108 protein-coding genes and 3 tRNA genes (2 of these 111 cut by a window edge) are annotated in these 115343 nt (G+C 30.7%); 74 read left to right on the top strand and 37 right to left on the bottom strand.

The genetic code is table 11. From position 1 onward, the window contains the following. Positions 1–308 carry the 3' portion of a hypothetical protein gene (locus tag DEA20_00300; GenBank protein HBS47631.1) on the top strand. It extends 214 nt beyond the left edge of the window, so the window shows 308 of its 522 coding nt (coding positions 215–522); its start codon lies off the left edge, out of view; its stop codon occupies positions 306–308. Here the strand turns inward: DEA20_00300 and DEA20_00305 are convergent. After that, entirely contained in the window at positions 268–732 is a 465-nt protein-coding gene (locus DEA20_00305; GenBank protein ID HBS47632.1) for a hypothetical protein, read from the bottom strand. The genes DEA20_00300 and DEA20_00305 overlap by 41 nt on opposite strands. Before the next feature lie 246 nt (positions 733–978). On the opposite strand from DEA20_00305, the gene DEA20_00310 reads away from it, so the two are divergent. After that, a complete protein-coding gene (locus tag DEA20_00310; protein ID HBS47633.1) occupies positions 979–1653 on the top strand; it encodes a hypothetical protein in 675 nt (224 codons plus the stop codon). A gap of 214 nt (positions 1654–1867) precedes the next feature. Next, positions 1868–2008: a hypothetical protein gene (locus DEA20_00315; GenBank protein ID HBS47634.1), complete on the top strand. Its 141-nt coding sequence runs from the start codon at positions 1868–1870 to the stop codon at positions 2006–2008. Between the two features lie 325 nt (positions 2009–2333). Here DEA20_00315 and DEA20_00320 read toward each other — a convergent pair whose 3' ends face one another. Beyond that, positions 2334–2936 (bottom strand): uracil phosphoribosyltransferase, encoded by a 603-nt coding sequence (locus DEA20_00320; GenBank protein HBS47635.1) that lies wholly within the window; start codon positions 2934–2936, stop codon positions 2334–2336. An 89-nt stretch (positions 2937–3025) separates the two neighbouring features. On the opposite strand from DEA20_00320, the gene DEA20_00325 reads away from it, so the two are divergent. Both DEA20_00325 and DEA20_00330 read left to right on the top strand, forming a co-directional pair. Continuing rightward, positions 3026–3658, top strand: a complete 633-nt coding sequence (locus DEA20_00325; protein ID HBS47636.1) for a phosphoribosyltransferase — start codon at positions 3026–3028, stop codon at positions 3656–3658. Positions 3659–3768: 110 nt separating this feature from the next. Next, positions 3769–4374: a hypothetical protein gene (locus tag DEA20_00330; protein HBS47637.1), complete on the top strand. Its 606-nt coding sequence runs from the start codon at positions 3769–3771 to the stop codon at positions 4372–4374. Positions 4375–4436: 62 nt separating this feature from the next. Here the strand turns inward: DEA20_00330 and DEA20_00335 are convergent, their stop codons facing one another. Further along, complete coding sequence (locus DEA20_00335) at positions 4437–4703, bottom strand: transcriptional regulator (GenBank protein HBS47638.1); 267 nt, start codon at positions 4701–4703, stop codon at positions 4437–4439. A 25-nt stretch (positions 4704–4728) separates the two neighbouring features. Continuing rightward, on the bottom strand, positions 4729–6033 hold the full coding sequence (locus DEA20_00340; GenBank protein ID HBS47639.1) for a hypothetical protein: 1305 nt from the start codon (positions 6031–6033) through the stop codon (positions 4729–4731). A gap of 127 nt (positions 6034–6160) precedes the next feature. Between DEA20_00340 and DEA20_00345 the strand changes: the two genes are divergently transcribed. Next, the gene (locus tag DEA20_00345; GenBank protein ID HBS47640.1) at positions 6161–6592 is read left to right on the top strand and encodes an aminoacyl-tRNA hydrolase; all 432 of its coding nucleotides are present in this window, start codon (positions 6161–6163) and stop codon (positions 6590–6592) included. A 5-nt stretch (positions 6593–6597) separates the two neighbouring features. On the opposite strand, the gene DEA20_00350 is transcribed toward DEA20_00345, so the two are convergent. Genes DEA20_00350 through DEA20_00360 form a run of 3 tightly spaced genes read right to left on the bottom strand, consistent with a single transcriptional unit; the run spans position 6598 to position 9986 of the window. After that, positions 6598–6936 (bottom strand): pyrophosphatase, encoded by a 339-nt coding sequence (locus tag DEA20_00350; GenBank protein ID HBS47641.1) that lies wholly within the window; start codon positions 6934–6936, stop codon positions 6598–6600. Beyond that, a complete protein-coding gene (locus DEA20_00355; GenBank protein HBS47642.1) occupies positions 6936–8546 on the bottom strand; it encodes an aspartate 4-decarboxylase in 1611 nt (536 codons plus the stop codon). The genes DEA20_00350 and DEA20_00355 overlap by 1 nt, the downstream gene beginning before the upstream one ends. A gap of 15 nt (positions 8547–8561) precedes the next feature. Next, positions 8562–9986 (bottom strand): amino acid permease, encoded by a 1425-nt coding sequence (locus DEA20_00360; protein HBS47643.1) that lies wholly within the window; start codon positions 9984–9986, stop codon positions 8562–8564. A 284-nt stretch (positions 9987–10270) separates the two neighbouring features. Between DEA20_00360 and DEA20_00365 the strand changes: the two genes are divergently transcribed. After that, positions 10271–10984: a hypothetical protein gene (locus DEA20_00365; protein ID HBS47644.1), complete on the top strand. Its 714-nt coding sequence runs from the start codon at positions 10271–10273 to the stop codon at positions 10982–10984. Between the two features lie 77 nt (positions 10985–11061). On the opposite strand, the gene DEA20_00370 is transcribed toward DEA20_00365, so the two are convergent. The 3 genes from DEA20_00370 to DEA20_00380 all read right to left on the bottom strand — a co-directional run bounded on the left by DEA20_00370 (position 11062) and on the right by DEA20_00380 (position 12899). Then, positions 11062–11451: a hypothetical protein gene (locus DEA20_00370; GenBank protein ID HBS47645.1), complete on the bottom strand. Its 390-nt coding sequence runs from the start codon at positions 11449–11451 to the stop codon at positions 11062–11064. A 228-nt stretch (positions 11452–11679) separates the two neighbouring features. Next, complete coding sequence (locus DEA20_00375; protein ID HBS47646.1) at positions 11680–12480, bottom strand: hypothetical protein; 801 nt, start codon at positions 12478–12480, stop codon at positions 11680–11682. A 44-nt stretch (positions 12481–12524) separates the two neighbouring features. Beyond that, the gene (locus DEA20_00380; protein ID HBS47647.1) at positions 12525–12899 is read right to left on the bottom strand and encodes a hypothetical protein; all 375 of its coding nucleotides are present in this window, start codon (positions 12897–12899) and stop codon (positions 12525–12527) included. A 277-nt stretch (positions 12900–13176) separates the two neighbouring features. Between DEA20_00380 and DEA20_00385 the strand changes: the two genes are divergently transcribed. Beyond that, positions 13177–13962: a hypothetical protein gene (locus DEA20_00385; GenBank protein HBS47648.1), complete on the top strand. Its 786-nt coding sequence runs from the start codon at positions 13177–13179 to the stop codon at positions 13960–13962. On the opposite strand, the gene DEA20_00390 is transcribed toward DEA20_00385, so the two are convergent. Further along, positions 13957–14595, bottom strand: coding sequence for a hypothetical protein (locus tag DEA20_00390; protein HBS47649.1), 639 nt, complete (start codon positions 14593–14595; stop codon positions 13957–13959). The two genes, DEA20_00385 and DEA20_00390, sit on opposite strands and share 6 nt — an antisense overlap. Positions 14596–14844: 249 nt before the next feature. Between DEA20_00390 and DEA20_00395 the strand changes: the two genes are divergently transcribed. Then, entirely contained in the window at positions 14845–16014 is a 1170-nt protein-coding gene (locus DEA20_00395; protein ID HBS47650.1) for an ATPase, read from the top strand. 81 nt (positions 16015–16095) lie between these two features. Here the strand turns inward: DEA20_00395 and DEA20_00400 are convergent, their stop codons facing one another. After that, positions 16096–17451, bottom strand: coding sequence for an MBL fold metallo-hydrolase (locus tag DEA20_00400; GenBank protein HBS47651.1), 1356 nt, complete (start codon positions 17449–17451; stop codon positions 16096–16098). A gap of 186 nt (positions 17452–17637) precedes the next feature. Here DEA20_00400 and DEA20_00405 point away from each other — a divergent pair, with 186 nt between their 5' ends. Next, positions 17638–18372, top strand: a complete 735-nt coding sequence (locus DEA20_00405) for a hypothetical protein (GenBank protein HBS47652.1) — start codon at positions 17638–17640, stop codon at positions 18370–18372. A 102-nt stretch (positions 18373–18474) separates the two neighbouring features. Here DEA20_00405 and DEA20_00410 read toward each other — a convergent pair whose 3' ends face one another. The 3 genes from DEA20_00410 to DEA20_00420 all read right to left on the bottom strand — a co-directional run bounded on the left by DEA20_00410 (position 18475) and on the right by DEA20_00420 (position 20210). Then, on the bottom strand, positions 18475–18717 hold the full coding sequence (locus DEA20_00410; protein HBS47653.1) for an excinuclease ABC subunit C: 243 nt from the start codon (positions 18715–18717) through the stop codon (positions 18475–18477). 134 nt (positions 18718–18851) lie between these two features. Next, a tRNA-Gln gene (locus DEA20_00415) sits at positions 18852–18925 on the bottom strand. A gap of 46 nt (positions 18926–18971) precedes the next feature. Next, positions 18972–20210 (bottom strand): hypothetical protein, encoded by a 1239-nt coding sequence (locus tag DEA20_00420; GenBank protein HBS47654.1) that lies wholly within the window; start codon positions 20208–20210, stop codon positions 18972–18974. Between the two features lie 107 nt (positions 20211–20317). On the opposite strand from DEA20_00420, the gene DEA20_00425 reads away from it, so the two are divergent. Then, on the top strand, positions 20318–20545 hold the full coding sequence (locus DEA20_00425; GenBank protein ID HBS47655.1) for a hypothetical protein: 228 nt from the start codon (positions 20318–20320) through the stop codon (positions 20543–20545). Here DEA20_00425 and DEA20_00430 read toward each other — a convergent pair. Both DEA20_00430 and DEA20_00435 read right to left on the bottom strand, forming a co-directional pair. Continuing rightward, positions 20531–20827 (bottom strand): hypothetical protein, encoded by a 297-nt coding sequence (locus DEA20_00430; GenBank protein ID HBS47656.1) that lies wholly within the window; start codon positions 20825–20827, stop codon positions 20531–20533. The genes DEA20_00425 and DEA20_00430 overlap by 15 nt on opposite strands. An 87-nt stretch (positions 20828–20914) precedes the next feature. Further along, positions 20915–21937, bottom strand: a complete 1023-nt coding sequence (locus DEA20_00435) for a hypothetical protein (protein HBS47657.1) — start codon at positions 21935–21937, stop codon at positions 20915–20917. Positions 21938–22249: 312 nt separating this feature from the next. Here DEA20_00435 and DEA20_00440 point away from each other — a divergent pair, with 312 nt between their 5' ends. Then, positions 22250–23314, top strand: coding sequence for a phospho-N-acetylmuramoyl-pentapeptide-transferase (locus tag DEA20_00440; GenBank protein HBS47658.1), 1065 nt, complete (start codon positions 22250–22252; stop codon positions 23312–23314). Positions 23315–23317: 3 nt separating this feature from the next. Here the strand turns inward: DEA20_00440 and DEA20_00445 are convergent, their stop codons facing one another. The 6 genes from DEA20_00445 to DEA20_00470 all read right to left on the bottom strand — a co-directional run bounded on the left by DEA20_00445 (position 23318) and on the right by DEA20_00470 (position 29525). Next, positions 23318–24529, bottom strand: coding sequence for a multidrug ABC transporter substrate-binding protein (locus DEA20_00445; GenBank protein HBS47659.1), 1212 nt, complete (start codon positions 24527–24529; stop codon positions 23318–23320). Further along, positions 24526–25215: a macrolide ABC transporter ATP-binding protein gene (locus DEA20_00450; GenBank protein HBS47660.1), complete on the bottom strand. Its 690-nt coding sequence runs from the start codon at positions 25213–25215 to the stop codon at positions 24526–24528. The genes DEA20_00445 and DEA20_00450 overlap by 4 nt, the downstream gene beginning before the upstream one ends. Further along, positions 25212–26396 (bottom strand): hypothetical protein, encoded by a 1185-nt coding sequence (locus DEA20_00455; GenBank protein HBS47661.1) that lies wholly within the window; start codon positions 26394–26396, stop codon positions 25212–25214. Before DEA20_00455 ends, DEA20_00450 begins: the two co-directional genes overlap by 4 nt. Before the next feature lie 25 nt (positions 26397–26421). Further along, on the bottom strand, positions 26422–27801 hold the full coding sequence (locus DEA20_00460) for a hypothetical protein (GenBank protein HBS47662.1): 1380 nt from the start codon (positions 27799–27801) through the stop codon (positions 26422–26424). Between the two features lie 106 nt (positions 27802–27907). Further along, positions 27908–28891 carry a hypothetical protein gene (locus tag DEA20_00465; GenBank protein ID HBS47663.1) on the bottom strand — a complete coding sequence of 328 codons (984 nt, stop codon included), beginning with the start codon at positions 28889–28891 and terminating at the stop codon, positions 27908–27910. Beyond that, positions 28863–29525 (bottom strand): hypothetical protein, encoded by a 663-nt coding sequence (locus DEA20_00470; protein HBS47664.1) that lies wholly within the window; start codon positions 29523–29525, stop codon positions 28863–28865. The genes DEA20_00465 and DEA20_00470 overlap by 29 nt, the downstream gene beginning before the upstream one ends. A 296-nt stretch (positions 29526–29821) precedes the next feature. Here DEA20_00470 and DEA20_00475 point away from each other — a divergent pair, with 296 nt between their 5' ends. Next, positions 29822–31234, top strand: coding sequence for a hypothetical protein (locus DEA20_00475; protein HBS47665.1), 1413 nt, complete (start codon positions 29822–29824; stop codon positions 31232–31234). Between the two features lie 80 nt (positions 31235–31314). Here DEA20_00475 and DEA20_00480 read toward each other — a convergent pair whose 3' ends face one another. Then, positions 31315–34104 (bottom strand): hypothetical protein, encoded by a 2790-nt coding sequence (locus tag DEA20_00480; protein ID HBS47666.1) that lies wholly within the window; start codon positions 34102–34104, stop codon positions 31315–31317. Positions 34105–34245: 141 nt separating this feature from the next. On the opposite strand from DEA20_00480, the gene DEA20_00485 reads away from it, so the two are divergent. Next, complete coding sequence (locus DEA20_00485; protein HBS47667.1) at positions 34246–35322, top strand: hypothetical protein; 1077 nt, start codon at positions 34246–34248, stop codon at positions 35320–35322. Here the strand turns inward: DEA20_00485 and DEA20_00490 are convergent. Next, entirely contained in the window at positions 35306–36013 is a 708-nt protein-coding gene (locus DEA20_00490) for a superoxide dismutase (protein HBS47668.1), read from the bottom strand. The two genes, DEA20_00485 and DEA20_00490, sit on opposite strands and share 17 nt — an antisense overlap. 18 nt (positions 36014–36031) lie before the next feature. Then, a complete protein-coding gene (locus tag DEA20_00495; protein HBS47669.1) occupies positions 36032–36649 on the bottom strand; it encodes a hypothetical protein in 618 nt (205 codons plus the stop codon). Positions 36650–36820: 171 nt separating this feature from the next. Between DEA20_00495 and rfaE2 the strand changes: the two genes are divergently transcribed. From rfaE2 to DEA20_00705, 42 genes are all read left to right on the top strand, one after another. Further along, on the top strand, positions 36821–38299 hold the full coding sequence (gene rfaE2, locus DEA20_00500) for a D-glycero-beta-D-manno-heptose 1-phosphate adenylyltransferase (protein HBS47670.1): 1479 nt from the start codon (positions 36821–36823) through the stop codon (positions 38297–38299). 96 nt (positions 38300–38395) lie between these two features. Beyond that, positions 38396–39439, top strand: coding sequence for a hypothetical protein (locus DEA20_00505; protein ID HBS47671.1), 1044 nt, complete (start codon positions 38396–38398; stop codon positions 39437–39439). Next, complete coding sequence (locus DEA20_00510) at positions 39436–40530, top strand: hypothetical protein (protein ID HBS47672.1); 1095 nt, start codon at positions 39436–39438, stop codon at positions 40528–40530. The genes DEA20_00505 and DEA20_00510 overlap by 4 nt, the downstream gene beginning before the upstream one ends. A 2-nt stretch (positions 40531–40532) precedes the next feature. Then, complete coding sequence (locus DEA20_00515) at positions 40533–41519, top strand: GDP-fucose synthetase (GenBank protein HBS47673.1); 987 nt, start codon at positions 40533–40535, stop codon at positions 41517–41519. After that, on the top strand, positions 41471–42889 hold the full coding sequence (locus tag DEA20_00520) for a glycosyl transferase (GenBank protein HBS47674.1): 1419 nt from the start codon (positions 41471–41473) through the stop codon (positions 42887–42889). Before DEA20_00515 ends, DEA20_00520 begins: the two co-directional genes overlap by 49 nt. Positions 42890–42896: 7 nt before the next feature. Further along, positions 42897–44027 carry a hypothetical protein gene (locus DEA20_00525; protein ID HBS47675.1) on the top strand — a complete coding sequence of 377 codons (1131 nt, stop codon included), beginning with the start codon at positions 42897–42899 and terminating at the stop codon, positions 44025–44027. A 50-nt stretch (positions 44028–44077) separates the two neighbouring features. After that, entirely contained in the window at positions 44078–44734 is a 657-nt protein-coding gene (locus DEA20_00530) for a hypothetical protein (protein HBS47676.1), read from the top strand. Between the two features lie 9 nt (positions 44735–44743). Next, positions 44744–45847 (top strand): GDP-mannose 4,6-dehydratase, encoded by a 1104-nt coding sequence (gene gmd / locus DEA20_00535; protein HBS47677.1) that lies wholly within the window; start codon positions 44744–44746, stop codon positions 45845–45847. Beyond that, positions 45813–47408 (top strand): hypothetical protein, encoded by a 1596-nt coding sequence (locus DEA20_00540; GenBank protein ID HBS47678.1) that lies wholly within the window; start codon positions 45813–45815, stop codon positions 47406–47408. The genes gmd and DEA20_00540 overlap by 35 nt, the downstream gene beginning before the upstream one ends. Further along, entirely contained in the window at positions 47395–48957 is a 1563-nt protein-coding gene (locus tag DEA20_00545) for a hypothetical protein (GenBank protein ID HBS47679.1), read from the top strand. The genes DEA20_00540 and DEA20_00545 overlap by 14 nt, the downstream gene beginning before the upstream one ends. Continuing rightward, positions 48947–49885: an NAD-dependent dehydratase gene (locus DEA20_00550; protein ID HBS47680.1), complete on the top strand. Its 939-nt coding sequence runs from the start codon at positions 48947–48949 to the stop codon at positions 49883–49885. Before DEA20_00545 ends, DEA20_00550 begins: the two co-directional genes overlap by 11 nt. Before the next feature lie 36 nt (positions 49886–49921). Continuing rightward, positions 49922–51643, top strand: a complete 1722-nt coding sequence (locus DEA20_00555; GenBank protein HBS47681.1) for a hypothetical protein — start codon at positions 49922–49924, stop codon at positions 51641–51643. A 24-nt stretch (positions 51644–51667) separates the two neighbouring features. Further along, positions 51668–52594, top strand: coding sequence for a glycosyltransferase (locus DEA20_00560; protein ID HBS47682.1), 927 nt, complete (start codon positions 51668–51670; stop codon positions 52592–52594). Positions 52595–52610: 16 nt separating this feature from the next. Further along, on the top strand, positions 52611–53639 hold the full coding sequence (locus tag DEA20_00565) for an epimerase (GenBank protein HBS47683.1): 1029 nt from the start codon (positions 52611–52613) through the stop codon (positions 53637–53639). A 21-nt stretch (positions 53640–53660) separates the two neighbouring features. After that, a complete protein-coding gene (locus DEA20_00570) occupies positions 53661–54524 on the top strand; it encodes a hypothetical protein (protein HBS47684.1) in 864 nt (287 codons plus the stop codon). Continuing rightward, positions 54506–55252, top strand: a complete 747-nt coding sequence (locus DEA20_00575; GenBank protein ID HBS47685.1) for a hypothetical protein — start codon at positions 54506–54508, stop codon at positions 55250–55252. Before DEA20_00570 ends, DEA20_00575 begins: the two co-directional genes overlap by 19 nt. Then, entirely contained in the window at positions 55221–56051 is an 831-nt protein-coding gene (locus DEA20_00580) for a hypothetical protein (GenBank protein HBS47686.1), read from the top strand. Before DEA20_00575 ends, DEA20_00580 begins: the two co-directional genes overlap by 32 nt. Positions 56052–56063: 12 nt before the next feature. Beyond that, a complete protein-coding gene (locus tag DEA20_00585; GenBank protein HBS47687.1) occupies positions 56064–57770 on the top strand; it encodes a hypothetical protein in 1707 nt (568 codons plus the stop codon). Between the two features lie 14 nt (positions 57771–57784). Next, entirely contained in the window at positions 57785–59380 is a 1596-nt protein-coding gene (locus DEA20_00590; protein ID HBS47688.1) for a hypothetical protein, read from the top strand. Then, complete coding sequence (locus tag DEA20_00595; protein HBS47689.1) at positions 59381–60553, top strand: hypothetical protein; 1173 nt, start codon at positions 59381–59383, stop codon at positions 60551–60553. A gap of 15 nt (positions 60554–60568) precedes the next feature. Then, on the top strand, positions 60569–62314 hold the full coding sequence (locus DEA20_00600; GenBank protein ID HBS47690.1) for an ABC transporter ATP-binding protein: 1746 nt from the start codon (positions 60569–60571) through the stop codon (positions 62312–62314). A gap of 27 nt (positions 62315–62341) precedes the next feature. Next, the gene (pseB, locus tag DEA20_00605) at positions 62342–63331 is read left to right on the top strand and encodes a UDP-N-acetylglucosamine 4,6-dehydratase (inverting) (protein ID HBS47691.1); all 990 of its coding nucleotides are present in this window, start codon (positions 62342–62344) and stop codon (positions 63329–63331) included. 9 nt (positions 63332–63340) lie between these two features. Next, on the top strand, positions 63341–64471 hold the full coding sequence (locus DEA20_00610; GenBank protein HBS47692.1) for a hypothetical protein: 1131 nt from the start codon (positions 63341–63343) through the stop codon (positions 64469–64471). A gap of 55 nt (positions 64472–64526) precedes the next feature. Further along, a complete protein-coding gene (locus DEA20_00615) occupies positions 64527–65591 on the top strand; it encodes a flagellar biosynthesis protein FlgA (protein ID HBS47693.1) in 1065 nt (354 codons plus the stop codon). Beyond that, positions 65591–66178, top strand: coding sequence for a YdcF family protein (locus DEA20_00620; GenBank protein HBS47694.1), 588 nt, complete (start codon positions 65591–65593; stop codon positions 66176–66178). The genes DEA20_00615 and DEA20_00620 overlap by 1 nt, the downstream gene beginning before the upstream one ends. Next, the gene (locus DEA20_00625; GenBank protein HBS47695.1) at positions 66157–66801 is read left to right on the top strand and encodes a hypothetical protein; all 645 of its coding nucleotides are present in this window, start codon (positions 66157–66159) and stop codon (positions 66799–66801) included. The genes DEA20_00620 and DEA20_00625 overlap by 22 nt, the downstream gene beginning before the upstream one ends. Before the next feature lie 27 nt (positions 66802–66828). Further along, positions 66829–67599, top strand: a complete 771-nt coding sequence (locus tag DEA20_00630; protein ID HBS47696.1) for a spore coat protein — start codon at positions 66829–66831, stop codon at positions 67597–67599. Further along, positions 67592–68881, top strand: a complete 1290-nt coding sequence (locus DEA20_00635; GenBank protein HBS47697.1) for an aspartate aminotransferase family protein — start codon at positions 67592–67594, stop codon at positions 68879–68881. Before DEA20_00630 ends, DEA20_00635 begins: the two co-directional genes overlap by 8 nt. Before the next feature lie 20 nt (positions 68882–68901). Next, positions 68902–69666, top strand: coding sequence for a hypothetical protein (locus tag DEA20_00640; GenBank protein HBS47698.1), 765 nt, complete (start codon positions 68902–68904; stop codon positions 69664–69666). A gap of 10 nt (positions 69667–69676) precedes the next feature. Further along, on the top strand, positions 69677–70663 hold the full coding sequence (locus tag DEA20_00645; GenBank protein ID HBS47699.1) for a hypothetical protein: 987 nt from the start codon (positions 69677–69679) through the stop codon (positions 70661–70663). A gap of 2 nt (positions 70664–70665) precedes the next feature. Then, complete coding sequence (locus tag DEA20_00650) at positions 70666–71967, top strand: DegT/DnrJ/EryC1/StrS family aminotransferase (GenBank protein ID HBS47700.1); 1302 nt, start codon at positions 70666–70668, stop codon at positions 71965–71967. Then, a complete protein-coding gene (locus DEA20_00655) occupies positions 71957–72985 on the top strand; it encodes a hypothetical protein (protein HBS47701.1) in 1029 nt (342 codons plus the stop codon). The genes DEA20_00650 and DEA20_00655 overlap by 11 nt, the downstream gene beginning before the upstream one ends. 1 nt (position 72986) lies before the next feature. Further along, a complete protein-coding gene (locus DEA20_00660) occupies positions 72987–73517 on the top strand; it encodes an N-acetyltransferase (protein HBS47702.1) in 531 nt (176 codons plus the stop codon). 23 nt (positions 73518–73540) lie between these two features. Beyond that, positions 73541–75046 carry a hypothetical protein gene (locus DEA20_00665; protein HBS47703.1) on the top strand — a complete coding sequence of 502 codons (1506 nt, stop codon included), beginning with the start codon at positions 73541–73543 and terminating at the stop codon, positions 75044–75046. Between the two features lie 39 nt (positions 75047–75085). Further along, complete coding sequence (locus tag DEA20_00670; protein ID HBS47704.1) at positions 75086–76129, top strand: hypothetical protein; 1044 nt, start codon at positions 75086–75088, stop codon at positions 76127–76129. Next, positions 76126–76782, top strand: a complete 657-nt coding sequence (locus DEA20_00675; GenBank protein HBS47705.1) for a hypothetical protein — start codon at positions 76126–76128, stop codon at positions 76780–76782. Before DEA20_00670 ends, DEA20_00675 begins: the two co-directional genes overlap by 4 nt. A 21-nt stretch (positions 76783–76803) precedes the next feature. Beyond that, positions 76804–78072: a hypothetical protein gene (locus DEA20_00680; protein ID HBS47706.1), complete on the top strand. Its 1269-nt coding sequence runs from the start codon at positions 76804–76806 to the stop codon at positions 78070–78072. Beyond that, positions 78053–79192 (top strand): glycosyltransferase family 4 protein, encoded by a 1140-nt coding sequence (locus tag DEA20_00685; GenBank protein ID HBS47707.1) that lies wholly within the window; start codon positions 78053–78055, stop codon positions 79190–79192. The genes DEA20_00680 and DEA20_00685 overlap by 20 nt, the downstream gene beginning before the upstream one ends. Before the next feature lie 32 nt (positions 79193–79224). Beyond that, complete coding sequence (locus DEA20_00690) at positions 79225–80607, top strand: UDP-glucose 6-dehydrogenase (protein HBS47708.1); 1383 nt, start codon at positions 79225–79227, stop codon at positions 80605–80607. Between the two features lie 3 nt (positions 80608–80610). Further along, positions 80611–82530, top strand: coding sequence for an asparagine synthase (glutamine-hydrolyzing) (gene asnB / locus DEA20_00695; protein ID HBS47709.1), 1920 nt, complete (start codon positions 80611–80613; stop codon positions 82528–82530). 1 nt (position 82531) lies between these two features. Continuing rightward, positions 82532–83716 (top strand): hypothetical protein, encoded by a 1185-nt coding sequence (locus DEA20_00700; protein ID HBS47710.1) that lies wholly within the window; start codon positions 82532–82534, stop codon positions 83714–83716. A gap of 7 nt (positions 83717–83723) precedes the next feature. Further along, positions 83724–84524 carry a hypothetical protein gene (locus tag DEA20_00705; protein HBS47711.1) on the top strand — a complete coding sequence of 267 codons (801 nt, stop codon included), beginning with the start codon at positions 83724–83726 and terminating at the stop codon, positions 84522–84524. Positions 84525–84545: 21 nt separating this feature from the next. Here the strand turns inward: DEA20_00705 and DEA20_00710 are convergent, their stop codons facing one another. Further along, positions 84546–86240 (bottom strand): ABC transporter ATP-binding protein, encoded by a 1695-nt coding sequence (locus DEA20_00710; protein ID HBS47712.1) that lies wholly within the window; start codon positions 86238–86240, stop codon positions 84546–84548. 98 nt (positions 86241–86338) lie between these two features. After that, positions 86339–87577 (bottom strand): serine hydroxymethyltransferase, encoded by a 1239-nt coding sequence (gene glyA, locus DEA20_00715; protein HBS47713.1) that lies wholly within the window; start codon positions 87575–87577, stop codon positions 86339–86341. Between the two features lie 166 nt (positions 87578–87743). Here glyA and DEA20_00720 point away from each other — a divergent pair, with 166 nt between their 5' ends. The 5 genes from DEA20_00720 to DEA20_00740 all read left to right on the top strand — a co-directional run bounded on the left by DEA20_00720 (position 87744) and on the right by DEA20_00740 (position 90918). Next, on the top strand, positions 87744–88139 hold the full coding sequence (locus DEA20_00720) for a hypothetical protein (protein HBS47714.1): 396 nt from the start codon (positions 87744–87746) through the stop codon (positions 88137–88139). 74 nt (positions 88140–88213) lie between these two features. Beyond that, positions 88214–88654 carry a hypothetical protein gene (locus tag DEA20_00725; GenBank protein ID HBS47715.1) on the top strand — a complete coding sequence of 147 codons (441 nt, stop codon included), beginning with the start codon at positions 88214–88216 and terminating at the stop codon, positions 88652–88654. Positions 88655–88834: 180 nt separating this feature from the next. Further along, positions 88835–89398, top strand: a complete 564-nt coding sequence (gene efp / locus DEA20_00730; protein ID HBS47716.1) for an elongation factor P — start codon at positions 88835–88837, stop codon at positions 89396–89398. 46 nt (positions 89399–89444) lie between these two features. Continuing rightward, positions 89445–90083, top strand: coding sequence for a transcription antitermination factor NusB (gene nusB, locus DEA20_00735; protein ID HBS47717.1), 639 nt, complete (start codon positions 89445–89447; stop codon positions 90081–90083). Beyond that, positions 90067–90918: a 3-deoxy-8-phosphooctulonate synthase gene (locus DEA20_00740; protein ID HBS47718.1), complete on the top strand. Its 852-nt coding sequence runs from the start codon at positions 90067–90069 to the stop codon at positions 90916–90918. Before nusB ends, DEA20_00740 begins: the two co-directional genes overlap by 17 nt. 68 nt (positions 90919–90986) lie before the next feature. Here the strand turns inward: DEA20_00740 and DEA20_00745 are convergent, their stop codons facing one another. After that, the gene (locus tag DEA20_00745) at positions 90987–91397 is read right to left on the bottom strand and encodes a nucleoside-diphosphate kinase (GenBank protein ID HBS47719.1); all 411 of its coding nucleotides are present in this window, start codon (positions 91395–91397) and stop codon (positions 90987–90989) included. A gap of 16 nt (positions 91398–91413) precedes the next feature. Beyond that, on the bottom strand, positions 91414–93237 hold the full coding sequence (locus DEA20_00750) for a 30S ribosomal protein S1 (GenBank protein HBS47720.1): 1824 nt from the start codon (positions 93235–93237) through the stop codon (positions 91414–91416). 349 nt (positions 93238–93586) lie between these two features. Between DEA20_00750 and DEA20_00755 the strand changes: the two genes are divergently transcribed. Genes DEA20_00755 through DEA20_00765 form a run of 3 tightly spaced genes read left to right on the top strand, consistent with a single transcriptional unit; the run spans position 93587 to position 95609 of the window. After that, on the top strand, positions 93587–94828 hold the full coding sequence (locus tag DEA20_00755; GenBank protein ID HBS47721.1) for a histidine--tRNA ligase: 1242 nt from the start codon (positions 93587–93589) through the stop codon (positions 94826–94828). Positions 94829–94845: 17 nt separating this feature from the next. Then, positions 94846–95265 carry a hypothetical protein gene (locus DEA20_00760; protein HBS47722.1) on the top strand — a complete coding sequence of 140 codons (420 nt, stop codon included), beginning with the start codon at positions 94846–94848 and terminating at the stop codon, positions 95263–95265. Positions 95266–95270: 5 nt separating this feature from the next. Beyond that, positions 95271–95609 (top strand): hypothetical protein, encoded by a 339-nt coding sequence (locus DEA20_00765; GenBank protein HBS47723.1) that lies wholly within the window; start codon positions 95271–95273, stop codon positions 95607–95609. On the opposite strand, the gene DEA20_00770 is transcribed toward DEA20_00765, so the two are convergent. From DEA20_00770 to DEA20_00790, 5 genes are read right to left on the bottom strand one after another with little or no spacing between them, the layout of a single operon-like run. Then, positions 95580–96209 carry a hypothetical protein gene (locus DEA20_00770; protein ID HBS47724.1) on the bottom strand — a complete coding sequence of 210 codons (630 nt, stop codon included), beginning with the start codon at positions 96207–96209 and terminating at the stop codon, positions 95580–95582. The two genes, DEA20_00765 and DEA20_00770, sit on opposite strands and share 30 nt — an antisense overlap. Further along, positions 96206–97222, bottom strand: coding sequence for a CDP-diacylglycerol--glycerol-3-phosphate 3-phosphatidyltransferase (gene pgsA / locus DEA20_00775; protein HBS47725.1), 1017 nt, complete (start codon positions 97220–97222; stop codon positions 96206–96208). Before pgsA ends, DEA20_00770 begins: the two co-directional genes overlap by 4 nt. Further along, complete coding sequence (locus DEA20_00780; protein HBS47726.1) at positions 97198–98250, bottom strand: hypothetical protein; 1053 nt, start codon at positions 98248–98250, stop codon at positions 97198–97200. Before DEA20_00780 ends, pgsA begins: the two co-directional genes overlap by 25 nt. Beyond that, entirely contained in the window at positions 98240–99130 is an 891-nt protein-coding gene (locus DEA20_00785; protein ID HBS47727.1) for a YicC family protein, read from the bottom strand. The genes DEA20_00780 and DEA20_00785 overlap by 11 nt, the downstream gene beginning before the upstream one ends. Before the next feature lie 13 nt (positions 99131–99143). Further along, positions 99144–99860, bottom strand: a complete 717-nt coding sequence (locus DEA20_00790) for a YebC/PmpR family DNA-binding transcriptional regulator (GenBank protein ID HBS47728.1) — start codon at positions 99858–99860, stop codon at positions 99144–99146. Positions 99861–100072: 212 nt separating this feature from the next. Here DEA20_00790 and DEA20_00795 point away from each other — a divergent pair, with 212 nt between their 5' ends. Both DEA20_00795 and DEA20_00800 read left to right on the top strand, forming a co-directional pair. Next, the gene (locus tag DEA20_00795) at positions 100073–100828 is read left to right on the top strand and encodes a hypothetical protein (protein ID HBS47729.1); all 756 of its coding nucleotides are present in this window, start codon (positions 100073–100075) and stop codon (positions 100826–100828) included. Between the two features lie 112 nt (positions 100829–100940). After that, entirely contained in the window at positions 100941–101894 is a 954-nt protein-coding gene (locus tag DEA20_00800; GenBank protein ID HBS47730.1) for a hypothetical protein, read from the top strand. Here DEA20_00800 and DEA20_00805 read toward each other — a convergent pair. Next, positions 101891–102925 carry a Holliday junction branch migration DNA helicase RuvB gene (locus tag DEA20_00805; GenBank protein ID HBS47731.1) on the bottom strand — a complete coding sequence of 345 codons (1035 nt, stop codon included), beginning with the start codon at positions 102923–102925 and terminating at the stop codon, positions 101891–101893. The two genes, DEA20_00800 and DEA20_00805, sit on opposite strands and share 4 nt — an antisense overlap. A 134-nt stretch (positions 102926–103059) precedes the next feature. On the opposite strand from DEA20_00805, the gene DEA20_00810 reads away from it, so the two are divergent. The 5 genes from DEA20_00810 (at position 103060) to DEA20_00830 (ending at position 107434) form a co-directional block, all read left to right on the top strand. Further along, positions 103060–103135 (top strand) — tRNA-Lys (locus DEA20_00810). A gap of 9 nt (positions 103136–103144) precedes the next feature. Next, positions 103145–103231: transfer RNA gene (locus DEA20_00815), tRNA-Leu, on the top strand. Positions 103232–103412: 181 nt separating this feature from the next. Continuing rightward, complete coding sequence (locus DEA20_00820) at positions 103413–104744, top strand: hypothetical protein (protein HBS47732.1); 1332 nt, start codon at positions 103413–103415, stop codon at positions 104742–104744. Between the two features lie 27 nt (positions 104745–104771). Beyond that, positions 104772–105698, top strand: a complete 927-nt coding sequence (trxB, locus tag DEA20_00825) for a thioredoxin-disulfide reductase (protein ID HBS47733.1) — start codon at positions 104772–104774, stop codon at positions 105696–105698. A 194-nt stretch (positions 105699–105892) separates the two neighbouring features. Continuing rightward, positions 105893–107434: a hypothetical protein gene (locus DEA20_00830; protein ID HBS47734.1), complete on the top strand. Its 1542-nt coding sequence runs from the start codon at positions 105893–105895 to the stop codon at positions 107432–107434. A gap of 63 nt (positions 107435–107497) precedes the next feature. On the opposite strand, the gene DEA20_00835 is transcribed toward DEA20_00830, so the two are convergent. Beyond that, on the bottom strand, positions 107498–108916 hold the full coding sequence (locus DEA20_00835; GenBank protein ID HBS47735.1) for a hypothetical protein: 1419 nt from the start codon (positions 108914–108916) through the stop codon (positions 107498–107500). A 380-nt stretch (positions 108917–109296) separates the two neighbouring features. On the opposite strand from DEA20_00835, the gene DEA20_00840 reads away from it, so the two are divergent. The 3 genes from DEA20_00840 to DEA20_00850 form a co-directional block, all read left to right on the top strand. Next, positions 109297–110574, top strand: a complete 1278-nt coding sequence (locus DEA20_00840; GenBank protein ID HBS47736.1) for a hypothetical protein — start codon at positions 109297–109299, stop codon at positions 110572–110574. A 30-nt stretch (positions 110575–110604) separates the two neighbouring features. Beyond that, on the top strand, positions 110605–114324 hold the full coding sequence (locus DEA20_00845) for a hypothetical protein (GenBank protein ID HBS47737.1): 3720 nt from the start codon (positions 110605–110607) through the stop codon (positions 114322–114324). Positions 114325–114695: 371 nt separating this feature from the next. Beyond that, positions 114696–115343: part of a hypothetical protein coding region (locus DEA20_00850; protein HBS47738.1), annotated on the top strand (this coding region is incomplete at its 3' end). Its footprint extends 4824 nt past the window's final position; the window shows 648 of its 5472 annotated nt.

The raw sequence follows: 115343 nt of genomic DNA on the forward strand, positions 1-115343 counted from the left end.
AGCAAATATCAAAAATAGATTTATCCAATTTATTTTTATCAGGAACGCCTTTTATGGTAAAAGTTTGGGAACATCTGGTTACAATACCTTTTGGCCAAATGCAATCGTATAGTGATGTTGCAAAATCAATTGGAAAACCTACTGCAACTAGAGCAGTTGCTAGTGCTGTCGCAAAAAATAAAATATCTTTTTTTATTCCTTGTCATCGTGTGATTCAAAGTTCTGGAAAACTTGGAAAATATAGATGGGGGAGTGAGCGGAAACCAGCTATTTTGCAGTGGGAACGCCAGATTTTGTTGTTGGATTAAAATCTAAAAAATTGGAATTTTGTAGATTTTCAGGGATGTTTTGAATATAAACACCTTGTTGCATTATGATATTATTATCAATTTTCAAAATCTCACTAACTCGCAATTCTACATAAAAATCGGCTCTGTTTGGAGCCATAATTTGTTTTTTATTTTTTTTGTTTAAATCTAAGAAAAAACTTCTAATATTTGTAGCTTTATTCGATTTTTCTTCTCGCAAAATTACTTTTGCTTGTGGCAATATTTTGGGGATGGCTGGTTTAATTTTTTTAAATTCAGCGCCGAAACTTTTTTGGTATTTACTTAATTTTGTTATTTTTACAGCAGAATCAGTATCATTTATTACTGTAATAATAGCGCTTTTTAGATTGCTTATCGCAAAAACCAACATCATTAAAAATTTTGTCTTATTTAAATTTTTCATTTGTTCCCCCTAAAACAAGTAAAAAATTATCAAATATGCTTAACTCCTTATAAATACAGGATAAATGAAATGTTTTTCAGATTGCAATAAAAAATAAAAAAGGAATTTATTATCCCTTTAACAGTTATCCCTATTTTTTAATAAAATTGTTTTTTTTAGTTAACTCTGTTTAATAAAACAAAAAATATTGCTTTTAAATTTAAATAAAATTTAAGATTCATTTTTAATAAAACAAAGGAGATTTAAATGAAATTTTTAAAACCATTTTTATTATTGTTTTTATTGGTAACATCTATTTTTGCAGCCTTTTATTTACATTCCAAATTTACAAAACATAGAGTTTACATTTTTGCTATGGAGGAAGAGTTCAAAAAATATAAACCGATGATTGAAAAGATTGAAAAAAGAACTTTGAATCCGGTTCAAATCGAAAAAAATTTACCTTACAAATTGTTTTATGACAAAGTTTATATTGCAATTTCGCAGGAGGGTTGCGATGCAGCTGCTTATGTCACGCATGATCTTTTAGCAAGATTTAATGTAAGTGAGATTATAAATATTGGATCTTGTGGAGGGCGAAAAAATCGTGTCAAAATCGAAGATATTATTTTGGTATCAAAAATTTATGACAGTGATTTTTTTGTGCCTAAAAAATTAAAAGAGCCTTTTGTAATTGTAAATGAATTTAATATTTTGCAAGGGTTATTTAAAACCAGAGAGGGTGTTCTTGGTTCTGGTGATCAATTTGTCATGAGTGATGCAAATCTTCCAGCAGAAGTTGATATTGTTGATATGGAGGCATACAGTATTCAATTTGTTGCTGATCGATTTAAAGTTCCAGTGTATTTTATCAAAATTGTTAGCGATTATTTAGATTACAATCAATTCAAAAGTGAGATACTTGAGCACAAAATTCATTAGACCTATTTTGAAATCCTTAGCTATCTTAGTCAAATCCTTGAATCTTTATCACCGTTAGCCCTGACTTATCATTACCCACATCTTTTTACTAATCTAAACTTTTATGACTTTATATGAAAATAAACATTTTTATGTAGATTAAATATACATCACCTCCTGTCGTCCTTGCGTAAGCGAGGATCCAGTTTAATGCATTTATCGAAGCAGTATCAAAATGAAAAATTATTATGTATATATTCTATGTTTTAAAACAAATGAAACTTTATATATTGGTGTGACAAATAATATTGCAAGACGAATTTATGAGTACAAAAACAAGTTAAACATTGGTGCCGTGAGTGGAAGTTACAATTAATCGAAGTCTCACAAATCCTAAATGGAAAGAAATTAATTGAAATTAAAACTGGATCCTCGCTTACGCAAGTATGACGGAACGGGTAGCTGGATCCTCGCTTACGCAAGGATGACGAAACAGGGAGAATGTTTTATTTACATAAAAATAACCCTAAATTAGTCTGATTTTAATAAAATGGTTAGTAAATTTGGACTATAATTACAAAAATATGTAAACGAAAAATGTGGGTAATGATAAGTCAGGGTTAACGGAAAAATAAATATGATTTGATGATAATAATTTCTGCTAGTTTATAAAATAAAGTTTAATGTAGATTCAGAAAACCTCATTCAGTTACAAAGTAGCGATCTCCAAAATCTCCAAGACCTGGATCGATAAATTTTTTGGCAGTCATTTTGGAATCGACTTGTGCGACAATTATTTTAAGTTTTGGGAATTCTTTTGCAATAGCCTTTAGTCCTTCTTTGGATGCAATAACTGCGACAAAAAGCATTTGTGATTCTTTGATTCCTAAGTTTTTTAAAATTTTTAGAGCAGCAAGGGCACTACCACCGGTTGCGATCATTGGGTCCAAAATTATGACATTTGTAGTTTTTGAAATTTTAGGAATATTTTTGTAATAAAGAAATGGAATAGCTGTTTTTTCATCTCTTTTCATTCCTACAAAACCGACTGCTGCACCTTCAAAAAATCTTATAAAAGTGTCCATAAGTGCAACGCCAGATCGCAAAATTGGGATCAAAACAATATCATTTTTTATTTCGACGCCTTTTGCTTTGCTGATTGGTGTTTGTATTGTAACTATTTTTTTCTCAAGATGTTTTGCAGCTTCGCCTGCAAGAATTGAGGCCAATTTTTCTGTTGTTTTACGAAATGTTGCTGTATCGGTATTTTTATTTCTAAGTATTGATATTAATAAATCTTTCATAATTTCCCCTCTTTAAAAATTTACTTATTATCAAAAATATTCTTTTGATAAATCGTTAGTCAAAGAAGTTGAATTTAGAAAGGAAAAAGATGTTTTTTAAAGATAGAGTTGATGCTGGCAAAAAATTATCGCAGTTGCTTGTAAAATATAAAAATGTAGAAAATTGCATGATTTTAGGTTTGCCAAGAGGAGGAGTTGTTGTCGCCTATGAAATTGCCAAAAATTTAAATTTGCCCCTTGATGTGATTGTTGTGAAAAAGTTGGGGGCGCCATTTAATGAAGAACTTGCAATTGGTGCTATTGCTGAAGAAGGAACTGTTTTTTTGAATGAGAAATTGATAAATGAATTTGATATATCAAAAGAATATATTGATCAAATAAAAGGTGTAAAACAAAAGGAAGTTGAAAGAAGAGTGCAACTTTTTCGTGGTGAAAGTTTAGATTTGGAAAATAAAATAGCAATTATTGTGGATGATGGAATTGCAACAGGCGCAACTGTCCTTGCCGCAATAAAATGTGCAAAGGATAAGAGGGCTAAAAAAGTTGTAGTGGCAATGCCTGTTTTGCCAAGCGAATTTGTATCGCAGTTAAATAAATTAGCTGACGAAGTTGTTTATTTATTTGCACCGCAATATTTTGCAGCGGTTGGAGATTTTTATGAAAGTTTTATACAGGTTGAAGATGAGGAGGTTTTAAATTTAATTAGAAGATCTAAAAATTAAAATGAAGAGAAATTTGTTGTTTTTCTTTAAAGTGATTTGATATTGTTGGAAAAGCATTCAAAAGTTGGGTGCAAAAAAATAAACAAAAAAATAAGTAAAGGGAGATTCTTATGAAAAATGTTTCAAAGAAATTGTTAGCACTTTCAAATATTTTATTAGTTGGTTTTGCTGCTATGTTTTTTATTAACATGGGGACAGGGGTACAGCAAAGTACAACAAAATTAGGTTTTGTCGCCCTTGAGTCTAAGCAACCAAATCTTGTTGCAGTTGTGAAAGATGAAGGAATAGAGCGAAAAGTAAAAGAAATATCTTTTTCAGGTTCGACCAAAGTGGGCGGTATTAAAAATTTAATGATGAAAGACGGCAAAGAAATTATCGATAGCATTGATTTAGATATTGATCTTGCTGATATTCGATTATTAAAAGTTCTTGATAAAAGTTATAAAAATGAAAAAAGCGATGTTGAGTACATTAAAGTTGAGTACAGAACTTTGCAAAAGCCTGATGTTGTAAAAATTGGACTCTTCCCACGAGATGTAAAAATGTCTGCAAAAAATATGGACGGAGGAGAAGGCCTTTCATGGCTTCTTCGTGAAGTAAATGAAATCGAAATAATTGGAAGATATGAAATTGTTGAAGCTAAACAAGTAAAAAATGAATCAAAGCCTGCTCTAAAAACTGTAGATAAAAAAGTAGCGATGAATAAAAAAAAATAACTTTAAAATTATTTAAATAAAAAAGAGCGGCTTAAAAATAATTGAGCCGCTCTTTTTTGTGTTTATTTCCAACGCTTTAGGCTTGAGATAATTATTTTGATTTGCTCTATTTTTTCTTGTGGCATTTGCATTTGATTCATTACATTTACGCAATTTTCAATCATCTGAATTTTTGTAAGGTTTGGCTCTGAGAACTTGCCATTTCGAAAACAATGACAGCAATATTCTTTGTTTTGAGTTTTATCCAAATTTGTTCCAAAATCTTCTGGCCTTTGCATAGGCATTGCGCAGCTTTGACAAATTGGTATTTGTAATTTTGAATTATTCATTTATTTCCTAATTTTTAAACGATTTTTAATAGTTTGCGGTTATTCCAAAATATTCGCAAATACCTTTGAAATACGCATTTGCGACTTCAATAATTCTTGATGAAACTGCCTCTCCATTAAAATTTGTATCTTTTGTTGCAAGCCTTTTTGCTTCTTCAGCATTGTTTTGTATTAATGATTCTCCATAACACAAAATGCTATGAACTCGGCGGGTTAAAGCAAGGTTGCGACAATAAACTCCAGGACTTATAAAAAAAGTATCGTTTGGCATGTACAAAGATTTTTGAAGGGGAATTTTTAGTGTTGTTTCCATATTTTTTGCAATTGCTTGAGATAATCGAATGGACTCTTCCAAATCATCTGTTGCTAGTAATCTAATAAACTCATAGCGTGCGGCAGGATCTTTTAGATCACCTTTTAAAAAGCTTCCTGGAACAAATGTTAGGTTGTAGTCTGCTTCGCAGATTTCTTTGACTGTGTCAGATGAATTTAAGTGAATGATTATAGTTAAATTCGGATGAAATTGATTTATTTTTTCAGATCGAGCTTTTAGATCAAGTTGATTATAACAAAATCTAAAAAGGGTTTGCTTAAGCTGTAAAATTTTATTTTCAGATTCTTGAAATATTATTGTTAATTTTTTTATAAGTTCATTTTTATATGTTAGAGGCATTGGTGCGTTGTTTAAACGGTTTAAAACGATGTCGCGAGTCTCCTCTGTTGTCCAATCTTGATCTGTTGCGATGCCAAACTCCTGTTTGCACCAATCATTAAAAGATAAGTTGAAAGCAGCTTTGCCAGGTTCTTCTCTGGTTAATAAAACGTCAGCACCTGCAGCTGTTAAATATAATTTTAGAATTTTTGCAGTAAACGTTACAAGTGTTCCTTCATCAAAATGAACTTTAGTATGTGCTTCATCAGGAAGAATTAGATCGATAAAGCGATTTTCAACGATCGCCATTTTTCCGCCAAGATGGCCAGGGTCTAGTGCAATTTTTAAACCTTGCAGTGGTTTGTTTGATTGTAATTTGAGGACGAATGAATTTAAAACCGGTTTTGTTTTATTTCCAAATCTCAAGACAAATTCTGGATTTTTAAGATTTTTACTTTCCGCTGAATCAAAAACTAAAAGTTCATTTTCTGTAACTTCATAATAATTTTGAATATCATTATCTTTTTGAAGAAATTTTTTTATTTTTGTTTCGACTTCATATTTAGACACTGTTTCTTGGTATTGATCAAAGTCGCTGTATTGAAAAGGATTAATTGGAGAATAGGCGTTTATTAGTAATAAAATTAGTAAAATAAATAAAGATCTAATTTTGTACATTATGTTTCCTTATTTTTATTAGTTTAAAAAATAGATAACTATCAAAAGATTATAGCTTTTATATTTAGAAAATGTGTAGTTTTAAATATGTAAATTATATTTTAAGTGAAATGCTGTGGGGGAGAGTATGAGTAATGATTTAGTGGTAAATAATGAGATAGTCATTCCGGAAAATGAATTTGAAATAACAACTAGTAGGGCAGGCGGACCGGGGGGTCAACATGTTAATAAATCAGATACAAAAATCACAATTCGTTGGAATGTCAAAAATACAGGCGTTTTAAGCGAAGAACTAAAGATGCGAGTTTTGCAAAATTTGCAATCACGCCTAACAAGCGACGGTGATTTGATTGTTAATAATAGTGAATCTCGTAGCCAGATGCAAAATAAAGAGAATGCATTTTTACGTCTTGCTGAAATCGTTAAAAATGCACTTTATGTTCCTAAGAAACGCAAAAAAACAAAGGCTTCCAAGCAAGCAAAAGAAAAGCGTTTAAAGTCAAAAGCGATTAGAAGTGAAGTCAAAAAAATGCGAAGTAAAAAATATCAAGATTATTAATTTTTTTACTTTTGCAATTTCAAATTATTTTGATGTCGATCTTTATCACGATTTATTCGTTTTTCCATTCCTTTTTTAAAAGCATCTGTTAAATCAATTCCAGTTTGGTTTGCGAGGCAAATTAATACAAACAAAACATCAGAAAGCTCATCTGCTAGATTTTTATTTTCATCAGATTTTTTGCAGCTTTGTTCACCATAAGTTCTGGAAATAATGCGTGCAACTTCGCCTACTTCTTCGACGAGTTGTGCTAGCTGTGTTAACTCTGAAAAATATCTTACACCAGCCGTTTTTACCCAATTATCAACGACATTTTGTGCTTCTTGAATTGTTAATTTGTCCATTATTTTTTCCATTCTTTATGATATTTACTTAGCACGTCTTTTATGTTTTTACCTATTGTTATATAATCTGCATCGTTTAAATTTGCAAGAGAAACTCGAAGTGACCATTTCGGTCCTGCAAATCCTTCTCCTGGTAAACATATAGTAAATTTTTCTTTTGCTAATCTAAATAAAAAATCTACCATTTCAAAATTATTTTTAAGATAGGTAGCAAATTTAATTCCATATTTTTGTTCTGCATATTTTTCTATATTAATAAGTGCATAATAATAAGCATTGCTTGGATCTTGTGAAAATTTTAACTCTAGATTGTCGTATAAAGATTGGACTCTTTTTTTTAATTTTGCTTGAATAGCTTTTTTGTATCTGCGTTCTTTGTCTAAAAGGTAAAACAATGAGAATAAACACATTATGCATTGTTGTGGCCCAGACAATCCGCCTGTGTGTGCAAGAGCAACGTCCCGACTATCCATTTCGACTCTATCGATAAATTTTATTTTTTCTGGTGTTAAAGCAGCTATCGAATATCTTTTGTTTAACTCTAAAATATCTTTTTTGGGTAACTTTGATATTTTTTTATCGATAATATTGTTTTCGTGCAGCATTAATACCCCAAGTCGCCATCCTGTTACTCCAAAAAATTTGGAATAAGAATAAACACAGATAGTGTTCTGTGGAATAATTTCAACAAGAGAATGAAATCCGTCAACAAAAGTTGAATAGACTGTATCTGTTAAAATAATTAAATCTTTCCGCTGGTTTTGCACAACTTTTGCAATCTTGTTTAAAGTTTTTTCACTTAGAGAAACAGAGGTAGGATTTGTTGGGTTAACTAAATATAAAGCTTTAATTTTTTTATCTTTAAGTTTATTAATTTCAGTATCAGAAATTTGCCACCCATCTTCTTCATCACATTTAATAAAAACTTCAACGAGATTAAAATCTTTGAGCATAGGGATTTCTAAGTACGGTGAGAAAATAGGAGTAATTATGGCGATATGATCACCTTCATGAATGATTTTATTTATTTTCAGAGAATTAAAAATATAAATCATTGCCGCCGTTGCACCCTCAGTTGCAAAAAGATCAAATTTGCCACTTGCCGGTTTATGACCATCGCTAAGTATTGTAGCAAGATATTTATTTACGATTTTCTCTGTGTTTGGAAAAATCCTTGGAGGTGAAGGGTAGAAATCGCCAAGTGAAGCATCTGCTATTTCATAAATAAAACTGTCGGCATCAAGTTTCATCTCTTTTGTAGCATAATTTAAAGCTTTCTTTAAAAAATTGAAGGCTTCATTTTTATGACTTTTTTCTAAATATTTTTCGAATTTTTTTGCGATGCCATCTTTTTCTGGTCTTAATCCTAAATCTGGACTGTCTAATTTGGAATCTGCTAGTTTTGTGGCAAATAAACTTAAATAACAAAAAGCATCTCTAGCTGTTGTGTTAAGAAAATTTGGATTTCCTCTTCCTGCGTTTAAAATTTGTATTTCACATTTATTTTTTTGTTCGTAGGCCTTTTTCCCATCATAAGCCATTTCTCTCAAAACATTTTTTAACTCAAATGGGCTCATTGTTTCATATTTTTTAAAATTTTTTTTAGGCATATTCTTCCTTTTTTATTAAACCTTTTTCTTGCTAGTAGATTTCCAGCTTGATTTTTTGAATTGATTAATAATGAATGGAATGGCAATAATTATAAAGATTATCACAATTAAAAATGTTTCATATAAAGTAACATTTTTAGACGAAAGTTGATCTGGCGGAAGAATTGATATAATTCCACTAAATAATAATGTTGCTAATCCGATTATGCTAATAATCCAAATTCCAATTTTTCCACCAGGAACTTTGTAGGTTCTATCGACATTAGGCGCTGTATAGCGTAATCGTAGTGCGGAAAGAATCATTAATGCGTACATTACAAAGTAAATTACCATGGCAATTGCAACTGAAATCCAAAAAGCAATATTTAGGTTTGGTAAAAGTAATAAACTGCAACCAATTAATGAAGTCATTGTTGCTTGGATTATTAAAAGATTTACAGGAGCTCCATTTTTATTGATTTTTTGAAAAAATAAGGGAAGTTCTCCGTTTTGCGCAGTGGCAAGTAAACCTCTGACCGGCCCCATTATCCATGTGCTTATTCCTCCGATTGCGCCGCCTGCAACTAAAATGCCAATTAAGGGTATTATTCGTTGCATATTAAATTTGGAAAAGAAAATAGTAAAAGCGTCCATTAACCCAGCAAATAAATTAATATCTTTTTGAGGGACAACAATGGCGACAGAGAACGCTCCTAAAATATTTAATAAAAGTCCTAATACTACAACAACAAATATTGCTATAGGGTAATTAATTTTAGGATTTGTTACTTCTGCGGCATGGCTAGAGGAAGCTTCAATGCCTGCAAATGCTTTCATAAAAGAAACAAGCAAAACTAATGTTGAAAATTGTTTAAAATTGGGAATTAAATTTTTAGATGTAAAAGATAAATCAAGATTTAACGGATTTCCTTTAATAACATAAATTATTCCTAAAATAATTATTAATAAACCTGGAAGTAAAACTCCACCCAAAAAACCGATAGTGCTTATTATGTTAGAAGTTTTTTGCCCCCGTAAATTAAAAATAGTTACCCCCCAAAGTACTATTAAAAGAATAGAAATTAGAAAAACTCTACTTTGAGCGAGGTGTGGAGCAAAAATAAAAGCCATAGTTCCACCCACAAAATAAAGCATAGAAATTATGCCTAAAATCATGTAGTTCCATTGAAGCCAAATGCCAACAAATCCTAATCGATTGCCAAAGGCTTCTTTAATCCAAACATATACACCACCTTCTATTGGCCAACCGGTTGCAAGTTCGGCAGAGATTAAAGCAACTGGAATAAAAAAACATATAGCTGCTATCAAGGCAAAAAATATCATATGCATTCCTGTTTCAGCTTCGGATGGAAAATTACGAACACTAATAGTGAATGCAGATGAAATCATAATAAGAGAGAATAGACTCATTGTTTTTGGAATATATGTTTTGTTAGCCATTAATAAATTCCTTTTTAATTAAAAGTGTAAAACAGATAAAATCCATTTCTGAAAATAAATAACAAGGCTTGGTAATGTAAAGGTTTTCCGAAAAACAGTGTTATTTAAAGATAAAAGACTCTTTAATCATTTTTTTATATTAAATATTTTTATAACCATGAAATTAGTTACATTAGAATTTAATTTATCAAAATTATGGACAGTCGATTAAAGCTTTAATTAAGCTTTAATTTGTTTGAAGAGGTGTGATTTTTTGATCGAAATATTTTTAAAGGAGATTTTTGATGTTAAAAAAGATTCTTATTTTTATAATTATTGCTTTGATAAGCATTCAAATTCCATTAATAATTTCACTTTCTACAGCGTCGGAAATGACAAAAAAACTGGAATTTTATCAATCCAAAATTGCAGGAGTTACAAATCCAATGAAAGCTGTAACGGATGTTGTAAGTTTTCCGGTTAAAGCGGTAACAAGCATATTTCCATTTTTCAAAGAAAAAAAATCTCCGGTACTTGATAAAATAGATGATATATCTCCAATGATTATCGCTGGAGAGCAAAAGCTTAAAGATGCTATAGTTATTACAAAAAAAATGACATTCTTTATGCATATTAGTCTTTTTTTAACACTGTTTTTGATAATTTTACTTTTTGCTATTTCAAGAAAATCATTTATTAAAAATTTGGGAGCTTCATTACTGTTAAATGGAATAATATGTTTAATAGTTTTAGCATCTGTTTATTATTTCTTTATTATTAATTTTGATAGTACTTTTCAGCATTTTTATAATCGAATGGTTCCGGCCGGGCCAGGCTCGATGATACCTATGGTGCCAGAAGCAATTAAATCAGCAGCTAAAGATTTTGTAAGCTCTATAGCACATTTGATAATCAAGAAAAACATGCTTAGCAGTTTGATCGGAATTCCTCTTGGTCTTGCATTAATATATTTGAATAACTTTATATCTAAAAAATTTAATCTTGATTTGAGTAAATAATTATTTGGTAGCTAAAAAAGATAGGGCGAGGAAATTATCCAAATAATTTCCTCGCCCTATCTTTAATTTATAATTAATTATCGAAATCTTATTTCTGAAATTCGATCAGCTTCTTTTTGCCAATCTCCAGCCTCTCCCCACTGAACAAGTTTATTATCATGAAAATAGAATAAATAGTTAACAATTTCTGGAGTAGGATTTTGTTCCCACCAACTATAAATTGTTTTATCAACCTTATATTCAAAAACTTCTATCGTTTGTCCAAATTTATTTATCATAGATCCACGAAAAATTCTTGGTTTGCCTAATTGATTTATAACTTGTTGTTTTTCCATACCTAATGAAATATGCATAATTTTCTTAGGTTTTAGTGGCTCATGAGCACATGCACTAAAAAATGGAATTGTAAAAATTAAAAATGTTAAAAGCTTTAAATTTCTAACATTAGTTTTTATAAAATTTTTCATATTTAATTGATCCTTTAAGTTTTCACACAAATTAAACATGTAATTATCTTATATTTTGTTTTAATAAGTGCAACCGCTGATGAGCAAAAAAGGGTATAAAACAGGGGTTTTTTGATAATTTGAACAGATAATAGAAAGTTTTTTAGAGCTTTTACAAACAAACAGGCTAAGAAAGTTATCTTAGCCTATTTTAAAATTGTAAGAACTTAATGATAAATATAATTTTGATTAACTTCTTTGTGGATTACTTGAACTTTGTGTTGCAATAACTTCTCTAAGTAGATCGCCTAGCTTGCGGTCACCATCGTCGCGTGGATTGTTTAAATAATATTGCACATCTTCAGCTTTAACTTTTGCGCCATGTTCTAGAAGCAGTTTAATACAATTAAAAGTTATTCCATCGAATCCACATTCACCACAATTGTGTGAATAAATCATCATGGCATAATCTAGGACGGTTTCGGGTTCTTCTTTGTCGCTTCCGTAGTGTTGTATCATTTTTGTTTCATTGGCATTAGCTCCGCTTTCAATTAATTGTTTAAATTTAGCATGCAGCTCTTCTGCATTTTCGTGCGTTCCCATACAAAGGCCGGATAAAATATCGCGTAGTGTGTTTCTAGGTATGGGTGGAAAAAACGATTGTCTAGGTCTAAGAACGAAAGCGGATAAATCTCTTTCTGCAGGGGTTCTTGGATGTTGAAGATAATAACAGGGCTTAAAAGAGATATCTCCGTTGTACATTCGAAGTAAAGAAATAAATGGTTTCATTTCGTCATTTTGGGGATCTTTTTCGCGATTGTGTAAATGAACTCTTATGGCGCAATCTAAAGGATATTCATCTTCATTTATTTCGCGAACATTTGTCTCATTAATTAAACGTTTAAATTCTTCATATAATGCTGGTACATCTGCGTGTGATTCTATGCTTATACTTAATAAAATGTCGCGTAACCTTCCCGCATTAACGGATTGTGTTGCTGCAAAGAATAAAAAAAATAAAAAGAATGAGGTGGAAATACGTTTAACCATGATACTCTCCTAAAAATGGTTATAAGATAATAATATAATTTTACTTATCGGTAGTCGTTGGCTCTAAGGGTGTAACTTACACGCTCACGATTATCTAAATAATGTTGAAGAGATTCTTTTTCAGCAATGGCAGTAGCGCCATGATCAATTAATAAATTAATGTAAAAGAAACCTTGAAAAATTGTTTTATTAATACCTTGATCGAGCCTAAAAAATCTTATAGCAAAATCTAAAACCGATATCCCTGAATCTTCTTCTACGGCATTAACATCAGCACCGTTTTCAATTAGTTGTTTGAATTCATTATAGTTAAAATTTACTATGGCTACATGAAGTGGCGATAATCCCGCATTAACGGATTGTGTTGCTGCGAAGAATAAAAAAAATAAAAATAATAAAGCGAAAATACGTTTAATCATAAGACTCTCCTAAAAATGGTTATAAGGTTATATAGATATTTCACAGTGTGAGTTTTTATATATTGTAATAAAAAAATTATCACAAAAATAAATAAAATTGTACGAATTATTTTTAAGGTTTGAAGAAGCGTCTGAACTTAAGAAGAACTACCGTATTTTTTTATATAGTAAAAAATGAAATTTTTGATTGAGATTTGTTTACAAAATAATTTTAAATTTGTTAAATACCGTATAATGTTAAAAAGTAACTTGAATATTATTTAAGGTAAAATTAAAAATGAAAAAAATAGTTGGTTTTATATCTATAACAATATTTTTGGTTTTAGTTATTTTTCTATTTTCTATGCGCTTTTTGAATCTTATGCCTAATGAGGCAAAACATAATTTGTTCCTTCAAATGCCGCTAGAACTTCAAGTAATTAAAGATCTTCAAAATAGACTTGATCCAATTGTTAACAAAATAGTTGAAGATGAAATGAAAATTCCACGAGATAAAAATTTACCTATTTTCTTTTTCAAAAAACGCCAAGCCATAACAGTTTATTATCTTTATGATATGAATGTTGTAGGGGAATCTGTTTTATTTTCAGAGTTAGATTTTTTACAGACGATAATTTCTGCACCAAAAAATGTGATTATAAAACCACAGGTGAATTTTTTTGGAGATGTTCAAGCTCCTTTAATAGATTTGGTGGTTTTTGTTGACGACCCTAATAAAGAGTTGTTATCTCTAAATGAACAATTTAAAAAAATGGTTGCTCTTGTAAATGTTCAGTATAAGAGCTTATATAAAATTGATTTATACAATGTTGCTAAAAGTGAATGTTTTGAATTTAAACCACATTTATCTTTGGGGCATTTGAGAGTAGAAGAAATTAAAAAATTAATAAAATATCCAGCGCAAGCTGAAGTTGTTATTGATCGTATAAAAAGTAGAATTCTGGAAGTTGTATCAAAAGCATTGTCAGAATTAACTTTGAAAAATCGAAAAGTCCAATTTAATACGCTTGCAGTTTATGATCAGCAAAAGCGAGTTTATATCAAAGAGTATAAATTTTTATAAAGTAGCTGTTTTTTTTAATATACCGACTTTATATGTAAAACATAACGAAGGGGATCCTTCTCTTCTGGATTCAAAAAATCCAAGCTTTTTGTACACGGTTATTGCTTGAATATTGGACATGTCTGTTATTAAACCTATTTCTTTTATTTCTGGTAAAATTTTCAAAATTGAAAAAACCAAAAACCTACTTAATCCTCTCCCCTGCGCAGAAGGATGTATACAAAGAGGCTCTAGTTCAACATAACCTAATCTTGAATCAGATTGAATGTGAAATATTGTAAATCCTAAAATTGTGCCGTCTAATTCTTTTGAGGTTACTATGAAGTTTGTTTCGTTCAATGGTCCTTCTTTTTGAATTTTTGAAATCATAAAATTATATTCGTCAATACGCTGGGAATATAATAAAGCTTCATCTGTTTTATCTTGATTTGCAAATGCAGCTGCTTCGATAGGCGCTAATTCTTTAAAGCGGTTAAAAAAAGGGATAGTAGTTTGATCGAATTTTTCCCATTCAATTATGATAGTCGTGCCTTTTTTATCAGTTTCATTCCAATATCCATTGCTTTGTAGTGGTTGTATGACTATGGTTGCCGCAAAGAAGAATGTTGCTAAATATTTTTTGAATATGTTCATAAAATACCCACATTTTAAAAATCAATAAAATTAAACATATTTAAAGTTTAATAAATGAAAAAATATTGTAAAATGCTGGTCAAAATAAGGATTAAAAATCAAAAATGTTTAAAAATTCATAAAATCCTTAAAATTAACTTAATTCTTCTTAATCCTTTGTTTTTAGCCATTTATTTGCAAAGTGACGGAGCTATTGTCATAATGAGTCTAAATGTGACGGAGTTGGCGTTGTTTTCATAAAGGATAAAGATGGATTTTAAATATATAAAGAGAGCTTTTAAGGAACCGGAGCAAAGTTATTTTCTTTTTGGTCCTCGGGGCACTGGTAAATCAACAATGACAGAAAAAAATCATCCAGATGCTTTATTGATTGATTTGCGGCAAGCGGACATTCGGTATCGACTTACTGCAAATCCAGATCTTTTAACAGAACTTGTTAGTGCGCAACCTGATGGAAAAACAATTGTTATTGATGAAATTCAAAAAATACCAGAGCTTTTATCCATCGTACACATGCTTATTGAAAAAAAACATAAGTGGAAATTTATTCTTACAGGTTCGAGCGCTAGAAAGTTAAAAAGGCAGGGTGTAGATTTGCTTGGCGGTCGTGCATTAAAAAAGGTATTACATCCTTTTATGGCTTATGAGCTTAAAAAACAATTTAATTTTGATGATGCTTTGTTATACGGACTTTTACCTCTTCGTTTTTCATTTGAAGATTATAGCTCAACGTTGCAGGCTTATATCGATTTGTATTTAGATGAAGAAGTAAAAATGGAGGGTTTAATTCGGCATATTGAACCATTTACTAGATTTTTGCATGTGATGAGTCTTTCTCATGGTTCTATTTTAAATGTTGCAAATATTGCGCGTGAATGCCATGTAAAAAGAACAACTGTTTCTGATTGGATTGCTATTTTAGAAGACTTACTTGTTTGTTTTCAGATCAATATTTTTAGTCAAAGAGCAAAGCGAGAATTGAGTTCACATCCCAAATTTTATTTTTTTGATGCGGGTGTTTATCGTGCGCTACGTCCAAAATCGATTAAAGATAGTGAATCGGAAATAAATGGTGCAGGTCTAGAAGGGCTTGTAGCACAACATTTGATGGCGTGGAAAGATTATACGACCGAGAAGCACGACCTGTTTTTTTGGCGTACAAGGTCGGGGGTTGAAGTTGATTTTGTTATTTTGGGCAAGCTTGGGTTTTGGGCCATTGAAGTAAAAAATGCTGAGAAAATTCGCAATGAAGATCTACAGGCTCTCTCTGCGTTTCATGAAGATTATCCTGACGTTAAGACAATTTTTCTTTATAGAGGCAAGGAGCGTTTGTTAAAAAATAATATACTTTGTTTGCCCTGTGAAGATTTTTTGAGGGCGCTTTGCCCCGATGTGCCATTGGGTCAAGGATTAAAATGACTGATTGTTAAACCAATCTCTTTTTATTATTTGTGATTTTTGTCTAAAAAATTTTTACTAAAAATTTTTTGAAAAGTTGATTTAATCTAACTCAAAGGATTCTAAATATTTTGGAATAACGACAAACCAACCAAAGCGTTCTTCAATTTTCTTTTTTAGTGATTCTGCTGCTTCTATTTCGCCATGAGTAATAAAAACTTTTTTAGGAGCGTTTTCAAAATATGCAAGCCACTGCAAAATTTCATTGTAATCAGCATGCGCTGAAAGTGACTCTATCGCTTTTATTTCCGCGTTAACAGGATACATTTTTCCATGTATTTTTATTTCTTTTGTACCATCAACTAAGGTGCGCCCACCGGTTCCTTCTCCTTGATAACCTGTAAAAAGTATTGTGTTTTTAGAATCAGAAATAAAATGTCTAAAATGATGCAAAACTCGTCCACCGCTTGCCATACCGCTTGCAGCGATAATTATTGCAGAACCCTTAACGCTATCAATTTGTTTTGATTCTTCTACTTTTCGAGTATAAGTAGCAATGCCACATATATCCATACATAAATTGGTCGATAGTTTAAGCTCATCTTTAAATTTGCAAAGCAAGTCGGTAACGCTTATCGCCATGGGGCTGTCTAAATAAATAGGAATATCGGGAATAGCTTTTTTTTGTTTTAATTGATAGAGGCAATAAAGTATCGCTTGTGTTCGACCAACGGCAAAAGCAGGTATTATAAGTACTCCTCCTTTTGCTACAGTTTTATTTACCACTTCGCCTATAGCTTCAATAGGGTCATTTTGTTCATGTAGTTTGTTGCCATAGGTTGATTCGAGCACTAAAAAATCTGTTTCTTTTAAATGTGGGGGAGCTTTCATAATAAGATCGTTAGGACGTCCAAGATCTCCTGAAAATGTTAATTTTTGTTTTCCATCCGATATTGTAACAAATGATGAACCAAGGATGTGGCCTGACTGAATTAATGTAATTTTTAAAGATTTTATATTTAGAATTTTATCGTAATCAATTATTTGAAAAAATTTTAAAGAATTTTCAGCATCATTTCTAGTGTACAGAGGTAATGCTGGAGCATGACTAGAATATCCATATTTATTGGCACTCTTGGCATCTTCTTCTTGCAGCGCTCCGCTATCAATTAACAATATAGAGCTTAGTGCAAAGGTTGCTTTTGAACAGTATATTTTGCCTGTAAATCCGTTTTTAACCAATAAAGGTATATAACCGGTATGATCTATATGAGAGTGAGTTAACACAACAGCATCAATGCTGCTTGCATCTATTGGGAATTTATCCCAATTATGAGTTCTAAGTTCTTTACCACCTTGAAATAGGCCACAATCAACCAAAATTTTTGTATCTGCATCTTCAATAAGGTATTTAGATCCAGTTACATTTTCTACGGCACCCAAAAAAGTTATTTTCATTTATTTCTACCTTTTTCATTAAAATATGAAATTAGAATTTTAATTAAGTTAGCAACAATTGGGTTAAGAAATAAATTTTTTAGATATTCTGAACTAATTTGACCAGGGTTTCCTAAAAATGTTATTCATTTAATAGCTTAATTGTGCTGATAAATTATTTAGATTCAAGAGAATAAAGGGATTTGGATGTTAGTAAAAAAAATGGTAATCAGTATTTTTATTATGTTCTTTTTTCTATCAAATCCTTTACTCAAATCTCAAGCGGTACGACTAGCTACAAGCGATCGTTTGTGGATGGCTAGCATTAGAAGTTCTATTAAAGGATCATCACAGTCAATTCGTACTAAAGGGCGCAGTATTATAAATAGTTTAAAGCCGGGGGCTAGTGGAGCATTAAAACTTTATGGGGAAAATTGGTTTTTACTGGATGACCTTACTTATTTACGCTCGTCAAGCCAAGTAATTGACCATATTGCTTCAAATCCTGAACAAATAATAGGTATGGATAGTTATGGTACTTTTTTGGCTAACACTTTTACCGGCGGGGTAAGCTATAAAAAACCTTTTGCATGGAAAGCTTTCCTAGGAGGGCGTTATTTTATTGCTCGAGTGAAGCTAATATCTTTTCCATCAGAGCCGTCTATGTTTATGGGGCGTACTGACAAATGGATTATGCCTATTATCGGTGGCGGAATGGAGGCTTCTCTTTGTAAGAGGTTCACGTTTGAATTTTCAGGGGACATAGGTCTGGATAAAAATTATCTGAATTTGCAAATAACACCGCTGATTACTTGGAAAATTACCAAATCAGGGGCGGCGGATATTGGGTATCGGTTTATGTATGTGCAACATCGAGACTCAACTCTCGTGGCAAAATCAAAGTTCAACGGCATATTTATAGGGGTGCGCCTAATGTTTTAACTGGTCGTAGCTCGAATGAGCGAAGACTGATAGCTGTGGCGAAGACGAGAAGCCTACTACTTCGTTAAAACGTCTTAGTACAAGTTGGCGAAATATTTGCTTTTACCAAAAATGTTTTTTAGCAAAAGCATGTCCTGAGCCTATCTTGAGATATTTTTCGAAGGCTAAAGCTTTGGATTTCTCGTTAAAACAAATGGATGTAATTAATTTCCAAGGTTTAAAATTTGAGGTATAAATAGATGCTCCTGAGTTATGTTTTTTCATGCGCTGGACTAGATTGGCGGTAGATCCAACATAAGTTTTAGAAGAATCTTTTATTGATTGAATTAAATAAACATAATACATAAATCTTACTCAAATATAAAAGCCCTACTACGCTCTTGCAGAGCTACGAAGGGCATACTTCGCTCAAATTTTCTTATGTAAAATATAAAATATCAAAAGTTTACTGGCTTGCCATACGTAGCTTTAGCGAAGTATGGCTGGGAAGAGAGGATTCGAACCTCTGTAATCGGATTCAGAGTCCGAGGTCCTGCCACTAGACGACTTCCCAGTAATTTTTAGATATTTTTAAGAAATTTGTTTTTGATTTATAAATTCTAGAAAAAATTTTTAAAAGTGTATATCAAATCTTTTATGCAATTTATACCAATGTATGCGCAAGAAAATAAACTTAAAACTGCTACAAATTTTGGAAGCTTAATTTCTTTTCCTCTTGTTTTGTAAATCATTAAGAGTGATGTGGCTGAGAATGTGTAACTTGTTAAAATTCCCAGAATTGCGATTCGCGCTATAAATAAAACATTCACATTGATTGTTAAAAAGAAGAGTACCAAAAATCCTTGAAATATTAGTGCAAGGTATGGAGCACCATGTTTATTTATAGAAGTTAATTTTTTAATTGATTTGAATTTAGATTCTTTAACAATGCTAAAAATATTCCAGCTGTTTACAAAGATCATTCCATAAGCAGCACCTAGGATCGATAACATCACAAAACCACTAATTAATTTGGGGAGTACTATTCCAAAGGTTTTTTCAATAAAAGGAATTTTTGCAAAGAAGTCAGCAACCGGTGCTTGCGATTGTGCAAGTGATGTGCCCAAAACTCCAAAAATTGAATTTTGGAAAAGCATGCAAACTGTTGCAACTATTAAAAATGAAAAAACGACCGCTTTTGAAATATTCTTCTCTGCAGAGTCGATTGTATGACCTATTAAGCAAGCCGCTTCAAAACCCATTAAAGCGTAAATGGCAATTGATACGCTTGAGGCAAAAGATGAGAATGAAATATTTTGGAATGTAAGGTGCGAGAAATTGAAATAAAAAATTCCAAGGAGAATAACTAAAGTGATTGGAACAAATTTGAGAAAAATAAAACCAATTTGAAGTTTGCCGCCGATTTTGACGCCGAGTAAGTTTAGAAAAACAAGTAATATTAATAAAATTATCCTTGTATAAACGATTGGAAAAACTTCAAAGCTTGGAAAGATATTATAAAAATATGTTGAAATTGTTCGAAATAAAACTGATATAGATGCTATTTTACCCAAGAAATATGCAAATGCGCTTATATTACCCGCCCATCTCCCAATTCCCTCTTTACTGTAAGTGTAAAATCCACCTTCTGTTGCTTTGTGAATTTTAGATAATTCGGCAATTGATAAAACTAGTGGTAAGACTATGAGAGCAACTATAATGTAGCTTAAAAAACCAAGCGGTCCTGCAAGCTGCGCTAACGGTGTAGAGTTTACAAAAATTCCTGCACCAAGAATTACATTTATACTTATCGCGATAACAAACCAAAGTGAAAAAAGTTTTGAACCATTAGATGGCATTTATTTCTCCTAAAATCAAATTTTTGTTAATTGATACATAATAAAAAAATTATTTAAAATGTACTAACCATTTTTTAACTTTAGGCAAAATAAGGAGAGTTTGTGTGATGAAAAAGATAGAAGTTGATAAAAATAGATTTTATGAAATTGTTAAAAAAGTTGTTGGCGTGCTTTGTATTATTGTTGGAATTATGGGATTATTTTTGCCATTTTTTCAAGGAATTTTGTTAATTGTAATTGGATTGATATTGATTGGGAATAAATGGCTTTTACAAAAAACAAAGAAAGTTTTTTTATTTTTGAAGACTAAATTTATGAAGTTAATTGAATATTAAATTTTTGATACTTGCAATTACTTTGTTTCGAATCTCTTTTTGTACCTCTGGAGTTCCTAGTGCTTCTAAAAATCTTCTTTTTAAATATTCACTTACGATGCTGTTTATTTTTGAAGTTACATTAAATTGTCGACAGATGATTATACCTACTACGGTTGAAGCAATTGCTGTTCCGCTTGCAATTAAACATTTTTGAGTTTTTGTTAAAGGCTTTGCGGACAAATTGTTGTTTGTTGAAAATACCATTAATGACATAAGAATTAAAAATAAAAACTTTTTCATATTTTTCTACCTTTTCGCGCTTTTTTAAAAAAGAACCCAAGAGGTTATCTTGGGTTCTTAAAATAATTATTGTGAATTATTTTATTTTTATTTACCAAATGACCAAAAATGTTTTTTAACTGGAGTTTTTCTCAATGATGGAACGTGTGCCCAAGCTGATTTTGCAAGACCTGATGCTAAGCTTGGAGTACTTGTAACGAAACCATTGATAGCAAGTCTAGTTGGTCTGTAAAGTTCTAAAGCTGCTATACCTGTTCCCAAAGCTAAAGTTGAAATTATATAATGTTTTTTCATTTCTCTTGGAACCAAAAGAGCAGATCTCTTTATCAAACCTTCTGTAGGCTTAACTTCAGGTTTAGACTCAGCCTTGACTTCTTTTTTAGCTTCTGCTGGTTTGACTGTTGCTGGTCTGAAATGTCTGTAAAGCTTATATGAACCGTATAATCCAAGTCCGGCTGCAGCGGCTATTCCACTTCTTTTTACAAGAGATGGGTGTGCTGCGTAGAAGTTAACTGCTTTTTGAGCAACGTAGCTTCCGCCATTTTGTGCTATTTGGTGACCAACAAATTTTCCAAATTTTGTACCAGTTAAAATTGCGCCATCTTTAATAAATTGAGGTTTCAAAGTTCCTCTAAAATATTTTGATGCTGCAACGTCTGCTGCTGCTACTGCTGTTAATCCTAAGCCCAAACCTAATTTAGATTTGAAGCCGAATCTTGAAGGTTTTACTGATTGAGTTGTTGGTTCTACAGCTGTTTCTTTTGGAGCTACTACTGTTGATTGTTTAGCATCGCGAACTATTTGTTGAGCATTCTGTAAAGTTGGTTGAAATCCAGTAATTGGTGTTGAGATTAATAGGAAAGTTTTAACTTCTGGAGTTTCTTGAGAAAATATTCCTGCTTCTATATTGCTTTTTAATAGTTCGGCTTGAGCGTTTAGTGTACCTGTGTGTTGATCATAACCGCCCGTCATATTTGTTGCTGCTTGTTGAATTATCGTGTTGTTTTGTGTTGCTGTTACTTTATCTTGTTCGCCAATAGCATTCATATTAACAAGTAAACCACCTGTTAATGTTAAAGATAATAATAATTGTTTAACTGTTTTATTCATAAATATCCCCCACGGATAGTTTTGATTGTTATATAATATGAGAATCAAAACTTAGATCTCCTTAACGTTAATCGATCTAAGTAAAAAGGCATGTTTTAATCTGCCATTTTAATCCATCCTACATTTATAGGTTTTCTCGTCAAAGGCCCCCCTGGTCAATTTTAAAAAACTATAAAAAAGTGGATTTTTTCAGCATAAAACTGTTATTTTTTGCAAATTTGATATATTTGTTAGATCCTTTTTTTGTATCTTTAAATAGTGGAGATGTTTGAAGTTTCTTTATTTTTAACAATTTTTGGGGATTTAGGTTTTATGATTTATCATTTAGCGGAATTTTTAAAAAAAGATTATCTATTTTTCAACCTTTTTCATTATGTTAGTGTGCGCGCAATATTCTCTCTTTTGTCTTCTTTAATTTTATTTTTTATCTTGGGTAATTGGTTTATCAAAGCGTCGCAACGCAATTTTAGATCCAATGTGCGTGAATATACACCACAAGAGCACCAGAAAAAAAATAGTACACCAACTATGGGTGGATTGCTTGTCTTGCTGATAACTACCATAAACATTTTATTTTGGAACAATTTATCTAAACTGTCGGTTTGGATATTCCTTCTTTGTCTTTTAAGTTTTGGATTGATTGGTTTTGTTGACGACTGGGCCAAAATTAATAGTAAAAAGGGAATTAGTGCAAAATCAAAGTTTCAACTGCAGATTTTATTTGCGGTTTTATTTGTAAGCATTTGGTATTTCTTTTCAACTCCAAACACGCAATTTTGTTTGCCATTTTTCAAAAATGCGATGTTTTCTTTGGGGTTATTTATTATTCCTTGGGCTGTTTTCACCATCGTGAGCACAAGCAATGCTGTAAACTTGACTGATGGGCTTGATGGTCTTGCTACTGGTCCGCTAATAACCAATTTCGCCGCTTTTTCGATTATTTGTTATTTAGCTGGGCACAAACAGTTTGCAAATTATTTGTATATTCCTTTTGCCGATTCTTCAGAACTTTCGATCATTGGCGCATCACTTATAGGTTCCTTAATTGGTTTTTTGTGGTACAACACTTATCCAGCGCAGATTTTTATGGGAGATGTTGGTTCACTTTCACTAGGTGCAGCTCTTGCTTTTATGGCGATTGTTGTTCGGCAGGAATTTTTACTTTTGGTCGCAGGGGGGATTTTTGTTATCGAAACTCTTTCTGTAATTATCCAAGTAGCTTCTTTTAAATGGCGCGGAAAGAGGGTGTTTAAAATGGCTCCGATTCACCATCATTTTGAATTGATAGGATGGAGTGAGCCAAAAATAACGATAAGATTCTGGATAATTTCTCTGATTCTTTCTATTTTGGCATTATTGCTTTTGAAGGTCAGATAAGATTTATCTTTCGATCAGTGCTTCAACAGGGTTTAATCTTGAAGCTTTGTAGGCTGGATAATATCCAAAAAACAAACCTACAAGAATTGATGAGGAAAGTGATAAGATTACCGGTTTCGCGGAAATAACTACCGGCCAGCCAAGTGTGATGCCTACAACTTTGGAAAGAACTATTCCACATGCAAGACCTATTAATCCTCCAAACAAACAGATAATTATAGCTTCGAGGATGAATTGTGTAAGTATTTTGTATGTTGTTGCACCAAGTGCCATTCGAATGCCAATCTCTTTTGTGCGCTCTGTAACTGTTACAAGCATGATGTTCATGATGCCTATTCCACCAACAAGTAAAGAAATTGATGCAATGATCATAAGAAGCATGTTTAAAACTTTTGTTGCAGCATCTGCAGCTTGAGCGACATCGTTTTGGCTAAATAATGTGAAATCATCATCGTCATCTGGTTGCAGTTTTCTTGTTTGTCTTAAAACAGATCTAATTTGTTGTGTCGTTTTATCCATTTTATCACTAGTTGCTACAGAAATTATAATTGCTCCCATGCCGTGGATTCCAGCAATTTTACGTTGAACTGTAGAAAATGGGGCTAAAATAGCGTCGTCCTGATCCATTCCATTTGGCATTTTTCCTTTTTCTGTCAAAACTCCAACTACTTTGAATGGTAAACCTTTGATTCGAATTGTTTTACCCAAGACTTCTTCTGTTCCAAAAAGCTCTTTGCGCACTGTTTTGCCCAAAACCGCTACTTTGTTACCAGATCTCATATCTTGCGGTGAAAAAAAGTCGCCTTCAGCAAGCGGCCACTGACGAATATCTAAATAATTTGAATCAACTCCGGCTATTGTTGTTTTCCAGTTTTGATTTTCTCTTACTACTTTTGCAATGCGCATTATAGCAGGAGATGCTTGGTAAATATCTTCACATTCATCCATTATCGCTCTAAAATCTTTATCTTTTAGCGAAGTGCTCATCCCCGGACCCATTGCTCTATGTTTAGGTTCCCCTGATAAAATTATTATAAAGTTTGTTCCAAGCCCTTGAATCTCCTTGTTTACTCTGAATTTTGCACCTTCACCAATAGACATGACTGAGATGATAGAAATAATACCTATAATTATTCCAAGAGTTGTAAGCAATGATCTAGTTTTGTGTTTGCTAAGCGATCGCAGTGCGGATTGTAAAAGTAAATAAAAATTCATATTCTTTTATCCGAAATTATTTGGCCATCTTTTAAATCAATAATTCTTTTAGTTTGATTTGCAATATCAGGTTCGTGTGTGACAATTATGATGGTTGTTTTGTTTTCTGTATTTAATTTTTTAAATAATGTCATGATGTTTTCACTTGTTTGGGTATCAAGGTTTCCTGTTGGTTCATCTGCTAAAATAACTGCAGGATTGTTTGCCAATGCTCGAGCTATAGCAACTCTTTGTTGTTGCCCACCAGAAAGTTGGTAGGGGTAATGATGTAATCGTTCACCAAGTTCAACTTTCTGCAATAATTCAACAGCTTTTTTGCGGGCTTCTGTTTCAGATTTTCCTGCGTAAATTATAGGAAGTGCAACATTATCGGTTGCTGTCAAATCAGCAAGAAGATAAAATTTTTGGAAAACAAAACCAATTTTTTGATTTCTTATATGTGCAAGTTCATCTTTTGAAAGGTGTGCTACGTTTTTGCCATCGATAAAATAATCACCAGAAGTGGGAATATCTAAACAACCAAGTAAATTCATTAAAGTTGTTTTACCTGATCCAGAAGTTCCAATAATCGCTAAAAAATCTTCTTTAAAAACTTCAAGCGAAACGCCTTTTAATATTGTAATATCGATTTCGCCCATTTTAAAAACTTTTACTAAGTTTTGAGCTTTTAGAATGACTTCCATCAGCCGATTCCGCCTTTTCCTTTGAACATACCTTGTAAGAATTTATCTTCTTTTGCTTCTTCTGTTATATCAATAATCACTTGAGAATCTTTATTTAGTCCGGTAACGATTTGTGTATATTTTCCATCGGTAGCTCCAAGTCGAACTAAAATTTGTTTGAAAGCCTTACCGTCAACTACCCAGATAAAGTCGTCATGACCTTTTTTCTTTTCAAAAGAAGATTTAGTAAATGAATATTGTAGTTTCTGTGCGATTTTTTCAAGAGATGCATCATTAATTCTTAAAGCTTTGTTTGGAACGCAAAGGGCATTTTTTTCATTTGCAACTTCAACATAAATATCAGCTGTCATATTTGGTCGAAGTTTTAGATCTGGATTTGCTACATCAATTATTGCAGCGTAAGTGACAACGTTTTCTACTATTTTTGAAAGATATCGGACTTCGTTTACGATGCCAGAGTAGTGCGTTTTAGGAAAAGCATCTACCGTAAATCTTGCGCTTTGTCCTTCTTTTAACATTCCAACGTCTGCTTCATCAACGTCGACATTTATTTCCATTTTTGTAAGATCTTTTGCGATAATATAAAGTTCTGTTGCTTGGAGTACGGAAGTTATCATTTGTCCTAAATCAATCTTTTTTGCAATTACGACCCCATCACCCGGCGATTTAATGAAAAGGTTATCATATTCTTGTTGTGCGATTTCAAGTTGAGCTTCGAGGGCTTTTACCTTTTCTCTTGCAACATTTAAATTTGTTGTGACCTCATCAAATGTATTTTTGGCAATTTGGCCGAGATCATAAAGAGCTTTTTCTCTTTTGAAGAACACTTCTTGATAAGCTTGTTGCGCTTTTGCTTCGCCCAAAAGATGTTGGATTCGTTTTACATCGCTATAACCTTTTCCATTATCAATTTCAAGCAAAACCTGATCTTTTTTTACATTGGCATTGTCATAAGCATAAATTTTGACAACTCTTCCTGCTACGAGCGATCCAACGGTGATCTGGTCTTTTGCTTTTAGGGTTCCGGAAGAGTTAACAAATTGCTGAATATCTCGGGTGCTTGGAGTTACTGTTTGATAAAGTGAAATTTCTGTTTTAGTTGTTTTTTTATAATAAAAGAAACTACTTGATGCGATAGCTATAGTAGCAACTAAACTAAAAATAATGATTTTATTTTTGAACATAATTTTTTGATCCCTTTAAAAATTATTAATTTTTTGGATAACCACATGCAAAGTTTAAGTCCATATATTTGATTTCTACAGCTACTCTGAGTTCTAGCCAGTCAAATTGTGCTTTTTCCCAAGAGGTTTTTGCAGCTTCAAAGTCTACTTTGCTAATTAATCCAACTGTAAATTCTTCATTCCTTAATAAAAATTGATTTTTTGCTTGAGCTAATTCTGCATTTTTAGCTTCTAATTCTTTTAACAAAATATTGAGTTGATAGTATGCTTTTTGGACTTCTTCAGTAATATCATCATGTAAATCATCTTTTTCTAAAATAGCTTTTGCCTTTTGAGCTTTTGCAGCAGATTGTAAATGCTTATTTGCAAGACCGTCAAAGATATTCCAATTAAGACTAACTCCAGCGTTTCCAAAATAGTTAACGGGAGAAAACGCGGATTGTTTTGTGAATGTTTGGTTGCCTAAAACGCTTACGGATGGCAAATATTGATTTATGTAATATTTACTTTGTAATTTTGCCTTTTCGATCTCTTTTTGTTTTGCTTTTAATTCTTTTCTATTTTCTAAAGCTTTAGTTTGATAGGTTTTAAAACTTTCGAGTTTTGGAAGAGGGTTATCTTTATCCCACATAAGATTTACATTTGTATTTGGCTGTGAATAAATTTCTGTTCCGATGTAATATTCAAATGTTTTTCTAATTGATATCAGTTGATCTTCATAAGATTTAACATCAGCTATGTTTTTTTCGTATGTTGCTTGTGCCTGCATGAATTGATTTTTACTGATAAGGCCTACTTTGTAAGCTTCTCGGGATTTTTCAAATTGTTCTATTGCAGATTTATTTAATGCTTTGATAAATGCTATTTTTTTCTCTGTTACCCAGCATCTTAAGAATGAGGTTTCGACTTGATTTCGAACAAGATCGGTAGCAATTTCTTTTTGATATTTTGCGATAGAAACATCTTTTTTATTAATTTTGTATTGTTCGAGAGGTCCACCAAAACTGTAAAGTAGTTGGCTTACACCTAAGTTTACTTCAGGTTTTAATCCTTCTTTATGTTCAACAAATTGTTCAGATGTTTCAGCTGTAATTTGAGGGAAGTATCCGCTCAATGCACTTTTTGCAATGTAATTTGCAGATTTGATGTCGCATTCGCTTTCCATAATGCTGTTGCTGTATTGATATCCCATTTCTATAGCTTTAGGTATTGTTAAATCCATGATTGTGAGGGTAGGTATAGTTTTTGGCTCTTGTTTAGGAATTATGGTTGCTTGATCCGGTTTAGAATTTGTTGATTGATTTTTTTGTACAGTAACTGTATTGCAAGGCTCGTCTTTTGCGATTAATGCAACATGTGTTGATAAAACTAGAAATGTAAAAAGATATAAAAGCTTTTTGTTCATTATTTTTCAATTTAAAAAACTTATAAAATATTCTATCCAATAAATGTAACACTCTTTTGAAATTTTAAAAGAGAATTTTCAAAAAAACGTTTAAAAAGTATGCTTTCTAAGCATCTACATTTAAAAAATTCAGTATATCTTTTTCGACTAATTCAAGTTTTTTTGAAGTGATTAAACCGGCGGCGTTTTTATGTCCTCCACCTCCAAAGTTAGAAGCTAGTTTGTTCACATCCATATTTTTGGAGCGAAAAGAGACTTGCACCATGTTATCTTCGTTTTCATAAATTAGGATAGCAAGCTCACTTGTTGAAATATCGCTTACAAGATTTATAAATCCCACCAAAGCTGTGCTTGTTAAATTATATTTTTTAAAATCTTCTTTTTTTACTGTTGACCAAATGATTTTAGAGTCGGAAGTGCTTTTTAATTTATTTAGAAGCTCGCCCCAAAATTGTAGCATTGCAGGTGTTTTAGTTGCAAGTATTTCTGCTTGAAGTTTGTATAAATCAGCACCTTTTCCCATTAAAGTAGTTGCGACTTGTAAAGTGTTTGTGGTTGTTGATTGTGTTTTGAAAATTTTGCTATCAGATAAAATGCCGAATAAAAGTTTGGTTGCAACAACTTTATCTATTTTTTCGCTGTTAAATTTGTCTAAAATATCAAAAAGGAGTTCGCATGCACTGCTCAGTGGTTCTAAAAAGTTGATTGTTGGTTTTATATCGCTACTAATGTGGTGGTCGATATTAATAAATGGAATATTTAGAAATTCTTTAGGGAAAAATAATCTGCTATAGGTTGATGTATCAAGCGCTATGAGAAGATCTGGCATTTGTTTAAAGGAATTTATAAAAACATTTTTGGAAGCATATTGCGTTTCTATTTCAGGAGGTGTTGGATAAACGGTTTCGATCTGTTTTTCACCTATTTCACTGATGCAATTCTCTAGAAATGTTTCTAGCGCTCCACATGATCCGATAGCATCTCCATCAGGCTTAAAGTGAGTTAATAAAGTTATTTTTTTTGAATTTTTTATTAAATTCCACGCTGCATCTAGATTTTTTTTATTCATAGTTTTCAAATTTGTTTCCATAAATTTTTTCCAATTCGCTTATTGTGTAACTTCCTTTTCTAACGACTTTAACATAATTTCCTTCGGAGCAATCAATAATTGTTGAAGGTAAATTTAAAGTATCATTTTGTTTGGTTACATTTAAATCATCAACCAAATATTTTATTTCATTGATTATTAGTGGTTCTATTTTTTCAAATTTTGTTGGAGCGGGTTTGCCTGATTTGTTTGCGCTTGTCGAAAATAATCCATCAAATTCTTGTAATATTTGGTTTAGTCCTTCGTGCTTGGGGCATCGGATAGCGATTGTATTAGCTTTGGATTTTAAAAAAGAAGGAAGATCTGATTTTCCTTTGAAGATAATAGTTAATGGTCCAGGCCAGCATTTGTTTATAAGATTTAAAAGCTGTTTATTAACAGTTATTTTGTCGACAAAATTAAATATTTGAGAGGGTGATGCTATTAATATCAAATAAGGTTTATCATTTCGCTCCTCTTTAATAGCATTTAATTTTTCAAAAGCTTCTTGTGATATTTGTCCCAAAAAACCCAAAATCGTGTCTGTAGTTACAATAGATATTTCATTATGTTTTAGAGAAGTGGTGAGCTTTAAAATATCATCCGATTTTTGCCAAAAAAGAAGGTTTTTATGCATTTTCTCCCTTATTTACTTTAATTTATTAATTTTTAAAAAAAGAATTTATTAGAAAAATATAGTATTTCAAATAAAAATGTAGTTTTTTGCATTTTTTGTTCAAAAAATTGATGTTTTTTTAATTATCTAGTGGTTGCAATATAAGACAAATGGTATAAGTTGTCTTATATCATTAAGAATATAAATTGTATTTGAAAATTCAAATCAAATTATAATTTTCTTGAAAAAGTTGTAAATGGAGGGTAGAAAAAATGAATCTGAAATATTATTTTTAAGTTTAAAACGGGAGTCTTACTATGAGTATTAATCTTACATCTAGCCAAAAGCATAAAAATGAAGAAAATGTTTTGGGCAAAAACAGAAGTTACAATGATGTAATAGAATTTTTGTCTGCTGCTAATCAAATTGATTACAGCAAAAATGCAATTTCTAGAATGCAAGAATTGAATAAAGAGTTTGATGATGTTGCATCAAAGCTCGATATTATTTTGATTGGTGGAGTCAATGGCAAAAGTTTAACTATTAATTTCGCTGCCAAGCTTTTGGCAGAGGAAGGAATAAGAGCCGGAGCTTGTTATTCTTCTCATATTTTGACCTATAACGAAAGAATTACTTTAGATTCAAAATATATACAAAATAAACAGTTTACAGATTCTATTAATGAAGTATTAAATGTTGTAGAAGCAAAAAAATTAAAAGCAACAGCATTTGAAATAGTTACTATGGCATCATTACTTTATTTCAAGTCAGAAAAAGTTGATGTAGTTTTTCTTGAAGTTGGTATGGGCGGAACGTTAGATGCTACAAATTTTGTAAAACCAAAAATTTCAGCTGTAACTCAAGTGTCTATGGATGACATGGATGTTTTGGGTACAGATTTCGATAAAGTTACTGGTGAATTAATGGGAATTGCAAAAAATGATTGTTATTTTATTTCTGCAGAACAAAGTAAGACTTGTTTGCAAAAAATGAAAGAATTTTCAGATGTTGCAGGAGCAAAATGGATGATGCCTATTCGAAAACAATCAGCTCTTCCTTATATTTATGAACAGCTTTACGGTAGAACAGCTTCGCTTGCAGAAAGAATAGCTCTTATCTATGTTGAAAATATTAAAGGTAAATTTTCTCCATTTCTTCGTGGTAATTTGCTTTTGACCAAACAAGGTCAGCGCGGTAGACCAACTCTAGAAGAAAAGAAAAAAGCAATATTAAATCCTGTAAAAACTTTAAAAAGTTTTTGGAACGAAAAATTTGAATTACTTCGTGGTCGATTTGAACTGTTAGAAAAAGAAAAACCAACAATTATTTTGGACAATGCTCATAACTTAGATGCACTTGCAAACCTTTTCCTTGGAATTAGATTGTTACATTACAAAAAATCTATTAATGGATTTGTTCTAATTTTGGGTATGAAAAGTTTTCATGATGCAAATGAGGTTGTTAAATCTATTAGATATTTGCTTAAGAAAATTAGTGGACAAGTGTTTTTTGTTCCAGCTCCTGGCGAGCAAAATGTTCATAATCCTGAAGAGCTTTGCAAACTTGCAAAAAGCTTTGGAATTAGAGCAAATTCTTACAAATCATTAAATGAGGCTTTTGAAGTAGCAAGACAAGCAGTAGATGAAAGACAAGGCCTTATAGCTATCGCAGGAACAACTTCAATGGTTTCAGAATATTGGAAAAACAAAGACATAAAGAAGTTTAACTAAAAAATAATCCTTTTTATTAAGCGTTTATTATACAAAAAGGGCCAGAAATTTCTGGCCCTTTTTTATTTTTTATATTGTTTCTACTTCGAATCTTTTTTACCTATTCTTCCAACTCTTATTCTACTTAAGTTTTCCGTTTTCAAATATTTGCTTGCGATCGTGTTTATTTCATCTACTGTAATAGAGTTGATTCTTTTTAAAACTTTATCGTAGTAATCAAATCCAAGATTTAAAGAATCTAATACATAAAATTTGGTTGCTAAATTGTTGTATGTTGCTGAAGAATCGATCAACCCTTTAAGATAAAGTTGTTTTGCAACTTCAAGTTCATCTTGCGTGATTTTTTTAGAATTTGAGATCGATTTGATAAGGTTTAGCATAGAGTCTTCCGCTTTTTCTAATGTATCAAGGCTGAGGATTGCATAAATAAAATCTACGCCTAAATATTTATTAGATCCTGATGCTATTCCACCTGATGCACGATAAAACCATCCAGTCTCTTCTCTAAGCTGATAAAGTCTTGAACCTAAGGAGGAAAAGCAAATTAGATTTACAAGTTGCAGAGGAATGTAGTCATCGTTATAAACATCAACATCAGATCTTCTGCCAAAAATTAAAACAATTTGATTTCGTAGCATGAAATGGTCTACGTTTTCAACATCTATCGGAGAATATTTTGGCATTTGTGGTTCTTGGTATTTATCACCTTTCCAGTTTCCAAAAGTATTTTTTATATTGTTTTCCATTTCTGCTGAGTCGAAATCACCTACGATTGTCAAAATTAGGTGTGAAGGTGAAACATGTTGAGAATAAAATGTTTTTATATTTTTTAATGATAAGTCTTTTAGATATTTTTCCATTTCTTTCAAATCCCATCCAAATGGATGATTTTTGTAAGCTATTTTGCGCGAAATACGTGATGCAATATATTTTGGATCGTCTTGATTTCTTGCAAAATCTTCTAAAAGGTTTGTTTTTAATTTATCAAAAGATTTTGAAGGAAACGTGGGATTTTCGATGACATGCATTAAATGTTTAAATATTTGCGGGTAAGTTTCCTTTAGAGTATTAACACTGACACCTGTTTCATCAAAACTATAAGCAGCACCATTGCGCTCAAAAAAATCGACAATTTCTTTTTTAGAAAGATTTGAGCTTTCTTCTATGAGCATATCCATTGCAAGGCCTAACGCCGTTCCTTCTTTTGCGGCAGCAAAATATGAGGCATCTTTAAATTTTAGATTGAGAGCGACAAATGGCCATTGTTTTTTTTGAAGTAAAATTACTTTTAAGCCATTTTCCAAGGTGAATGTTTTATCAGGCTTTGGGTATTGAAATTCAAGCGGATTTGCTGGGGGCATGTTTTTTATGAAGCGAGCTTCTTCAAGCGTTGTTGTTCGATTATGTTTTCCCAAAATCGCAAGATCTAAATTATCTTCTTTTTGACTATCTAAAAGTGCTTTATCTTCTAAATGCTTTGGAAGAGGATTTATTTTGATCTCACTCATCGAGTCAGGAGCTAAATAATTCGCAGCATAATCTTGAAGGTTTTGAGATTTTAGATTTAAAAGATTATTTATATCTTTAAAGATATTTAATTCATCACCCGTTGCAAAATATGAGTAAATCCATTCTGATACGAAATGACCTGGATTTTGTATTGTTTCAAAAAAGGCTAGTCGTGTTACATTTCTTACTTTTTCAAGCTCTTCATCGCTAACGCCTTTTTGGATTAATTTGTTAAGTTCAGACGTTACTAACTTTTTGCATTGTTCTTCTTTGCCGCTAATAGGTTCGATAAAAATAAATAATACGCTAGTGTTCATGAGTACGTCTGAAGCTACCGAAACACTTGTTGCTATTTTTTCTTCGTCTACTAATTTGCGATAAAGTCTACTTCCATCACCTGAACCTAAAATAAATTCTAAAGCTTGTTGCTCTAGGTATTGTTTTTCTTTGAGTCCAGGAACTGTGAAATAATAACCAATAATTGGTTTTTCTACTTGTTTGAAAATTGTTGTATTAGTGATTGTTGGTATTTGAGGTACAAATGGAAGAGCGTCTTGTAGATAAGAACTGGTTACTTTTATATTTTCGAAATTAGCTTTTGCAAGAGCAATTGCTTCTTTTGTATCAACGTCACCCATTATAAACAATGTTGCATGATTTGGTTGATAATATTTTTTGTAAAACTTTTTTAAATTTTCGGAGTTTAAGTTTAGTAGCGAATCTTTAAATCCAATTATTGGAAAATGGTAAGGATGGTTTGATGGAAATATTTGTGCTTCTGCTATATCAACGCCTAATCTAACATAATCATCTTGATACATTTTTAACTCTGAAATTACAGTTTTCAGTTCGGACGCAAGATGTTGTGAGTCGAATCTAGCGTTTACCATGCAGTCTGCGAGTATTGGTACAAAAAATTTCCAGTTATTGCTGTTAACTTCAAAATAGTAACTTGTAACATCTTTGGATGTGAATGCGTTAAGTGTTGCGCCATATTTTCGTGCAATGCCGTCTATGTCGCCCTCGGATAATTTATCGGTTCCTTTGAAAATCATATGTTCGATTAAATGCGCAAGCCCTCGTTCATTTGGTTGTTCAACTGCAGATCCGATATCATATGCGATTTGGACTAAAACTTTTGGAATAGCTTTGTTTTCAAAAACTAAAATAGTCATTCCATTTTCTAGCACAACTTTTGTGATTTTGTCTGTTGGAATATTAATGGGAGTACTCCTTTGAGTTTTGGTATGCCAATAATTTAAATTTTCTTTACGATGACAGCTTACACTTTTGAAAATTAGTACTGTCAATAATATCAAGAAGACCGTGGTTGTAAATACGAGTTTATTCCTTAAAAACATTTATACTCCTTTTTTAAATAAATTTAGGAAATCGAGACGTTAGATAAATTACCAAATAAACATGTTGTTGTACAAATTTGACGGATTTTTGGGAAACGCTTAACTTAGCAAAGTTATTTTTAGGTCTTTAATTTGGAAATTATGAAGATTTTGATTTTAAGAGTTTCTGCGATTGGCGATGTTGTGCATACTTTATCATCGATTTTTTTGTTAAAGCGACTTTACCCAAATTGTGAAATTAGCTGGGTAGTACAGGAAAAAGCAGCAGAATTAATTTTGGATCAACCTTTTTTGGATGAAGTTTTTGTTTTAAAAGACAAATTTTTGAAATTTGAAAATTTAAAACACACACTTGGTGTAATCAAAAAACTGCGTCAGACAAAATGGGATGTGATTATTGATTTTCAAGGAATCTTAAAAACTTCAATTTTGAGTGCATTTTTAAAAGGACCCAAAATTGGTTTTGCAGTTGGACATGCACGTGATCGATTTACAACTTTTTTTACAAAGTATCAAGTAACTCCCAATTATTTTAATATTATTCAAAAGAATTTAGCACTTGCTGATAGTGCAGTTTTACGGTATTTGGCGCTTTTAAAAGACGAATTATCGCAAGAATTTTACAATTGTTCTCCTGCTTTTGAACAACTCAAAAAAGATTTTTATTTGGACTTTTCTAATCAAACAAAATCTAAAGTTGAAACTTGGATTACTGAAAATAATTTAACAAAATTTGTTATCATTGCGCCAAACACTACTTGGCCTTCAAAACATTGGCCGAAAGAGAATTGGCAAGAATTGCTTCAACGCCTGGTCGATGCAAAAATTGATACAGTTTTATTTGGATCTTTTTTTGGACAACCCGGTATAAATTTAGCTTCTTTTTGTGTAGAAAAAAAATTACGAATTTTTATTCCTCCCAAAATGGATCTTAATGATTATGCATATTTGATTTCTAAATCTTTACTTCTTGTTGCACCGGATACTGGCTTTTTGCACATGGCGGATTTTTTGCAAGTTAAAACGATTGCAATTTTTGGTCCGACGTCTGCAAAAATGCACGGACCTTTTATTTTGACTGAAAATATAGAAAATGCGATTCAAGTCCCATGTTGCCATTTTAGACAAAAAACTCACGGCAAAAATAATGAAGAAAATTGTATGGCTGCGCTAAAAGCAGAAACCGTTTTCGAAAAAATACTTAAATTGCTAAATTGAATCTTTTTTCAACAATTTCCCAATTTATATTTTGCATAAAAGCGTCAATATATTTGCCACGATCTGTTGCGCTATAATCTACCATGTAAGCATGTTCCCAAACATCCATGACTAAAATTGGTTTAAAAGTTGCAATATGCCCAATCTCATGTTCTGCAATAAAACTGTTTACCATTGTTTTTGATGAGGGATCAAAATATAAAATAGCCCAGCCTATTCCTCGAGTTTTACCGCAATTTATAAAATCTTCTTTCCATTTATCAAAAGAGCCAAATTGTTTTGTGATTGTTTCAATGAATTTTCCTGATTTTGGTTGCGCTATTCCTGCTGTTAAATTTTCAAAATAAAGTTCATGTAAGACTATTCCATTAAGTTCAAAACCCAAGCGTCTTCGTCTGTCTGAATATATTAATGAAGAAGACTCTCCTGCTGCGAGCATTTTATTAAGTTCTTCTTGCAGTTTGTTTGATTGTGTTACATATCCTTCGTACAGTTTCCAATGTTGTTCTATCTGGTTTGGTGAAATTCCTATCAAATTTTGTGGTTTTAAATTTTCTTTCAGTTTAAAAAACATTGATTTTCCTTCTTTTACATTTTCGTTTTTTATTTTTTTTGAATTTAACCATAGTGTGGATAAAAATCCTACAAATAAAAATGTAGCAATTAGCATTAAATTTCTTTTAAAAAACATATTTAAACCCAAAAATGATTATAAAAGTGATTTGAAAAATTCTGCTTCTTTTTCTGGATATTCCGATTTTGTGATAGCTGTGCCGATAACTATTCCGTAAGGTTTTAAAGATAAAATATTTTGAATATTGGAGTTATTGATTTTTCCAGAAATTAAAACTGGAATATTTGTATTTTCTTTTATTGATTCCCATTGATCGATGATACTAGTTTCAGTTTCTACATCATGAGATCTGTTGAATAGGATATAGTCTACTCCTAATTTTGCTGCATCCATTGCAGATTGTCCCATGGAATAAGCATCCATTAGATCTAATGCAATTTTGGCATCGTTTTCATGAGCGATTTGTGTCGCTTTATAAATTGTTTTATTTTGGGTGCCGGCTAAAACGGTGATGATTGTAGCGCCTGCTTTTGTAAAAATTTTTACTGCCTCTTCCGCCCGGTCTGAAATTTTGGCATCAACCAAAATTTCTTTTTTAGGAAATAATTTTTTAAATTCTTCGACAGCCTTTATTCCTTCTTTATATAAAAGTAATGTTCCAACTTCTAAAATGTCGGCGTGTGGGGCGGTTTTTTGAGCGATATCAAGTGCATCTTGAAGATTAGTAAAATCGTAAGTTATTTGAAGTTTCATTAAGTCCTCCTATTGAATTTTTACCCATTTTTACCATAAAAATGGACTTTGGCCCTTATGATACTTAATTCTTTTTTTCATATCAATTAGTTGTCATTTTAGGTAGATGTTATATCCTTTTTTAAATAGAAAAAGGCTTTAGAAAATTTTAGATATTTTAAAGGCGCATAAATGAAAAATATTATTCAAGAATTAAAAAACGCTAAAAATAGGGATGTTTTAATTATTGGGGATTTGATGCTCGATGAGTATGTTTTTGGCTCAGTGAGTAGAATTTCTCCAGAAGCGCCGGTTCCTATTTTAAAAGAAGAGCGAAAAGAGTGGAGCCTTGGTGGAGCTGCAAATGTTGCCCTTAATTGCAAAAAAATTGGATGCGATGTCAGTTTAGTTGGAATCGTTAATGAAACTGATCGTGCTGGTAGCATTTTACTTTCTATGCTTGATGCGAAAAATCTAAAAGATGCCATAATAAAAAGTTTTTATCGTCCAACAACTTTGAAACAAAGATTAATGGCACAAAATCATCAATTGATGAGAGTTGATGCAGAAGATTCTAAAACTCTTTCTAGATCTGAAAAAAATGATATTTTTGAAAAAGTCGCAAAAATTTTAAAACCAAATTCGATAATTATTATTTCAGACTATGCAAAAGGTATAATCGATGAAGAACTTATTACTTTTGTAAACTTGCAAGCTAAAAAGAATAACTCGATTGTACTTGTGGATCCTAAAGGTCCTAATTTTTCAAAATATAAAAATCTGAATTTTATAAAGCCAAATTTAAAAGAGTTTAAAGAAATGGTGAACTTTTTTAAACTTCCAGCAGAAAATTCTATTTTGGAAAATGGCAAAAAGATATGTGACCTTTTATCTATTGATGGTTTATTTGTTACTTTGGGTGATAAAGGAATCTCTTTTATCTCTAAAAATGATCATATTTTCTCACCAGCGCTTGGTAAAAAAGAGGTATTTGACTTAACCGGCGCAGGAGACACAGTTATTTCGTTTTTAGCACTTGGTTTACTAAATCATTTACCTATCGATAAATGTTTAGAAGTGGCCAATTTAGCGGCAGCTGTGGCAATTTCACATTTAAAAACATACGCAGTTTCGCTCGAAGAGCTTTTTGATAAAAATATTCAGTTTCAAGAAAAATTTATTTTCGATTGGCGCAATTTGAAGACAGAGCTTGACTGGCACAAAATCGAAGGCAAAAAAATAGTTTTCACAAACGGATGTTTTGATCTGCTTCATAGTGGGCATGTTGCACTTTTAAGCGAAGCAAAAAAATGTGGGGACATTTTGGTAGTTGCAATGAATTCTGACGAGTCAATCAAAAGAATAAAAGGTGATGATAGACCAATTCAAAATTTAAGCGATCGTGCGAAAGTTATGTCAGCTCTTGGATTTGTCGATTTTGTAACCGTTTTTGATGAAGAAACTCCTGCAAATTTAATCTCCTTTTTAAAACCTGATGTTTTAGCAAAAGGTGGAGATTATGCGGCTGAAACTGTTGTTGGATATGATTTTATTACATCATATGGTGGTGAAGTGAAAATAATAAATCACGACTTCACTCACGACAAAGGTTTTTCAACAACGCAGCTTGCAAAGCGTGTAAAAGGTGAAATAGAAGATTCTGTAAAATAAATAAATTTTTTTTGGAGATTTTTTATTTATTCGATGATATGATTTTTTGAAAATTATTCTTCTAAAATTTGAGTAGTAAAATAAAAGAGAGTAAAAGTGGCAAGTAAAATAAAGTTTTACAGCGTCATTCTTGCCGGGGGAATTGGAGAGCGCCTTTGGCCATATAGTCGAGAAGATAGGCCAAAACAAGTAATTCCTTTTTTAAATGGAGAATCTCTTTTAGAGCAAACAATCAATCGTTGCAAACTGTTTTCTGACCAAATATTTATTATCACATCTCAAGCTCAAAAAGATTTGATTTCACGTTTTGTAAAATCAGATGAATGTAAGGTTTTAGTTGAGCCGGCTGGTCGTAATACCGCGGCTGCAATTATTTTTAGTTTATTACAAATTTCAAAACTGGATCCAAATTGCATTGTTGGATTTTTTCCTGCAGATCATTATATTCCAGATTCCGATGTTTTTGCATCACAGATTAAAAAAGTAGTTGATCTTGTATCGCTTGAAAATAAAATTTGTTTGCTAGGTCTTAAGCCAAAAAGTGCAGCAACAGGTTATGGATATATCGAATGCGATTTAAATGATTTAGAAAATAATCAATTTTTACAAATTAAAAAATTTCATGAAAAACCAAAATTAGAAGTTGCACAGCAATATGTAAAAGATGGAAACAAATTTTGGAATTTGGGAATGTTTATCGCGCAGATAAATGTTTTTATAAACGAATGCAAATTTTGTGCTCCAAGGGTTTTTGATCAAGTTACTGATTCGATAGAGCAGAGCGATAAATCAATTTATGAGCAAATTGAAAAAATTTCAATCGATTATGCTGTGATGGAAAAAACTGAAAATATTATTTTTTTGCCAGTAGATTTTGCATGGAGCGATGTTGGAAATTTAGATGTTTTTTTGTCTATCCAAAATTCTATGCAATCAAGTAAATTGCAAAATGTGATTGAAATAAATTCCTTTAATAATTTGATTGATGTAAAAGATAAATTGGTTGCACTGATTGGTATTGAAAATTTGTGTGTTATCGAACATGAAAATCAGTTAATTGTAATTAATCGCAAAGATGTGGAAAAAATTAAAGATTTGCGTCAGTTAATAAAAGTTAAAAAGAGTGAGAAAGTAGTATGAATGCGACTATAGATGAAAGCAAAAAATTAGGTTTTGTTGACGCGCTTCGTGGAATTGCTGTTTTAATGGTTTTACATAGTCATATTTTAAAACCTTATGAATTGGCGTGGTCTGTAAACTTTGCTCATCAACTTGGTATAAGTACAGCTATTGGATTTATTTTTATTACAGGCGGATGGGGAGTTCAGTTATTTTTCATATTGTCGGGTTTTGTTTTATTTAAGCCATATTTTTTGCAAGAACGAAGTTTTGAATCTAAAAAAGATGTTTTTGACTTTTACAAAAGAAGATTTTTTAGACTTTATCCATTACTTGCATTTAATTATTTAGTGGCTTTTTTCTTTATTACTAAGCCATCGTTCGATTCTTTTAAAGATTTATTTTTGACTTTAACTACTTTTTCTGTCTTTTTAAATAAGTCGGTAAGTACAGGATTGAACCCGGTTTTGGCGACTTTGATTACAGAGATTTGGTTTAGTTTATTGTTTCCTTTAATTGTTTATTTAATTTATAAGTTTGGTTTTAAAAAAGTTGGAATATCGATTTTTGTAATAGCGTTAGTTTTTAGACTTGTATCACTATTAAGCCTTAAATTTTATGGACAAGGATTATTTGGAGTTTTTTGTAGTCTGGATGATTTTTTCTTTGGAATGATTTTGTGCAAACTTTATTACGAGCAAAATAAAATATTTAAATTTAATTTTGTAAAACTCCTATTTGCATGTTTGATTTTGTATGTAAGTGCGGCTTTTATAGGAGAGCTTACTTTTTGTAAAACTTTTAAATCAATCTTTTTTGCTAGAGCCTTTATTTATAATTTGATGCAAATTAGTTTTGCATGTCTATTTGTTTGCGCTTTTCAGTCTACAAGGTTTTTTAAGATATGGTTTTTGCGAATTTTGGGAACAATGTGTTATTCAATATATGTTTGGCATTACATATTAATGGCTTCATTTTTAGATTTTAATAATTTTTCTATAGTGCAAATATTGATTTATTCATTTTTTATGTTTTCTTTTTCAGTTATGTCCTATCGATACATAGAGTTTGGGAAAGAGAAATCACTTAAAAAATTATTTTTGTTGGAATAGATATGAATTTTGATAGCAAAATTTATTTAGCCGGACATAAGGGACTTGTTGGAAGTGCAATCTTGCGGACTCTACAAAAAAATGGTTATAAAAATATTTTGACAAGCGATTTTGAATATCTTGATTTGCGCAATCAAAAAGATGTTGAGATGTTTTTTCAAACAAAATTACCGGAATATGTTTTTTTAGCTGCTGCAAAGGTTGGAGGTATCAAAGCTAATTCAGATTTTCCAGCGCAGTTTATTTATGACAATTTGATGATTCAAAATAACATTATCCATAATGCTTATAAATTTGGAGTTAAAAAATTATTGTTTCTTGGGTCCTCGTGCATTTATCCCAAAAATTGTTCTCAACCTATTAAAGAAGAGTATTTATTAACTGGCGAGCTAGAAAAGACAAATGAGTTTTATGCTCTTGCTAAGATTGCGGGGCTTAAAATGTGCGAAGCTTACAATCGAGAATATGGCACAAATTTTATATCTTGTATGCCGACAAATTTATACGGTCCAAATGATAATTTTGATTTGAATTCGTCACATGTGCTTCCTGCTTTAATTGCAAAATTTTTGAAAGCAAAAGAAACAAATGCACAATCGGTTGTTATTTGGGGAAGTGGTAAGCCAATGCGAGAGTTTTTATTTGTAGATGATTTGGCAGAAGCACTTGTATTTTTGATGCAAAATTATGATTCAAATGAGACCATAAATGTTGGAACTGGAGAGGATATTTCGATTTTAGATCTTGCAAATTTAATTGCAGAGTTGGTGGGATTTAGCGGCAGCTTAATTTTTGATCAAACAAAGCCTGATGGTACAATGCGAAAAGTTTTAGATGTTTCAAAAATTAATAATTTAGGATGGAGAGCAAAAACATCGCTGTGTGAAGGTATTTTGAAAACAATTGAGTGGTATGTAACGAATAACAAAAAGGATTTGGAGTGTTGCAAGCAAAAAGAGAATACAAAACATCAGATGCTTATTGGATAAATAAAAATAAATATTACTATGATCGAATAGCAAATTTTTATAAATTTGTGATTCCGAAAAATTCTTCAGTGCTTCAAATTGGGTGTCGTTCTGGTTTTTTACTCAATGCTGTAAAACCATCGTTTGGTCTTGGAATTGATGAAAACATAAATTATATAAGTGAAGCAAAAGAAAAATGTCCTAATTTAAATTTTGTTTGCGGTTCTGTAGATGATTTGCTAAAAGATTCAAAATATTCAAATAACAAATTTGATTTTATAATTTTATCTCACACTTTGATGCTTGAGTATGATATTCAGATCTGTTTGGAAAAGCTTCATCAATTTTGTAATCCACAAACAAGGATTGTTTTAAATATTTGTTCGACGTTATGGGAACCGTTTTTAAAATTAGGTCAATCTGTAGGTTTACGCAGGGATGTTCCTTTCAGAAATTGGATTCAAATGGCGGATTTGGAGAATTTTTTAAACCTAGCTTCATTTGAAATTGTTTCAAATGAGTATCGAACTTTGATGCCAAAATATATTCCTTTAATTTCTACAATTTTCAATTATGGTTTTGCAATTTTGCCGCTAGTAAATAGATGTTGTTTAGATTTTTTTGTTATAGCTTGTCCAAAACCACAAACGTTAGATGCAAAAGAGTTAACCTGCTCTGTTATTGTTACTTGTAAAAATGAAAAAGGTAACATTGTAAATGTTGTTAATTCGATTCCAAAAATGGGCAAAAAGACAGAAATTATTTTTGTTGAAGGTGGATCAAAAGACGGCACTTTGGACGAAATAAAAAAAGTGGTTGATGAAAAAAAATCGGACCTATTTTTTGATCTGAAATATTTTGTTCAAGGCGGCAAAGGCAAAGCCGATGCGGTTAGAGTTGGTTTTGATAATGCAAGTGGCGATATCTTAATGATTTTGGACGGAGATTTGACGGTTCCTGCGCAAGAGTTAACAAAATTTTGGAATGCAATTGTTGACGGAAAAGGAGAGTTTGTTAATGGTGTGCGTTTGATCTATGCGATGGAAAATAGTGCAATGAGATTTTTAAATCTAATAGCAAATAAGCTTTTTGGAATAGGTTTTTCTTGGCTATTAAATCAGCGAATTCGTGATACTTTGTGCGGCACCAAAGTAATATTCAAAAAAGATTGGCAAAAGATAAAAACGACAAGGAAATTTTTAGGGGATATCGATCCTTTTGGAGATTTTGATCTAATATTTGGGGCCATAAAAAATAATCTAAAAGTTGTTGATATGCCAATTCATTACAAAGCTCGAACTTATGGTAGTACTCAAATTAGTCGATTTAAGCATGGCTTAATGCTTTTGAAGATGAGTTTTGTTGCTTTCAAAAAATTTAAAATGAAGTGAAAAATGTATGAATACAATTTCAAGCGAAAATTTAAAAAATCAGGAAAATCTTTCGAATAACAAGATAGAGGTTATCGATGGACTTCGAGGTTTAGCGATCCTTATGGTGTTGTATCATCATATACTTAGAGGTCCCGCCTTAGAATTAATACATGATATTGGTAGGTTTTTAGGTGTTGGACAATGGATAGGTGTTTGGGCTGGGTGGCTTGGGGTTAATCTTTTTTTTATATTATCAGGGTTTGTTCTTTTTAGGCCATATTTTTTACAACTGCGAAAAATGTCCAATTTATCTGATGTTTTTGCATTTTATAAAAAAAGATATTTCCGTCTTTATCCTTTATTAATTTTTAATTGTTTAATTTCATTTTTTTTTATTTTAAAACCGAGTGTATTTAGTTTTAAAAAATTAATTTTTACATTATCTGCTTTTTCTGCATTTAGCTGTGTAGATTTTTATCCACTTTTAAACTGTGTTTTATGGTCTTTGATTATAGAAATCTGGTTTAGTTTATTGTTTCCTTTTATTTTGTTTTTAATAAATCGGTTTCCTTTTAAAAAAATTGGAATATTAATTTTTTTAATTTCTTTATTTATCAGATTGGTTGGGTGTTTTTATTTGCCGGATTGGAGTGGGCCTAATCCTATTACAGATAGCTTTTTAGGAAGATTAGATGATTTTTTTTTAGGATTTGTAATTTGTAAGTTGTATTATGAAAATAATAAAATTTTTTCATACAGAAGTTGGGCTTTATTTGCTTCGGGAATATTTCTTTTTTTTGTTGCATCTTTAGTTGGTGATTTGGCATGGATGGGTAGAATTTCACTTTATGGCAGGGCGTTTATGTATAATTTCACTCAGTTAAGTTTTTTTTGTTTAATAGTTTCTGCATTTAATTTGAAAAGCTCAATAAATTATTTCTTTAGAGTGTGGCCTTTACGGATTTTGGGCGCAATGTGTTTTTCCATATATGTTTGGCATTACATGTTGGTTAATACTTTTTGTCTTTTAAAGAATTTTAATATAACAAATTTTTTAATATATATGTTTTTTATGCTGTCTTTTTCCGCTTTATCTTATAGATACATAGAGTTTGGTAAGGAAAAGAGTTTAAAGAAAATATTTTTATTAGAGTAGTTTTGTAGAGTTGATGATTAAATATAAATATTTAGTTAAAAAGGTTTTAAATGTATTCAAAAGTTAAATTTGTAGTTCCGAACAAAAATATTTTTGATGTTAATGGAGATAGTGACCCATTGGAATATTATTATAAACCCTTTATAGGTAGACTTTACTTTAATCGTATTAATAGAACCCTATCTCTTTTAAAATCACATTATAATTCTATTTTAGAAGTAGGATATGGTAGCGGTTTAATGCTTCCTACTTTATCAAAAATAACTAATGAGTTACATGGAATAGATTTAGATTCAAATCCTAAAACAGTAAGTAAGAATTTAGAAAAAGTTAAAGCTAAAGCCGAATTGGTGAAGGGAAATATTCTTAAAACAAATTACTTAGATAATAAATTTGATTTGGTTGTAGGTATTTCTGTTTTTGAACATATAAATGATTTACAAACAGCAATCTGCGAGATTCATAGGATTCTAAAACCTAAAGGCGAACTTTTAGTCGGCATACCAAGAGTAGATTTTATAATGAATAAGTTTTTTAGATTAATTGGTTTTAAAGAAATAGAACATCATCATGTTTCTGATTATAAAAAGTTATTAGAAGCTGTTTTGCGGGATAAAAAATTTGAATTAGTTAGTTTTACTCATATGCCAAACTTGTTGCCTAAATTTGCAGGTTTATATTATAGTTTTTTATTTAAAAAAATCTGAAAGTTTAAAATGAAAAAAGCACTGATTTTTGGAGTTACAGGTCAAGATGGTTCTTATCTTTCTGAATTTTTACTTGAAAAAGGATATCAAGTTCATGGGGTAAAGCGCAGATCTTCTAGTTTTAACACAGCAAGAGTGGATCATATTTTTGAAGATTTACATTTTGCGCAAGATCCTAGATTTTTTTTGCATTATGGTGATGTGACCGATGCGACCAATATAATTCGATTAATTCAAGAAATTCAGCCTGATGAGATTTACAATCTGGCTGCACAAAGTCATGTTCAAGTTTCTTTTGAAACTCCAGAATATACAGCAAATTCAGATGCGCTTGGATCATTGCGTATTTTGGAAGCAATTAGAATTTTAAATTTGGTTGATAAAGTAAAATTTTATCAAGCTTCAACGAGTGAACTTTATGGAAAAGTTCAAGAAATTCCACAAAGTGAAAAAACTCCTTTTTATCCACGATCTCCTTATGGTGTTGCAAAACTTTACGCGCATTGGGCAACAATAAACTATCGTGAAGCATATAAGATGTTTGCATGTTGCGGAATACTTTTTAATCACGAATCTCCTAGGCGGGGTGAAACTTTTGTTACAAGAAAGGTTACCCGTGCGGTAGCAAGTATTTTTTATGGATTACAAGAAAAGCTTTATTTGGGAAATTTGGATGCAAAGCGAGATTGGGGATATGCCAAAGAATATGTAGAGGCTATGTGGCTTATGCTTCAACAGGAAAAACCAGATGATTATGTGATTGCGACTGGTAAAACTTATTCTGTTCGTGAGTTTGTTACAAATGCTTTTAAGGTTCTTGGGATAGATCTTGAGTGGATTGGATTTGGAATTAATGAAAAGGCTATTAATAAAAATAATGGAGAAATTTTAGTTGAGGTTGATGCGGATTATTTTAGACCAACGGAAGTGGACTTGCTTATTGGTGAGCCTTCGAAAGCAAAAAACATTTTAGGATGGGAAGCAAAAACCGATTTTCAAGAATTAATCAAGCTTATGGTTGAAGAAGATTTAAAAATTGTTGAAAAGGAAAAAATAAATTTAAAAGGGATAGTCCAAAATGCAAAAATTAAATCAAAACAGATTGGTATTTAAAGAAAAATTATTTGAATACACTATTTGGTTTTTATTTATAATTTTTTGTTTAGTTTTTATAGCTCTAAATTTTAGAAATTTAGAAAATTATGTTTTTCAAATGTATGATTCGCTTTATTATCCTTACTCAACTAAGAGCTTTTTGACTTCAGGAGAATATCATTGGGCGGAAGGTAAACCTGGTATAGTGTTTCTTGCAGGACTGTACGGTTTAGATACGCCTTTAAAGCTTATGTATCTTTATATTTGGTCGTCAATTTTCCTTGCAATCGGTTTATTTCTTATATCTAAAATTATTATTAGAGATATTTATATGAGTTTAATTCCGTCTTTACTCTGGGTTACTTCAGAACTTTGTTTTTATTATTCACGAACGCAACTTTTAATTTTTTTACCATTTTATTTTATTGGAGTTTGGCTTTGTTATAAAGGTATAGAAAATTTAGAGTGGTGGAAATATTATTTAGGGTGCTTTTTGTTAGGGTATAGTGTTTTAAGTTATTATCTTGTTGTTTATTACTTATTTTTTATCTTTGGGTTCTTTATTTACCTATTTTATAAAAAAGGTTTTTCATTATTTTCGTTTATATTTAAAACAATGGTTCCATTTTTATTACCTATAATTTTATTAGATTCTGTTGTTTCTATTTTATATCTATGGTTAGGCAAAAGAAACATACCATTCAGTTATGCTTTTTATCTTCAATATAAGACTTTATGTACATCTTTTGAAAAAATAGATTTATTTAAGTTTTTTTATTTTCCAGCGATATTTTGGCAATGGGATTTTTGTGTATCTATTTTAATTTTTATTTCTTTTTTGTTTTTTCTTTATTATTTATTTAGAGCCTTTAAATCAAAACAAATAATAAATTCAGATTTATTGTTTTTATCATTATTAATAACATTGTTTTTTATAGATTTCAGGCATGTTTTAGGTCAGTTTACTGCTTTAAGGGCCTATATTCCTGTTATTCCTATTATGTATATTTTAATACCATTTTTCATAAGTAAATTAATTGCAGCAAAGCATAGTAAATGGGTTTTTTTAGCCTTTTTGATTTTTGGATTTTGGCGATTATCTGCCAATTATAATGATTATAGCAATCGATATAATACTGGATATAATGATTTAACTTATCAACTTAGAAAAAATAATTTTGATGTTATTTCTTATTATGGTATCCAACTAAATTTGGAATACCTTTTGGAAGAAAAAGAAATCATACCTTTAGGTGGGTTTTGCAATTTAAATAGTATTTTAAAAAATGATCAAAAAAGAAAAGAGATTGTTGATTTATTAAAAACAAGATTAAACGCTGGTAAAAAAGTAGCATTACTGTTTTTTTATGTAGATCAAAATTTTATGAATTTTGCAAAATCGCAACTCTCTCAATTGTTTTCTTTAAAAGAGATTGCAAAAGTTAATATGTCTGCATTTGCGGCAGCACCTGTTGTAAATGAATATTTATTTGGTTACGAAATTATTTTTGATGAGCCGCTAACATTACTTCCTTATGGTTTAATTTATTCATTGGAATTGAAAAATGAAAAGTTATAAGTTTCGATTTGAACATCTTATTATCTGTTTGACGGTATTGTATTTTGTGTTATTTATATTTTTTAGTTTTTATAATTTACAAAATTTTATACTTCAGATATATGATGATCATGTTTATTCAGGAGAAACAAAAAACTTTTTAACATCAGGAGTGTTTCATTGGGCTGGCGCTAAGCCGGGAATTATTTTAATTGCGGCTTTATTTGGTTTATCAACTCCTTATAAAGTAATTTATTTGATGACAATATTTGCTTTTATCTCTGCCTTAGGTTTATTTTTACTTGCAAAAATGATTTTTAAAAATAGTTATTTAAGTCTAATACCGGTTATATTATGGATGAACTCTGAGTTCTTTTTTTATTATTCAAAAACTCATTTATTAATTTTTGTAGCATTTTATTTTTTAGGAGTTTGGATTTGTTATAAAGCTTTGCAAAATTTAGAATGGTGGAAATATTATTTGGGATGTTTTTTATTAGGTTATAGCGTATTAACTTATTATGTAATAATTTTTTATTTACCAGTTATTTTTATATTTTTATATTATCTGTTTTATAAAAAAGGTTTATCCTTTTTTTCTTATATTTTAAAAACCTTTATTCCATTTGTATTACCTATTATTTTATTGGATTTTTTTGTGACTTTTTTTTATTTTTTTCTTGGTAAGAAAAATTGGCCTTTTCTATATTCTGTGTTCGGTCAATATAAATATTTATCTAGAGCTGCATCTAATATTAATTTTTCTAGAATTGTATATTTCCCTACTCTTTTTTGTAGTACAGAATTTAAGTTTGTTACAATATTGATTTGTTTAGGTTTAATTTTATTTTTAATAAGTTTATTTAAAAATTTTAGAAAAAATTTTTTTGATTCAAGTTTTTTATTGTTATTAATTTTATTGATTCCTGTGGCTACGATTACTTTACGATTTTGTTTAGGAAGTTTTACGGCTTTGAGAGCTTTTGGAAGCGCTTTACCGATACTTTATATCTTGATTGGATTTTTCTTTTATAAAATAATTTCAAAGAAGTATTCAACGTATATATTGCTGTTGTTTGTATGTTATGGTTTTTGGAATTTAATCTTTATTCAACCCGTTTTGTCAAAAAAATATAAGACTGGATATTGCGAACTTGAATCTTTTATTAATAAAACCGATTTTAAAACAGTTGTTTATTTCGGAGGGTTCAACTCTTTAGAGCAGATTCTAAATAATAAAACCGTAATCCCAATGAACATAGGAAGTGATTGTTTTATGATTTTTAAAGATGAATTAAAAAAACAAGCGTTTTTTAATTCATTAAAAATAAAACTTGGTAATTTAGAAACAATAGCTTTGGTTTTGATTTGCGACAAAAAAAGTTTAGATTTTGTAATTTCTGAAATTTCAAAAGATTTTAAAGTTAATGAAATTGAAAAAATTGCTAATAATAGTTCTTGTGAATTAATACAAAATGAAGGTAAGTGGGGAGATATATTTTTATTTAATTGTTGCGTAGAAGTTTCTTATATAAACATCTATGAATTGGAATTGAAAAATGGAAAATAGGATTTTAGTAACCGGTGGGGCTGGGTTTTTGGGTAGCAATTTGGTACGAAGTCTTGTAGAAGATAAAAATAATTTTGTTATTGTTTTGGATAATTTGTCATCAGGCCGAATGCAAAACATCGAAGATTTACTAAATTTGCCAAATTTCAAATTTATAAAACACGATATTATTTTTCCGATTGATTTGGCGGTGGAGCAGATTTATAACTTAGCTTGTCCTGCTTCCCCTCCTAGGTATCAAGCCGATCCTATTCAAACAACTAAAACAAGTATTTTAGGTGCAATAAATATGTTGGACCTCGCTAATAAAAATAATGCAAAAATTTTACAAACATCGACAAGCGAAATTTATGGGGATCCGCTTGTTCATCCTCAAGTTGAAAGCTATAGAGGTAATGTTAATTCAATTGGAATTCGCGCTTGCTACGATGAAGGCAAGCGTTGTGCAGAGTCATTATTTTTTGATTATAACCGTACTTATGGTGTAGATATAAAAGTTGTACGTATTTTTAATACTTATGGACCGGCCATGGACCCTCAAGATGGACGGGTTGTAAGTAACTTTATAATGAATGCTCTGCAAAATAAACCTCTTGAAGTTTATGGTGAAGGATCTCAAACCCGTTCATTTTGTTATGTGGATGATATGATTGATGGTTTGATAGCAATGATGAATACACAAAAAAATTTTTATGGTCCTGTTAATCTTGGAAATCCGGATGAATTTACAGTTTTGCAAGCTGCAGAATTGATTATAAAATTGACTCAAAGTAGATCGAAAATTATTTTTAAAGAATTGCCGCAGGATGATCCTCTAAAGCGAAATCCTGACATATCATTAGCAAAAGGAAAATTAAGTTGGGAACCCCAAATTAATTTTGAAGAAGGTTTGAAAAAAACAATTTTATATTTTAAAAAATTGATTTAGAATTACTTAAATTTTAAAAAATTAAGGGAGTAGATGATGTTTTGGGATAAATTTTTTGAGTACAAACATTCAAAGTTAGTTTTGAGTGTTTTATTATTTATATTAGGATTTTGTATTTTGGGATTACCTTATTATAAGTATTATTCATCAGGTTTTGATTTTGATTCTGCTACGGCTATCTCTCATGGAATGGTTTCGAATATAAGAGATTTTTTACGGCCTTGGCAGCTTAATGATTGGATGATAGTAAATGGAGATAGTTATGCAGAAGCTTTTAAGATTCCCGAATGGGGATATGCATCGTATTATCGTCCGATATTATTTAATCTTTTTGGACTAGAATATTTGTCATTTGGATTGAATACCTTTTTATATTATCTTTTTAATGTATTTTTGCATTCAGTAAACTCAATTTTATTATTAAATATTTTAAATTGGTTTTTTCCTCTTTCAGTAGCTTTTTTAGGAGCTTTGTTTTTTTTATTAAATGGCTGCATATTTAACGTTTTAATCTTTTTGTACGCGGCTGATTTTTTTAATTTATTGTGTTTTTTGTGTATTCTTATTTTTTTGAAAAAATATTTATATTCTAATTCATATAAGTTTTATTTATTATCATCCTTCTTTTTTTTCCTTGCACAGTTTTCTAGAGATGTTCTTATTTTTTTACCCTTTATATTGTTTGTGGGCGTTTATTTATTTTATTTAAAAGAGTTAAAATTTAGTTTCGATTTATTTTGGATAACGATAAAAAAAACATACTTATATTTTTTAATAAGTTTTATCTATTTGATAATTCTTTTTTATAGAATGTTTTTATTTTGGGGAGATTATAAATGTTTAACAGGTATTGCGCTTTTACATTGGACTTTAAATGATATAGGTTGGTCTTTCGCATATTGTTTAAAAGATCTTATGGGAACTTGGTTCTTAGAGTTTTTAAATGGTAAAATTATTTTGATTATTGAGTTAATTCTCTTCTTTTTCATTTTTTATCGTTCAGGTAAATTTCGTATTTTAGAGAAGTCTTATTTATTATTTCTTATTGGTTCTATAGCGATTTTGTCTTGGCCAATATATGTGGCTGGATATAGTGTTCGCTATATATATCCGATTGCGCCCATTTTTATTTTTGTAATTCTATTTTTAGTTTTTAGAAAAGGATCTTTGGTAAATAAAAAATTATTTTGTTTTTTTGTAATATTTTTAATTTTAATCGGTGCGGGCATCAAGCGTAGTAGTGATAGTGTACGTTTTTTAAATTTGCGTTTTTTTTATATTGAAAATGATCGTCTTATTAAAGATTTTGCAAAAGAGAATAAGTTGAATTCAAAATCTAAAAATAAATTTGTATTCCTTGCTTGTCCAGGTAAAATAAACGCGCTTTTAAAAAATTTAAGATTAATATCAGGTAGTGATAAAATTCAAGTTTATGAGATTGGAAGAGTTTGGATTGATGGTTTATTGAAAAATTTAGAAGGTCCTATTGTTATTAAAAAAATAAAAAATGGATTTCAATTTGTTTCGTTAGATGAGAATATTTATTTTTATATGGATGAGCGATATTTTAAGTTTATGACAAAATATGAAAATAATGTAGGCAAATTTTATGTTAATGAGCTTTATAAAGAGCATCCAAAAGTAAAAAATTTAACTTTTATTTTTAATAAGGAATGGTTAAAACAAAATTCAGATTTACAATTTTTTATTTGGGATTTTAAAAATGAGCAATTTGTAAAATATTCTGTTAAAAATTAAACAGTAAAATAATGGATATAAGTAATGAAGATTTCAGTTGTTATTCCTGTTTATAATGAAGAAGAAAATATTTTCGAACTTTATGAACGTTTAAAAAAAGTCTTAATTCAAGATTTTTCGTCTTTTACGCATGAAATTCTTTATGTAGATGATGGGAGTTTTGATAAAACGCTAAATGTTATCAAAGAACTTCAATTAAAAGATTCGGATATAAAAATATTACAGCTTAGTAGAAATTTCGGACATCATGTTGCAATTTCAGCAGGGTTAGATAATGCAGAAGGTGATTTTATTGTGACTATGGATGGGGATTTACAAGACCAGCCTGAAGAGTTAATAAAGCTTTATAATAAACTGCAAGAAGGTTATGACGTAGTTTTTGGGGATCGCCAAAATAAAAAGTTTTCTTATTCTAAAATTCTTTTGTCTAAAATTTTTATATCTTTAATTCAATTATTAATAGCTGAAAAAATCGTTATTAATTCACATGTTTTTAGAATCATGCGGAAAGATGTTGTTGATAAAGTTAAAGAATGTAGAGAAACAAATAGATATGTTATTGGTTTAATTGGATGGGTTGGATTTAAACATTCATCTATTTCCGTAGAACATGGTAAACGTTTCAAAGGTGAAACTAAATATAATTTTGGAAAGTTAGTGAAATTAGCATTAGATGCTATTTTTTCATTTTCTAATTATCCATTACGGCTAGTTGTTTATTTAGGATTAGGTATTGTTTTTTTAAGTTTTATTTTAATATTTTATGTGTTCTTCAAAAAAATAGTTTATGGGGTTGCTGCTGTGGGATGGACATCGCTTATTGCATCAATTTTTTTTATTGGTGGAATACAAATTTTTGTTCTTGGTTTAATAGGCGAGTATATAGGGCGAATTTATATGGAAACAAAAAGGCGACCTTTGTATGTCGTTAAAAATTTTATAAAAAAGTAGCGAAGGAGAGTGTCAAATGAAAAAAGTTTTTTTGACAGGTGCGGCTGGTTTTATAGGTAGTAATTTTTTAAAATACATGTTTGAAAAATATCCGGATTATCATTTTATAGTTTTAGATTGTTTAACTTATGCTGGTAATCCAGATAATATTCCTGAATTTATAAAAAATTCATCACGCTTTGAGTTTTGGTATGGTTCCGTAACAAATTCGGACATTGTTAATTCTTTGATGCTTCGATCAGATTTAGTTGTACATTTCGCTGCTGAAAGCCATGTTGCGCGAAGTATTTTTGATAATAGCAAATTTTTTGAGACAGATGTTATTGGTACGCAAGTGATGATGAACTGCTTGCTAAAATGTCATAATGTAGAAAGATTTATTCATATATCAACGTCTGAGGTTTATGGTACGGCTCTTAATCGTCCTATGAGCGAAGAACATTTGTTGAATCCTAAATCTCCTTATGCTGGAGCAAAAGCTGGAGCGGATAGACTGGTTTATAGTTATTGGAGCACGTATGATTTGCCTGTGGTAATTGTGCGTCCTTTTAATAATTATGGTCCATGCCAGCATTTAGAAAAAATGATTCCGAGATTTGTTACAAGCGCAATTTGTAAAAAGCCTTTGACAATACATGGGGGTGGTAGTGCTAAAAGGGATTGGATTTTTGTTGAAGATCATTGTGAGGCTTTAGATAAGATATTACATTTAACTGATTTTTCTAGAATAAAAAATCAAATAATAAATGTGGGTAGTGGAATAGATACTTCAAATATAGAAATTGCCGAAATGATTTTAAGTAAATTTGGTTTATCTTGTACAAATCTTAAATTTATAGGAGATAGACCTGGACAGGTTGATTGTCATATTGCTTCGACGGAAAAGGCATGTAACTTATTAGATTGGAAGGCTAAAACAGATCTAAAACAAGGTTTGGATAAAACTATTCAATGGTATGTTAATAATGAGAATTGGTGGAAAAAGATTGAATGGATGAAATTAGTTCCAATTTATACAACTCAAAATACTGTAGAGTGGCATTAGTTATTTAGACATGGAAATAGGGTGAAAATTTTAGTTTTAGGTTCTTCAGGGATGCTTGGAAGAGTTCTTGTAAAAGAATTTAAATCAAAGAATTGGATTGTTTGTGGGACGGCAATTGATCAAGCTGATTTTGTTTTTGATATTAGGGATGATTTTAAGCTTAATTGTTTAATTGAATCATTTTATCCAGATATCATTGTAAATACTGTTGCTATTATTGATCATGAGGTTTGTGATGCACATCCAGGCCTTGCATATCAAATTAATGCAAGGCCTCTTACCATTTTGACTGAAATTTGTAAGAAAAAAAATATATTTTTAGTGCAAATATCAACCGATTATTATTATCATGGGAACAAAAATTTGAAACATAAAGAAGATGCGAGAATTTGCTTATTGGATGAATATGCAAGAACAAAGTATGCAGCTGAAATATTTACACTCTTATATAATAATTCTTTGGTAGTTAGAACAAATATTGTAGGTTTCAGAAATGATAAAACACAACCATCTTTTGTCGAGTGGGTAATTGATGCGCTTGTTAATAAAAGAAATATTAATATTTTTGACGATGTTTATGTTTCAAGTATAGATGTTAGTTGTTTTGCAAATGTTTTATCGCAGTTATTAGTTAAAAAGCCTGTTGGGATTTTTAATGTGGCAAGTTGTGACGTTTTTACTAAAAAAGATTTTGCAATTGGTCTGGCAAAAAAGTTAAATTTTGATTTTTCTAATTTTAATATAGGAAGTGTGAAAAATTTAAGTCATAACGTTAGAGCAGATAGTTTAGGTTTGGATGTTTCAAAAATTGAAGATCTGTTAAAAATTAGTTTGCCAACTATGGAAGAGGTAATCGATAATATTTTATTGGAGGTTGGGAAGTGATTGAAGGACGAGAGCTATTATTTGAAATAGAGCGCGAACACTGGTGGTTTGAATCGCGTCGTAAAATAGTTTACGATTTGTTTTGGAAAAAATATTTCTCAAAACAAACTGAAAAATTAAAAATTTTAAGCATTGGTACGAGTTCTGGTGTTGAACTTGAGTTTTTATCTAAGTTTGGCAATGTTCTGGGTATAGATTTAGACGAAAAAATGGTTTTAAATGCTCAAAAAAATGGTTTGAATGTACTTAAGCAAGATATTTTAAGTAACAATTTTAAAGATAATTCATTTGATATTGTTTTTGCTATGGATGTTTTGGAGCATATTGAGGATCATGAGAAAGCATTCAAAGAAGCTTTTAGAGTTTTACGTAGCGGTGGGTATATGTTTATTACAGTTCCTGCATGTAAATTTTTATGGAGCAACCATGATGAACATCAATTTTTTCCCCACAAAAGACGGTATAATAAAAAAGATTTTTTAGTGCTACTTCGAACTCAAAATGTGGAAATTTTAAAGTGCAGTTTTTTTAATTTTTTTTTATTTCCATTTATAACCTTAGTTCGTTTATTAAATGTTTCTTCTGATTCTCAATTGAAAATTCCAAATAAATTTGTAAATTCATTTTTTAAAACAATATTTTCTTCAGAACGATATTTTTTGAATAAAATTAATTTTCCAATTGGCGTATCTTTGATTGCAATTTGTAGGAAGAAATGTGCTGAATAAGTTAGATAAAATAAACCAAATTGTGGATTTTCAAAAAGCTAGGAAAGAAAACAATTTTATTTGTGATAAAAGTTTGAATGTAAAATTTGAGCATGATGAAAAATTTGAGTTTGTAGGTTTAAAAGAAAAATTAAAAAAATTCCCTATATTTTATAGATTTTTGATCATTATTATTAGCAGTGTTTATGTAACAACAAAATTTCGAGACAAATTAATAAAATATTTCTTAAATAAAAACGGAATTATTTTAAACATTGCTTCTGGAAATTACCAAATAAATAAAGAAATAATAAATGTGGATTTATTTGCTTATCCGAATGTTGACATTGTTTCGGATGCAACAAATTTATGTTTAAAAAGAGATTCTGTTGATTTGATAGTAAATGAATCAAGTTTAGAGCATATCTATAACTATAAAGTTGTAATATCGGAATCTTTTCGAGTATTGAAAAAAGATGGAAATGCTTATTTTACAGTACCTTTTATTTATGAATTTCACGCAAGTCCAAATGATTTTCATAGATTTACAAAAGAAGATTTAAGAAAATTATTTGAAGAATTTGGTTTTGCAGTAGAAGATATTGGGATTTTAGCAGGGCCGGCAAGTAGTTTTTTAGGAATTACAACAAATTTTTTGGCAATTTTGTTAAGTTTTGGATTTGAAAGTCTTTATCAATTTTGGATTTTGTTTTTCATGCTTTTACTCTGGCCTATAAAATTCTTAGATTTTTTTCTAAATAAAATTAAATTTTCTTCGAATATAGCAGCAATTTTTTATGTGATTGCTAAAAAAGTTTAAAAAGGAGAGAGAATGTTTTTAGATAAGTTTTTTGAAAATAAACATGCGAAATGGATTTTAAGTTTATGTTTATTAATTGTGGGTATTTTAATTTTAGGATCGAAATATTCTTTAGGAGGTTTAAATCCAGTAGATTATGTAGTTATTAATGATGGAAAGTTGAGCGGTATACGAAGCTTTTTGGGGTTCTGGAAGTTGGGGCATCGATTTTATCTTCCGGGCGATAGCTATTTTCAATCTTTTGGGAACTTTTCACTGGACTCTTATTCTCCTTACTTTCGTCCAGTTCTTTATTTGATTATGGGACTTGAGTTTTTTATTTTTAAACTTAACTATTTTTTATATTTTATGGTTAATGTTTTTTTGCATTCGATTAATTCGGTATTGTTTTTTGGGATATTAAATTGGTTTTTTCCTGTTTTATTTGCTTTTTTAGGGGCTTTGTTTTTTTTATTTCAAGGTACTTTGCTTGATACATTTTTACATGCGTATAATATAAATTATATTTTTACAACAACATGTCTTTTATTAGTCATTATATTTTTAAAAAAGTATTTATATTCTAATCTTTACAGGTTTTATTTTTTATCGACTCTATTTTTTTTTCTTGGACAATTTACTAGAGATATTTTTGTTGTATTTCCCTTTATATTATTTGGAGGAGTTTATTTATTTTATTTAAACAAAATAGAACTTAATTTTCGTCTGTTTTGGATTGCCCTAAAAAAAACATATTTATTTTTTCTAATTAGTTTGAGTTATTTAGGCATTTTATTTTATAGAATATCGGCGTTTAAATCTTATGGATTGTCAAATTTTGAAATAAAAATTTTAACTTTAAAATGGAAAGATATAGTTTGGGTTTTTTTAGCGTATTTTAGGGATGCCTTTGGACTATCTTTTTTACATATCGACAAATATACAAAATTTACGTTGCTGTTTATTTTAATTTTTTTATTTTTTCTTTTTTATTTGTTTTTCAAAATTAAAAAATTAGAAAAGTTTTATGTTTTATTTTTAAGTTTCTCAGCTTTAGCTTTGGCTTGGCCAATTTTGGTTGTTGGTTATGGGGTATGTTATGTTTACACAACAGTACCAATTGTTCTTTTTATTGTTTTATTTTTAATCTATAAAAATAATTTTTTAGGGCGTGGGAAGTTATTTATTTTCGTTTTGCTTTGCATAACATCATTCGGGGCTTTTTTCAGTGATAAAGTTTGGGATTATAAAGGTTCTTGGATTAAAACTGTTAATATTCTTGATAACTTTGCACAAGAAAATAATTTAAATTCGAAATCATGTAATAAATTTGTATTTGTTGTTACCCCGAAATATTTGTCTTCATTGTCGTTATTGCAGCATTTGAGACTTATAACAGGAAGTGATAATATCCAAGTTTATATAATTGGGGCTACATCTTATCCTGATGCATTAGAAAATCTTGAAGAACAAATTATTATAAAAAAAATAAAAAATGGATTTCGACTTGTTTCATTAAATAAAGATATATCTTTTAGCGGGGTTAAAGATTTGGTTAATCTTTTAGTCAAAAATGAAAATTGTGTCGGGCAATTTTATATTGAAGAATTGAATGATACTAAAGTAAAAATTTTTAGTTTTGTTTTTAATGAAAAATGGTTGAAGCAAAATCCTGATTTACAGTTTTTTACTTGGGATTTCAAAAATAATAAGTTTTGTCCGATGTTATTAAATTATTGAGATAGGAATAAGTAATGAAGTTATCGAACCTTAAATTTGTAAATATTTTTACCTGTTTAGCAGCAGCTTCAGCAGTTATTTTTTTGATTTTTGTAAATTTTGTTAATTTACAAAGTCATTGGACTCAGCATGTAGATGATTCCTACTTAGCGGATTGCACAAATCAGTTATTAAATGGAAAAGAATTTTATCATGCAGCTGGAAAACCTGTTATAGTTTTGTTAGCAGCGTTATTTCATCTAAATTCACCAGATAAAATTATATATTTATTTACATTATCTGGGCTAATTTCTGTTTTGGCACTGTTTTTTTTAGCCCTTTATTTGTTAAAGGATTTTATTTTAAGTTTGATAGTAGCTTTGCTATGGTTTTCGTCACCTTTTTACTTTTATTATTCTAAAGCAGAACATTTGGTTTTTGTCGCAATTTATTTACTTGCTATTTTACTTTGTTTGTATGGGGTAGAACAATTAAAGTGGAAGTATCATATTTGGGGATCTATCTTATTAGCGAGCTCGCTTTTAACTCATCCCTCTTTATTAGTTTATATACCCTGTGTTTTTGTGTATTTCTTTTTTTGTTTTAGGCAAAAAAATCTTAATATGATATTTTTTTTAAAAAAGTCTGTTATTCCATTTATTTCGGTTATTTTTGCTTATGATTTTGGAGCATTGTTTTTATATTTTGTTTTTCATCCATTTTCTCATAAAATTTGGCCGATGACTTATTTTTGGTATGATCATTTTTTTGTAAGACAACATATTAAAGAATTCGCTGCTTCTTATGGATTTTTTTATCATTTCAAAACTTTTTATTTGTTAGAATGGAAGCTTGTTTCTATTTTAATAATTTGTGCGACTTGTTTTCTTTTTTATTCATTATTGAAAAAATATTTTAATAAAAAAGTTAACTTTTTTGAGTCCTCATTTGTTTTGTTTTTTTTATTAATTCCTTTATTTATAGTTTATTTTAGAGCTATTTTGGGTCAGTTTAGTCCTATAAGGTTTTTTTTACCTATTATTCCTATTTTATATCTATTAATTGGGTATCTTTTTAAAGAAGTAATTTCTAAAAAATTTTATTTTGGGATATTTATTATTTTGTTATTTTTTGTTGTTGCAAGAGGGGATTATAATAAAAATATTTTAGAACCAGCTCTAAGAACAGAATTCAAAGAGACTGTAGAATATTTAAATAACTCGAGTTTTGATTTATTAGTTTTTTATGAGACTCCTTATCTTTTTCGATCTTTTAATTTTTTTGATAAAAAAACAATTTTTGAATTTATATTTGATAGCTCTTATCTTAAAATAATGTATGGATTTGATAAATTTCAGGCGGATGTTAATGAAATTTTTGAACAATTAAAAAAACATAAAAAAGTTGCATTTATTATGGGAACTGTGACTTTAGATGATAAAAAAAATTATGAAAAACTTTTAGAAAAATATTTTGCAATAGATTTAGTAAAAATGATAGAATCTCCATTTTCGACATCTATATTTAGGTTGGAAGATGCGAATAATGAAGGAAAAGATTTTATTTCAAAATGTTTATCACAACCTGCACCGCTTTTTTATATTTTTGAATTGAAATTGAAAGAAGTTTAGATGAAAGTTGCTATCGCTGCGGGTGAAAGATTCCATGCTTTTTATTTAGCAACGCAACTGAATCGCTTTGATTATTTAGAAAAATTATTTACTACCGTCGCTGGTGAAGGTGATTTAAAATTACTTGGTTCTAAAAATATAAGTAATTTTAGATCTGGTAAATTGTTAGGCGATGTTTATCTTAAGTTTCGTTTATCATATTTGATTAATAATTCATCATGGTATGTTTTAAAAGATTATATTTTTGATAAATGGCTTTCAAACCAGTTCAAAAATGTAGAACAATTAGACATTTTTGTAGGGTGGACGAATTATTGGTTAAATAGTTACAGCCAAATAAAAAAAACTGGTGCAAAAATAATAGCAGAGTCAGGGTCTTGGCATATTATTGAACAATCAAAAATTTTACAGGAAGAGTTTGAATTATATGGAGTTAAAGCCAAACCAATAAATCAGAAAAATATTGAAAAAATGGTTAAAGAATACGAAGTTGCAGATTATATTATGACACCAGCCAAACATGTTCGTGATAGTTTTATTCGTCAAAATATATCTCAAAGTAAATTATTAAAAGTGCCTTACGGTGTTGATTTTGAAAGGTTTTATCAATCAAGAATTGAAAAAACTAAAAAATTTAGAGTTATTTTTGTAGGTCAGGTTTCACTGCAAAAAGGAGTTCAATATCTAATTAAAGCCTGGAATAAATTAGATTTACCGAAAGAAACCTCAGAGCTTTTGATAGTTGGGGATATTCAAAATTGTTTTAAACAGGTTATGAAAGATTTAACTATAAGAAATAATGTTAAATTTTATGGTTCAACATCTCAGGAAAACCTAAAGAACTTATACAAACAATCTTCTCTTTTTGTTTTACCTTCAATTCAGGAAGGATTTGGGATGGTTATTAGCGAAGCAATGGCAAGCGGTATGCCTGTAATTTGTACAACTAATACTGGTGGAGAAGAATTGATTGAACATGGTAAAGAGGGTTTTATTGTTTTCATTCGCGATGTTGACGATTTAGCTGCAAAAATTAATTGGTATTATGAACATCAAGATAGATGTTTCCAGATGGGAATGGCGGCGCAACAAAAAATTAAAAATTTTACGTGGGATCATTACGGTGATAAAATAATCAAAATTTATGGTGAGATTTTGAAGCAAAAAATTTAAATTTGATTTAATAAAATGAATATAAGAGATCTGCTTAATATTTTTACAAATTTATTGGATAAAAAAGACAAAAGAAAAATAATCTTTCTTTTGTCTTTTTCTATTTTTGTTTCATTGGTTGAAACCTTAAGTCTTTCTATAGTTATGCCTTTTATTTCAGTTGCTACTAATTTTGATTTAATTTATAAAAATGATTTTTATCATAAAATTTATAGTTTTTTGGGACTTCAATCGCCGCTGCAATTTATTTCTTTTTTAGGAGCTTTTTTAGTTGTATTTTTTCTTTTTAGAAGTTTAATATATTTTATTTTTAGCTATATTTTGAGTAATTTTGCACAAGGAAAATATCACTCTTTTGCTTGCTATGTTTTTAATAATTATCTTAATTTTAATTACTCAAATTTTGTTAGTGAAAATTCTTCAAGCGTTTATAAAGCTATTTTTTCAGATGCAAGTTCTCTTACGCAGATAATTACCTGTTTTTTGCAAATTTCTACGGAGATTTTAACAGGTATATTCATTTATTCTGCACTTTTGTTTGTTGATTGGAAAATGACTTTGGCATTAACCTTTTTTTTAGGAATACAAGCTTTTGGTTTAATGAAATTTATAACAAAAAGGGTTGCTAAAGAAGGAAAAAAATCAGGAGCTGTTTGGCAAATTTTAAGTAGAACATTGAGTGAAACTGTAGGAAATTTTAAATTAATAAAGCTTTTTTCTAATGAAGGTCATATTTTAAAAAGGTTTGAGAGCGCTTCTTATTCTTTAGCAAAATCGGGAGTTATAAATAAAATTTTACAAGATTTACCGCGTGTTATATTAGAATCGTTAGGCTTTTTTACTATGGTTGGTATGATTTTGTTTATTCTTTGGACATATAGAGACTCATCTGCTGTTTTGCCAATTATCTCTATTTATGCGCTTGCTTTTTATCGTTTATTACCATCTCTTTCGAGGATTTTTACTTATTATAATCAAATGTTATATGCATTTAATTCTCTTGGGTCTTATTATTTGGAATTGCCTCTTAAGGTTGAATCTTTAGGGAATCAAAAAATAAATTTTGGTGAAAAAATAGAATTCAAAAATATTTTTTTTGGTCATGAAAAAAATAAAATTTTATTAAAGAATATTGATTTTATTATTGAAAAAAATCAGAAAGTTGCTTTCATTGGTGAAAGTGGCGCTGGTAAAAGCACTATTTTGGATATAATTATGGGATTTTATCCTGTTAAAAACGGAGAAATTTTAATAGATAATAAAATTCTTGATAAGTCCAATCTGATTGATTGGCGAATGAAAATTGGATACATCCCACAGCAAGTTTATCTTTTGGATGGTACCGTGGCTGAAAATGTTGTTTTTGGACGAACTTATAACGAAGAATTACTTATTGATTCTTTGGTTAAAGCAAATATTTATGATTTTCTTTTAACAAAAAATGGTGTTGATACAATAGTTGGTGAAGGTGGAATAATGCTTAGCGGGGGACAGAAACAACGAATTGCGATTGCAAGAGCATTGTATTCTAATCCGCAAATTTTAATTTTAGATGAAGCAACTTCAGCTCTTGATACAGATATAGAGAGCAAAATCATGGATGAAATTTATAGTATTAGTAACCAAAAAACTTTGATAGTCGTAGCTCATAGATTGAGTACCATTGCTAGATGTGAAAAAATTTTTAAGATTGAAAAAGGAAATATTTTTGAAGTTGATTTTTCTACAAAAAGTACTAATGTTATTCTAAAAGTTCAATGAATATCTAAGGAGAGAGGTCTTAAGTTTATGCTAAATGAAAAATCTATCTTGATTACTGGCGGGACAGGCTCTTTTGGTAAAGTTTTTATTAAAACAATTCTAAATAATTTTAAAAATATTAAACGCGTTATTGTTTTTTCTAGAGATGAATTTAAACAATTCGAAATGTCTAATCTACCCGAATTTAAAAATGATCCAAGATTGCGATTTTTTATAGGGGATGTAAGAGATAAAGAAAGACTTTATAGGGCTTTTGATGGTGTTGATATTGTTATTCACGCAGCGGCATTGAAACAAGTTCCTTCATGCGAATATAATCCTTTTGAGGCGGTTAAAACAAATATAATTGGAGCTCAAAATGTTATTGATGCAGCAATTGATAGAGGCGTGAACAAAGTTATTGCTTTAAGTACAGATAAAGCTTGTGCTCCTGTAAATCTTTATGGTGCAACAAAATTATGCTCGGATAAATTATTTTTAGCAGCAAATGTTTATTCAGGTTCTAGGGATACTAAATTTTCTGTTGTGCGTTATGGCAATGTGTTAGGTAGTCGTGGTTCTGTAGTTCCATTTTTCAAAGAATTGATTTTGTGTGGAAGTAATGAACTTCCAATTACTGATGAGAGGATGACTCGTTTTTGGTTAAAACTTGATCAAGCAGTAGAAATGGTTTTAACAGCTTTGAATGTGATGGAAGGTGGAGAATTATTTGTTAGAAAAGTTCCTTCCATGCGTGTTACGGATTTGGCTATTGCACTTGCTCCTAATACGAAATTTAAAAACATAGGTATAAGGCCTGGTGAAAAAATTCATGAAGTTATGATATCAAAAGAAGATTCTGCTTTAACGTATGAATTCGAAGATTATTTCGTTGCATTATCCCCAATGGTAGCGGATAAATTTGCAAAAAAATATCAAGCTGCAAGGCTACTTGCAAGTGATTTTGAATATAGTAGTGATAAAAATTTAGAGTGGCTATCTGTAGAGTCAATGAAAGAGTTAATTGATAAAATTTAAAAAGAGATAATGCATATGAAGTGGTTTAGAAGTGTTCCAATGTTTAACAACGAATTAAAGAGCCGTTTGGAGATTTGGTCTTTGTGCGAATCGTTGAGCTTTTGTTGTAAAAAACAATTTCAAGTTAGTGTTGACTTGGGTAAAAGTACAAATGTTTTAAGTCTTAAGCGTGAGGTGCTTCAAAATTTAAAAGCAGAAATTTTATCGGTTAGAACTTCACGGCAAGCTTTATATTCTGCTACTAATACAAAAAAAATAGAAAAGTGTCCTGTTTGTGAAATTTCCGCTTTAAATAGTGAATTTAAATTTAAAATTTATGATGGAAATTATTGTCAATGTTCTAATTGCGGCCATTGTTTTGTTATAAATAGGCCGACGAAACAGGTTTTGCAAAAATTTTATAGTTCTGATTCTCATTATTCATCTACTTATACAGATAAATTGTTAATGGAAGAAAGAATTAAAGAAATTGTTGTTCCAAAGTTAGAATGGGTAATTAAAACTTATAAAAATTTATATGGTAAGCCTCCTCGTAAAATTCTTGATGTTGGAGCTGGGGGGGGGCATTTTGTGTATGCTTGTAAAAAAAATGGACTAGATGCTGTGGGCGTGGAAATTAGCGAATCAAGTCGAATTTTTTGTAAAAATAATTTTGGAATTGATTTAGAATGCATAGATTTTACTAAAGAATATAAAAGGTTTTCTGATGTTGATATTATAACTTTTTGGGGGGTTATAGAGCATGTCCCTAATCCGATAGAATTTTTGAAATCGGCATATAAGGTTCTTTTCAAGAGAGAATCTCTCGTTGTTGCAGAAGTACCCAGATGGAATTGTTTAGGAACTGTTGTTCAAGAAATATTTAATGATTCTGTTGTGCGACATTTAGATCCTTTAGGTCATATAAATTGTTTTACTGATAATAGTTTATTGTCAGCTTTTTATAAAAGTGGATTCAGTCCTGTTGCCGCTTGGTATTTTGGTATGGATGTATATGAATTATTAGTGCAGATGTCATATTTTTTAGAAGACGAAAGAATTATTTATGAAATGGGTGAACATATAAATAAATTACAAAATATTTTAGATTCAGCTTTTTTATCGGATGAGATTGTTTTGGTAGGTCAGCCTTATATTTGAATATGGCAATGATAAAAATAGAGCATAGACTTTTGTGAAAAAGATGAAGGAATTTATGAATAAAACTTTTTCAAAAATAATAAAAATAGGTAATAGGTTTATAGGCGAAGGATATCCTTCTTATGTAATTGCAGACATTGGTGCGAATTTCGATGGTAGCATTGAAAAAGCAAAGAAGCTTATTTTAGCTGCTAAAGAGTCTGGTGCAGATTGCGCAAAATTTCAAAGCTTTAAATCGAAATCGATAGTTGCAGGAAAAGGTTTTTCAAAAATGCAACTAAAAGGAATTCATGGTTCCTGGAAAAAACCTATAGAAGAAGTTTTTAGAGATGCGGAATTTCATAGAGATTGGCATGATGAGATTTCTGATTTCTGTAAGCATGTTGAAATAGATTTTTCTACAGCACCATATGATTTTGAGGCTGTGGATTTGTGTGAAAAATTAAATGTTCCTTTTATAAAAATAGGCTCGGGTGATATTACCTGGTTAGAAATGCTTGAATATATTGCTAGAAAAAATAGGCCTATTTTTTTATCAACGGGAGATGCAACATTAGCAGAGGTAGATGAAGCTTTGAGAGTTATTGAATTTTCAGGAAATATGAATATAGTTTTGTTACAATGTATTACTAATTATCCTTCTAAAATAGAAAATGCAAATATTAATGTTTTAAAAACTTATAAAACAGCTTTTAATATTTTAACAGGATATTCTGATCATGCTCCGGGGCCAGTTGTGGCTTTGGGCTCTGTTGCTTTAGGTGCAGTTGTTATAGAAAAACATTTTACATTAAATAAATCTGATTCTGGCCCGGATCATGCTCACTCTATGGATCCTTCTGATTTTAAAACTATGGTTGATTATATTCGTCAGTTAGAATCTGCGATGGGCACTACAAGAAAAATGGTTGTTGAAGAAGAAAAAGAAACTGTGATAGTTCAGCGTCGGTCTTTGTATGCTAAAAGATATATTCCTAAGGGAAAAATTATAGACAGAGAAGATTTAGTAGAATTAAGGCCAGCTTTGGGTATTTTGCCAAAACATAAGACAGAAATTTTAGGTAAAATTGCAAAAATAGAAATAGAAGAAGGATCGCCAGTTTATTGGGAATGTTTTTGATTATGACATTCCAAGAACTGTTTATTGTGCTTGTAAGTAATGATATGCTCAAAAAATCTGATGCAATTATTCTGCTAGAAGGAGATGGTTTTTTTAGGATTGATAAAGCATTAGAACTGTACTTGCAAAAATGGGCATCGTTTATTGTTATTAGTGGTGGTATACAAAATTTAGATAAAGGATCTTTTCCTGCGGCGCAATTATATGAAGCTCTTGTAAAAAAAAATGTAAATGATTCAGACATAATAATTGAAGATATGTCTTTGAATACGAGAGAGCAAGCTGAAAATATTATTAAACTGTCGCAAGAAAATGGATGGAAGCGAATAATTATAGTGGCTTCTCATTATCATCAATACAGAGCTTTTCTTACATTTTTAAAGGTTGTTTTAGATAAAAAAATTGATCTAGAAATAATTAACGCTGCAGTTTCAGATCTTGCATGGTTTGAAAATTTAAAATGGGGAGTACGATTTGAGCTACTTAAAGAAGAATTTGAAAAAATAAAAAAATATAAAAAAGTAGGGCACGTAGCAACATTTCAGGAGGCTATAAATTATTTTAAATGGAAAGAGTTACAGATATAGCACTTGCAAAGCAAATTTTTAAGACAGATTTTATTGGACCAGAAGAGTTGGAAAATATTTCAAATCTGTTAGGAATTAAAAAATCTTCTTCTTACGATGAAATTCCATTAATACCTTATAGTTTGAAGAAGATTTCTGAATTAGTAGGAAATTATGTTTTAATTTTGGGAATCCCCAATTTCATAGATGGTTCTCCTTTGAATTTAATAAAAATGCGCGATTTTTTAGGTATTAATTCTTATAAAAAAGAGCCTTGTTTTTATAATCAAGATTGGTACTTAAACGAGTCTTTTGCAAAACAAAATAATATCGAATTTTCATGGTATTTAATTCGAAAAAATATTTTTAATGAAACGCGTGGAATTTTACCAGGTGGATATAAAAATAATTTAAAGATGCCTTCAGCCTTGTTATGTGCATATGTATTTTTTAGTTACTATTTCCATACAAAAGGGCAAATATTATGGTCTAATGAATATGTATGGTGCAGTGATTTTGATCATAATAATGATCAAGTCTATGTTGGGCGATATTTAGATTCTTCAGGGATTAATAAAAATGGTTTTAGTATACATCGGCATCTTAAAATAAAAAAATTTTATGGTTCCATCGATATATTATAATATTAAAAGGTTAAATAAGGTTTTAAAATGATAATTGCTATTTTGCAAGCAAGGGTATCTTCTTCGAGATTACCAGAAAAAGTTTTAAAGCCAATTTTGAGTAGGTCTATGTTGCAACATCAATTGGATAGAATTAAAAATTCTAAATTAATAGACATATTGGTTGTAGCTACAAGTTTAGATAAGTCTGATGATAAAATTGAACAGATATGTCTGAACGAAAGTGTAATATGTTTTCGCGGAAGTTTAAATGATGTTTTAGATCGTTTTTATCACACGGCCAAAAAATTTAATGCATCAACCATTGTTAGATTAACAGGGGATTGTCCATTAACAGATCCTGAAGTTATAGATAAAGTTATTCAATATTATGTGGATAATGATTTTGATTATGTTTCCAATACCCTTAATCCTACATATCCAGATGGGCTTGATGTTGAAGTTTTTAGTTTTGAATCTTTAGAAAAAGCTTGGAGTAGCGCAAAATTACCTTCACAAAGAGAACATGTAACGCCATTTATCAAAGAAAATTTTAAAGTAGGGGAAGTTAAAAATAAAATAGATTTATCATATTTGAGATGGACTGTAGACGAACTAGAAGATTTTGATTTTGTGACCAAAGTTTATGAAAAACTTTATGAAATAAATCCCAATTTTGGTTTTCAAGATATTTTGAACTTATTAAATAAATATCCAGAGCTCAATTTGGTTAATTCAAAATTTGAACGTAACGAAGGTTATAAAAAATCTTTGATAGAAGATAATTTTTATATAAATGAAAAGGTGAAAAATGCTTAATCGGTATTCTAATTCTGAAAAAATGCTTGAAAGAGCTTTGAAAACAGTTCCTCTTGGTTCTCAGACTTATAGTAAAAGTAAAGTGCATTTTCCCTATGGTGTTTCGCCATTTTTTATTGATCGAGGTGAAGGATGTTATGTTTGGGATGTTGATGGAAATAAATATATAGATTTTGGGGCTAGTCTTGGAGCTATTGTTCTTGGTTATGGCGATGAAGATTTATCTAAGGCCGTAAGAAAACAATTAGAAAAGGGGACGATTTTCCCTCTTGCTAATGAGATAGAATTTAAAGTTGCTGAAAAAATTGTAGAACTTGTTCCTTGCGCTGAAAAAGTTCGTTTTGGTAAAAATGGTTCAGATGTTACTACTGCTGCAATTCGTTTAGCTAGGGCTTATACAAAAAAAGATCATATTGTTATGTGTGGTTATCATGGTTGGCATGATTGGTCTATTGGTACAACTTCTAGAAATTTAGGAGTTCCAGAAGTAGTTAAAGAACTTACCCATACATTTAAATATAATGATATTAATTCTTTAAAAACTGTTTTCCAACAATATCCAAATCAAATAGCTGCTGTGATTTTAGAACCTATGAGTATTGAGTACCCCAAAGATGATTTTTTACAAAAAGTTAAAGAAGTTGCTCATGAAAATGGAGCTATTTTAATTTTCGATGAAATGATTACTGGTTTTAGATATTCACTTGGTGGAGCGCAAAAATTATTTGGAGTTGTCCCAGACCTTGCAACATTTGGAAAAGCTTTGGCAAATGGATTTCCTGTATCTGCGATTGCGGGAAAATCCGAAATAATGAATTTGATGGAAGAAATATTTTTTTCTTTTACTTTTGGTGGCGAAACTTTATCTTTAGCTGCAGCCTTAGCAACAATGACAAAATTGCAAAGTTTATCAATTCTTGAAGATATAAAAGAAAAAGGACAGACGTTTCTTATTAAATTGAACGAATTATTTTTAAGGCATGAATTAAGTGAAGTTTTTTCTGTTTCTGGTCATCCAAGCTGGTCAATTTTGCAAATAAAAGATTTTAAAGGGTATTCAAGTTTTCAAATAAGAACTTTATTTTTACAAGAGATGTTCAAGCGTAATATTTTATTTATTGGGGCGCATTTTTTTACACATAGTCATAGCGAAAGTGATATAAATGCATTACTTATAGCTTATGATGAAGTTTTGATTTTAATTAAAAATTGTTTAAGTGCAAAAACTTTGGATTTATTTCTTGAATGTGAACCTTTAAAACCTCTTTTTAAAGTTAGATAAAATTTTTATGTGGATGGAATATGGCGATTAATAAAAAAGTAGTTGCTTCGATAGAAGCAAGAATGACAAGCTCTAGGTTGCCAGGCAAAGTGTTGATGGAGGCTATAGATGGAAAACCTATGCTTCAATTTATGGTTGAAAGAGTTAAAAGAGCAAAGCTTGTAGATGAAATAGTTGTGGCAACGACTATAAATAAAGCAGATGACTGTGTTGTGAATCTTTGTGAAAAAATGGGCATTAAATATTTCAGAGGAAGCGAAAATGATGTTTTGCAAAGGGTTTTGGAAGCTCATACATTTTTTAATTCGAATTTGATTGTAGAGCTTACTGGGGATTGTCCTTTAATTGATCCAAATATTATTGATAAAGTGATTCAAGTTTATTTAAATAATTCTTTTGATTATGTTTCTAATTCGCATCTTAGAAGCTATCCAGATGGTTTAGATGTTCAAATATTTTCAAAAAATATTTTAAAAGAAATATCAGAAAAAAAACTTACAGAAGAGGATCGAGAGCATGTAAGTTTATACATTTATAGAAGTGGTGAATACAATTTAGGTTATGTAAAAGCAGAAGGTGAATTATTTTGGCCCGAGCTTCGCATAACTTTGGATGATAAAGGTGATTACGAAATAATTAAAAATATTATAACCTATTTTTATCCTAAAAAGGGATTTGATTTTTCTGCATTGGATATTGTCAGATACTTAAGGAATAATGAGTATTTATTAGATCTAAATAAAGATGCTAGAGTGAAAACTATTCAATATCAAAAATTAGCTTAAGAAGAGAAGTATGGAGTCTAAAATAAAATATTCAGTTGCGATTGTTGGGCTTGGAAATATTGGAATGTTATATGATTATAATCAACCTGACAATGATAATTATCTTACTCATACAAAGTCTTTCGATCATCATGCTGATTTTGAAATAAAGTATTTAGTTGATGTAAACAAAGAAAAAAATACTTTGGCAAAGCTGCGTTATCCTAAAGCAATAGTGGTTGATGATTTGGAAAAAATTTCAAAATTTCCTGATATTGTTGTTTTATCATCAATTCCATCTGTTAATTATCAAATATTTAATAAGTTAAAAGATAGAGAAGAGATTAAATTATTTGTTTTAGAAAAGCCTTTTTGGAATTCTGACTTAGTTTATTCAGATGTTAAAAAATATTCTAAAAAATGTGTAGTGAATTATATAAGAAAATACATTCCATTTTATCAACAACTAAAATTAAATATTTTAAAAAATATTTATGGTAAGCCTTTGGGTATTCATATTTGGTATTCGAAGGGTTTGCGAAATAACGGATCTCATTTGATCGATATTTTAAATTATTTATTTGATAGTGTTTATGATCTTGAATCTATAAAAATTATTAATTTTGTAAATGATTACAAAGAGCAAGATTTATCAATTAGTTTTTCAGTTAAATATGAATATAAAGCGCATAAATTCCCAGTGTTTTTTCAAGCATCGGATGAACGATTTTTTAGCTTAATAGAATTTGACATTGTGTTTGAAAAAAAGAGATTTAGATTTTTTGATTTTGGAAATCAGGTTGAAATTTATGAAGTTGAAAATGATCACGTATTTAGCGGTTATAAAAATTTGGTGGGAAAGCAAATTTTAAATATTGATATGAATAAATATGGTTATCATATGTGCGATTATTTAAGTAAGTTATTGAAGTGTGAAGTTGATAATTTTTCTAGTTTGGATAATGAATTTCAAATTTATAAATTAATAAAAGCTGTTAATGAAAAAGTAGAGATATAAAAATGAACAAATTAGCAATATTTGGAGGTAAACCATTAAGGGTAAATCTTTTTGAAGCGCATAATACAATGGGAATTGAAGAGCAGCTTGCAGTTGAAGAAGTTTTAAAAAGTGGAGTTCTAAGTAAATTTCTAGGATGTTGGCATTCGGATTTTTATGGAGGACCTAAGGTTCAAACTTTTGAAAGAATGTGGGCTGAAAAGTTGAATGTTTCGCATGCGATATCTGTTAATTCTAATACTAGTGGGTTAATTACTGCTTTAGGCGCTGTTGGTATTAAACCAGGCGATGAAGTTATTGTTTCTCCTTATACAATGACAGCTTCTGCAATTTCACCTGTTTTTTGGGGAGGTGTTCCTATTTTCGCAGATATTGATGAAGATAATTTTTGTTTATCCGCCAAAAGTATTGAGAAAAAAATAACAAAAAATACAAAAGCGATTTTAGTTGTTCATATATTCGGCCATGCTGCGGATATGGATGAAATAATGGAACTTGCTAAAAAATATAATTTGTTTGTTATAGAAGATGCGGCGCAAGCTCCTTTTGGGAAATATAAGGATAAATATGTAGGTACGATAGGCCATATTGGTGTTTTTAGTTTGAATTATCATAAACATATTCACACCGGAGAAGGTGGCATGATAACCACTAATGATTCTAATTTAGCCGAGCGCTGTCAATTGATCAGGAATCATGGAGAAGCTGTTGTAGAAAATAAAGGTGTAAAAAATATAGATAATATTTTTGGATTTAATTTTAGAATGCCCGAGATGGAAGCAGCTATTGGTATTGAGCAACTAAAAAAGTTTGATGATCTTTTAGAAAAAAGAATACAAAATGCTAAATATTTAAATGAAAAATTAGGTGTTTTTAATTATTTAGATGTTTGTATTCCAAAACCTTATGTAAAACATTGTTATTATCAGCAACCTATGAAATATTTTGCATATAAAAATGGATGGTTGCATCGAGATAAATATTTAAAAGTTTTAATTAAAGAATTACCTAGTTCATATATGCGAGAATTGGATCCTTTAATTGGAGGTGGTTACACTAGGCCTTTATATTTGCAACCTGTTTATCAGCAAAAAGCAATTAATTTGTATAAACATAAAAAAGAAGATTTGGATTATAGCAAAGGGATTTGTCCTGTTGTTGAGAAAATGCATTATGAGCAGCTTATAACTCATGAGTTTATGCGTCCCTCTATGGGTAGGCAAGATTTGGATGATGTGGTTAGTGCTTTTTATAAGGTCCATGAAAATATGCAAGAAATTATAGAGCGGCAGAATGAAATATAATCTAGGTCGAAAAGGAATATTTGTATTTTCTGATGCAGCAGGTGCAAATTCTGTTTTAGCTCTTGTTGACAACTTAATTCAAGAAGGTTTTGTTGTGGGGGAAGATTTTTTAATTTTTACAAATTCTATAGGAATTTATCCTACGGAATATGAAGGAATTGTAAAAAGAGTTGATTTTGATTCTAAATATTTTGAAAAAATTATTGATTCTTTTTGTCCGAATTATTTATTTAGCGGAACATCTTTAAATGATTACGATCATAAGTGGAGAAAATTGGCAATAAATAAAGGTATGAAAACATATGCTTTTATTGATCACTGGGGTAATTATTTAAAAAGATTTACTTTTGAAAATGAAACAATTTTTCCTGATGAGATTTGGGTTATAAATGAAATTGCTAAAAAAGAGGCTATTGCGGATGGTATTCCTTCTAAAATGCTTATAGTTTCAAGTAACCCTTACTATGGAAAGGTTAAAAAATTTGTGCCCCAGATTACAAAGGAAGAGTTTTTTGATTTGATTAATTTACCTAAAGATAAAAAAGTTATATTGTTTGTGTGCGATAATCTTCGTGAATCTTTTGCTAAAGATGAAAACGGAAAATATATTTTAGGCTATGATGAATATTCAGTTCTAGAAGATATTTTAGAAAGTTTTTATGAATTAAATAAGTCTAAATTAGTAGATTTTTCAAAATATATTTTTATTATCAAATTACATCCTCGTAGTAATGCAAATAAATTTGATTATTTATTTAAAAACGAAAAATATAAATTTTTGAATATTTTTGTTAAACAAAAAATAGATCCTTTGCTTATAAATTATTTTAGTGATTATGTACTTGGAATGTTCTCAAACATGATTATAGAATCGCTTTTGATTGGAAAAAAAGTTTTACGAGTTCAAGCTGGGCAAATTGGTAATGATTATTTAAAATTTAATGAGATTAAAAGTGAGATTGTTATAAATAAAAACGAGTTAACAAATGAAATATATGAATTACTAGGATGTCATTAGAATGAAAAATCCTTTTTTAATAGGAAAAAATATTTATCTTTCTCCATTAACTAAAGAAGATGTAAATCCAGAATATGTTAATTGGTTAAATGATTTTGAAGTTTGTAAATATAATTCTCATTCAATTATTCCTAATAATTTAAGAAAGACTTTTGAATATGTGGAAGATGTTGAAAAAAGTCAGACCAAAATTGTTTTTGCAATTAAATGGAAAGAAAATGACAAACATATAGGGAATGTTTTGCTGCAGCAAATAGATTGGATTAGTCGATCGGCTGAAATAGCAATTCTTATTGGGGATAAAGATTATTGGAATAAAGGCGTAGGGACTGAATGTTATAATCTGCTTATTAATTATGGATTTAATTCTTTAAATTTAAATCGGATAAGCTCGGGACAATTTACTGAAAATAAAAGTATGATAAGAATCTGTGAGAAAGTTGGAATGGAAAAAGAAGGTATTTTGAGAAAAGTTTTTTATAAAAATGGTGGTTATGTAGATATTGTTATATATGCGATTATTAAAGAATGATTATGAGTTTTTAGGATTTTAGAATGAAGGTTCTTTTTTTAGCTTTACCATCTAGTTTATCCGTACAAAATATTGCAACTCGATCTGAATTGATGCTAAATCATGTAAAAAATAGAGATGAAGTTTTTGTTTTGAAGTGTGGAGGGGAGCAGCCTTATTGTTATTCTAATTTTTTAAAAAACAAATCTATTTGTTTAAAATGCAATTTATTGTGTGATTCAAGTTTAGATATTTTGAATATTCCAAATAAAAATATTTTTTATTTAAATAAAGATATTTCGTTCCAAGATATTCCTAAAAAATTCAGGAATATTAAAGAGTTAAAAGAATTTAATATCGAGGGAATAAATTTAGGATTTGGAGTAGCTTCTTACATGATTTCTTTATTAAGAGAAATCAATTTTGATACCATAGAGCAAAAGGATACGATATATTCTATATGCAAATCAGCTGTTTTGATTTATGAATCAACATTAAATTTGTTAAAAAAAATAAAACCCGATCTTGTTTATATTTGGAATGGTCGTTTTTTTGATTCGTGGGCTGCTTTAAGTGCTTGCAAAAGTTTAGGGATTTCTTTTAGGTTGTTTGAGAGTATTAATGGTTTTAAATATAATGAAAAAAAACAAATAATTTATAAATATTCTTTTATTGAAAATGATTTACTTCATTCTTTAGATCCTTTTAAACGCGACATATTTAAAAGTTGGCAAAATAAAGATTTAAATAAAGAAATTAAAGTTGAAATTGGAAAATCTTTTTTTGAAGATAAGGTGCAGAGAAAAGATATGTATGTTTTTTGTAAAGACCAAGATCTTGAAAAACTTCCAATTGGTTTTGATTTTGCCAAAAAAAATATAGTAATTTTTAATTCTTCTATAGAAGAATATGCTGCTTTTGATGAATGGCAAAATTCTATTTATTTGAATGAAAATGAAGGTATAGAAAAAATTGTTCAATCTTTAAAGGGTAATCCGGAAATAAAGATATATCTTAGAGTCCATCCTCATTTGAAAAATGTTAATAGTTCTCAGATAAAAGATTTAAGAAGGATTGGGTCATTAGGATTTGAGAATCTACAGATAATTTGGCCTGAAGAAAAAATTGATAGTTATGCATTACTTAAAAATTGTTCTAAAATTCTTACCTTTGGATCAACTATGGGTGTGGAGGCTTGTTTTTGGAAAAAGACTTCTATTTTAGTAGGAAGAGCTTTTTATGAGGATCTCAACTGTAGTTATATTCCTAAATCTCATGAAGAAGTTATTGATTTAATACAAAAAGATATGGATCCTAAGCCGCAAGAGAATGCTGTTATTTATGGTTATTGGGCTAATACGAGTGGTATTGAATATAAATATTTCAAACCAGAAGGCGATCTTGCCTCTGGTACTCTTATTGGAATAGATATTTGGAAAAATGTTTCTCTAGCTAATAGATTAAAGCATAAATATTTAGTTTTAAAAGATTTTGGTTTTAAAAATATTATTAAAATAAGATTGAATAAATTAAAGCAAAAATTTATATAATCTTAACTTTTTGACTTTGGATTTATTGAAAGTTTTTAAGTGAAAAAAAAGATTTTAGTAGTGGGAGAATTTACATACGGCGGAGCTTCTAGTTCATATTGGTCTATTTTTTTGGATCTTGGATTTGATGCTAAAGTCTTTAATCTTAATAAAATCCATAGAAATTTTTTTTGTAATCTTGGTAAAATTTCATTTTTAGTCTCTTTTTTTCATGATTTATATATTAATTATTCTTTAAAGAATACTGTAAAAATTTTTAATCCAGATTTTATTTTTATAGCTAAAGGTGAGAATATAAGTTTTAAAACAATAAGATATTTAAAGAATAATTTTCAATCAAAAATAGTTAATTTTTACCCGGACAATCCTTTTTGTTTTTGGAATGGAAATTCAAATTCTAACATTTTATTATCGTTACCTTTTTATGACTATTTTTTGATTTGGTCGAAAATGTTAATTCCTGTTTTAGAATCAGTTGGAGCCAAAAAAGTAGAATATTTTCCATTTGCTTTTGATGAAAATCTTTTTGACCAAAAAATTATGATAACAAAAGAGGATGTAGAAAAATATACCAGCGATGTTTGTTTTGTGGGTACATGGGAACCGTATAGAGAAAAGTGGCTCAATGATCTTATTTTAAAAATGCCAAACTTAGATTTAGCAATATGGGGAAATGAGTGGAGTAAGAACTTGGCTTCAAATTCTCCATTGCGAAATCATTTACAAGGTAAAGCCATTTATGGGATTGAAATGATAAAAGCATTTCGACTTTCAAAAATAAATTTGAATTTCATAAGAAAACAAAATATAACTTCTCATAACATGCGTACCATGGAAGTTCCTGCAAGTAGGGCATTTTTATTAACAGAGAGAACAGTTGAGCAAGCACAAGAATTGTTTACAGAAAATGAAAATATTGTTTGTTTTTCCAATGTAGATGAACTGGTAGAAAAGATTAAATTTTATTTAAGCAATGAGAAAAAACGTATTGGAATAATGCAAAAATCATATGAAAAAATTCAAGAATACAAATTAAAAGATCGCTTAAAAAATGTTTTAAAAAAGATGGGAGCCTTTTTATGAATAATATGAAAGATAGTGCATTGTTATTATCGCATGAAAAGTTAAAATTTTTAGAAAAATATTTGCAAGGTTCTTTAATTTTGGATGTTGGGTGTGGAGTTGGAGCATATAGCAATTGGTTAGTAAAAAATCATCCAAATTTAGAAATTATTGCTTTAGATCAATTGGAAAATATATTCGAAAACGATACGATAACGTATATTAAAAGCGATCTTGAGCAGGGTTTAACTTTAGATAAAGAAAATTTTGATACTATATTGACTTTTGATGTGATAGAACACATTTCAAATGAAAATTTTTTGTTAAATTCTATTTTTAAAAAAAATAAAAAAGGTGGTATTTTGTTGGGTTCGGTTCCTCATGATGAAGATGTTTTTTTACCTAAATATAATTTAACTTTTTATCATCGATCTGATTTAACACATAAAAGGTATTATACTGTAGAGTCTTTATCAAAATTACTTCAAGGAAATGGATTTGAAATTATTACGATAGAGAAAAAAGGTGGGGTATCGCCACAAGTTTTTGCAGAATTTTTTCATCCTAGATTTAAATTTATATTAAAGAAATTTATTGGTATTGGTAGAAGAATTGGTTTAATAAAAACCAATATTTTATATTCGGATTTATTTTTTGCTGCTAAAAAACTTTAAAAATTTTTAATATAAAAGGATATGCTTGTGAAGCAAAAAACTAAAATAGCTATTCTTACTATTCATCCATACAATTATGGCGGGGTTTTAAAAACGGTAAAAGCTGTTTATAACTTTTGCAAAATTTATTTTGAACCTAAATTATTTTTTTTGGGTTTTGAACCAGAAATATCTGCTTATCTAAAAGGTTTTAAGTTTAATTCTGAAACTAGATATAAAAATTATTTAGGTATGGATTCTATAGAGATAGGAGCACGATGGTCATTTTGGGAGCCTGGACATTATTTTTTTACCAAAAAAGCATGGGAAAGAGAATTAAAAGAATATGACTATATTTTTGTGGTAAGTGGAACTTCTATTGCTGCTCATCCTGCTATTTTGTTGAATAAAAAATTTGTTCTTTGGGCTGGAACTTCTTTTGTAGATGATAGATTTGTGCGTATTGCTAAAATACCTTTGATTCGAAGATTTATTGATAAAGTCGCGTCTTTTTTTATGAATAAAATTGAGAAGAAAATTTTAATAAACGCTGATTATATTTGGACTTTAAGTTCTCATACAAAATCTTATTTCGAAAAAATTATTGGTTTTAAAAAAGAAAATTTAGAAGCAGTAGGATACTTTTTGGAAGATGATTTTTTATTACAAAATATTGATTTTGATGCACGTGATAAATGTTTGATTGCTGTGGGTAGATTTTCGGATCCTAGAAAAAACATAACAATGTTACTAAATGTTTTTGAAAAAATTTGTTCTGTTTTACCTGAATATAAATTATTTATTGTAGGTTTAAAGCCAGATAAAAAAGATTTACAAAAATTTGAGTCTAAAAATTTTTATAAGAATGTTATTTTTACAGGTGTTGTTTCGAATCAAGAATTAAAAGATTTATATAAAAAATCAACTTTGAAGCTTATCACTTCTTATCAGGAAGGTTTTGGTATAGCAGGATTAGAGGCTATGGCTTTTGGTTTGCCAATTGTTTCTGCCGATTGTGGTGGCCCTAGGGATTATGTTAAAGATGGAGAAAATGGTTTTTTAGTAAAAGTTAATGATATAAATGATATGGCTCAAAAATCGTTATTAATTTTAGAAAATTCTAATTTACATAAAAAAATGAGTGAAAAATCATTAGAGATTATTAGAACTAAATTTTCAAAAGCATTTATTTATTCTAAATGGAAAAATGGTTTAGTAAAAGTTTATCCGGAATTGAAAGATCTGTTTATTAAAAATGATTTATCTATCGGTATAAAAGAAGAAAAATTAGATGAACATTCTTGTTATTAGTCATACTTACATCGCTTCTATTAATCGCGATAAATGGAAAGTTTTAGCACAATTATATCCACAGATAAATTTAAAAGTTTTAGTTCCAACTGTTTGGCAAGATGTTTTGTTTAAATTAGAAGCTGATGATTTAGATAAAGATAATTTGAAAAATTGTGAATTTTTACCGCTTGATACTTTTAAAGGTGGAAATGAAGTTTTGTATGGTTATTATCCAATTAAATTCATTAAGTTGCTTAAAAGCTTTAAGCCGTATTTGATTCATGTTGAGCAAGGTGATAATGCTTTTAGTTATTTTCAATCTATTTTATTTTCAAAATTATTTTGTAAAAAAACAAAGTTTACATTTTTTACTTGGATAAATTGGAAGCCAAAAAAGTCTTGGAAATATAAATTTTTTTGGCAGTTTGTCGAAAGTTTTAATTTGAGAAATTCTAACGGAGCTTTTGTTGGGAACGAAGATGCTAAAAATATTTTGAAAGAAAAATATTTCAAAAAGCCAATTTTAGTTTTGCCACAGCTCGGCGTTGATACGAATTTTTTTGTTCCAAAATCTAAAGAGCAAAATAAAACGATAGGGTTTGTTGGAAGGCTTGTGAGAGAAAAAGGTATATTTGATTTGGTTGATGCTTTTTCACAAATTATTTTTGATCATCCAGAATGGAAATTAAAATTTTTGGGTGGTGGAAACCATGCAGAAGATTTTAAAAAATATATTGCTCAAAAAAACTTAGAAAATAAAATAACGATTTGTAATTCGGTGGATCATTTTCAAGTAAAAGATTTTATCCAAAGCGTAGATTTTTTAGTTTTGCCCTCTTTTGATACCAATTTATGGAGAGAACAGTTTGGGCATGTAATTATTGAAGCTATGTCATGTAAGGTCTCGGTTATTGGTTCGGATGCTGGTGAAATACCAAATGTTATTGCTGATGCCGGATTAATTTTTGAACAGAGAGATATTAAAGGTCTTGCTGGTTGTTTAAAAATTTTAATTGAAGATAAAAATTTAAGAGAAAAGTTGGCGGAAAAAGGATACGAGAGAGTAAAGAAATTTTATTCGCACGAAGCAATTGCAAAAAGAACTTATGAATTTTGGTGCGAAGTGTTAAAATCTTGAAAAATTATCTTTAAAAAATTAAAGGAGTTTTAATGAAAAAAATTGCAGTAGTTGGTGCAGGGTATGTTGGACTTGTTACGGGGGCATGTTTTGCACATAAAGGTGAAGATGTAACGATAGTCGAAAATAATGAAAGCAAAATTCAAAGCCTTTTAGCTGGTAAAATACCTTTTTATGAACCAGGCTTGGATTTAATAGTTAAAGAATCACTCGAAAATCAAAAATTAAAATTTGTAAAATCTGTTGATGAAGCGCTCAAAAAAAGACCTGATATAATTTTTATATGTGTTGGGACTCCCACAAGTGATGTAGGAATTCCTGATCTTTCGTATGTCTATGCCGTTGCAAAAGAAGTGGGCCAAAACATTAATGACTATTGTCTTATTGTTGATAAATCTACAGTTCCTGTAGGGACGGCAAAAGAGGTCAAAGAAATAATTAATCAAGAACTTGCAAGGCGAAAATTAAGTGTAGATTTTGATGTTGCTTCAAATCCGGAGTTTTTAAAAGAAGGAAGTGCAGTACTTGATTTTTTGGAGCCGGATAGGGTTGTGGTTGGAGTAGAAAGCGAAAAAGCGGAAGTTAATTTGCGAGATTTGTACAAGAAATTTTGTACATCATCTGAGCAGTTTATGGTTATGAAAATAGAATCTGCTGAATTAACAAAATATGCGTCGAATGCAATGCTTGCAACTAGAATCAGTTTTATAAATCAACTTGCATTACTAGCAGATACAGCGGGTGCTGATATCGAAGAAATAAAAAGGGGTATGGGCAAAGATAAAAGAATTGGATCTGCATTTTTGAATGCGGGCATTGGTTACGGTGGAAGTTGTTTCCCTAAAGACTTAAGAGCATTAGTTTATATGGGGGAAAAACATAAGCAATTGATGACGCTTGCAAAAGAGGTAGAAAATATTAATAAACGACAACGAATTGCATTTTTAGAGAAAATTGAAAAACATTATGGTCAAAGTCTAAAAGATAAAAAAGTTGGCATTTGGGGACTTGCTTTTAAACCTGAAACTGATGATATTCGCTGTGCTCCTTCGCTTGATATTATCCCTGCTTTGCTTGAAATCGGTTGTAAAATTTTCGCATATGATCCTATTGCTGCTGAAAATATAAAAAATATTTATGGTGAAAAAATAAACTTTGCAAATACTGCAAATGATGTTTTAGCTAATTCTGATTTTTTAATAATTTTGACAGAATGGAACGAGTTCTTAAAATTTAAGCCACAAGATTTTTGTATACTTTCAGACAAAATTGTTTTCGATGGACGTAACTGTTTTGATCCAATTTCGATGGCAATGGCTGGAATTGATTATTTTACCGTAGGAAGAGATTGCTTGAGTAGAGATTATTTTAATGTTAATTGCTGTCAATCTAAAAAGTCTGAATGTGAAATTTAGGATATAAAAGTGTGCGGAATTGCTGGGATAATTGTAGATAGCAGTCATAGTGATTTTCAAAAATTAACGATAGATTTTTCTTCTGATATAAAATTAATGACAGAATCTATTTCGCATCGAGGAATGGACAGTGGTAACTATTTTATAGATGACGAAAAGGGTTGTTTTTTAGGTCATCGTAGGCTTTCAATAATAGATTTATCAGATGTGGCAAACCAACCAATGGATTCGCTTGATGGTCGGTACAAAATAATTTTTAACGGCGAAATCTACAATTATCAGCAACTTACAAGTGAGCTTGAAGCTGAAGGTGTAAAATTTGTAACAAAAAGCGACACTGAGGTTTTGTTAAATTTGTACATTTTATACGGTAAATCTTGCCTAAAAAACTTGCGTGGAATGTTTTCTTTTGCAATTTGGGATAGTAATGAGAAAAGGCTTTTTGCAGCACGCGATCATCTTGGTAAAAAGCCTTTTAATTTTATTGTCGGTGAAAAAGGGGGCGTTAAATATTTTGCGTTTTCTTCAGAGCTAAAATCTTTTTCAAATCTTTCTTTTTATAAAAAAGAGTTAAATCTTGCCGCAGTAAATGAATATCTATCTTTTTATTCGATAAATGCACCCGACAGTTTTTACAAAGATGTTTATGCATTGCCGCCTGCACATTTTGCAGAATTTAAGGATGGAAATTTAGAAATTGGAAGATATTGGGATTTGCGAGAAATCCAAACAAATTGTGATTTAAATTTGCATCAGATTAAAACAAATTTACGAGACTTAGTAAAAGAATCTGTAAGGCTTAGAATGCGCGCCGATGTTCCAGTTGGTGCATTTTTGAGCGGTGGGTTGGATTCAACAACTATCGTTGGTCTCATGTCAACGTTGACCGACATTCCTGTTAAAACTTTTAGCATTGGTTTTGAAAAAGAGGGAAGTTATATTGATGAACTCAGTTTAGCTAGTAAGGTTGCAAAGAAATTTGGTTGTGATCATCATGAAACAATAATTTCGGGAACACAGTTCAAAAAAGTTTTTAATGATTTTATTTATTACATTGATCAACCAAGTGGTGATGGAATAAATGGTTTTTTAGTTTCGCAAGTTGCCGCGCAGCATGTTAAAGTTTCGCTTAGTGGTTTAGGTGGTGATGAGGTTTTTTTAGGGTATCGATATTTTCAAGATTTACTCAGGTTGCAAAAATTTGATGGTTCGTTTAATAAAAAATTTATTTCGATATTCGCTGATCTTTTTAATAAAAATAAAATATTTAGATCACTAGCATATAAAACAGGTTTTTCATTTTTAAGATTTTATGGTTTGAAAGATAAAGATATTTATCTACAAATGCGATCGATTTTTCAAATTGATGAAAAAGAGAAATTAGTTAAAAACAAAGATATTTTAAAATTCGATTATTTATCAAAGGCTTCTAATATTTTGGACCCTATTTTTAGTCGAAGCGATGATTTTTTAAATAAATTTTCAAAATCAGAATTGTCTTGGTATACGCCCGGCATGCTTCTCAAAGATTCGGATGTTACAGCGATGGCTTTTACGCTAGAAGTGCGAGTGCCATTTCTTGATAAAAATTTAGTTGAATGTTTATTAACTGTTCCAAGTAAGTACAAAATCTATGAAGGGCAAAAGTATAATAAGCCTTTACTTGCTAATTTGTTTGATGGTTTGATACCAGCGGAAATCTTAAATTTTCCAAAGCATGGTTTTGAAATGCCAATTGGTTTTTGGCTTATAAAACATTTTGAAAAAGAGCTAAATTATTTACAAAATGTTAGTTTTTTAAATCAAGAATATGTCAAAAAATTGGTTTGTGATTTACGTCGAAATCCTAAAAATTACTTAAAAGTTTGGACATTGCTTGTTTTGTGTAAATGGCTGGAAAAACAAGGTTTTGAGATTGCATGAAATGAAAAAGAAAATTTTATATATTCATCATGGGATTGGAATCGGTGGTGCGCCATTAAGTCTGCTTTATTTAATTCAAAATTTGGATAAATCAAATTTTCATCCCGTTGTTTTATTTTTACAAGATTCAGAGGTTATCGATTTATACAAATCAAAAGGTATCGAGGTTTATGGACCTCTAAATTTAAATGATTTTCCTCATACAAAAATTTGGAACATTAAGTGGTATCAATTTTTGTTTTTTTTAAAAGTCATTGGGGATAATTTTAAAGTTTTATTTTTTGAAGCTGAGAAATGGTTTGATCTTATAAAACCAGATATCGTTCATTTAAATACAAGTTCTTTGATTGTTTGGGGAAAAGTTGCTCATAAAAAAGGAATTCCAGTTGTTTGGCATATTCGAGAACCTTTGGCTCCTGGTTATTTAGGAATTCGTAGGTTTATCATTAAAAAATTTGTGGAGAAATATGCTACGAAGATTGTACCAATTTGCAAAAACGATGCAAAACCATGGCAAAACAATCCAAAAGTAGAAGTTGTTTATAATGCGGTTGATCCTAAAATATTTGACTATAATTTATACCCATACGCTAATAATGATTTAAAAATTTTATTTTTGGGAGGGCTGTCAAAAGAAAAAGGGACATTGGTTATTTTTAAGGCCTTTGAAAAGCTATTAAAAGAAATTCCGAATGCAAAACTTGTTGTTGCCGGATATTTTAATAATCAACAATCTAAATCGTATTTTAAATATTTTTTGCCAAGTGAAGTTTATAAAAGACAAATCAATAAAATATTAGAAAAAATAAAAGATAAAATTATTTTTTTAGGGCCGATCAAAAATGTACCGCAAATAATGGCAGAATCTTCTGTAATAGTTTTTCCTGCAACTGTTGGACATTTTGCAAGACCTTTAATTGAGGCTGGATTTATGAAAAAAGCTGTTATTGCATCTAATTTATCTCCATTGGAGGAATTAGTTATTGATCAAAAAACAGGATATTTGATTAATCCCCAAAATATTGATGAATGGGCCGATAAATTAAAATTTATTTTGCTTGATAATGTTTTACAACGAAATTTAGGCGTAGAAAATTTTGAATTTTGTAATAAGCATTTTTCAATAAAAGAGCAGTTAAAAAAGATAGAATCAATTTATGAAAATATTTTGAAATTAAATTTGTGAGTGTGTAATGGAAAAGAATAATCTAAAAAAAGAAGTTTTTAATCATTGGAATAAAGCTAGCTGTGGTACGGAAGTTACTCAGAAGCCTAAATATTCAAAAGATTATTTTGAAGAAATAGAACAGTTTCGTTATAAAATTGAACCTGAAATTTTTTCATTTGCGCAATTCACACGATTGAAAGATAAAAAAGTATTAGAGGTTGGCATTGGTGCTGGGTCTGATTTTTTACAATGGGTTAGATCGGGAGCGATTGCTTATGGAATAGATTTGACGCAAGAAGCTATAGACAATGTAACGAATCGGCTGAATTTATATAACTTAAACACAGAAGATTTAAGAGTTGCAGATGCAGAAAATTTACCTTATGAAAGTAACTTTTTTGACCTTGTTTATTCGTGGGGTGTGATACATCATTCTCCTGATACAAAAAAATGCTTGGAAGAAATTGTAAGAGTTACAAAGAATAGTGGAAAGATAAAAATAATGATTTATAACAGGCATTCTCTTTTTGCTTTTTATAGATGGGTTAAAACAGCATTATTGAAAGGTAAAATTTTTAGATCGTTTAAAGACGTATTGTTTTATGATCAAGAAAGTTTGGGAACGAAAGCTTATACATTTAAAGAAGTTAAAAATTTAATAAAAGATTTGCCTGTTAAATTAATTTCTATAAAGGCTATGGTTTCTAGTCATGACTTGCTTTACTATAAATCTAAACCTGTAAGGTTAATTGCTTATTTTTTGGCTTTTTTGTTTGGATATAATAGAGTTGGATGGTTTTTGACTATCGAATTAGAAAAAATCTAAGATAAAAATTGGCGCTATAAATTATATCTGTTTTAACTCTAAATTTTCTTTAGGCATAACATTTTTAGTCATTTCTATGACTTCACCATTTTGAATCATTAAAATTCTATCCATTTTTTCAATTAAAGACATTCTGTGTGAGATCATAATTACTGTTTTTGTTTTTGAAATTTCTTCGAGAGCAAGTCGTATCATTTCTTCAGATTTTGTATCGAGCGCTGATGTGGCTTCGTCAAAGATCAAAATATCAGGATTTTTGAGTAGAGCTCGAGCGATGGTAAGCCTTTGTTTTTGTCCACCGGAAAGTAATGTTCCATTTTCGCCTACAATTGTTTGGTAACCATTTGGAAGGTTTTCGATGAATTCATGTGCGAAAGCTGCTTTACTCGCAGCTTCAACTTCTTCCATCGTTGCATTTGGTTTTGCATATGAAATGTTTGCAAAGATCGTATCGTTGAATAAAAATGTTTTTTGGCCGACATATCCTATTTGAGACCTTAAACTTTCTGTGGAAATGGTTCTTAAGTCAATGCCATCAATTTTGATAGCCCCGTTGCTTGGTTCGATAAAACCTAAAAGTAAATCGCAAAAAGTACTTTTTCCGCTTCCCGATGGTCCAACCATTCCAATTGTTTCACCTTTGTTTAGTTTGATCGATATATTTTTTAAAACCGGTTGGTTTTTGTTGTATTCGAAGGAAACGTTTTCGAATGTAAGAGCATTTGAGAAATTGTTTATGATAATATTTCCTGTTTTTTGTGTTGGGTAAGTTTTGTCCATAACTTCAAATACTCTGTTTGCGGATGCGATACCGCTTTGAACATCAGTATAAACGTTGATAAGTCTTTTTAATGGTTGATAGGCAAATAACATTGCAGCAAAGAATGATGTTAATTGTCCAGGTGTGATACTTCCAGATAAAACCTGCAATGCAGCCACATAAAAAATAATTCCAAAGCTACTCATTGCTATGATTTCGATAAGAGCTGGTGTGATAGAAATGGCTTGGACGTTTTTCATTATCGAGGAGAAATAGTTGTGTAGATAGCCTGCAAATTTAGAAGTTGTGCTGTTTTCTGCATTGAAAGATTTGATTTCTCGAATTCCGATAAACATTTCTTGTAAAATCGAACTTATAGAACCCATGCTGTTCTGACTTCTTCGTGCCGTTTCTCGCATGTTTGTGCCCATTCTTTTGATAATAAATGCAATTACGGGTCCTAAAATAAGAATGACACAAGCAAGTTTTGGAGTTTGATACACTGCAACTAAAAGCAAAAATATAGCTTCAAAAAAACTTCTTACACCATTTTTTATAGCTGAAGAAGATGCGTTTTGGATCATTGTTATATCACTCAAAAAGTGAGACATGAGGTCGCCGGTAGTTTTTTCTTGATAAAAGGATGTTGGGTAATAAATTATTTTTTTGAAAAGATCTAAGCGAATGTCATTGACCACTTTGCTGCCAACCCAGTTCATGTAATAGTTTGAAAGATACATAAAAAGACCTTTTACCAAGAATAAACTGATCATGATTATGACAAAAGGGATCAAAAGATAAGTTAATCTTTCGACAAAAACTTTATCAACTAAGAACTTGATAAGGTAAGTTGGGGCTGCAGAAATTATTCCATAAGCTGTTGCAGCGATAATGGATAAAACTAACCGTTTCCAGTATTTCTTTGTATAGCTAAAAATTCTTTTTAATGTATTCATTTATTTTTATCAAATTTAACCAATAAAACAGACTAAACCTTAAGGTTTAATTATAAATTCTAAAAATTTAAAAGCTAGTACGGGAAATAAAACTTTATTTATTGATAAATTGGAAACTTATCGCATAAAGTTTTTATCTCGGTTGTAACTTTTTGTAAAAATTGTTCATTATTTTGATTTTTAATTATCTCATCTATGAAAAGGCAAACTTGAATTGCTTCTTTTTCTTTAAACCCTCGGGTTGTTATAGCAGGACTTCCGATACGAATTCCACTGGTTTTAAGAGGGGATTCGGTGTCAAATGGGATGCTATTTCGGTTAAGAGAAATGTTGCAGTTTTCCAAGACTTGTTCAACTTGGAATCCATTTATTTGTGGAAAACTTTCTGCGATTTTTGATTTTTTCAAATTTATTAAAAATAGGTGGTTGTCGGTATCACCTGAAACAATGTTATAACCTAAATCCTTTAATGTTTTAGCCATTATTTTAGCATTTAGAATCACTTGTTTTTGATAGTCTGTGAATTTAGGGTCAAGCGCTTCGCTGAAAGCTATTCCTTTTGCTGCGATGATGTGCATTAGTGGTCCACCTTGTATTCCCGGCATTACAGATTTATCTATTAAATTTGCAAACTCTTCTTTGCAGATAATCATTCCGCCTCGAGGTCCACGCAAAGTTTTGTGTGTTGTGCTGCTTACAAAATCTGCTAACCCTACTGGTGATGGATGTAACTTTGCAGCTACAAGTCCTGCTATGTGTGCCATATCGACAAAAAGGAGCGCATTATGTCTTTTGGCAATGTCCGAGAATTTTGCAAAATCGATGATTCTCGAGTATGCAGATGCTCCGGCGACGATCATTTTAGGTTTATATTCTTCAGCTAGCTTTTCGATTTTATCATAATCGAGAAGTTCTGTTTCTTTATCGACAAAATAAGGTACGAAGTTGAACAATTTTCCAGAAAAATTGATTTTGTGACCGTGAGTTAAATGTCCGCCGCAACTAAGTGACATTCCCAAAATGGTATCGCCGGGATTTAGCTTGCTAAAATAAACAGCCATATTTGCACTGGAGCCGCTATGAGGTTGAACGTTTATATGATTTGAATTAAAAAGTTGTTTACCAAGTTTTATTGTTTCTTCTTCAACTACATCTACAAATTTGCATCCGCCGTAATATCTTTTTTGTGGATAGCCTTCAGCATATTTATTGGTTAAAACAGAACCGGCGGCTGCTAAAACATCTTTCGATGCATAATTTTCGGATGCTATCAAATTTATTGTGGTTTCTTGGCGGTTTTGTTCTTGGTTTATAAGGTTAAGGATGCGATTTTTCATAATTAAAAATCTCCCGGTATTTTATCAAAATAGAAATAATTTTAAACTTTGTTGACATAAATATTTGCAATGTGCAAATATAATAATGTACTACAACTGTAATTGTAAAAAGTGAAAAGAAATATGTCACGTTAAAGTGTGATTTTTAATTTGAAAAGGAGTGATTATGAATAAAACAAATAAATTAATGTTGGGGTTATTTACGATTTCTTTTTGTGGACTTTCTGCTGGCGGTGGTGGAGATGCTGCAATAGGTGGTTTAGTTGGTGGATTGGGCGGTAGTATGCTTGGTTCTGCTATGACATCCAAGAGGGATAAGGTAACCGTTGTTCAAGCACCAGCAAGTGGTGAAAGTTCAACTGCTTCAATGGATATGGCAAGTAGGGCTGCCGAAATGGCATCAAGGGCAAATGAAAGAGCTGCTGTACTAGAAATTCAATTTCAGAATTTAAAAAACGAACATCAGTCAATGCTTGCTGAAATTCAATCTTTAAAAACCAAAAATAATAGATTAGAGACTGAAGTTAGTAGGTTAAAGAGTAAATTTGTAACAAAAAAATAAACTTTTGTTTTAATGCAATTGTAACGTAATGTATCGCTTTAAAAATGTGATATTTAGAGTGAAAAGGAATAATTATGAATAAAACAAATAAATTGATGTTAGGTTTATTTGCAATCTCTTCATGCGGGCTTTTTGCAGGCCATGGCGGGGATGCGATGGTTGGTGGTTTAGTTGGAGGTTTGGGTGGTAGTATGCTTGGTTCTGCAATGACTTCTAAAAGTGAAAAAGTAACTGTTGTTCAAGCGCCTGCAAGTAGCGGTAGTTCAAGCGTATCAATGGATATGGCAAGTAGGGCTGCTGAAATGGCATCAAGGGCAAATGAAAGAGCTGCAGCATTAGAAGTTCAATTTCAGAACTTAAAAAGCGAATATCAGTCAATTGTTACCGAACATCAATCATTAAAAGCTGAAATAAATGATTTAAAGAATCAATTAGCTTCTAAAAAACATAAGGCTGTTGATGAAGAAAATACTGATGAAAAATCAGGAACTTGGTGGCCTTTTGGAAGTAAATAACTGATTAAATTAGTTTTATGTTAGGCCTGGAATTTGTCCGGGCCTTCTTTTTTTGATTTTTTCCTTAAGATTGATAAAGAAATTGCTTTTTTATACCATTTTTTTAACTTATGTATTACACTACAAAATGTTTTCGAAAAATTTCAAATTAATTAATAGTTATTTTTTAAAGGGTGAATTGTGATAGCAACATCAGATTTCAAAAGAGGTAGCAGCAAAATATTACTTAGAAATGAGCCATGGCTTGTTGTAGAGTTTCAACATGTAAAACCAGGAAAAGGTGGCGCATTTGTACGAACAAAGCTTAAAAACTTGATTACAAGCCGAATGCTAGAAGAGACTTTTAGATCGGGTGAAAAATTTGATGAACCAGATCTAGAGTACAAAAAAATGCAATATCTCTACAAAGAAGGTGATTTGCACCATTTCATGGATCAAAGTGACTATGAACAGCTTGAATTTAATTCTTCACAGGTCGAATCCGCAAAAGATTATCTTAAAGAAAACGAAATTTATAAAGTTGTATTTTTTACCGGCAAACCAATATCTCTAGAAGCTCCAACTTTTATGGAATTAAAAGTTGTTGAAACTATTCCTGGAGTTCGAGGTGATACAGCTCAAGGTGGCGCTTCAAAACCTGCAAAACTTGAAACTGGCGTTACGGTACAAGTTCCTCTTTTTATAAACGAGGGCGACAAAGTAAAAGTTGATACTCGAGAAAATAAATACATAGAGCGTTGTTAATTTAAAAAAGAATCGGGAGTAGTAGATTTTATTTGATCTTTTTTAAATGGATTTTGAAATTATGAAAAAAAATGTTTTGGAAAATGACGACCAATTAAAAGATGTTTTAAAAATCGATAAAACTGCCGATTCTGATAGTTCCGATTTTAAGGTTTCCGAGCAAGAATTACGTTCGCAGATCGAAAGCGAAGATCAAGCGTTAATTGATATTGAGAATGATAAAATGCGAACACCTAAAACGATGCGTGATGTTCGTTGTTTAATTTTTCAGTTTATGTATGCGATGGAACAATTTGATTATTCAGTATCTTTTGAATCAGTTATTGATAATTTTCGTCGAGGTTTTAATTTAGAAATTCCGGATGATTTTATTGCTATAAAAATAGCACGCGATACGATAGCAAAACGTGAAGAATTAGATGCCAAAATTACACCTCTGTTAAAAAATTGGAAAATAGACAGGCTTGGTTGTTGTACTCTTTTAATTTTGCGTCTTGCCATGTGGGAATTTGAAAATAATAAAGATACGTCAGCTGCTATTATCATTAATGAAGCAATTGAGCTTGCAAAAAGCTTTGGTGAAAAAAATTCCTATAAATTTATAAACGGAATCTTGGATGAAGCTATAAAATCTCTAAATTTGCCAAACACTAAAACTGAAAAGGTAAATGCTAGTGGAGAATAAAAATTTTTCATTTTTAAAAGAAATAAGAGGAAACGAAAAGCCTCTTATTTTTATTTTAGGCCCTTGCGTAATTGAGAGTGAAAGTCACACGCTAAAAATGGCTGAAAGCCTCAAAAAACTTTCAGAAAAGCTTAACTTTAAATTAATTTTTAAAAGTTCTTTTGATAAAGCAAACCGAACATCACTTTCTGGTTTTCGAGGTGTAGGATTAGCGACGGGCAAAAAGATTTTGTCTAAGGTCAAAAATGAATTAGATTTGCCAATAATCACAGATGTTCATGAGTCATCTCAAGTTGAAGAAATTTCCTCTTTTGCGGATATTTTACAAATCCCAGCTTTTTTATGTAGACAGACTGATTTATTACTAGCAGTTGGTAAAAGTGGGAAAATTGTACATTTGAAAAAAGGACAATTTGTTACTTGTGGTGCTATTGAAAAAGCTGCTAAAAAGATTGAATCTACTGGCAATAAAAATATTTGGCTCTGTGAGCGAGGCTATGCTTTTGGTTATGGAGATTTGATTGTTGATTTTAGAAATTTTACCACAATGAAATCTTTTGGCCGACCGGTCACATTTGATGCAACTCATTCAGTCCAAAAACCAAGTGGTTTGGGCGATGCTTCAGGTGGAGATAGAAGCTTTGTTGCCGATCTTGCAATTTCTGCAGTTTCAGCAGGAATCGCGGGTATATTCATGGAAGTACATGATAATCCAGAAAAAGCATTATGTGATGGTCCAAACTCAATTCGTTTATCACAGCTAGAAGATTTAATTAAATATTTAATGGAACTTGATGCCTTTGTGAAGAGCAAAAAGCGACCAGAGATTTATTAGGTTTTGTATAGACATAAAAAAAGAGGGCGTTTTTAAACGCCCTCTTTTTTTGCTATTTTTATTGAATCTTATTTCAGATTTGGGAAAAAGAAAGCAATTTCTTTTTGACCATTTTCAATAGAGTCTGAACCATGTGTTGCATTTGAATTTAAGCTTGTTCCATATAGTTTTCGTATACTGTTTGGTTCAGCTTTTTCTGGATTTGTAGCGCCCATTAAATTTCGCCATGCTAATACAGCGTTATCTTTTTCAAGGGCGATTGCAATGATTGGTCCTGATGTAATATATTCTACAAGTTCTCCAAAAAAAGGTTTTTCTCTATGAACTGCATAAAAAGCTTCACCTTGTTCTTTTGTTAATTGAAGTTTTTTCAAGTTGATTATTGTGAAACCTTCATGTTCGATTCGATCAATTATTTTACCAGAATATTTTTTAACAACACCATCTGGCTTAATTAGAGCTAATGTTCTTTCTGTCATAATTGTTCCTCAAGTTTTAGTTTTTATCTTTAATTTTAGCTGCGTGATCTGCTAATGCTTGTTGTAAGGAGTTGTTGAAACCATTCTTAGCTGGAGCTTCTGCATGAGCTGTTTTCTTTTTAGGCGCAGCAGCGGAAGTTGTTTTTTCTTTAGCAACTACTTTTTCTTTAGCAACTGTTTTTTCTTTAGTTTCTTGAGGAATTGTTAAAGCTTTTAAGCTCAAAGCAAGCTTTCTTTCTTCTTGGTTAACTTTGATAATTTTGAAGCTGACTTGTTCGCCAACTTTTAAAATATCTTCAATTTTACCAATTTCTTTGTTTGAAAGTTCAGAAATATGAGCTAAGCCTTCAATGCCGTCTTGGAATTTAACAAAAGCACCGAAATTGGTAATTTTTGTTATTGTTCCTTCGACAACTGTGCCTACTGGATATCTTTGTTCAATATCTTTCCAAGGATCATCTTTAAGTTGTTTGATACCTAAGGATATTTTTCTATTGTCTGGATCTATAGAAAGTACAACAGCTTCAACAGCATCACCTTTTTTGAAGAGTTCATTTGGATGAGCTATATGATCTGTCCAAGATAAATCTGAAACGTGAACAAGTCCGTCGATTCCATTAGCGACTCTAACAAATAAACCGAAATCAGTAATATTGCTGATTTGGCCTTTGATTTTTTCGCCAGGTTTGATTGTTTCAGCTACCTTTTTCCAAGGATCTTCAGCAAGTTGTTTGATACTTAGAGACATTCTACGATTTTCTACATCAAGTGCTACGATTTTAGCTTTGATTTCATCGCCTATTTTGTAATGCTTTGAAAGGTTTGCGATTCTGTCTGTCCATGAAATTTCTGAAATATGTACAAGACCTTCAATACCTTTTTCGATCTCAGCAAATAAGCCGTAATCCGTGATGCTTGAAATTTTGCCTGTTACTGTGCTGCCTATTGAATATTTATTTTCGATATTCAACCAAGGATTGTCGGTTAATTGTTTCATGCCAAGAGAGATTTTTTCTCTGTCTTTATCAAATGATAAAACTTTTACAGAGATGGTATCGCCAATCTTTACAAGTTCGCTTGGATGATTGACTCTTCCCCATGACATGTCTGTAATATGTAATAATCCGTCGATTCCGCCGATATCAACAAACACACCGTAATTGGTGATATTTTTTACGATACCGCTAACAACTTGACCTTCTTGAATAGTATCAAGTGCTTTTTTGCGATCTTCGTATTTTTGTTCTTCAATATATTTTCTTCTTGAGATGATGACGTTGCCACGTTTTTTGTTAACTTTTAAGATTTTGCAAGTAACTTCTTGACCTACGAATTGGTCAAAATCAGATACTCTTTGAACGTCAACTTGAGAGCCTGGTAAGAAAGCTGGAATTCCGATATCTACGCTTAAACCACCTTTGACTTTATGAGTGACTATACCGCTGACAGGTTCATCTTTTTCAGATGTTTCAGTGATTTTATTCCATGCGCGAAGAGCTTTTGCTTTTTGGTAGGAAAGAACTACGTTTCCACTTTCATCTTCTAAACGATCGATTACTACTTCTAGGTCGTTGCCAGGTGTAAGTCTTTTAAGTTCGATTGGCGAAAATTCATGAGATGGAATTAGTCCGTTAGATTTGTATTGAATATCGATTAAGACACCATCAGAACTTGCATTTACAATTTTTCCAGCGAGAACAATTCCTTCTTGGAATTGATTGATTTCGCCATATAAAGATTCAAGTTCTTTTAATTGTTCTTGATTTAGCGCGCCTTCTTGCTCGCTAAACTCGAAATTTAACATTGCCGAAGTATTCAAACCGCTTGGTTTTTTTTGCATATCGATTATTCCTTAGTGGTTGCCTTTAATTTGAGGTCTTTTTTGACCATCATTTAAGGTTAAAAGGGTTAAAAAATGATAAAATATTACAAAACAAACTATCTACTAGCCGCTTAATTACAAATCAACAAATTTTGATTGGTAGATTTGATAAAAAGATTTTAGAAATCAGCATTATCCTAGCTTGCAAACAGTACAATAAAAAGTATCAAAAAATTTTCATGTAGTCAAATAAGCCCAATTTTAAAAGACTAAAAAATTTTGAGCTATTTCTAACTTTTGCTAAACTCTTAAAATGTTTGAAAATAAACATTATTTATTGGAGTTTTAAGATTAAAAAGGAAAAAGTATGTTTTCAAAAGTTCGTGGAACTGAAGATTTGCTTGATTTAACATTGTACAATTTTCTCATTGATGAATTTAAAAAACATTTAAATTTATATAATTTTATAGAAATTCAAACTCCGATTTTGGAACATACAAATCTTTTTGTACGCTCGCTTGGTAGTGAAACGGATGTGGTAACAAAAGAAATGTACACATTTAAAAGTGGCTCTGAGGAAAGCATTTGTCTTCGTCCGGAAGCAACAGCTCCAACTATGCGGGCTTTTCTTGAAAATCAGCCAGCAACTCCATGGAAAGTTTACGCCCATGGTCCAATGTTTCGACATGAACGTCCTCAAAAAGGTCGATGGAGGCAATTTTCTCAATTTAATATAGAAATTATTGGAGCAAGCTCCATCGCTCAAGATGCAAACATTATAAAAATGTTTGATTCTTTTTTTAGTGAAAAACTAAAATTTCAAAATTATATCTTAAAAATCAATTTTTTAGGCGTTTCTTCAGATCGAGTAAAGTTTAAAGAAGAGCTTTATAAATTTTTGCAAAAAAATGAAAACGATATTTGTGAAACATGTAAAGTGCGCAAAGAAAAAAATATTTTGCGAGTATTTGACTGCAAAGAAGAGAAATGTGCAGCTCTTTATAAAACTGCGCCAAAACTAGTTGATTTTTTATCAGACGAATCCAAACAAGAATGGGAATATCTTCAAAAATTATTAACACATCTATCGGTTAATTTTGTTTATGATAGTTCCCTTGTCAGAGGTTTAGACTATTACAACAAAACTGTTTTTGAATTTTGTTCTTCAGATTTGGGAGCGCAAACAGCTTTTGGTGGCGGAGGAAGATATGATGGTTTAGCTTTAGAGCTTGGTTCAAGTCAAGATTATCCATCGATTGGCGCAGGTTTTGGGATTGGTAGAATTCTTATGATCTTGGATTTAATAAAAGATAAGCTTGTTTTGCCCCAAACACCTTCACTTAATGTGATTATTCCGCTTTCAAAAGATGAAGTTAGTTTAGCCTTGTTACTTGCAGATGCTATGCAAGCTGCAAATTTGTGTACAGATTTAATTTTGGATAATGCATCTGTGACCAACATGATGAAAAAAGCTAATAAAATGGGGGCAAAATATGTTCTCATTTTGGGCGAGAGTGAGAGAATGGCGGGAACTGTTTCGGTCAAAAATATGCAAACAGGGGAAGCAAAAGTAATTAAGCAATCGGAAGTTGTATCGTTTTTAAAATAAGAATTAGGGAATAATTTATGAAATTACAAAAAATATTACTTTTGTGTTTAGCCTTAAACATTTATTTATTATCTGCAGATAAAATAATTTCTTTTAAAGAAGTGGATATTTTGGTTAAAGGTCCTGTTTCAGGGTTACTTATTAATGAAAAATATCCTATTGAATATTCAAAATTTAAAACAGTTACGTCTGTTTTAGAAACGATAGTATCATTAAGAACGCAATATTTAAGTAGATTAGATTTAGATCCTATTAAAAAATCAGAAATGATGGGAAATGAGTTAGTGAGATTTTTACAAGCTAAACGTTGCGAAGAAGATGAAGCTAATTTTCTTTTAATTGTTTTGGATGTGCTGAAAGCTTTAGATGTTCCAGAAATTAGAAGTAAAGAAGTTGTAGAATTTTATAATTGTTATGGAATAAATATTAGGAGATAAAATATATGAAAAAATTAATTAAATTGGCTTTAGTTTCTTTGACAATTGCGAGTTTTGCTCTTGCAATGGAGGCTATGCCAAGAAGAAAAAATAGCTTATCGTTACGTTATTTAAAGGCTAATGAGGAAACAACAAAAAATCCAACGGAGGCTATTAGGTTTTCGGATAAAGAAAGTGCGCGGACTTTTATTGCTGAAATAATGAAGTCCAATTTTAGTGTAACGACCAATTCTGTATTGTACATTCCAAAAAGCTTCACATTAGAAGGATTGAATTTTTGGGTAATTTCTGTTATTGAACCAGAGGATTCTACTTTAACTAACGAACAAGAAAAACAGCAATAAAATAATCGCTACAAAATAAACAGAATCAAATCGGTCTAATAATCCACCATGTCCAGGCAAAATTGAGCCGGTGTCTTTGACGCCGGCTTTTCTTTTTAAAAATGATTCGAAAATATCGCCGCCAAAAGCCACAAGTGTTAACAGGATCGAAATTGAAACTGTTTGATATAAATTTTTGTGAAGTAAAAATAAATTAACAATTGTTACAAAGGCAAAGCTCCCAAGCAATCCTTCAAATGTTTTTTTAGGGCTTATTTGCGGACAAATTTTGTGTTTGCCTAAAAATTTACCTACAAAATATCCAGCCGTGTCCGCCGTCCATGCGATTAAAAATGGATAAAGCGCGATTAATTTGTTTGAGCTGTAAAAGTGTTTTGTTAAATAAATTAAACAAATGGTTGGAAGTATTGGATAAAGTGGTGTGATAAGCCAAAAATTTAAACTTTTAGGATTAATGATTTTAGGCCATTCAAATATTAAAATGTAAATCAAAACTGCTAACAAAATAATTGTGCATAAGTTAGCAGAATAAAAAAAACATCCGAAGAATAAAATTCCACTTATTGTTCCTGTCAAAATTCGCTTTAATGTTTCATTCATACTAAAAACCTCATCAATATAAAAATTATCAAATTTGTATAAAAGGCTGCCAAAATATCATCGAGCATTATACCTAATCCGCCATTTATTTTTTCTACTTTTTTAATCAAAAATGGTTTGAAAATATCAAAAAATCTAAAAATAAAAAAAGTTGCAAAATACCAAACAAAGTTTTGGGGTAACATGAAAGTTGCAAACCACATTCCGACTACTTCATCAATAACAATTTGCGCGGGATCTTTTTGTCCTAATTTTTCAGCTACAAATTTAGAAGAAACTACACCTAGGGTGAATAAGATAAATAAAATTTGAAAGAATGTTATTGTTTGAACTTGTGGTAAAAATAAAAATAAAAGCATAGCTATGAAACTTGCGATAGTTCCGGGTGCATATTTAATTTTTCCAATATAAAAAAATGTTGTTAAAAATTCGTAAGTTTTAAATACAACTTTGCTTTGATTTATGGCTTTGATTTTATGTAGATAATCCATAGCGCTTTCTATGGTTGAAAATGCTATAAAGAATGTAAAAATCGGTAAAATATAAGATGATGCAATTACCAAAAGTTGTATTTCCGATGCAAAGTAAAATTTGCAAAGTAAAAACAAAAATAAAAAATAAATAAATATAAATTGGAATGTGGTTTTAAATTTTGCATTTTTAGAAGTTTGTAATGAATTTCCTGTTTTTATCATGAAAATTCTCAAACAAGTTATTAGTAAATCTCGAATAAAAATTATTATCAAAAACCAAAGCGGTATAATGTTTAGAAAATAAAAAGCTGCAAATGTAGATAAGATTAATACTTTGTCTGCGAGCGGATCTAAAAATTTTCCAAACTCAGAATTTGCATTATATTTTCGTGCGACTTTACCATCAAAAAAATCTGTAATGCTTGCAATAGTAAAAATTACAATCGCAATAAAATAATGATTTTCATTGAAGATAAAATATAAAAAAAGTGGCGTAAGTAATATACGGAATAGGGTTAAGATGTTTGGCAAAAAGTACATTTTATTTTATTTAAAACTTCTTGTGGGGTAATGGATTTAATATGGAGATCTTTAGGGGCAAATATTATTTTGGATTCCTCAAGCTTGTATGGTTTCCACTCTGGAGATTTTGTTCTCATGAGTGCAATTTGCGGAATTTTTAAAGCTTGAGCCAAATGCATTGTAGATGTTTCTACGGAGATTACTAAGTTACAGAGTGAAAGCATTGCAGGTAGTTCAAAAAAACTTTCTTTTGCTGTAAAAAAGATGATGTTTTCATTTTTATAAATTTCTTTTTTATTTTCAAAGTTTTCAACTTCTTGTGGTGGTATGTTTACAATGAAATTTTGGTTGGCAAATTTTGGAATTTTTTTTAGCTCTGATATCAATGAAGCTACATTTTCCATTGGCCAGCTTCTTTTTTTATTGCTTGCAAAAGCATTGATAAAAACTGATGATCGATTTTTCATTTGTGGATGTTTTGCTAAAACTGAAGTTTCTATTTTTTTATCAATCTCGATTTGTGGTAATTTTTCTTCATCTTTTAATTTAAAATTAAATAGTCTTTCAAACCAGAAGCCATAAAGATCTGTTATGTGACAATTTGGTAGAGAATCTTTTAAAAACATATTTAAATTTCTGTCATATTTCTCTTCATTACTTCGAATTCCAGCTTTAAAAGCAGATTTACTTATTTTTTCAGTGTAATCATTGTAAACCCAAGGGCGCAGGCATCCAAACGAGATTACTTGAATATAATTTTCAGCGGCTGCTTTTTGTAAAAATTCTTTTTTAGATTTGGGATTCGATGTTACATGATAAACGATATCGAAGATATTGCTTTTTTTTGCCCATTCTACGACAGCATTTGATTGTTGTGGTTTTTTGAAAAAATTAAACCAAAAGCTTGATTTTCCACGGCTTTCATCGACACAAAGATCTATTTTTAAAAAAGAAAGTTTTTCTGTTAATTTTTTAAAATATGGTTGCATGTATAAAAAGTCGCCAATTGCAAGATGAGTTATAAAAAGTGTTTTTTTAGAGGACATTTTGAACTTGCTCTCGGATTTTTTCAAGTTCCACTTTGATATTAACAGCAAGAGTATTTAGATCAAAGTTTGATCCCTTAGCGGTAATTGTATTGATTTCGCGGGCAAGTTCTTGCAAAACAAAATCTAAATGTTTTCCCTTTTCGGCGTCTTTATTTTTTATTATTTTTTTTGCATTATCGAGGTGACTTTGAAATCTTATGACTTCTTCGTTTATGTCCATTTTGTTAAGGATTGCATATGCATTTTCAAGTTGTCCTTTTGCTTCTTCGTTTCCTTCTTGTGCGGAGGAAAGTGTTTTAGAAACCAAGTTTTTTTGTTCTTTCATCAATTGTTCATTTATTTTCTTAATTTTTTCCATCAAAGAAGTACAGCTTTTTATGCGGTCTTCTAAATCTTTTTGAATGCATGCTCCTTCATTTCTTCTAGATTTAGCAAGCTTTTCAGCTGCTTTTTTTATAGCATCCAAAATCGCATCGATTACGGTTTTAGTGATTTCTATTTTTTCTGTTACAAAAACATTGGGCAGTGAAAGTATGTCGGAAATGGTGATATTTCCTTGAAGTTGAAATTTGGATTTTAATGTTTTTGCTGCTGTTATGTATGATTCGACAACGGAAATGGAGGGAGAAATTTTTTGAAGTTCATTATCGCCAGATTCTGTTGAAATCGTAAGATAAATTCGTCCTCTTAAAATGTTATTTTTGAGCATGGAAGTTATATCATTTTCAAGAAAAATCAGACTGTTTGGAAATCTACATGTGATTTCAAAAAATCTAGAATTGATCGATTTTAGTTCGATGTTGAGATTTATTTTTTTCTTTTTATTTAAGTTTATTTCTACTATTTGATTTCCGTAACCTGTCATACTAAGCAGCATTGTACATCTCCTTTTATTTTAAATTGGCAAAGACGCTGTTAACATCATCAAGATCTTCTAGCTCTTCAAGTAATTTATAAACTTTTTCTTCATCATGAGCTGATGTTTCAAGAGGATTTTTTGCAACCCATGCTATTTCGGATGATTCAACTTTTAAGTTTTGTGTTTCTGCCGCTTTTTTAACTTTTTCGAGATCTTCGGTCGCGCAATAAATATGGAAAAGATCTTCGTCTAAAGAAATATCATCAATATTGTAATCTATTAATTTTTCTAAAACTTCATCTTCGCTATGTCCGTTTGATTTTATTGCTATAACACCTTTTTTTTCAAACATCCAACTAACCGAGCCGCCTTCGCCTAGTTTTCCGCCAGATTTTATAAATAAATGTCGAAGGTCTGAAACCGTTCTGTTTTTATTATCGGATAAAGTTTCAACTAAAATTGCTACTCCAGCTGGTCCATATCCTTCGTACATAAATGGTTCATAATTTTCGCCTGCAAGTTCGCCAGTTCCTTTTTTTATCGCACGGGTAATATTGTCGATAGGCATATTTTCAGATTTTGCTTTTTCTATCAAAAGTCTTAATTTTGCATTTCCAGCGATATCGCCACCGCCATCTCTTGCAGCGACAGTTATTTCTCTAATGATTTTTGTAAATACTTTACCTTTTTTAGCATCTAGAGCGGCCTTTTTTCTTTTTATCGTCGCCCATTTAGAATGTCCTGACATAGTTTCTCCAATGTTTATAAATTTCAAATTTATAAATGATTCCAGAATAATTTAACTATTTTTGTTTTAATTGTCGACTTGCGGATTTATAAAAAATTTTATTTGAATTACAAAACTTAATTTAAAGTTTTTACGACTTGATTGAGAGTTTGGTTTAAGAAGGGCTAAAATTAAAATAAAGGTAAGAATTCTCTATCGAAGGGGGGCTTGAGATGAGAAGTTTTTTATCAGGTTTTAAACAATTGGCATTGTTTATTCTTTTATTGTTTCCAATAAATATTTTAAGTTTTTTTCCTGCTTTATCTAACGATCAAATAATTGATGCTGCAAAGAATTTTTTTTCGCAGGTGATTGGTTTTGATACTGTGATGGAAAATTTTGAGCGCGATAAAGAGGGACAAAAAGGTAGGGTTTTTGAATTGGAAGCTGCGCTTTTTGCGCTTGGGGAAAAGAATCAAATAGTTGAAGGTTTTAGCTTGCAGATAGAACCGATTAATGGTCCGCAAGATGTTTGTTTTGCGGGTATAGATTTTCAATTTAGAACAACCGAATATGATGTGGTAACAAATCGATATTTGATAGAAGCCAAAAATTGTAGAAATTTGCATGGTAGTAAAGCCGAATATCAGTTTAATAAAGAGCATCATGTTTTAGGGTGGTTGAGATTACTTCGGGATGAAATAAATAACGGTAGAGTAGGTGTTGATGTCCTTATGGATCGTAATAAATGGTATTTAAGTTTAAATGGTGACTGTACAAAAAATGTGCCATTAGGGTTAACTTGTTCTTGGCTTGCAAATGTGGTAAATAAAGAGGCATACAGATCCTTGTGGAAGGAATTACTTGAAGAGATTTATGCGAAAAAATTTGTAGTTTTTAGTAAAAATAAGGTTGGCAATGAATTTGTATCAATTATAGAAGAGGAAGGTATTAAAATTGTCGATGGCTCTAGAATTTATAGAAGCTAAATATCAGCTGCAATAAAATGAAATTATGTTAAATCTTATTTTATTGCAGTTGGTTATTCTGTTGAAGTAATATTACCCAAATGATAGTGTATAACTGTCAAAGGGGGAAGCAATGAATAGTTTAGTAAAAAAGCGTTCGCTTTATCACATCTTTAGATTGTTTTGGCCTAGTCGTTTTTATTTTTTTTTAATTTTATTTTCTTTTTTTTCAATAAATATATTTAGTTATAATAGAATATTGCCGTTTTCAAACGAAGAAGTTTTACTTTTCGGAAATAAATATTTTTTTGGTATTTCTGGCTTTGCTTCTACTTATTCAATTGCTCGGAAAAATCCATTAGATGATCTAGGAAGATGTTTTGAGATAGATACAGCTAGATTCTTTTGGGAAAATAAAGTTGATATAGTTGGCTTTGATTTACAGTTTGGTTTTATAGATTTTTCTCCTCAAGGCTTGAATTCACCACGAATTAATCATGCAAAGTTTTCTGAAGATAAAAAAATTAAATCTTATGGAGTAGAGTTTGATGTTATTACTTCAGATATGTTAATAGAATGCAAATCTGGTTGGATTGCAAATAAGCAAATTAGAGCTCTTAAAAAGAAAATAATATTTCTTGGGTGGATTGAGGAGTTATGGAAGAGAATTCAAAGTAAAGAGGCTGAAACTCCGCGGTGTGTTAATGTTGGAAGAAATTATTATTTAGTTGTGAAAGATTCAATTTTGACGGAGGATCAAGAACTTCATTTATATTGCTCTTATATAAAGTCTAAAAATTTAGATAAAAGTGAGGATCAAGAAAAGTTTATTAGGGATTGGTTTGCCTTTTTTAAAAGTTTATCTAAAAAAAGTTTTATGGTTTGTTATAAACCAGTTCTTTTTGAACAAGATAAAAATATTCTTTTAAATGAAGTTAAAGATGCTTATGAATTTATTTGTAAAACTAATTTTAATGAGAACTTTTCACTTTTAGATGGATATGATATTTATTTAGATGCTTCGCCTGCTCCAAGTGAAGATGAAATAAGTGATGCAGAAGAAGTTATGCTTTTGCGTCGATATTAAAAAAGTGAATTTTGTTCTATCACATCTTCATCGAGCAGCTTTTTTCGCAAGTAGGGTAATTTTTTAGGAGTTATTTGTCTACCGCGGGAGTTTTTCTGCAAAAGTCCAAGTCGTAGCAAAAAAGGCTCGCAAAATGTTTCGATTGTGTCTTTATCTTCGCCCGTCATTGCTGCAAGTGTTTCAAGACCTACAGGTCCTCCATCAAAATCTCTTATCATGCAGATCAAAATGTCTCTATCTAGCTTATTTAATCCATCATTATCAATTCCAAGAAAATTTAAAGCTTCATTAACAACGAAATCATCAATTATTTTTTGATTTTTTACTTGTGCGAAATCACGAACTCGTCTTAGTAATCTTTTAACAATTCGAGGTGTTCCTCGGCCTCTTTGACCCAAAATCAAAGCTGCTTGCGCAGTTATTTCCATCCCTAAATATTTACTGTTTTGCATAACAATTTGTGCTAAATCTTCAGATTCATAAAAATCAAGCCGTTCAACAATTCCAAATCGTGTTTGCAGCGGTCCAGAGATTAGAGAAGTTTTTGTAGTGGCACCGATTACTGTAAATCTGTTTAGTGGTAGTCTAACAGACTTTGCACCTGCTCCTTGACCTATGATCATGTCTATGCAGAAATTTTCCATTGCGCTGTACAAACTCTCTTCAACAATTTTTGGCAGACGGTGGATTTCGTCGATAAATAAGATTTCACGTTCTTCCATGTTTGAAATGATTGCAACCAAATCTCCACTTCGTTCCAAAACCGGTCCGCTTGTGATTTTTATATTAACCCCAAGCTCTTTTGCCATCACATTTGCAAGTGTTGTTTTACCAAGCCCAGGAGGTCCAAAAAGTAAAAGATGATCGAGCGCCTCGGATCGCATTTTGCAGGCTTTTGTGTAAACTTCCAGTTTTTCTTTGACTATTTTTTGTCCTAAATATTCATCAAAGTTTGATGGTTCAAAAGAAAAAGCCTTATCATCGGTGATTTCTTTTAGGTTTACAAGTTCAAGTGGAGTTTCTAAGTTCATTAAAATCTCTAAAAAGGTTAGTTTTAATTTTTAAATTTAGTTTCTAAAATTTACCACTAAACTTAAAATAATGCTTTCTGTTTTTTATAGATTTTGATAATATCGGGTTGTTTTCTTTTGATTTTCCAAATTTTGGGTTGCTAGCTCAATTGGTAGAGCAACAGACTCTTAATCTGCAGGTTCGGGGTTCGATTCCCCGGCGACCCACCAAAATAAGATGCAAGGGTGGCGAAATTGGTAGACGCACTGGCCTTAGGAGCCAGCCCTCGAAAGAGGATGGGGGTTCGAGTCCCCCCTCTTGCACCAAAATATCTAATTTTTATTCATAAGTTCTTGTGAAAATATTTATCTACGAAAAAATATTTGTAGGTTATTTCAACAAAATTGTTTTTTAATTTAGAACAAAATTTTAAAACACTCGCTAATTTTATTTTCGATAACTAAGCTACAAAAAAATTGTTTTTAAATTATTAAAGGAGAGTAATTTATGAACCAGGATTCTATTTCTTTTTTATCGCAAGAGGCTTTACCGACAAATGGCATACCGCTATTTTATGATATTTTCAATGTCTCTTCGCATCTTAGCCAGATTGAAGTTGTGGCACCGGCAAATATCGTTAATAAAATTTTTGATTTGACAGTTGAGCTTTGCAAAAGTGAGGTTCAAGTTTCGGGGTTCAATTCTGTTCCTGGGGTGTATCTAAAAGAACATTATAAAAACGAGATTGAAGCGGCGGTAAAAAGTTTTTTATTGCACTATTTTATTTTGGATTTTGTTATCGAAAAGATAATTGAAACTAAAGTACACATGGCAAGTTATCCTCGTCTTATAAAAATGAATCAAGATGAAAGAGGCAATATTTTGTTTTTATTTGATATTTCACTTGCAAACAAAATAGAAATTAAAGAGTGGAAATATTTTCCTTTTAAACCTCCTCGTAGAAAAAATTATAAAGATTTGGATAAGCAGGTAGATATTTTTTTACGCAAAGAGCTTGAGTGTACTAAAAAGTCATCAACCGATACCGTAGAGCCTGGGGACTGGATTTGTTTCGAAGCTCTTTTGGTTGATAGAGATAAAAATGTAGTTTTTGATAGTTTCAAACAAGATTTGTGGATTCGAGTTGATTTTCAATCTTTTGCCGATATTGCAAATAAATATTTTATAGGCAAAAAAGAGGGTGACAGTTTTATTATTGATTATTTACCAATAAGCAAAGGTTTTGAAGACAACTTATTTGAAAAGCATAGTTTTTTGATCAAGATCAAAGAAGTTGTGAAGGGCAATGTTTTTTTGCTTAGCGATTTCAAAATTAATTTTAAGTTGAAAAACAAAGTTGAAATGCATGAAAAACTGGTTGAAGTTTTCTCATTTCGAAATGATATCTCTCAGCGAAGAGCTATCATCGAAGAAATGTTTCATATATTTTTTTCAAAACATCGCTTTGAAGTTCCAAAACATCTTGTGATTAGAAAGCAAGAAGATCTTCTTGCTGTGCTTAAAAACAAACCGGATTATTCGGTTTACAAGCAAAATAAAGATTTTGAAGATCAAGTTGAGCGCCTTGCAGAGCGGATTTTGAAGGAAGAAATTTTGATAGATCAAATTGCAAGTAGCGAAAATATGGAAGTAGATTCGAAAGATATTAAATGTTATCTTAATCTTCTTTGCAATAGCAGGTTAAAAGAATTTATTTATTTTAAGCCGGGCAATGATCTTTTTGAAGAAGGCTCTATTCCGGTGAAAGATGTTTCTTTAAAACAAATTTGCAGAAGAGAAAAAACTTTAAACTTTATTCTTTATACATTAACTAAATGACATAGAATTTTTTGAAAGGTTCCTTAGATGAAAAGAAAGGTTGTAATTATTGGATCAGGTCCAGCAGGCCTTACAGCAGCGATTTATACAGCTCGTGCAAAGTTGAATCCTCTTGTGATCGAAGGTAACTCGCCTGGTGGGCAGCTTGTGACAACTACATACATTGAAAATTGGCCAGGGGAAAAAAAGATACTTGGTGCACAATTGATGAACAATATTCGTGAACATGCAAAAGCATATGGTGCAGAGATTATTTCCGATTTGGCTGTCAATGTTGATTTTTCTTCGCAACCTTACAAAATTTTTACTCAAAGTGGCAAAATAATCGAATCCGATTCTGTCATCATCGCAACCGGCGCATCACACCGCAAACTAAATATTGGGGGTGAAAAAGAATATTGGGGGCGAGGTGTTGGTACATGCGCAACATGCGATGGTCCATTTTTTGCAGAGCAAGATGTAGTGATAATCGGTGGTGGAAATACCGCCGTCACAGAAGCTTCGTTTTTGTGTCGCTTTGCCAAAAAAATCACAATCATCCAAAATTTGGAAACTCTTTCTGCAAACGATCCGATCAAAGATGAAGTTTTAGCAGATCCAAAAATTAATGTAGTTTACAATTCGCTTGCTATGGAAATCGTTGGTGACGGGCAAAATGTTACCGGTGTAAAAATCAAAAATCAAAAAGACAATTCTACATCTGTGATTCCAGCGCGCGGCGTTTTTGTCGCTATAGGTTTCAAACCAAACACTGAAATTTTCAAAAATCATTTGGAAGTTGATTCGTATGGATATTTAAAACTTTCAGGTTCTACCCAAACCAGCAAAGAGGGAATTTTTGCAGCTGGTGATGTAGCCGATTTTAAATATATGCAGGCGATAGTTTCTTCAGGTTTTGGATGCATGGCTGCGCTTGATTGTGAAATTTATTTGAGGGGAAAGAAGAAAGAGTAATATTAAATATTATGATAGAAAAGAAAAAATATTACATTAATAAACAAGCAACTCTTCTAGATATTAATTTTTAGTTTTTTTTACAAAAATCTTTTCTTTTTAAAAAACATTTATATACATTGAATTTCAACTGCCAAAAGCAGCGATGAATAAACAATAAAAATAGTTACAAAAAACCTTTTAAAAGGAGAGCAATGAAAAAAAGGTTCATGAAAGTTTTAGCATCAAGTATTGTTGTTATTGCATTCATTCCGCCATTGTGTGCAAAAAACGACAAAACAAGTCAAACGTTTTTTATGCCTAGAACATCAACCGAAAATGGTGTTTTGGAAATGGCGTTAAACGGATTTGAATTAACTCATGCACAATATAAGCACGATCAAGCGGAATATGTTAGACCTAAAAATCGTCCTATGGTGTATTTTCAAGATATATACTATATGGAACAATCTAGAAATGATGAAGATTTAGCAAAATATTTTTTACTAGGTAACAAAACGGAACTTAATGTCTTGCAGTCTGGCGGTGGAGATATATATTCTGGTTGGTTAGGTTTATATGGCTCAACAGGTCATTATGATAAAATGTTTAGTATCAGACCTAAAAGAAAAATATTTGGAGCTACAATAAATTATCATCAAGATTTAAGTCCTATGGTAAACAATTTATGGTTCGCAGCATTTCTTCCTGTTGTTAAAGCAGAACATTATTTAAAACTTATTGAGTATAAACAAGGTGAAGCTGCTGTAGAGTCTATAGGTACACCTCTTTCATTTAATCAACCGAATCCAAATCCAGCAAGTGCACGTTTTACTGATATTAGAAGCGCATTGAACAATATGTACTGGAAGTATGGTAAATTCAGTACAAGCAAAATGCATCTTGTAAGTCTTGATGATCTACAGTTAAAGCTTGGTTATAATATTTTAACAAATTACAAAAAATATCACTGGGGTGTTTACGGAGATTTACTCATTGCTTTGGGGGATGCGCCTAAAGCAGATTATCTTTTTGAATCAATGGTTGGAAACGGTGGACATACAGGTCTTGGAATTGGTACTAATTTTGACTGCTCTATTTTCACAGGTAAAAAACGCAATATTTTTTTATATGGTGATTTGAAATATAGATATCTTTTTTCATCCACAGAAAAACGTTCATTTGATCTTGTAAATAATGGAAACTGGTCAAGATATATGTGGGTTGTAAAAAATGATGGTCTTGGAACATTGGATTATGGAATAAACAATTTCACGCGTGATTTGAAAGTTAAGCCAAAAAGCCAATTTGAAGGTTTACTAGCATTGCACGGCAAATTTTCTGACTTTAATGTAGAGCTTGGTTACAATTTGTGGGCAAAGCAAGCTGAAAAAGTTAGCTTGAAGCAAGCATGGAATGCAGAGACTGAAAATATTGGTTTACCTGCATATACTGCCGGTGGAGTTCTTCAAACAGCTGTAACAGGTTCTGCAGGTAAAATTGCCAACAATGTTCGAGATTCTCGGCAGGTTGCATCTGACTCATCGTTTGTTAGAATTCAAGCAAGCGATTTAAATCTTGCATCTGCTGCGCATCAATCAGTTCTTGCACAAAAATTTTATGCTGGCGTTGGTTTAAATTATAGATTTTTTAAACGTCCTTGCATGATAGGTGTTACCGGTTCTTATGAATTTGGTTCATCAAATACAGCTCTTGATCAATGGGGAATCATGCTCAATACAAACTTCAGTTTTTAATAATTTAGTAAAAAATAAAAAAGGAGGGGGAAATTTCCCCCTCCTTTTTTATTGCGTTTATTTTTAATCTATTGCTATTTCATCAGGATTGAATCCTGGATCTTCTACAGCAGCTACTGGTGGTTCTGGAACTTTCTCACCAGAATCTGCCATTGATTGTTCGATCATATTGATATTTAACCCAAGCTGTCCAAGTACAGGATCTATTATAGGTTTAATATAGCTAAATCCAGGAGTGCGAGGTATTGCTTTAAAGAGTTCGCGCTTTAAGAATGTCATAATTAACTCATCACCTTTTGGACCTTTGCGAAGCTTTGCAAATTTAATTATGGTGCCTAAGAGCGCATTTTTTGCTTTTACATATTTATTTAGAGCTTCTGCGATCATTTTCGCATTGTTGGATGCTTTTGCTGCATTGTATGCAGATGCAGCAATAACATATTCTCTGAGTTTGTTTTTAAATTGTTCGACAGCCTCTTTTCCAAATTTTTCTTCTATTTCTTTGTAAAATTTATCGCGTTCGGTTTCTTTGCCTTTTTTGATAACATTCTCTGTTAAAAATTTTAGGGCGTCAGCGGAATCTTTTTTGGCTCTCCAGGCAATGGCCAAATATCTTTTGACAGCTTCATAAAAGGACATCATAACAAGATCCGCAGCTTTCATCGCATCTGTGTATCCTTCGTCGCCTTCAAATTTGCGATTTTGTACATTGTAAACATCTACCAAACGCAGATTTATAAACTCAACGCTGTTAACAGATCTATTGTTATCCAAATGGCTTGGGAATCTGACAGATTCTACAATTTTTAGCATTGGTGCAGGAAGGACGTTCAAATTTATTTCTGCTGGTTTATTAGGATATTGTGCTTGTTTAGCGAGGGTGTATCTAGATGCAAGTTTTAAAAGTTCGCCAATTGCTTCATATTTGTTAGGGGAACCTTTTTTTGCCGCTTTTACAAGCTGAATGAATTTAACCAAAAGTATTGATTCTGCATTTAATATAACAATACTTTCAAGGACAAATAAAGCTGCCGCTTGTGCTTGAATTATAGGATCTTTTCCGCTGACCATTAAATCGGCACAAAGTTTTTTGAAATCTTCAACTTTTTTGCTTTTTAGTAGACCTTCGGCTTCGCTAGCTTTTGCACCATCTTTTTCTTTTAATTTATTTATAAAGGCATCTTCTACCAGGTTGAGAGCATTCAGAGTGATAGGCCCGATATTGAATGTTACAAGACCTTCAATTTTTTCTGGAAATGCTAAACTTTCGTCCCCGCAGCCTTCAAAACCAAAATCATATCTTATACTTGCTTTTACATATTCGTTTCCAAGATTTGCTGAAATTTTGGAACTATTATAGTCTTCGCTAATTTTTGGCTTTGCCCAATCTGGAATTGTAACTTTTTTTAGATCAAGTGAATGAATTATTGATTGTGTAAAAAAAGTTAGTCCAATAAACAAAAATATTTTTTTGTTGCTCATTCGTTCTCCTTTTTTTGATATTAATAAGAATAAATGTTTCTAATTGTTAGAAACATAACTTTTGAAAAGGTAACAAAAATAAAGATAGCGAATCAATTATTTGGTATCTTTATTTTTTTTAATTATTAATAAATTATCAATAGACTTTTTCTGAAACTATTTTTGTAATTCAAATAAAAAAAATGGATTCCCGCCTCCACGGGAATGGCGAAGGTGCTTGGGTCATCCTCGCGAATGCGGGGATCCATAAATACTAAAGTTTCAGAAGAGTTCTAATGAATAAAGTCTAAACATTGATTTTTATTTTTGGATTTTGTTACTTTTGTGCAAGTGAGAGTTTTTTATTTTTATTTTTGCTTAAGAATATGCTTAGGAGGAGTATGATTTTGTTTAAAAAAATAATTTTATTTTTAACTATATGGTTAATGAGTTGTTCTTTTATTTTGCCACAAACAGCTGCTGAGAAATCTATGGAGACAGACAAGCAGTTAAATCAAAAAGATTATGGAAAACTTTTTGGTGATGAATTGAGTTTGGCAAAGCGAAAGTTGATAGCGTTAAAGGATTTTTTAACTCCAAGCGGTATTAAAAATGGATTAAAAAGTATGCAAGGTTTTGCTACAACTTCGCAAATAAAATTTGCGACAAAAGAAAACGATGGTTTACTTATAGACAAGGGATATTTTGGGGCGGGTAACATCGCGGAGCCATTTGCAGGATTAAAGGTTGTTTACACTTGCGAAGGATTTAAACTTTTTACATTTTGGGAAGCGGCCCTGCAAAAATCATCGGAACTTTTTTTGGAAAAAATGTCTTTAAACAATTTTTTTAATATTGATCCGGTTGAAGAGTTCCTTCTTAATTTTATTTTTCTTTCGAAAGATCGGTTTGATAACAATATAAATTCGACAGTTTTATTTGTTGAACTAAATCTTTTACTTTACCGATATTTTACAACTTTTGGTGATAAAGCTATAAGTTCACAATTTAGTAAGAATTCATTGTTTGTTGAGATGGCTAAATCTTTGCAAGTAAAGTATAAAGGGTCGAGCAAAGATTTAATAACTTTTTTGGATGATGTTTATAAAGAAGTAAAACCTTTATATGTAAGACATTTTGGATTGAAACTTGAAGGTGCAAAATTTGTAAAAGATCCAGACTATATTCCAGATGGAAGTAAGTTGAATAAAGGCCAATCATTAGGACTTCTTGTTGCGATTATTACTAAAGCATTTGTTAATTATCAAATTTTAAGTGCAGATTATCAAAAAACGGTAAATGGAAAAGCAGCTTATCAAAAAATGTTAAAAGCTATTGATGATGCGTCAAAAGCAACAAAATTTGTAGATAAAAATAGAATGAGACTAGAAGCTTTATCTAATTATTCTCAAGGCATGCCAGGGTTTAATGATGAGCTTATAAATAAATTTTTAGTACCAGAAGTTGTTGCGATTTATGGTCGTTTGGCAGACTCTTCGCTTAAAGGGGTAATAGATTCAGTTTTAGATTCGGCTTTAGCTGTTTTTGGTTTATCTCTTTCGTCTATATCAGGTGCTATAAATACTGCTAAGCGTGAGCCAGAACCTCCTTCTGCAAATCCTCAAGATTATCCTGAAATAGGTTTTGATCCCGATCAAATTTCGTTAGATAGTTTTTAAAAATTTAAATATTAATAATAAGGAGAAAGTATGAAAATAAATAAATTTTATTTAATTTTTTTTATTTTCAATATTTTTACGGCTTTAAATACTGAACCGATAGAAGTTTCTACACCTGTAGAAATTCCTGTGGTCGGGTCAGTAGTTTTGGCTGGTAAAGTTGATATTGATGCGCAGTTTGGGCAGTTAAGTGGGAAATTAACGGATCCCAAATATAATTTGGAAGTTCCTGGTTTTTTCACTGTTAATAATTGGACCGTTGGAATGGGATTTCAAATATCTAATCCGACTGCAAATGGTTTGATTTTGACAGGCGATTTTACCGGTTTGGGCCTAACAGGAAAAGCTGGTCTTAAAGAGTTCATGCCGCTCAAAAAAAGTACTCATGCAGTTTTCGGAATAGATTTTGTAGGTGAAAAACCAGAAGTGCAATTTTTGCCAGGTAAAAGTGTTGATTTGACAGAAGTTGATTTGGTGGTAGACAAAGAAGGCGCACTTTTCCAAAAAGATGTTAAAAGTAATTTCAAAATAATATCGAAGGCTGAAATTTTAAAACAACAAGCAACTTTGGCTTTTAGATATGAAAAACAATTGCTCAATTTGGATTTTAAACTTGATACATTAAAGCTTGCAGATTTGTGTGAAGGTATGCAAATACCTGTATTTTTTTCAAACATTGTTTTAAAAAATGTTGTTTTTTATATAGATAATTTTAAATTTTCTCAAACAATGTCAGATGATTTTGAGATCAAATTTAAAGGTAATGTTGAGTTCAATACAGGCGTTGATGTCATAGATAAAAATTCAAATGCAGAATTTGAAGCTGTTTTTTCCAAAAAACGAGGTTTATTTTTAAAAGCCAAAGCTAAAAATGTACCAGATTTACCGCTTAAAGATAAACTAAATCTTCAAGATATTTTACTTATGGTTAGAGTAAATAATGCAAAGCAGCAAGAAGGTTTACCGCTAAAAGAAAAAACCGGTTTTGCTTTTGCTTCCAAATTAAAAGTAAAAGATTTGATTACGACAGATCTTATTCCTTCTGATTTAGATGTTGATATGTATTTTGGAGTTAATATTGGTGCAGATAAAAAATCATGGGGATTTAATGTCGAAGGTTACCTTGTAACCAAAGATGTTTTTAAACCTTTGGCCTCGACTGGTATTGATATTTTAAAAGATATCGAAATGCAGCATGTTAAGCTTGGTGTTGATGTAACTTCAAAAACTCAAGATATTTTTATCGAAGGACAATCGGCGCTTAATATTTTGGGAAGTAAAAAGCAGCTTATTGCGAGATTAACATTTTTGCATACAGCAGATGGAAAAGCTGGAGTTGTGTTCAAAGGAGCATTGCTTCCAAATATGCAACTTGCAGATTGTCTTGAAGTTTTAAAAGGATCTCCCGTTGAGCATCTTAAGCTTACAGCAGCTGCATTTTTGGCTGCTACTATTGATGGAGTAAAAGATGATCAGTTTGGCATTAATGTTCCTAAGGGTTTAACTTTTGCAGCCACTTTGGATCTTGCCGATCCTGCAAATAAATCCGATTCAATTGATAATTTAAAACAAGTAGTTGGGGGAGGTTTCCCTACAAAAGGTACAATTTACGGAACGATTGGTACAAAAGTAGATGATCTAAAACTTGTTATGATTTTGCCAGGCTTTTTGAAATTTAATGATCCAACCAAACATTTACGTTCAGCAGATATATTTTTAGAACTTTCGCCAAAAGGAATTTTTGTAGGAGGTTCTGTTTATGTTAAACCGCAACCTCAAGATCCAGATTTGAAATTTTCTGCTCGAGTTGGTTTTAGTCCTGCGACGCAAGTAGTAAATTATTCAGGAACAATGGAAGGCTTGTGGCAAAATGTTTTGGGAACTGGAATTGATATTTCAGATGTTGCTGTTGCTGGACAAACGGATATAAAAGTTGTTTCTCAGTCAGGAATTCCTTTTACCGGTGGTGGATTTACAGGAAATACTAAAATAGGAACGGTTGCTCTTGGTTGTGCATTCAATGCAGGAACAGATTGGACAAATGAAATAATAGGACTTAAGGGTGACAATTTATCTATCAAAGATATTTGGACATCAATACTTACAAATCCTGTTTGCGGCGGATTAATTAAGTTTGCAAAAATTCCTATGGAAGTAATTAACAGAGTTCCAATTGATAAACTTCCAACTGAAAAATTAAAACATTTTGAAATTTATTTTGCGCCAACAGGTGGAAGAATTGGTGAAATATTATTTGATCCTGGAATAACAATCGCAGTAAATGCACAAGCAAGTCCATTGTTTTTCAATCAAGCGGTAGATTTTCTTTTCAAAATAGATATGAACGGAATCGTAGCAAGAGGTTGGCTGAGCAAATTTAATTTTAAAGATATAGTTTCATTTTCTGGAACAGGACCGAAGAATGAACCAGATTATGGTCCAAATTTTAATTTGAATTTGACACTTGGTTCGGAGCCTACATTATTTTTGTCAGGAGTAGGTTCGATAGCACCACTGGCATTTAAAGGAAATGTTGCTGGCTGTGCAAATTTGAGTGGCTTTTATCTGCAAGGTGATGGACCTCTTTATAGCGGGATGTTAAATGGTTATCTTGAAATGACAGATTTTACCGTTGATAAAGTTGATTCTATTCGCAGTGGTTTTGGCAAATCTTATACACCTCCAACCGGTTTATATTATGGAGTCGTACCTCCTCAGTTTGGAGCTGCAAAACCAGGAGATGTTGCATTTAGGTTTATTTTTAGCAATTCGGATATTACGGGCTATTTGAAGCGGGCTTTATCTGAAGCTGCTAGAACTATGCCAGGTACTTATAAATCTGCACTCGATGCTGCTAGCGATGCTTTTAATGGCGCTGTGGCTCAAGCAAATTCGTTGGTTTCAGGTGCTAAAAATTCTCTTGATAGCGTGAACGCAAGTATTGCTGATATTCAAGGTAGACTTGATTCTGCAAGAGGAACTTATAATAATCTTACAGGGTGGTTTCGAGACAACCATTTTTCTGTTCCGACAGTAATGAATAATTCTAATAAAAATAAAAATGTAAAACTTGCTATGAATGCCGCAAAGGGGAATAAAAAATTGGCTTGGGATATTGGCCCTGTTCATGGAGGCGGAGGTGGGGTTACTTTTGATGACCCAAGAAAATATCTAAATGATAAAACAAACGAGATTAATGGTGTTATTAATAATATTAGAAATTTCACTTCGCAATTGAATAATTTAAGAAATCAACTCCCATCTTTGCAAAGTGCATATGATGCAGCAATTGCTCAGGCTAATAAACTTAAAAATGATGCGCAAGCTAAAGTAAATGATGCTAAAAATGCGTTAGATAATATAAACAATATTTTAAATAATACTTTAAACGTTTATTTGGTTTATATTTCGGGTAATTTGGATAATGTCAAAAATTCAAAATTTAACTTTTATATGCATGCTCTTTTGGGTCAAGATGTAGAGATAAATTCTGATGGAATAAATTTTTCATCGGCTCAATCGTTTTATCAAGACCTGGTAAATAAAGTTATTCCAGCTTTCATTAATGCTGTTTTGCAAAAATCTCCTAAATCTACTCCGGGCGCAGCGGTGCAGGCTCCTCAAGGTGGAGGAACTCCGGATGTTGTGGTGAAGGGTGGTCCTGTAAAGGTGGGTCCCTCAATTATTTCTGGACCGGGAGGAGTTAGGAAATATGTGCCGATAGATAAAGCTGGAGGAATTGGATTTTAAAAAATAAATTTATTTACTTTTAAATTTGTTGAATTTGGGGCGAGAGAAAATCTCTCGCCCTTTTTTTATGGTTATAGAATTAAAAATTAATTAGACTTCTTCATTATAAATTTCTGAAATTAAATTAAATCTTAAACCAAAACGTTTTCTACGATTTCGATATTTATTTGCGGACAAATTTTGCACATTCTTCCACTTCATATTTTCTCCTAAATACTTCTGTAGATTTTGTCAGATTTTTAAAGTTTGGGAAGGGTCTATTAATTGACCATGATGATTAATTTTTTCCAAATTTTTAAAACGATTGACAATAAAATAACAGATTTGATTTTCTCGGTTTAAATATATCTTGTAAAAAAGGAGAATTTTGCATGTTTATTGTTAAGAGAATTTTTTGGTTGTTTTTTTTCTTGTTATTTTTTATTTTTTCAGATTTGAAATCTACTTATATAAATAATAACAGTACTGTTTCTCGAATTTTAACAACAACTACATTTTTTTCTGCGGATAATTCGTCTGCTGGAAATCCAAATAAAATTGCAGGTTTTGCATCGCTTGAGGGAGGGGTTGCTTTTGATGATAATAATGTAAATTGTACTTTTGATGCATTATTTCCTATGGCAGGAGATATGAATTTTAATGGAGGATCTCTTTATCTAAATAAAGATTTAACATTTGTAAAGCCGCTTTCTTTTTCAAGTACGGGTAAAATATATGGACAGTACCATACTATTAATTTCTCATCCAGTGTAAAAAATATTACATTTCCAGATCAAGGTAATATAGCTGTTTTGAGTTTGGCCGACCAAGAAGCGTTGGGCGCCAGAATTGGTGCTGTTGCATGGTCGTATGATGATCAATATTTAGCTGTTTTTACAAATGCTACAAATGAGTTGCAAATTTATTATTTAAGTGATGCGATGCTAACGTTAACTGTTGCTACAAGCGTAGCCGGAGCGGCGATAACAACAAATGATATTCGATGGCATCCTTCATTAGATTATCTTGCTTTATGTAAA

The sequence above is a fragment of the Candidatus Dependentiae bacterium genome, assembly GCA_003511165.1.
In the GTDB taxonomy this organism is placed as follows: Bacteria; Babelota; Babeliae; order Babelales; family UBA12411; genus UBA12411.

What these genes read in the sequence shown, in the direction of transcription:
- DEA20_00305 (HBS47632.1), bottom strand. Translation starts at nt 732, where the DNA reads ATGAAAAATTTAAATAAGACAAAATTTTTAATGATGTTGGTTTTTGCG.
- DEA20_00310 (HBS47633.1), top strand. Translation starts at nt 979, where the DNA reads ATGAAATTTTTAAAACCATTTTTATTATTGTTTTTATTGGTAACATCT.
- DEA20_00315 (HBS47634.1), top strand. Translation starts at nt 1,868, where the DNA reads ATGAAAAATTATTATGTATATATTCTATGTTTTAAAACAAATGAAACT.
- DEA20_00320 (HBS47635.1), bottom strand. Translation starts at nt 2,936, where the DNA reads ATGAAAGATTTATTAATATCAATACTTAGAAATAAAAATACCGATACA.
- DEA20_00325 (HBS47636.1), top strand. Translation starts at nt 3,026, where the DNA reads ATGTTTTTTAAAGATAGAGTTGATGCTGGCAAAAAATTATCGCAGTTG.
- DEA20_00330 (HBS47637.1), top strand. Translation starts at nt 3,769, where the DNA reads ATGAAAAATGTTTCAAAGAAATTGTTAGCACTTTCAAATATTTTATTA.
- DEA20_00335 (HBS47638.1), bottom strand. Translation starts at nt 4,703, where the DNA reads ATGAATAATTCAAAATTACAAATACCAATTTGTCAAAGCTGCGCAATG.
- DEA20_00340 (HBS47639.1), bottom strand. Translation starts at nt 6,033, where the DNA reads ATGTACAAAATTAGATCTTTATTTATTTTACTAATTTTATTACTAATA.
- DEA20_00345 (HBS47640.1), top strand. Translation starts at nt 6,161, where the DNA reads ATGAGTAATGATTTAGTGGTAAATAATGAGATAGTCATTCCGGAAAAT.
- DEA20_00350 (HBS47641.1), bottom strand. Translation starts at nt 6,936, where the DNA reads ATGGACAAATTAACAATTCAAGAAGCACAAAATGTCGTTGATAATTGG.
- DEA20_00355 (HBS47642.1), bottom strand. Translation starts at nt 8,546, where the DNA reads ATGCCTAAAAAAAATTTTAAAAAATATGAAACAATGAGCCCATTTGAG.
- DEA20_00360 (HBS47643.1), bottom strand. Translation starts at nt 9,986, where the DNA reads ATGGCTAACAAAACATATATTCCAAAAACAATGAGTCTATTCTCTCTT.
- DEA20_00365 (HBS47644.1), top strand. Translation starts at nt 10,271, where the DNA reads ATGTTAAAAAAGATTCTTATTTTTATAATTATTGCTTTGATAAGCATT.
- DEA20_00370 (HBS47645.1), bottom strand. Translation starts at nt 11,451, where the DNA reads ATGAAAAATTTTATAAAAACTAATGTTAGAAATTTAAAGCTTTTAACA.
- DEA20_00375 (HBS47646.1), bottom strand. Translation starts at nt 12,480, where the DNA reads ATGGTTAAACGTATTTCCACCTCATTCTTTTTATTTTTTTTATTCTTT.
- DEA20_00380 (HBS47647.1), bottom strand. Translation starts at nt 12,899, where the DNA reads ATGATTAAACGTATTTTCGCTTTATTATTTTTATTTTTTTTATTCTTC.
- DEA20_00385 (HBS47648.1), top strand. Translation starts at nt 13,177, where the DNA reads ATGAAAAAAATAGTTGGTTTTATATCTATAACAATATTTTTGGTTTTA.
- DEA20_00390 (HBS47649.1), bottom strand. Translation starts at nt 14,595, where the DNA reads ATGAACATATTCAAAAAATATTTAGCAACATTCTTCTTTGCGGCAACC.
- DEA20_00395 (HBS47650.1), top strand. Translation starts at nt 14,845, where the DNA reads ATGGATTTTAAATATATAAAGAGAGCTTTTAAGGAACCGGAGCAAAGT.
- DEA20_00400 (HBS47651.1), bottom strand. Translation starts at nt 17,451, where the DNA reads ATGAAAATAACTTTTTTGGGTGCCGTAGAAAATGTAACTGGATCTAAA.
- DEA20_00405 (HBS47652.1), top strand. Translation starts at nt 17,638, where the DNA reads ATGTTAGTAAAAAAAATGGTAATCAGTATTTTTATTATGTTCTTTTTT.
- DEA20_00410 (HBS47653.1), bottom strand. Translation starts at nt 18,717, where the DNA reads ATGTATTATGTTTATTTAATTCAATCAATAAAAGATTCTTCTAAAACT.
- DEA20_00420 (HBS47654.1), bottom strand. Translation starts at nt 20,210, where the DNA reads ATGCCATCTAATGGTTCAAAACTTTTTTCACTTTGGTTTGTTATCGCG.
- DEA20_00425 (HBS47655.1), top strand. Translation starts at nt 20,318, where the DNA reads ATGAAAAAGATAGAAGTTGATAAAAATAGATTTTATGAAATTGTTAAA.
- DEA20_00430 (HBS47656.1), bottom strand. Translation starts at nt 20,827, where the DNA reads ATGAAAAAGTTTTTATTTTTAATTCTTATGTCATTAATGGTATTTTCA.
- DEA20_00435 (HBS47657.1), bottom strand. Translation starts at nt 21,937, where the DNA reads ATGAATAAAACAGTTAAACAATTATTATTATCTTTAACATTAACAGGT.
- DEA20_00440 (HBS47658.1), top strand. Translation starts at nt 22,250, where the DNA reads ATGATTTATCATTTAGCGGAATTTTTAAAAAAAGATTATCTATTTTTC.
- DEA20_00445 (HBS47659.1), bottom strand. Translation starts at nt 24,529, where the DNA reads ATGAATTTTTATTTACTTTTACAATCCGCACTGCGATCGCTTAGCAAA.
- DEA20_00455 (HBS47661.1), bottom strand. Translation starts at nt 26,396, where the DNA reads ATGTTCAAAAATAAAATCATTATTTTTAGTTTAGTTGCTACTATAGCT.
- DEA20_00460 (HBS47662.1), bottom strand. Translation starts at nt 27,801, where the DNA reads ATGAACAAAAAGCTTTTATATCTTTTTACATTTCTAGTTTTATCAACA.
- DEA20_00465 (HBS47663.1), bottom strand. Translation starts at nt 28,891, where the DNA reads ATGGAAACAAATTTGAAAACTATGAATAAAAAAAATCTAGATGCAGCG.
- DEA20_00470 (HBS47664.1), bottom strand. Translation starts at nt 29,525, where the DNA reads ATGCATAAAAACCTTCTTTTTTGGCAAAAATCGGATGATATTTTAAAG.
- DEA20_00475 (HBS47665.1), top strand. Translation starts at nt 29,822, where the DNA reads ATGAGTATTAATCTTACATCTAGCCAAAAGCATAAAAATGAAGAAAAT.
- DEA20_00480 (HBS47666.1), bottom strand. Translation starts at nt 34,104, where the DNA reads ATGTTTTTAAGGAATAAACTCGTATTTACAACCACGGTCTTCTTGATA.
- DEA20_00485 (HBS47667.1), top strand. Translation starts at nt 34,246, where the DNA reads ATGAAGATTTTGATTTTAAGAGTTTCTGCGATTGGCGATGTTGTGCAT.
- DEA20_00490 (HBS47668.1), bottom strand. Translation starts at nt 36,013, where the DNA reads ATGTTTTTTAAAAGAAATTTAATGCTAATTGCTACATTTTTATTTGTA.
- DEA20_00495 (HBS47669.1), bottom strand. Translation starts at nt 36,649, where the DNA reads ATGAAACTTCAAATAACTTACGATTTTACTAATCTTCAAGATGCACTT.
- rfaE2 (HBS47670.1), top strand. Translation starts at nt 36,821, where the DNA reads ATGAAAAATATTATTCAAGAATTAAAAAACGCTAAAAATAGGGATGTT.
- DEA20_00510 (HBS47672.1), top strand. Translation starts at nt 39,436, where the DNA reads ATGAATGCGACTATAGATGAAAGCAAAAAATTAGGTTTTGTTGACGCG.
- DEA20_00515 (HBS47673.1), top strand. Translation starts at nt 40,533, where the DNA reads ATGAATTTTGATAGCAAAATTTATTTAGCCGGACATAAGGGACTTGTT.
- DEA20_00525 (HBS47675.1), top strand. Translation starts at nt 42,897, where the DNA reads ATGAATACAATTTCAAGCGAAAATTTAAAAAATCAGGAAAATCTTTCG.
- DEA20_00530 (HBS47676.1), top strand. Translation starts at nt 44,078, where the DNA reads ATGTATTCAAAAGTTAAATTTGTAGTTCCGAACAAAAATATTTTTGAT.
- gmd (HBS47677.1), top strand. Translation starts at nt 44,744, where the DNA reads ATGAAAAAAGCACTGATTTTTGGAGTTACAGGTCAAGATGGTTCTTAT.
- DEA20_00540 (HBS47678.1), top strand. Translation starts at nt 45,813, where the DNA reads ATGCAAAAATTAAATCAAAACAGATTGGTATTTAAAGAAAAATTATTT.
- DEA20_00545 (HBS47679.1), top strand. Translation starts at nt 47,395, where the DNA reads ATGAAAAGTTATAAGTTTCGATTTGAACATCTTATTATCTGTTTGACG.
- DEA20_00550 (HBS47680.1), top strand. Translation starts at nt 48,947, where the DNA reads ATGGAAAATAGGATTTTAGTAACCGGTGGGGCTGGGTTTTTGGGTAGC.
- DEA20_00555 (HBS47681.1), top strand. Translation starts at nt 49,922, where the DNA reads ATGTTTTGGGATAAATTTTTTGAGTACAAACATTCAAAGTTAGTTTTG.
- DEA20_00560 (HBS47682.1), top strand. Translation starts at nt 51,668, where the DNA reads ATGAAGATTTCAGTTGTTATTCCTGTTTATAATGAAGAAGAAAATATT.
- DEA20_00565 (HBS47683.1), top strand. Translation starts at nt 52,611, where the DNA reads ATGAAAAAAGTTTTTTTGACAGGTGCGGCTGGTTTTATAGGTAGTAAT.
- DEA20_00585 (HBS47687.1), top strand. Translation starts at nt 56,064, where the DNA reads ATGTTTTTAGATAAGTTTTTTGAAAATAAACATGCGAAATGGATTTTA.
- DEA20_00590 (HBS47688.1), top strand. Translation starts at nt 57,785, where the DNA reads ATGAAGTTATCGAACCTTAAATTTGTAAATATTTTTACCTGTTTAGCA.
- DEA20_00595 (HBS47689.1), top strand. Translation starts at nt 59,381, where the DNA reads ATGAAAGTTGCTATCGCTGCGGGTGAAAGATTCCATGCTTTTTATTTA.
- DEA20_00600 (HBS47690.1), top strand. Translation starts at nt 60,569, where the DNA reads ATGAATATAAGAGATCTGCTTAATATTTTTACAAATTTATTGGATAAA.
- pseB (HBS47691.1), top strand. Translation starts at nt 62,342, where the DNA reads ATGCTAAATGAAAAATCTATCTTGATTACTGGCGGGACAGGCTCTTTT.
- DEA20_00610 (HBS47692.1), top strand. Translation starts at nt 63,341, where the DNA reads ATGCATATGAAGTGGTTTAGAAGTGTTCCAATGTTTAACAACGAATTA.
- DEA20_00615 (HBS47693.1), top strand. Translation starts at nt 64,527, where the DNA reads ATGAATAAAACTTTTTCAAAAATAATAAAAATAGGTAATAGGTTTATA.
- DEA20_00625 (HBS47695.1), top strand. Translation starts at nt 66,157, where the DNA reads ATGGAAAGAGTTACAGATATAGCACTTGCAAAGCAAATTTTTAAGACA.
- DEA20_00630 (HBS47696.1), top strand. Translation starts at nt 66,829, where the DNA reads ATGATAATTGCTATTTTGCAAGCAAGGGTATCTTCTTCGAGATTACCA.
- DEA20_00635 (HBS47697.1), top strand. Translation starts at nt 67,592, where the DNA reads ATGCTTAATCGGTATTCTAATTCTGAAAAAATGCTTGAAAGAGCTTTG.
- DEA20_00640 (HBS47698.1), top strand. Translation starts at nt 68,902, where the DNA reads ATGGCGATTAATAAAAAAGTAGTTGCTTCGATAGAAGCAAGAATGACA.
- DEA20_00645 (HBS47699.1), top strand. Translation starts at nt 69,677, where the DNA reads ATGGAGTCTAAAATAAAATATTCAGTTGCGATTGTTGGGCTTGGAAAT.
- DEA20_00650 (HBS47700.1), top strand. Translation starts at nt 70,666, where the DNA reads ATGAACAAATTAGCAATATTTGGAGGTAAACCATTAAGGGTAAATCTT.
- DEA20_00655 (HBS47701.1), top strand. Translation starts at nt 71,957, where the DNA reads ATGAAATATAATCTAGGTCGAAAAGGAATATTTGTATTTTCTGATGCA.
- DEA20_00660 (HBS47702.1), top strand. Translation starts at nt 72,987, where the DNA reads ATGAAAAATCCTTTTTTAATAGGAAAAAATATTTATCTTTCTCCATTA.
- DEA20_00665 (HBS47703.1), top strand. Translation starts at nt 73,541, where the DNA reads ATGAAGGTTCTTTTTTTAGCTTTACCATCTAGTTTATCCGTACAAAAT.
- DEA20_00675 (HBS47705.1), top strand. Translation starts at nt 76,126, where the DNA reads ATGAATAATATGAAAGATAGTGCATTGTTATTATCGCATGAAAAGTTA.
- DEA20_00680 (HBS47706.1), top strand. Translation starts at nt 76,804, where the DNA reads ATGCTTGTGAAGCAAAAAACTAAAATAGCTATTCTTACTATTCATCCA.
- DEA20_00685 (HBS47707.1), top strand. Translation starts at nt 78,053, where the DNA reads ATGAACATTCTTGTTATTAGTCATACTTACATCGCTTCTATTAATCGC.
- DEA20_00690 (HBS47708.1), top strand. Translation starts at nt 79,225, where the DNA reads ATGAAAAAAATTGCAGTAGTTGGTGCAGGGTATGTTGGACTTGTTACG.
- DEA20_00700 (HBS47710.1), top strand. Translation starts at nt 82,532, where the DNA reads ATGAAAAAGAAAATTTTATATATTCATCATGGGATTGGAATCGGTGGT.
- DEA20_00705 (HBS47711.1), top strand. Translation starts at nt 83,724, where the DNA reads ATGGAAAAGAATAATCTAAAAAAAGAAGTTTTTAATCATTGGAATAAA.
- DEA20_00710 (HBS47712.1), bottom strand. Translation starts at nt 86,240, where the DNA reads ATGAATACATTAAAAAGAATTTTTAGCTATACAAAGAAATACTGGAAA.
- glyA (HBS47713.1), bottom strand. Translation starts at nt 87,577, where the DNA reads ATGAAAAATCGCATCCTTAACCTTATAAACCAAGAACAAAACCGCCAA.
- DEA20_00720 (HBS47714.1), top strand. Translation starts at nt 87,744, where the DNA reads ATGAATAAAACAAATAAATTAATGTTGGGGTTATTTACGATTTCTTTT.
- DEA20_00725 (HBS47715.1), top strand. Translation starts at nt 88,214, where the DNA reads ATGAATAAAACAAATAAATTGATGTTAGGTTTATTTGCAATCTCTTCA.
- nusB (HBS47717.1), top strand. Translation starts at nt 89,445, where the DNA reads ATGGATTTTGAAATTATGAAAAAAAATGTTTTGGAAAATGACGACCAA.
- DEA20_00740 (HBS47718.1), top strand. Translation starts at nt 90,067, where the DNA reads ATGCTAGTGGAGAATAAAAATTTTTCATTTTTAAAAGAAATAAGAGGA.
- DEA20_00745 (HBS47719.1), bottom strand. Translation starts at nt 91,397, where the DNA reads ATGACAGAAAGAACATTAGCTCTAATTAAGCCAGATGGTGTTGTTAAA.
- DEA20_00750 (HBS47720.1), bottom strand. Translation starts at nt 93,237, where the DNA reads ATGCAAAAAAAACCAAGCGGTTTGAATACTTCGGCAATGTTAAATTTC.
- DEA20_00755 (HBS47721.1), top strand. Translation starts at nt 93,587, where the DNA reads ATGTTTTCAAAAGTTCGTGGAACTGAAGATTTGCTTGATTTAACATTG.
- DEA20_00760 (HBS47722.1), top strand. Translation starts at nt 94,846, where the DNA reads ATGAAATTACAAAAAATATTACTTTTGTGTTTAGCCTTAAACATTTAT.
- DEA20_00765 (HBS47723.1), top strand. Translation starts at nt 95,271, where the DNA reads ATGAAAAAATTAATTAAATTGGCTTTAGTTTCTTTGACAATTGCGAGT.
- DEA20_00770 (HBS47724.1), bottom strand. Translation starts at nt 96,209, where the DNA reads ATGAATGAAACATTAAAGCGAATTTTGACAGGAACAATAAGTGGAATT.
- pgsA (HBS47725.1), bottom strand. Translation starts at nt 97,222, where the DNA reads ATGTACTTTTTGCCAAACATCTTAACCCTATTCCGTATATTACTTACG.
- DEA20_00780 (HBS47726.1), bottom strand. Translation starts at nt 98,250, where the DNA reads ATGTCCTCTAAAAAAACACTTTTTATAACTCATCTTGCAATTGGCGAC.
- DEA20_00785 (HBS47727.1), bottom strand. Translation starts at nt 99,130, where the DNA reads ATGCTGCTTAGTATGACAGGTTACGGAAATCAAATAGTAGAAATAAAC.
- DEA20_00790 (HBS47728.1), bottom strand. Translation starts at nt 99,860, where the DNA reads ATGTCAGGACATTCTAAATGGGCGACGATAAAAAGAAAAAAGGCCGCT.
- DEA20_00795 (HBS47729.1), top strand. Translation starts at nt 100,073, where the DNA reads ATGAGAAGTTTTTTATCAGGTTTTAAACAATTGGCATTGTTTATTCTT.
- DEA20_00800 (HBS47730.1), top strand. Translation starts at nt 100,941, where the DNA reads ATGAATAGTTTAGTAAAAAAGCGTTCGCTTTATCACATCTTTAGATTG.
- DEA20_00805 (HBS47731.1), bottom strand. Translation starts at nt 102,925, where the DNA reads ATGAACTTAGAAACTCCACTTGAACTTGTAAACCTAAAAGAAATCACC.
- DEA20_00820 (HBS47732.1), top strand. Translation starts at nt 103,413, where the DNA reads ATGAACCAGGATTCTATTTCTTTTTTATCGCAAGAGGCTTTACCGACA.
- trxB (HBS47733.1), top strand. Translation starts at nt 104,772, where the DNA reads ATGAAAAGAAAGGTTGTAATTATTGGATCAGGTCCAGCAGGCCTTACA.
- DEA20_00830 (HBS47734.1), top strand. Translation starts at nt 105,893, where the DNA reads ATGAAAAAAAGGTTCATGAAAGTTTTAGCATCAAGTATTGTTGTTATT.
- DEA20_00835 (HBS47735.1), bottom strand. Translation starts at nt 108,916, where the DNA reads ATGAGCAACAAAAAAATATTTTTGTTTATTGGACTAACTTTTTTTACA.
- DEA20_00840 (HBS47736.1), top strand. Translation starts at nt 109,297, where the DNA reads ATGATTTTGTTTAAAAAAATAATTTTATTTTTAACTATATGGTTAATG.
- DEA20_00845 (HBS47737.1), top strand. Translation starts at nt 110,605, where the DNA reads ATGAAAATAAATAAATTTTATTTAATTTTTTTTATTTTCAATATTTTT.